This window comes from Bradyrhizobium sp. USDA 4538, from assembly GCF_024171045.1.
In the GTDB taxonomy this organism is placed as follows: domain Bacteria; phylum Pseudomonadota; class Alphaproteobacteria; order Rhizobiales; family Xanthobacteraceae; genus Bradyrhizobium; species Bradyrhizobium australafricanum.
In genome coordinates this window covers 4,461,427-4,575,467 of the sequence record NZ_JALJZE010000001.1, presented here as the reverse complement: position 1 = coordinate 4,575,467, position 114,041 = coordinate 4,461,427, and the positions used below count along the sequence as shown (strand labels likewise).

The following is a 114,041-nucleotide window of genomic DNA, read 5'->3' as shown; positions in this document are numbered from 1 at the left end:
GCGCCAGATCGCTCACGCGGATGCCAGGGACGTCCAGCTGGTGCCGCACCTCGGGACCGTGAACTGACGATCCCCGCCGACGATGACGAGATGCCCGGGACCGCCCGGGCATCTTTTGTTCATAATCTGATCTTTCTGTTGCCCTCAGAACGCAAATCATGAACAATTTTAGCCGTGATGGACGTGATGATCGGTCCAGGGCATCTACAAAAGAGAAGCCGGTCATCGTCGTTTGGCTAACCCGAGAGGGGTCGCACCGGAGGCCGTGCTGGATATTCCGTCCAGCGCGAACCTAAAGGTATGCCAAATGATATCATCGCCCTTCATCCCTATCGCCGTGGCCGAAAAGCGCACTTTGCTTTCTGACCCGACTCGTTGGCGTCTTGAACGAGAAGGCCGCTTTCCTAAGCGCATCAATATTGCTCGGCGAAAGGCGGTCTATCGCCTCGCCGATGTCGAGGCTTGGGAAGCGGATCCGGAGGGCTGGCGCCCGACCGCGAAGGCTAGCTGACGCTGGCCACCTATGTCGATGTCATCCTACAATTTGTGGCCGTCATATCGGATGGCCCGCGACCTCGCCGGCGCAGTGTTTCCGGTAAGCGAAGCCGTCATTTTGCAGACGGCCCGCAAGCACGGCATTGGTCGCAGGATGGGGCGCACCATCATTTTTAGCCCCGAGGATTGCCTCCAACTTTACGAGGTCTTATGCCCCTCCAGCTCAAGCGCAGGCCCAAATCGCCATACTGGTACATCCGCGGCACCCTCCGCGGAATTCGCATTGAAGAAAGCACTGGCACAGGCGACAAGCGAGCAGCCGACGAAATCCTCGCCAAGCGCAGCGCCGAGATCCTCTCCGAGAGCATCCACGGTCGTAGCGCTACCGCGACGTTCGCCCACGCCGCGCTGAGCTATCTCGAGAACGGCGGCAAGAAGCGCTTCACGGCGAAGGTGATCGCCTATTTCGGTACCACGCCGCTCGCGCAGATCGATCAGGACTCGCTCGACCGAGGCGCGCGCAAGCTATATCCAAACGCGAAGCCGGCAACGGTCGACCGACAATTCTACGCCGTGGTGTCAGCCGTCCTGCATCATGCCGCCAAGCGCAAATGGTGCCCTACTCCGATCATCCAGCGCCCCACCAAGCCGGCTGGCCGTATCCGGTGGATCACAATCGACGAAGCAGACCGGCTGATAGCGGCGTGTAGCGATCATTTGCGACCGCTGGTCATCTTCATGCTCTACACCGGCGCTCGCACCGGCGAGGCGCTATGGCTCGACTGGAGAGATGTTGATCTAGGGCGCGCTCACGTCAGCTTCCCCGAGACCAAGAACGGGGATCCCCGCGGCGTGCCGCTGCATCCGCGGGTGGTCGCCGCACTCGCAAACCTCGACGACCAGAAGAACGGCGAGGTATTCCGCCGGCCGGACGGGAAACCGTATAGCCGACCGAAGAGGTCCGATGACACGTCGGCCGGAACCAGGATCAAAACGGCCTTCAAGGCAGCCTGCCGGCGAGCCGGCATCACGAACTTCCATCCTCACGACTGCCGCCACACCTGGGCAACGTGGCACTACGCCAACAATCACGACTTCACCAAGCTGAAAGTGCTGGGCGGCTGGAAAACCGACAGCATGGTTTTCAGGTACGCGCACGCCAACGTCAGCCAGCACCAGGCTTCGATAGACAAGCTCCCTGGGGGAAAATTAGGGGACTACAGCAAGCGAAAGGCCAAAAAGCATGCAAAATAGGCTCAAATTTATTAGCGACCACCCCCTTGGTAATGGAGAGGTCGACAGTTCAATCCTGTCTGGCAGCACCAGGATCTTCGCAAAACGATGGCAGTCGCAGGCACGCGGTGCGCCCGCGTGCGCTGGAATCAATGCGCCAGCAGCGCGCCCATCCCGCCGATCGTCAGCACGACGTAGAAGGCGAACACACTGCCGACCCATTTCCAATCGATCTGATCGTGTTCGGGGCTGAGGCTTTCGATGATGCCGTGCATGATGGTTTCCTTTAGAACTCACCTGCGTGGCGTATAACCCGCGCCTCGAGCACGTCATGTGACTCACTTCACATTTTGCCATCGCGGAGCTGACCAAGCGTGACCGGCCCAGAACTGAAGAAATTGCGCGAACATCTCGGCGAGGCGCTGGGCCGCGAGCTGACGGCGGCCGACATGGCGAAGCTGTGCGGGCTATCGGCCGCCGGCGGCGCCGAGAAGCTGCGCAGATGGGAAGTCAGCGGCCCGACCCCGAAGGTTGCCGCCGTGCTGCGCGTGCTGGCGATGGCGAGCGAGCACTATCCGATCCTAGAGAAGTTCGACGTGTTCGATCGCCACGACGTTCCGGTCAGGGATCGCGCCGCCCGCCGCCAGGCGTTCCGCGAACAGATGCGCGACGACGTGCGCAAGCGACTGGCTGGATCGTGATGCGATTCCACAGAATCGCATCACGATCCAATCTCTTTGTTTGAGCATGATCTCCGCGCAAACGCGTTCCGCGTTTGTCGCGAGGGAAAACCGGTTTCCACTTTTCTGGATCATGCTCTAGCGGACGGCTTGGTTAATAGGAAACGCGGCTCATGCGCACCGCATTAAGCCTTGCTTCATTCCGGCTTAAGCGTTCGTTAGGCACAACAAAACGTTTCGCCGCAAAGGCTGCGACTTAACGCTCCGCGCAGCGTTCCGGTGACTGCATTTTATTCAAATGCGGTCTAACCCATCGCCGTGGATGGCGCCATTCACGCTGCGCCTCATGACTTGTCCGGAGACTGCCCCCATGAAGAAGTTCCTGCTCGCAACCGCCGCCGTCGCGGCGGCCGTCGCTGCCTTTGGCGCGACCGCCAACGCCGCCGATTTCAACCGTGGCTACTATCAGAAGGCGCCCGCGCCTGTTTACGCCGCTCCGCTCTACAACTGGACCGGCTTCTATCTCGGCGGCCATCTCGGCGGCGTTTTCTCCCAGAACAACAATTTCAACGGCCTCGCGCTGTCCGACTCCGACGCCCGCTTCATGGGCGGCGTGCAGGCCGGTTACGACTGGCAGCTGTCGCCGATGTGGGTGATCGGCCTCGAAGGCCAGTATTCCTGGGTCGGCGGCCATCAGCTCAACGCGATCTTCCCGGGCGGCTACGTCTACAACAACAACCAGCGCGGCATCGGCTCGATCACCGGCCGCGTCGGCTACACCTGGGGCCCGGGCCTGATCTATGTGAAGGGCGGTTATGCCTATTCCGACAACAACGAAACGGTGACGCTCGGCGGCGCGCCGGTTGGCTTCAGGCTCAGCGACAACCACAGCAACGGCTGGACCATCGGCGGCGGCGCCGAATACATGTTCGCGCCGAACTGGTCGGCCAAGGTCGAGTACCAGTACTACGACTTCGGCGACAGCCGCTTCACCGCGCCGGGCGCGCTGGTGCCGGTCGGCAGCTTCCACAATGACGAGCACACGGTGAAGGCGGGCCTCAACTATCGCTTCAATCTCGGCAACCTTGGCGGCCCCGCTTACGGCCGCTACTGAGATCGCCCTTACAATCAGAAGTAGAAAAGGCCGGCGCAAGCCGGCCTTTTTGCATCCGATCGCGTGCATCGATTCCGCACGGCGAACCGAGACGTCGCCACTGCGCGGCAGCCCTGAAAAATCCTGCAGATCGTCGCAATTTTCCCGATTTTGTTAACCGGCCGCACCGATACTCCCGCGCCGGGGAAACATCCAAGAGTAGTGGCCAAGGATAGTGGCCAAGCGTAGTGGGCCAGGGGGCACAGGGGCAATGGCGTTTCGGTTCAAGCTCGGCAAACCAAATCTCAAGCGTATCCATCTGCCGCAGATGGGCGTCAGGGGCAGCCTGTTCGCGGCATTCGCGGTGATCGCAGGCATGGCGCTGGTGATCAGCGCAGGCGCCGGCATCGTGCTGCATCAGCTCGGCGGCACCATGACCGACCTCAGCGGCCGCGACATTCCGCGGCTTGCCGCGAGCCTGCAACTTGCCGCGCAAAGCGCTTCGCTGGCGGCGCAAGGCCCCGGCCTGCTCGCCGTGCAGAGCGACGACGCGCTGAACGATCGCACCAAGAAGGTGCAGGACGTCGCGCGGCTCACCAACGCCAAGCTTGGCGAGATCATCGAGCTCGGCGCCGACAAATCCGTGGTCAGCGCGCTGCAGGAGAACGTCAAGAACACCGACGAGGCGACCAAGAGCCTGATCTCGGCGGCGCGCGAGCGGCTCGAGGTCGGCGCGCTGCGCGACAAGCAGTACAACGCACTGCGCAAGGCGCAGGCGGCGTTCGTCTCCGCCGCAAGTCCCGCGATGCTCGACGCGCAGACCCGGCTCAACGCCATCCTCGCCGCGGCCGAAGTCTCCGCGGACGACGCCACTGAAGCGGCCCGCACCGTCGGCCAGATCAGCAACGTGCTCGCCGCCGGCAATCTGATGGCCGCCGACATGACCGCGGCGCTGTCGGCCAATTCCAGCGAAACCCTCGATGCGATCGAGGCCGAGTTCAAGGCCGGGCGCGAACGCGTCAAGTCCAACCTCGAGGACCTGCCGAACAATCCCGCGATCGTGGCAGTGCGCGACACCGCTTCCAGGCTGCTCGTGCTCGGCGAAGGCAAGACCGGCGTGTTCAAGATCCGCCAGAAGGAGCTCGACGCGATCGACTACGGCCAGACCATCCTGGAAGAGACGCGCAAGCTCAATGTCGGGCTCGGCATCAGCGTGCAGCAGCTGGTCGACGCGGTGCAGAAGGAGACCGACAGCTCGACCTTCCAGGCACGGCAGCAGATCTCGCTCGCGACCATGGTGATGATCGGCCTCGGCGCCCTGACGCTGGTCGGCTCGTTCCTGTTCGTCTGGCTCTATGTCGGACGCAACATCCTGCGCCGCATCCGCGGCCTGCAGCGCTCGATGCAGCTGCTGTCCGACGGCGACCTCGACACCGAGATCCCGCAGAGCCGCCAGCGCGACGAGATCGCCGTCATGGCCGATGCGCTGCAGGTGTTCCGCGAGAGCATGGTCGAGAGCCGCGAGCTCACCGAAAACCAGAACAAGGACCGCAGCGCCAAGGCGGAGCGCGCCTCGCGCATGGAAGCGCAGATCGTCACGTTCGAATCCAACGTCCGCAGCGCGCTCGGCAGCCTGCAGACCGCGGCGAACTCGATGCAGTCGACCGCGCAGAGCATGTCGGCGACCGCGGACCAGTCGAGCGCATTGGTCAACGCCGTCGCGTCGGCCGCCGAGGAAACCTCGGTCAACGTGCAGACGGTATCGGCCGGCACCGAGGAGCTCTCGTCCTCGATCCAGGAGATCGGCCGCCAGGTCGTCACCTCGGCGGAGATCGCCCGCAAGGCGGTGGAGGAAGCCAGCGCCACCGACAGCACGATGCAGGGGCTCGCCGACAATGCCGCACGCATCAGCGTCGTGGTCGACCTGATCCAGACCATCGCCTCGCAAACCAATCTGCTCGCGCTCAACGCCACCATCGAGGCGGCGCGCGCCGGCGAGGCCGGCCGCGGCTTTGCCGTGGTCGCCTCCGAGGTGAAGAACCTCGCGAGCCAGACCGCGAAGGCGACCGAGGAAATCCGCCAGCAGATCGTCAGCATGCAGGAGGTGACGACGACGGCCGTCTCCGCGATCCGCAACATCTCGAGCACGATCGGCGAGATCAACGACGTCACCACCGCGATCGCCGCCGCGGTCGAGCAGCAGGGCGCGGCGACCCGCGAGATCGCCCGCAACATCCAGCATGCGGCGGGCGGCACCAGCGAGGTGTCGAGCAACATCGTCGGCGTCTCGACCGCCTCGGCCGAGGCGGGCACCGCCGCCGGCGAGGTGCTGAGCGCCTCCGACGCGCTGCGCCGCGAGGCCGACGTGCTGCGCTCGGAGATCGACGGCTTCCTGTCGAACATCCGCGCGGCCTGAGGTGCCATCGTCATTCCGGGGCGGTCCGCAGGACCGAACCCGGAATCTCGAGATTCCGGGTTCGCCTCTTCGAGGCGCCCCGGAATGACGGAAGTTTGTTCGCGCGCCCGTTCATATCATCCGGGTTACGGAATTCTCGGACTACCCGTCCCATTCTCCGGACGACTATCTGATTTTTCGGCTGGCGCGGCGGCCCGTGTGCCGCTAAGCCGGTAGCATGCATACGAAGACCGACCCCGTGCACTCCTCGGCGGAGGCACTGCGATACCCCTGGGAGAACCATCCCGGCCACGACCAGGTCGTGGAGGTAGCTCCCGGCGTGCTGTGGGCGCGGCTGAAGCTGCCGTTCCGCCTTAACCATGTGAACATCTATCTGCTCGCCGACGGCGACGGCTGGACCATGGTGGACGCCGGCTTCGGCAACGAGGAATCGATCGCGGCCTGGACCACGCTGTTCGAGGGGCCGCTGAAGCACGTCAAGGTCACCCGCCTGATCGTGACGCATTCGCATCCCGACCATGTCGGTCTCGCCGGCTGGATCACCGAGCGCTTCGGCTGTCCGCTGTTCATGTCGCAGGTGGAATATCTGCAGTCGGTCTATCACCAGAACCGCGGCACCGAGGAGCGGCGCAACGCGCAGCGGCTGTTCTTCCGCCGCCACGGCATGGACGAGGACCTCACGGAGAAGCTGCTCGGCCGCGGCCAGGACTATCTGAAGCGCGTGTCGGTGCTGCCGCCGTCCTATCACCGCCTCACCCATGGCGACGAGGTCGTGATCGGCATGCGGCGCTTCAAGGTGATCACCGGCGGCGGCCACGCGCTCGACCAGGTGATGCTGTATTGCGCGGCCGACAAGCTGTTCCTGTCCGCCGACCAGGTGCTCAGCAAGATCTCGCCCAATGTCAGCGTCTGGGCGGTCGAGCCCGAGCAGAACTCGCTCGGCGAATATCTGGCGTCGCTGGCAAGCCTGACCACCACCCTGCCCTACGACGTGATGGTGCTGCCCGGCCATGGCGTGCCGTTCTATGGGCTGAAGACCCGGATCAAGCAGCTCGCCGATCACCATGAGGAGCGCTGCCGGCTGATCGCCGAGGCTTGCCGCGAGGTGCCGCAGACCTCCAAGGAGCTGGTGCCGGTGGTGTTCCACAAGCACGTGCTCGACGAGCACCAGATGGGCTTTGCCGCGGGCGAGCTGGTCGCCCATGTCAACTACATGCTGGTCGAGGGCCGCCTGACGGCCGAGATGCACGCCGACGGCATGCTGCGCTTCAGGACCACCTGAGCCCCGCCGGGCGGCAAGCGTCGCCCGGCGATTTGACCGAAATCGAGCCGAACGGTCCCGAGCTAGGGCAATTTGCCCAACTGCGGCGCATGCCCAGATGTGGGTCAATGCATGGACATTAGAGCTGGAAAAGCTCTAAGAAGAAGCAGTCATTCCGGTCAGGTTCCGCTTTCTGGGTTTGCCGATGGATTACAGCCAGTTCTTCAATGCCGCCCTCAACCGCCTGCACGACGAGCGGCGATACCGGGTGTTCGCCGACCTCGAACGAATCGCGGGACGCTTCCCGCACGCCACCTGGCATTCGCCGAAGGGCAGCCGCAACGTCGTGATCTGGTGCTCCAACGACTATCTCGGCATGGGCCAGCACCCCAAGGTGGTCGGTGCCATGGTCGAGACCGCGACCCGGGTCGGCACCGGCGCCGGCGGCACCCGCAACATCGCGGGCACCCATCATCCGCTGGTGCAGCTCGAGGCGGAACTCGCCGACCTCCACGGCAAGGAAGCCTCGCTGCTGTTTACCTCGGGCTATGTCTCGAACCAGACCGGCATCTCGACGCTCGCCAAGCTGATCCCGAACTGCCTGATCCTGTCGGACGCGCTGAACCACAATTCGATGATCGAAGGCGTGCGCCAGGCCGGCTGCGAACGCCAGATATTCCGCCACAACGACGTCGCGCATCTCGAGGAGCTCTTGATCGCCGCCGGTCCCGACCGGCCGAAGCTGATCGTCTGTGAGAGCCTTTATTCGATGGACGGCGACGTCGCACCGCTCGGCAAGATCTGCGATCTCGCCGAGCAATACGGCGCCATGACCTATCTCGACGAAGTGCATGCGGTCGGCATGTACGGCCCGCGTGGCGGCGGCATCGCCGAGCGCGACGGCGTGATGCACCGGATCGATATCGTCGAGGGCACGCTGGCAAAAGCCTTCGGCTGCCTCGGCGGCTACATCGCAGGCCGCGCCGAGGTCATCGACGCGGTGCGCTCCTATGCGCCGGGCTTCATCTTCACGACCGCGCTGCCGCCGGCAATCTGCTCGGCCGCGACGGCTGCGATCCGGCACCTGAAGACCTCGAACTGGGAGCGCGAGCGCCACCAGGACCGGGCCGCCCGCACCAAGGCGATCCTGACCGCCGCCGGCCTGCCTGTCATGTCGAGCGACACCCATATCGTGCCGCTGTTCGTCGGCGATCCCGAGAAGTGCAAGCGGGCCTCCGACCTGCTGCTCGAGGACCACGGCATCTACATCCAGCCGATCAACTATCCGACGGTCGCCAAGGGCACCGAGCGGCTGCGCATCACGCCCTCGCCCTACCATGACGACGGCCTGATCGACGCGCTGGCCGAGGCGCTGCTCCAGGTCTGGGACCGGCTCGGCCTGCCCCTGCACCAGAAGTCGCTGGCCGCCGAGTAACCCTATCCGTTTCCGACCCCGAATTTGGGCCGGCCGTGCATCGCGCGGCCGGTCCTTTGCGTTATAATCCTGACAACCGGCCCTTCCCCAGCGGCCGGGACAGGAGATGAGCAGCGATGCTGCACGACTGGGGCGTAATCGCCACGGCGTTCGCCTACATCGGATTGTTGTTCTTCATTGCCAGCCGCGGCGACCGCAGCTCGCCGGGCGAGCGCGGCCGCGCCAGCCAGTGGATCTACCCGCTGTCGCTGGCGATCTACTGCACCTCCTGGACCTTCTTCGGCTCGGTCGGCTTTGCCACCCGCACCAGCATCGACTTCCTGGCGATCTATGTCGGCCCGATCGTGATGGTCGGACTGTGCACGCCGCTGCTGCGCCGGGTGATCGCGCTCGCCAAGTCGCAGAACATCACCTCGATCGCCGATTTCATCGCCGCGCGCTACGGCAAGAGCCAGGCGGTGGCGGCGACCGTGGCACTGATCGCGATCATCGGCTCGGTGCCCTACATCGCGCTGCAGCTGAAAGCAGTAGCCTCGTCACTTGAGACCATCCTGAGCGAGGACCAGGCGTTCTCGAAAATCCCTGTGATCGGCGACATCGCGCTGATGGTGACGCTGGCGATGGCGGTGTTCGCGGTGCTGTTCGGCACCCGCCACACCGACGCGACCGAGCACCAGCACGGCCTGATCCTCGCGATCGCGGCTGAGTCCATCGTCAAGCTGGTCGCCTTCATCGCCGCCGGCGCTTTCGTCACCTTCTGGATGTTCTCGCCGGTCGAGCTCTACGAGCGCGCCCTGAAGACGCCGGAGGCGGTGCGCGCGATCGAATATGTCCCGTCGATCGGCAATTTCCTGATCATGACGCTGCTGTCGTTCTGCGCGGTCATGCTGCTGCCGCGCCAGTTCCATGTCAGCGTGGTGGAGAATTCGACGCCCGCCGAAGTCACCCGGGCGCGCTGGCTGTTCCCGCTCTACCTCATCGCCATCAACCTGTTCGTGATTCCGATCGCGATCGCAGGCCTCGTCATCTTCCCGTTCGGCGCGGTCGATGCCGACATGTTCGTGCTGGCGCTGCCGATCGAGGGCAATTCGCAATTGCTCAGCCTCGCCGTGTTCGTCGGCGGGCTGTCGGCGGCGACCGCGATGGTGATCGTCGAATGCGTCGCGCTGTCGATCATGGTCTCCAACGACATCGTGCTGCCGCTGGTCTTGCCGCGCAGCGACGACGCCAGCGCCGGCCAGAAGGACTTTGGCGATTTCCTGCTGAAGGCGCGCCGCTTCTCGATCTTCGCCATCATGGTGCTGGCGTATTTCTACTATCGCGCGCTCGGCAACACCCAGCTGGTCGCGATCGGCCTGTTGTCGTTTGCCGCGATCACCCAGCTGGCGCCGGCGTTCTTCGGCGGCCTGTTCTGGCGCAGAGCCACCGCACGCGGCGCCATGGCGGGCATGCTGGTCGGCTTCGCGACGTGGCTCTACACGCTGTTCATCCCGAGCTTCCTGGAAACCTCGACCGCCGGCCTGATGCTGCTGCAGCACGGGCCGTTCGGGATCGAGGCGCTGCGGCCGCAGGCGCTGTTCGGCGCCGACCTGCCGCCGCTGCTGCACGGCGTGCTGTGGAGCCTCGCGCTCAACATCCTCACCTATGTGCTGTTCTCGCTGGCGCGCGCGCCGTCCTCGATCGAGTTGTTGCAGGCCGACGTGTTCGTGCCCAACGCGCTGGCCCCGATCGCGCCCAGCTTCCGGCGCTGGCGCACCACGGTGACGGTGGAGGATATCCAGAGCACGGTGACGCAATATCTCGGCCCCGACCGCACCCGCGAGGCCTTCGCCTCCTTCGCCGTCGACCGCAACATCGTGCTGCTGGCGTCGGCTCCGGCCGATTTCGAGTTGCTGCAGCATGCCGAGCGGTTGATCGCCTCCTCGATCGGGGCCGCGTCCTCGCGCCTTGTGATGTCGCTGCTGCTGCAACGGCGCACGGTGTCGGCCAAGGCCGCGCTGAAACTGCTCGACGACTCCCACGCCGCCCTGCACTTCAACCGCGAGATCCTGCAGACCGCGCTCAATCACGTGCGCCAGGGCATCGCGGTGTTCGACGCCGATCTGCAGCTGATCTGTTCCAACCGCCAGTTCTCCGAATTGCTGGGGCTGCCGCAGCATCTGGTGCAGCTCGGCATCCCGCTGTCCGAAATCCTCGAATTCATGGGCGCGATCAGTCCGCCTGCGTCCGGCGACGGCGACAGCCTGCTGCAGGCCCGCCTGCGCGCCTACACCACTGAGGGCGAGCCTTATCTGGAACGCTTCACCGACCGCCATCTGGTGATCGAGGTGCGTGCCAACCGCATGCCGGGCGGCGGGCTCGTCATCACCTTCTCCGACGTCACGCCGAGCTTCGAGGCGGCGGAGGCGCTGGAGCGCGCCAACGCGACGCTGGAAAAGCGGGTGCGCGACCGCACCGAGGAGCTGACGCGGCTGAATTCGGAGCTCGCGCTCGCCAAGGGCATCGCGGAAGACGCCAACGCCTCGAAGACACGCTTCCTTGCGGCCGCCAGCCACGACATCCTGCAGCCGCTCAATGCGGCGCGCCTCTACGTCACGAGCCTGGTCGAGCGCCAGAACGGCGGCGAGGATTCGCGCCTCGTCGAGAACATCGACGACTCGCTCGAGGCGATCGAGGACATCCTGGGCGCGCTGCTCGACATTTCCAGGCTCGATGCCGGCGCCATGACGCCGGCGATCACGAGCTTCCGGATGGCCGACCTGATGCGCTCGCTGGAGATCGAGTTCATGCCGATCGCCCGCGACAAGGGCCTCGACCTGCGCTTCGTGCCGTGCTCGCTGCCGGTCGAATCCGACCGCTCGCTGCTGCGCCGGCTGCTGCAGAACTTCATCTCCAACGCGATCAAATATACCCCGCGCGGCCGCGTCTTGATCGGCTGCCGCCGCCGCGGCACCACGCTCCAGATCAGCATCTTCGACACCGGCGTCGGCATTCCCGTGCAGAAGCGCGGCGAGATCTTCAAGGAGTTCCACCGCCTCGAGCAGGGCGCCCGGATCGCCCGCGGCCTCGGCCTCGGCCTGTCGATCGTCGAGCGGCTGGCGCGGGTGCTCAACCACCGCATCGCGATCTCGGCCAATGTCAGCGGCGGCTCGGCGTTCTCGGTCACCGTGCCGGTCGCGACCGCGGTCAACCATACTGCGGCCGTCACCACCGCCACGCCCCTGTCGAAGACGCCGATGAGCGGCTCGCTGATTGTCTGCATCGAGAACGATCCCGCCATCCTCGACGGCATGAAGACGCTGCTGACGGCGTGGGACGCCGAGGTGATCGCGGTGCTCGACGCCGACGGCGCGATCAGCGCGATCGAGGCCGCCGGTGGCCGCGTCACCGGCGTCCTGGTCGACTACCATCTCGACCGCGGCAACGGCGTCGCCGCGATCCGCGAGATCCGCCGCCGCTTCGGCGACGGCATTCCGGCGATCCTGATCACCGCCGACCGCAGCCCTGCGGTGCGCGCCGCCGCGCGCGAGGAAAACATCGCGGTGCTGAACAAGCCGGTGAAACCCGCCTCGCTCCGCGCCCTACTCGGACAATGGCGCACCCAGCAGATGGTGGCGGCGGAGTAGCGCGCGGCGGCGCAATCCGGGCGCGCATCTCGCATTGGATCATGATGCGACTGGATCGAATCGCATCATGAAGGCACGGCAAAGACACGGCGCTCCCTCCCGCAAGCGCGAGAGGTGAAGCGAGCCTGCGCAGTGGCCGGCTCAACCGAAAATCACATGCTCCAGCAAGATCGCCAAGCGTCGGTTCAGTTCGGCCCCATTCCGGCCGACGCCGGGTGCCCTGGCACCTGAAAGCGCTTGCCTGTGTCGGTGACGTTGGTTCCGTCGACCTTGAGGATCGAGAAATCCTGGCTGAGGTAGTTCCCGACCAGGATGTATTTTCCGTCAGGCGTGAAGACCGCGGCCTCAGGCAGTCCGCCGACTTCGATATCTCCGGTCTTGGTCACTTTCTTGCCGTCGATCTTCAGGACCGAGACGCTGCCGTTCTTCTCATGGAAGAACGCATTCTTCATGTTCGAGCCGCGCAGGATCACCGAGACTGCGAGATCCCCCTTCGGACTGACGCCAAGCCCCTCCGGTCCATCGCCGACCACCACGCGATCGATGATGCGCGGCGGCTTCGCTTCGAGATCGATGACGCTGGCCGTGTCGACGCTGCCGTCCGACGCGCCTGAGTTGCCATTGTCCGACGTCAACGCGATCTTGCTGTTCGGGGTCACTGCGACGTTGTAAGGCCATTGGCCGGCCGGCAGGTCTATCTTGGCGTAGGTGACTTTGTCGCCGGCGATATCGAGCACCGATATCTTGTGCCCGGGAAAACGCGCGACCAGCGCGTGCTTGCCGTCTGGCGCGAACGCGACATGTGCGACACTGTCTGGCATCGATATCGTGTCGGTGATCTTGACGTCAGTGCCGTTGACCGAAAGCACGCTGATCGAATTGTCCCCGCGGTTGGCAACCAACGCCGTCTTGCCATCGGGACTGAAGCTCAACCCTGATGGCTGCTTTCCGCCGGCAATGGTCGCTGCCAGCTTGGGCGGGGTCGCCTTGAGATCGATCACATAGATCTTGTTATCCGGCACCTGCTTCAGAGCGTCGCCTTCCTTCACCACGTCGACCGAATCCGCGACCAGCGCCACCGTTCCGGTCGGATCGATAGCGACGTTGACCGGGGGGCCGACTACCGAGTTCTTCAATGGGAGAGAAGCCGCAATCTTCGGGTTCTCGGGATCGGCGAGATCGATGATCAGCACTTGATCCTTGCCGGGCGCTGACAGCACCGGCTTGCCGTCGTCGTCCCACAACAGCTTCTCGTCCAGGCCGACGATCATCAAGGGCTTGGCCTGAGCGCAATTGAAAGAGCTGGTACCGAGAAGGATTGCCGCAGCCAGAGATAGTCCGGCGACGCGAGTGACGGAAATCATGGCGTTCTCCCCAAAAGCACGCGGCCTCTCACGGGCCGATGCCGGACAGGATACTCGGTTTTCGACCGATGCGCAGTTTGAATGGAATCTGGATGGCTTCGCGAAAGCGTGCCATCGGGCGCTTTCGCGCCCCTTTTTTCAATGCCGTGGCCCGAGGCCGGCGATCACAGCTGGAGTTGCTCGGGACTACGTCGGCGGCGTGCCCTGGCGCCACTGGCCGCCGGCGATCTTGGCGGCGGCGATCACGGCTTGGGTGCGGCTTTCGACGCCGAGCTTCTGCAGGATCGCCGAGACATGGGCCTTGATGGTGGCTTCGGAGACGCCGAGCTCATAGGCGATCTGCTTGTTGAGCAGCCCCTCGGACAGCATCATCAGCACCCGCACCTGCTGCGGGGTCAGCGTCACCAGCCGGTCGCGCAGCCGCGTCATGTCGGGATCGCCGGCCGCCGACAGATCGGTGTCCGGCGGCACCCAGACGTCGCCCTCCATCACCTTCATGATGGCATCCCGCAGCGTCTCGACGCCGAAGCGCTTGGGGATGAAACCGGAAGCGCCAAAGTCGAGCGAGCGGCGGATGGTCCCGGCATCGTCACTGGCGGATACGATCACCACCGGGATCGCCGGATACTGCGCCCGCAGATAGATCAGGCCGGAGAAACCGCTGATCCCCGGCATGCTCAGGTCCAGCAGGATCAGGTCGACCTCGGAGTCCCGTTCCAGCAGCGCGGTCAGATCCTCGAACGATCCGGCCTCGCTGATCGTGGCCGAACTCACGACGCTCGACACCGCCTGACGCAACGCATCGCGGAACAGCGGATGGTCGTCGGCGATGACAAGATGAGTATTGGCAGCAGCAGTCATCTCAGTCCCACAAGCGGGCCTTAGGCAAACCCGCGTCGCTCGGTTTTCGCCCGCGCGGCAGTATCACGCAAGCGCTTGATAATACCAGATGCCAACGCGGTTAACCCGCGCAGCTTGTGCGCCGCAATAGACGCCTGCGGAGGCGCTCCATCCTGCTCTTCCTTCAGAAGATAGGTTCGATCCTGAAAAGGCCAAAAGTCTTATTGGGGCGGGTTTCACTGCGATGTTACCTTCATCTCAAGCCGAGGGCCTATTCGGGCCTCACCCGCCAGCCGGGGGCGAGCATGGCAGCAATATTTCGGGGGGAGCAATCCAGATGTCCACTATGACTGCAACTTCGGCGCGGCCCGCCGGCATGACAAAGGATGAGCGTTTCGTCATCCTCGCGTCGTCGCTCGGTACCGTGTTCGAGTGGTACGACTTCTATCTCTACGGTTCGCTGGCCGGCATCATCGGCGCGCAGTTCTTCTCGGACTATCCGCCGGCGACCCGCGACATCTTCGCGTTGCTGGCCTTCGCCGCGGGCTTCCTGGTGCGCCCGTTCGGCGCGATCGTGTTCGGCCGGGTCGGCGACATCGTCGGCCGCAAATACACCTTCCTCGTCACCATCCTGATCATGGGTCTGTCGACCTTCATCGTCGGCCTGTTGCCCAACGCCAAGACCATCGGCATCGCGGCGCCGATCATCCTGATCTCGCTGCGCCTGCTGCAGGGCCTCGCGCTCGGCGGCGAATATGGCGGTGCCGCGACCTATGTCGCTGAGCATGCCCCGCCCGGCAAGCGCGGCTACTACACCTCGTTCATCCAGACCACGGCAACGCTTGGACTGTTCCTGTCGCTGCTGGTGATCCTGTTCACGCGAACCCTCACCGGCGAAAAGGACTTCGCCGACTGGGGCTGGCGCATTCCATTCCTGGTGTCGGTGCTGCTGCTCGGCATCTCGGTCTGGATCCGGCTGCGGCTGAACGAATCGCCGGTGTTCCAGCGGATGAAGGAGGAGGGCAAGACCTCCAAAGCGCCGCTGACCGAGGCCTTCGCGACCTGGAGCAACGCCAAGATCGTGATCCTCGCGCTGCTCGGCCTGACCATGGGCCAGGCGGTGATCTGGTACACGGGCCAGTTCTACGCGCTGTTCTTCCTGCAATCGATCCTGAAGGTCGACGGCTACACCGCCAACCTCTTGATCGCCTGGTCTCTGTTGCTCGGCACCGGCTTCTTCCTGGTGTTCGGCGCGCTGTCGGACAAGATCGGCCGCAAGCCGATCATCCTGGCCGGCTGCCTGATCGGCGCACTCACGCTGTTCCCGATCTTCAAGATGATCACGACCAACGCCAATCCGGCGCTGGAGAAGGCCTATGAGACGGTCAAGGTGCAGGTGGTTGCGGATCCGGCCGGCTGCGGCGATCTGTTCAACCCGGTCGGCACCCGCGTCTTCAGCGCGCCTTGCGACACCGCCCGCGCCTTCCTTGCCCAATCGTCGGTGAAATATTCGACGGTGCCGGGCCCGGCCGGCTCGCCGGTGAAGATCCTGATCAACGACAAGGAAGTGCCGTATACGGACGCCAAGACGTCGAACCCCGCAATCCTCGCGGCGGTGCAGGCGGCGGGCTATCCGAAGCCGGGTGACGCCGGCATCGTGAAGATGTCGCACCCGTTCGATGTCTTCCGTCCGCAGGTGGCCGCGGTCATCGGCCTGCTGTTCATCCTGGTGCTCTACGTCACCATGGTCTACGGCCCGATCGCCGCCATGCTGGTCGAACTGTTCCCGACCCGCATCCGCTACACCTCGATGTCGCTGCCCTATCATATCGGCAACGGCTGGTTCGGCGGCCTGCTCCCGGCGACCGCGTTCGCGATCACCGCCTCGACCGGCGACATCTACTCCGGTCTCTGGTATCCGGTCATCTTCGCCGCAATCACCGTCGTGGTCGGCGCGCTGTTCATTCCGGAAACCAAGGACGTCGACATCACCAAGACCTGACCGTCGACATCGCGATCAAAATGCATCGGCCGCGGAGCGATCCGCGGCCGATGTCATTTGGAGGCGAGGTCTTGAAAGATAGGTCGCGCGTGTCAGCGCGTGGCGCCGACGAATTGCAGCACGATCTCGCGCCGGTGCGGACGGGCGCGATGCTCGATCAGATAGATGCCCTGCCAGGTGCCGAGCGCCATCTGACCGTCGAGCACGGGGACCTGCAGCGAGGTCGCCGTCAGCATGGTCTTGATGTGCGCCGGCATGTCGTCAGGGCCTTCGGTGTCGTGACGCCAGCCGCCGTCTTCGGGCGCTGCGCGGTCGAGCGCATTCTTCAGATCGACCAGCACGGTCGGATCGGCATTCTCCTGGATTGTCAGCGAGGCCGAGGTGTGGCGGATGAACAGCGTGACCGCACCCTCGCCGGCACGCGCCTCGCGCAGGAATTTGGCGACCTCGCGCGTGATGTCGGTAAAGCCGGCGCCCGACGTTTCGACCGCCAGGCGCGACGACACGATGCTGGTTGCCGCGACGGAGGATGGCGCCGAGTGCGTGATGGTCCTCGATGAGTTCATCTGTAACTCTCACTATGTCGTCCCGGCGAAGGCCGGGACCCATACTCCGCGGCCCCTCAGTTACGAAGATTTGGAGTTGCCAGCTTAGCCACCCAACTCCCAGCGGTGGTTATGGGTCCCGGCTCCCGTGCGCAATTGCGCACTAGGCCGGGACGACGCTGGATAGACGGCGCCAGCACAACATCAAATCTTGCCGCCATTGACGTCGCGCTGCACGCGGTTGGCCATCTCGATCAGCCGCCGCCAGGCCCGTTCCAGGAACGACATCATGCGATCCATGTCGCGGTCGCTCGGCAGCGGGATCTCGATCTTGCGCTCGCCCTCGGCGACCTTCGGCTCGGTCTTGGGCTCCGCCTTCTTCAGCTGATCCGATTTCGGCAACGCCTCGTCGGTCTTGGCCGACGGTGCGCGCGCAGCGAGCTCGCCCTTGAGCTTGTCGTTGTCGGCTTGCAGGCGACCGATCTCGGCATCCAGCGCCGCCCGCTCATCCGGCACCATGTAACAGGCCCAGCCGGCGCTGGAATTGGTGCAGGTCGACACGGCGCCGGTGTGCGTGTCGAGCCGCAGGAAACCGTCGCCGGCCGGAGACAATGCGTAGCGGCCATTTTCGGTGTCCGGCGCGGTTTGCGCGATCGCCGCGCCGCCGCTTGCGATCAGGATGGCAGCAATTGCGATGGACAATTTCGACGGCGACATCGCGATGGGCATGGCTTGCTCCGCCTCAACCTGATTCCTGCCCTAGACCACAGAGCTATAGGGCTTGCGGCCCGACTTCAACGCGTCTTCAAGCAATTCGATCCGGTCCTGGCCCCAGAACACCTCGCCATCGAGCACGTATCCGGGCGAGCCGAACACGTCGGCGTCCAGTGCATTCTGGCGATTCTGCTCATAGGCCGCGCTGATCGCTTCAGTGCCGGAGCGCTCGACCAGCTGCCGGCCGGGCAAACCGGCATCGTCGGCGAGCTTCACCAGCGTCTCAGGATCAGCAAGATTAAGCTGCTGCTCCCACACCGCGGGATAGGCCCGTTGCAGGAACGGCTCGGGGTCGAGGCCGGACTCGAGCATCGCGATCACCACGCCATCGGCAAGGCGCCCGTTGAACGGCCAGTTGGCCGGCTGCAGATGAAAATTCAGCCCGCGCTTGTCGCGCCAGCGCTGCAACTCGATCATCCGATAGCGCTGCCGCACCGGATGGCGCTTGGCGAGCGGCAGTCCGCCGGTCTCGGAGAACAGATCGACCAGCAGCACAGGCCGGTAATTTACCTTGAGATCGTAAGTGCTTACGAGTCGAACGAAGGGCTTGTGGCCGATATAGGCCCAGGGGGATTGCAGCGAGAAGTAGTAATCGATCTGGCGCGACATGCGGAACCTGACTGCGTGAGAGGACGGGACTTTCGGCGATCCCAGCAGAGCGGGAATAGCCACGCAATATCGCTCAATGCCACGCAAGCTGTTGCACTGCGATCACTGCGTCACTCTGACCTTGAATATCTCCAAATAAAACCAGCAGAATCAAAGCAATAACTGGTTACGACGCAATCTTGACTTGATTAGACGCGGTAAGTATGGTCCGCGCGGCTTTTGACGGGGACGGGCGCAATTTCCATCATCCGCGGCATCGGTTAGTGTTTGCAGCATGGCTGAGAACACCAACGACGGCGCAAATGGAAGTCGCGATCAATCGCCTCCTGACGAAGCTGCGCTTTCCGCAAGGCTCGGAAGTCTCGATCATCGGTTGTCAGAAATTCGCGACAGCCGCAGGAGCAAGACTGATCAATCCGGTAATGAAAGCGGGGACAGTGCGGCCAGAGCTTCGGCTATGGCGCTCGGTTTTCGTCTTTCCTCGGAGCTGATCGCGGGCGTTGCCGTCGGAGCGGCGATTGGCTGGGGGTTCGACCGTTTGCTGTCGACGTCGCCATTCGGCTTCATCGTGTTAACGCTGCTCGGCTTCGTCGCCGGGGTGGTCAACGTGGTGAGGTCCGCGGGCGTGGCCTCGGGCAAGCGCTGAGCGCTGGCGGGAAGTCACGACATTTGAAATTCGATTACCGGCACGATAGCCGGTGGACCAAGAGCCGCGCGGATGAAAATCGACCCGATCCACCAGTTCAATATCGAGCCCCTCTTCACGCTCGGCCACATCGGCAATCACACGATCGCCTTCACCAATTCCTCGCTCTTCATGCTCATCGCGGTGCTGCTGATTGCGCTGCTGATGCTGGCGAGCGGCCGGGAACTGGTTCCGGGACGGCTGCAGTCGGTCGCCGAGATCTCCTACGAGTTCGTCGCCACCACGATTCGCAGCACGGCCGGCGCGGAAGGCATGAAGTTCTTCCCGCTGATCTTCTCGCTGTTCATGTTCCTCTGCGTCTCGAACCTGGTCGGCGTCATCCCCTACACCTTCACGATCGCGAGCCACCTGATCGTCACCGCGGCGCTCGCGCTTTTGGTGTTCTTCACCGTCCTGATCTACGGCGTCTACAAGAACGGCCTGAAATTCTTCAGCATCTTCGTCCCCCACGGCGTTCCGATCTACATCCTGCCGCTGGTCATGTTCATCGAGATCCTGTCGTTCTTCCTGCGGCCGGTCTCGCACAGCGTTCGTCTGTTCGCCAACATGCTGGCCGGCCACATCGCATTGAAGGTGTTCGCGGGCTTCGTCGCGATGCTCGGCTTCTCGCTGGGCGCGCTCGGCTGGGTCGGCGGCGTGCTGCCGCTGGCGCTCACGATTGCGCTGTATGCCCTCGAACTGCTGGTCGCGTTCCTGCAGGCCTACGTGTTCGCGATCCTGACCTGCATCTACCTCAACGACGCCATTCATCCGGGACACTAAGCGGTCCGGGGAATCTCCACCCACCAATCTGTCTATCTTTCTCAAGGAGCTACATATGGAACCGGCAGCAGCAAAACTTATCGGCGCGGGCATCGCGTGCATCGGCATGGGCGGCGCGGGCGTCGGCGTGGGCATCATCTTCGGCAACTACCTCGCCGCTGCGGTGCGTAACCCGTCGGCCGCTCAGGGCCAGTTCGGCAACCTGATCTTCGGCTTCGCCGTGACCGAAGCGCTCGGCATCTTCTCGCTGCTGATCGCGCTGCTCCTGCTGTTCGTTCCGCTCTGAGCGGCACCCCGGTTCCGCTCTGCGGTAACCCGGTTCCGCTTTGCGGTAACCCCTTCGCGCCGCCCAAGGTTCGTTCCAAGGGCGGCGCGCATGACAGCAACAGGAGAACACCATGGCTGAGAGTCATGGCGAGGCAAAAGGCCAGAAAGCCGGCGCCCACACCGAGACCGACGGCGGACATCACGGCGGAGCCTTTCCGCCGTTCGATTCGTCCAACTTCGCCTCGCAGCTGGTGTCGCTGGCGATTGCATTTGTCGCGCTCTACCTGATCGTGTCGCGTATCGCCCTGCCGCGCGTCGGCGGGACGATCGATGCACGTCAAAACAAGATCGAGGGCGATCTGGCCGAGGCGCAGAAGCTGAAGGACGAGTCCGACGCGGCGCTGAAGGCCTACGAGACCGAGCTGGCGAATGCGCGCGCCAACGCGCAGGCGATCGGCAACGAGACCCGCGAGAAGCTGAACGCGGCGTCGGAAGCCGAGCGCAAGGCGCTGGAAGAGAAGCTGGCGGCAAAGCTCGCCGACGCCGAGAAGCAGATCGCAACGACGAGGACCAACGCCATGAGCAACGTCCGCGGCATCGCGGCCGATGCGGCCGGCGCCATCGTCCAGCAACTTGCCGGCGTCACGCCGGACGCCAATGCGGTCAACAGCGCCGTCGACGCGTCGCTGAAGGGATAGACGATGTTTTACGAACCGGAAACCTGGGTTGCGATCGCCTTCGTCCTTCTGCTGGTCGTGTTCGGCTATCTCGGCGTTCATCGCACCCTGCTGACGGCGCTCGACCACCGCGCCGAGCGCATCAAGGCCGAGCTGGAAGACGCCCGCCGTCTGAAGGACGAGGCCAATAAGCTGCTCGGCGAGTACAAGGCGCGCCGCGCCAGCGCGGAGCGCGAGGCCGAGGAGATCATCTCCAACGCCAAGGCCGAAGCCGAGCGGATCGCGGCCGAAGCCAAGACCAAGATGGAAGATTTTGTCGCGCGGCGGACCAAGACCGCCGAGAGCAAGATCGCCCAGGCCGAGGCCCAGGCCGTGGCCGATGTCCGCGCCGCCGCGGCCAACGCCGCCGTGACCGCCGCCTCGACCATCCTGTCGCAGTCGGTCAAGGGCTCGGTTGCCGACAACCTCGTCGGCAAGGGCATCGCCGAAGTCCGCTCCAAGCTGAACTGACGCGATCTGAACTCCTTAAAAAAGGCCGGCGCGAGCTCATCGCGCCGGCCTTTTGTTTTGGCCAAATTCGTCCGTTTGACGCGTTTTCGTCACGCGAACCGGCGTCCACTTCGCTCGAAAACGCTCTGTTACTTCTTCTTGTGCGGCGCGCGGGCCTTGGGCTCCGGCTTCAGCGCCTGCGGGTCGAAGCCGATATAGAAGATGTAATTGTCGTTGTCGGCCGGCGACGGCGCCGGATAGACGACGTCCTCGGCGACCAGGCTGAACGGCACGCTGCCGCTTTCGTCCATCTGCACCGTGGTGGTGTAGGCCTTGGTCATGATCGTCTTCTCGCCGACGCCGCCCTGCACCACGGCAACGCGCAGCGGCACCTGAATGCTCGGTGGCGCGCCCTGGGGACCGACAATGATCCGCCCCTGAATACCGATCTTGGCCGTGATCTGGCCGCTGTTCAGATTGCATTGCCGCGCCGTGCGCGTGATCGAGGCGAGGAACTTGACGTCGTTGCCGACCGCTTCCTTGCCGTTCGCGGCCACCGAATAGGTCGAGGCTCCGGAGCGGATCTGCACCGGCGGGCAGGTCAGTTCGGCGTCGGCATCGTTGAGCTGCTGCGGCGCAGCGGGCGTCGCCGGCTTGTCCTGGTCGGACGAGCCTCCGCCGAACAGGCTCTTGAAGCGGTCGCTCAGCGACTGCGCAGGAGCTGCCGAAGGCAACAAAGTGGCACCGAGACCGATCGATACCGCCGCTGCGAGCGCGAACCTGATCACCCTTTCACCCATCAATATCCTCAAATTTCCCAACCGGGGTTCCCTGTTTTGCGGCCGTTATAGCAAGGCAATGGCGGCGAACCCAAGGCATCGAGGGTGGCACCGCCATCCACAAAAAGGCTTACGGATCAGCCGCGGAAATCCTCGTGCAGCAGGCCGAACAGCAGATGGTCTTGCCAGATCCCGTTGATGCAGAGATAGCGCCGCGCCAGGCCCTCGCGGGTGAAGCCGCACTTCTCCAGCACGCGGATCGACGAGGCATTGGAGGGAATGCAGGCCGCCTCGATGCGGTGCAGATTGAGCTCGCCGAACAGCGAGGGCAGCAGCACCCGCAGCGCCGTCGTCATGTAGCCGCGATGGGCATGCGGCAGCCCGACCCAGTAGCCGATCGTGCCGGCCTGCACGATGCCGCGGCGGACATTGGCGAGCGTGATGCCGCCGATCATCACCCCGTCCGATTCGCGGAAGATGATGAACGGATAGGAGCGGTCGGCGGCGATATCCTCGGTGTAGCGGCGAAGCCTGCGGCGGAAGCCGGCGCGGGTCAGGTCGTCGGAGGGCCAGATCGGTTCCCACGGCGTGAGATAGGCGCGGCTGAATTCGCGCAATTGCGCCCATTGCGGGAAATCCGACATCTGCGGCGCGCGCAGCAACAGCCCGTGACCGCGCGGCATCAGTGCAGCGGGTCCATTGGACGGCAAACGAAACAGGGCCATGGCCCAACACTCCCCGCCACTTCTCCCTCGCCCCGCCCTTGCGGGAAGAGGGTCGGGGTGAGGGGTCTTACCGCAGATTCGGTCTTGCGGCTCTACCCTCACCCGAAGCCTTCGGCCATAGCCGAGGCTCCGCCTCGGCGTATGTCCTTCAACGGCCGCCGGTAGGCGGCCTATGCTCTCCCCGCAAGCGCGGGGCGAGGTAAGCAAAATTCTTAATGCAGCAGCGTCTTTGCCTTCGACGTCGTCAATCCTTCCGCAAAAGCCACCGCCGTGTCCAGACCCCTGCCGCTGCCGAGCGCGACAACGGCGGGCCGGCTGCGCGCCAGCAGGGCACGGGCGGCGTTGCGGCTCGATTCGACGCTGACCGCGTCGATCCGGGCCACCAGTTCTTCCACCGTCTGCGGCCGGCCATAGGCTAGCACATGGCGTGCCAATTGTTCGGCCCGCGATGAACAGCTTTCCAGCGCCATCAACAGGCCGGCCTTCATCTGCGCCTTGGCGCGGGCGACCTCGGCCTCGGTCAGGGTTTCCACCGCGTCGTTGATGACGTCGACGATGACTTCCATCATTTCCGGCGCATCCGCCGGATCGGTCCCGGTGTAGAGGCCGAAGAAGCCGGTGTCGGTGTAGGGCGCGTGGAAGGTGTAGATCGAGTAGCACAGCCCGCGCTTCTCGCGCACCTCCTGGAACAGCCGCGACGACATCCCGCCGCCGAGCGTGTTGGTGAAGACCTGCAGCGAGAACAGCGACGGGTCGGTCTGCGGCACGCCTTCGAGCGCTAGCGTCAGATGCGCCTGCTCGAGGTCGCGATGCACCACCCGCGAGCCGCCTTTGCCGAACATCGCGACCTGCGGCTTCGGCGCCGGGGTGGCGTCGAAGCTCGCAAACTTCTGCGTGACGTCCTCGACGATCCGCACGTGATCGACCGCGCCGGCGGCCGCGACCACCATGTCGGGGGCGCGGTAATGCGTCGAGAGATAGCCGCGCAGCATGTCGCGATCGAAGACCTTCAGCGTCTTGGCGGTGCCGAGCAGCGAGCGCCCCATCGGCTGCTCCGGATAGCAGAGCTCGTTGAGATGCTCGAACACGACGTCGTCGGGCGTATCCTGCGCCGCGCCGATCTCCTGCACGATGACGCTCTTCTCGCGCTCCAGCTCGTCCGGCACGAAGGACGGGTTGGCGAGGATGTCGGACAGCACGTCGAGCGCCAGCGGCACGTCGGCCTTCATCACCCGCGCATAATAGGCCGTGGTCTCGGTCGAGGTCCCGGCATTGAGGTCGCCGCCGACCGCCTCGATCTCCTCGACGATCTCGCGCGAGGAGCGCCGCGCCGTGCCCTTGAACGCCATGTGTTCGAGCAGATGCGAGATGCCGTGCTCGTTCGGCTTCTCGTCGCGCCCGCCGACGCCGGCCCAGACCCCGAGCGCCGCGGTTTCCAGATGCGGCATGGTGTCGGTGACGATTGTCAGTCCGCTCGGCAGCTTGGTGATTTCAACGCCCATCAGGCAACTCCCTGCTTGGCAGCACGGCTGACCGACAGCACGAAGCGCTCGACCTCGGCGGAATCATTCTTCATGACCGTGATGTGTTCGGATTTGCTCATCAGGCCTCCGAGCCAGACCGGCAGCTGCGGACGCACCCCGCAGGCGGCTTCCACCGCGTCGGGGAATTTGGCCGCGTGCGCGGTCGACAGCACGATGTTCGGGATCCTGGAATCCGAGGTGTCGCGGTCGGCGACCGCGAGCGCCACCGCGGTGTGGGGATCGACCAGATCGCCCGCCTCGCGCCAGGCGGCGCGGATCGCGGCCGCCGTCTCGGTCTCGTCGGCGCGGCCGGCGTCGAACTCACGGCGCACGGCGGCCAGCGTCGCATCCGGCAGCACGAAACGGCCGGACTGCTTCAGCGAGGCCATCAGGCGGCGGACCTGATCGGCGTCGCGGCCGCTCGCCTCGAACAGCAGCCGCTCGAAGTTCGACGACACCTGGATGTCCATCGACGGCGACGTCGTGGCGTGTACCTCGCGCACCTCGTAGATGCCGGTCTTCAGCGTGCGCGCCAGGATGTCGTTGACGTTGGCGGCGATGCGCAAGTTCCGGATCGGCAGCCCCATCCGCTTGGCGACATAGCCCGCGAAGATGTCGCCGAAATTGCCGGTCGGCACCGTGAAGTCGACGGTGCGCTGCGGCGAGCCGAGCGCGACCGCCGAGGTGAAGTAATAGACCACCTGCGCGACGATGCGCGCCCAGTTGATCGAGTTGACGCCCGACAGCGCCACCTGGTCGCGGAAGCGATGGTTGTTGAACATCGCCTTCACCAGCGCCTGGCAATCGTCGAAGGTGCCTTCGATCGCGAGCGCGTGGACGTTGGCGGCGCCGGTCGTCGTCATCATGCGGCGCTGCACCTCGGAGATGCGGCCGTTCGGGAACAGCACGACGAGGTCGACATTGTCGAGATTGGCAAAAGCCTCGACCGCGGCGCCACCGGTATCGCCCGAGGTCGCGACCACGATGGTGGTGCGCTGCGCGCGCTTGGCCAGCACGTGATCCATCAGCCGCGAGATCAGCTGCATCGCGACGTCCTTGAACGCCAGCGTCGGCCCGTGGAACAGCTCGAGCAGGAACTGGTTCGGCCCGGCCTGGTCGAGCGGCACCACCGCGGGATGGCGGAAGGTGGCATAGGCCTCGTTGGCCATGCGGCCGAGCTCGGCGTCGGAAATCTCGCCGGCGACAAACGGACGGATGATCTCGACCGCGACCTCCCAATAGGGACGGCCGAAGAAGGTAGCGATGGTCTCGGGCGACAGTTGCGGCCAGGTCTCGGGCACGTAGAGCCCGCCGTCACGGGCAAGCCCGGTCAGCATCACATCGCAGAAGCCAAGCACCGGGGCCTCACCCCTGGTCGAAATATACCGCGTCAAACCGCCCTCCAAAGGCTTCGATCCGAGCCTTAAGCCTTTGATATCATGGAATTATCGAGTTCGCTCCATGCGACCCGAACGGTTCACCATAGAAGATCGGCCCGGCAATGGGTAGCCCGAAGCGCGCGCCTCGGGGTCGCGGGGCGAGTGACAAGGGGTATCGCTCGCGACCGACCGCCAGCTGCGCCGCATTCACCAATGTCGTCCTGACGAAAGCCAGGACCCATATGTGGACGGCCCCCGTGGCACAAGAGCTGTTTGGTGAGATCGGATCGCTTGCATCCATATGTCCGGCCTGTTGGGTGCGATCGAATGGATCGCTGGCCAAGATGGTTTGCGCGATGCGAGTTCCAAACAACCACGCGGCCTGTTGGCGGCCGATGGGTCCTGCGGACTGTCTCGCATCGTTGCTCGATCGATCGCTCCATCTGCTCTTGCAGCTCCGGTCGGCCGGCGAGCGAGCCCGCCGGCTAATCGATTAGGCGGCGGCTGTCATGGGATTCATCCGTGCCGCCTCGTAACTCTCGCCCGTTGCCATCAGCTTCCAGGCGATACGGGCCACTTTGTTGGCGAGCGCCACGGCCGCAAGCTTCGGCGGCTTGCGCTTGATCAGGGCCAGCAGCCAGCGCGAGTGATGACCGCGTCCCCGCCTGGCCTGCTGGATCACCGCTGTGGCCCCGACCACCAGCAGACGGCGCAAGTTCTCATCGCCAGCCCGCGTGATCTTGCCAAGCCTGGTCTTGCCAGCGGTGGAGTGGTCCTTGGGTGTCAATCCCAGCCAGGCCGCAAAATGACGACCAGAACGGAACGTGCGCGGATCAGGTGTCTTCATCACCAGCGCGGTTGCAACGATCGGACCGACCGAGGGGATCTGAGCCAAGCGCCGGCCCGTGGCATCGGCGCGGTGCCAGGCCATCAGCTTGGCCTCAACCGCCTCCAACTCACCCTCGAGCCTGACGCGCTCCCGGCCCAGCACCACAAACAGCTCGCGCGCCAGAACCGGAAGCGTCTCGTCCTGCGCAATCCGCACCAGCAGGGGTTCGATCGCGTCCAGTCCCTTGGGGGCGATCAGGCCATACTCCGCCGCGTGGCCGCGTATCGTATTGGTCAGCTGGGTGCGCCGGACGATCAATCCGTCGCGGACACCCATCAGCATCAGCGCGGCCTGCTGCTCGGCCGTCTTCACCGGCACGAAGCGCATGCTCGGCCGGCTCATCGCTTCACACAGGCCTTCTGCATCCCGCCCGTCATTCTTGTTCCGCATCACGTAGGGTTTGACCAATTGCGGTGCCATCAGCTTCACCTCGTGACCGAGCTTGGAAAGCTGACGCGCCCAATGTTGCGAAGCCCCGCAGGCCTCCATCCCGATCACAGTCGGCGGCAATTTGGCGAAGAACTCCAGCACTTGTTTGCGCGACAGCTTCTTGCGCAGCACCACCTGCTCCGCCGCATCAACCCCATGCAGCACAAAAATATACTTCGACGTATCAATCCCAATGCGGATAATCTGGTTCACGGACGGCTCCCTTGTATGAGATCTAGACAACCTCATTCTGGCACACTGATGCCGTAGGGGGCCGTCCACACCATCAGCCACCGCACTTGATGATGAACGGGATCGTGGCCCCAGCATCGCACAACAGTTCTCATTTGGGGTAATGGGTCCTGGCTTTCGCCAGGACGACGATGAGGATGGTTCGTGATTCAAGACGTCAAACACCGCGGTGTCATCATGCGCGCATGCGAGGGCTTTGCGAAAGTCGAGCAATCGACAGGGGCGGGCGCTGGTTGTTTGGGCCTGTTAGTGGCTTGGATGGGTCAGCCATGATGGCTGGATGGCTGGTTTGGTTAGGCGATCTGGGGTGGCGTCCTGGCCCATCGCTGGAGATTGATCGCAGTCGCGGCGAGCTGGAAAGCTGCGGCATTGCGCATCAGGCCCCGATAGCGGGCACGCGCCAGACCGTAGACGCGCTTGAGCAATGCGAACAACGGCTCGATCGGCGCGCGTCGATGCGAGATGACCGCATTACGACGCACCGCCCAAGGTCCCAAGCGAAGCCAGCGGTTGTGTCTGCGCATGATGCCGTCGCGAATATCCATCTCCTTCAACCGCACGCGTCGCGCGATGGTATCGTAGGCTTTGTCAGCGTAGACCGTTGCCTCGTCGCCGCAGATCAGCCCGTCGGCGGGCACGGTGTCGTTGACATTGGCTGGCGTAAAGGCGAGGCGCCGGATGATGCGACTGCCTTGGTCCATCGCCACGTGCATCTTGTAGCCGAAGGCATATTTGCCGTCCTTCTTGGTCCAGGCAGCGTCAGGATCGTGCGCGCTTTTGACCAGTTTGCTGGCCGGCCGCCCGTCCGCATCCGGGGGCAAATCGGGATCCGGTGGTTCGGGTGGATTTACCGCCGAGCGGATCAGCGAAGCGTCGATCAATGTGCCGCGCTTCAAGACGAAGCCGGACTTCTCGATCTGCGCCGTAATCAGGGCGAAAGCGCGCTCCGCCAGCCCGCTCTTGGCCAGTTGTTCGCGGAAACGCCACAGCGTGGAATGATCCGGCACCGGCTCACTCAGCGACAGGCCCAGAAAGCGCCGGAACGACAGGCGGTCCACCAGTGCTTCCTCAAGTCCCGGATCCGACAGACCATACCATTGCTGCAGCAACAGCGCCTTAAACAGCGCCAGCGACGGGTAAGCTGGCGCCCCCATCGACCCGCTGCGCAAGCCGCTCAGCAGCGCTTCAATCGCGTTCCAGTCGACCAGTTCCGACACTCGCTGCAATGGCGCATTGGCCCTGGCCGCGTCATTCATCAGCCCATCTGTAAAGCTCAATTGACCAATCTGGCGCTCCGCCATCCGACCCTCCGGCGAATCCTTCACCAAAAGAGAATCATCCCGGGCGACTTCTGCAAAGCCCTCGCGCATGCGGGTGATCCAGTATTCCAGGGGCTGTCGTTGCTTGAGCCGATGGGCCGCGGCGTACTGGATCGCCCGCATCTACCGGTGTCGTCCCCGCGTCTTTCGCAGGGACGACAGCAAATGTGTGGTGCCGCTTGTGAGTCATAATCACACGGTCTCGCGACATCCGCGCGCGAGGGGTACACGCCAATCAGCCTGGGTCGCGCCATCCACTAGCCGCTCGGCGGCGCCAGCGGCTGCACGATCTCCTGGAACGGCGGCAGCGCCTCGCAGCGCGCGGCGTGGGCCTTGAGCGCCGGATAGCGCGCGTCGAACAGATGCGGATGCGCCTCGCCGGTGAAGCGCAGCGCGCAGGCCACCGCGACGTCGGCATGACCAATGCGATCGCCCAGCCAGTACGGCGTCGGCACCGCCGCGCGCTCCTGCTCCAGCACCGCGAGCACGCCCGCGATCTGCGCCTCGCAGCGCTCGACCCAGAGCTTCAACTGCTCCTTGCGCAGCACGCGCTCATAGACAAGGCTCACCGCCTTGTCGGCAAGCCCGGTCGCCAGCGCCGTGATGCGCAGATGCTTGCGCCGCTCCGGCCCCGAGCGCGCGATCATCGCCTTGCCCGGCCCGACCAGCTCGTCGAGATAATCCAGGATCGCACTACTCTCGATCAGCGCCTCGCCGTCATCGAGCACCAGCGTCGGCACCCGCCGCACCGGATTGTAGGCCGCAACCTTCTCCGCATCGCCGAAGGTCGACCACGGCTTGTGCTCGAACGGCAATCCATAGAGCCGCAGCGCGATCGCGGTGCGGCGGACGAAGGGCGAGTCGTACTGGCCGATCAAAAACATCTGTCATCTCGTCGATCATGCCGCAGGAGGCCGTGCCTCGAAAGCAGAGCTTTCGAAGTGTGCGGCCACGCCGGGTCAAAGGTTGCGCTTTGCACCATCGTAGATGGGCCGCGCCACATTGCAACCGGATCCTGATCCGGTCCGTTAGGCGAGCTATGCAATCACCGGCACGTGCCGCGCCGCATCGCGCGGCAATTTGCCATCGAGCCTCGGATCATCGGCCACCTCGATCTGCCGCAGGAACGGACGGAAGCCGGAGCGCTGGTAGAACGCGACGGCCGAGGGATGGTCGAAGGTGCAGGTGTGCACCCAGACGCGGCTGACGTCGCGTGACCAGGCGATCTCGAGCGCGCGGTTCATCAGGAAGCGCGCGGCGCCGGTGCCGATGAATTTTGCGGTGACGCCGAAATAGAGCAGCTGGCATTCGCCGGGCACGCTGAAATCGAGTTCGAGCAGGCCTTCATCCTGGCCGTCGACGGCCAGCCCGTAGAGCTCGTTGCCGGGGTCGTGAATCCTCGAAGCGAGATCGGCGTCTTCGAGCCCGGTGCGGGTGAACCACAGCCACTCCTCGCCGACCCGGCGATAGATATCGCGATACCAGTCGAGCGCTGGCGGATCGACCTTGCGCAGGCGCCACGCGCCGGGCGGGTCGTCGCGCAGCGGCGGACGCGCGGTCATTTCCAGATGGGTGACGACGGCAGCGATCTTGCCGTGGGGGATGTCGGAGTAACCGTCGGGCAGCAGCATCGCGACCTCTGTTTGCAGGCTGTCGGCGGGACATAACCGCACGTCGCCGCGGATGCAATGCAACGCTGCGGGCAATGCCTGGTCAGGAGAAGCAGACGAGGTAATCCTCCGCAGCCGCCGCTGCTCATTCGAGCGGCCAGGTCCAACGAGCGGGATAAACCAGTTTGAGCGCGCTTTGAGGGAGGGCTCCCCAGGCCCTCCCGTACTCGGTTAGTTGCCGACCCACACGTTGCCGTTGGCGTCGAAATCGTTCTTCGGGTTGTAGCCGGACTCGCGAAGACTCCGCATGCGCATCGCGCGGTCGCTGACATCGCCATTGAGACTGGCGTTGGCATTGAGCACGGCAGGACTTAGTGCTGTACCCATCACGAGACGCTGGTGGGTCCGGTGTTGTGCCGTGCGTGCATCCGCGAATGCCGCCGTGGACAGAGAAACAACTGCGAGCGAAACAAGAATGATTTTCGTCATGGTCAGCTCCTGTGAAGTAACCAGCTGAGCTTTCAATCGCTTCCAGAAAATGCGTGCTCGCGCCGGATGTGAGAACCGTCACAGGCCGGCGGCGATCACGATCGGTCAGACTAGCAGGCAGAAGCCGACGCTTCTTGGACCCCCGCGCACAGCGTCGCGGGAAGTCCGTGCGCAAATCGCAAACGTCAACTTGTAGTGATCCAGATGCGCCGCCGCGTTGATGGCACAAAGTGAATAGTGGCTGACCGCCGCAGTCCGCGTCGGCATTCGCACCGATGAGTCCCGGGTCGCGCTTCCGCTTTCAGGAGAAGCAGGAAAAGTGAGCGCGGTGCTCGCCACACGTTTGACGTCGTCCCGGCGAAGGCCGGGACCCATTACCACAGGACTACGTTGTTGAACGACGCTGCGGCCCCAACATCGCAGGACAATTGGCATTCGTGGTTATGGGTCCCGGCCTTCGCCGGGACGACGGCGGAGTTTGTGGCGCAGCCGATGAGACGCACTCGCTCCCTCACCTCGGCGTCAGCGTGATCGCGTCCGCGGTTGCGGCTACAGTGTGCCGAACACTCGGTGTCGTCCCGGCGAAGGCCGGGACCCATTACCACAGAGTTGGGTTGTTAAGGCACGCTGTGGCCCCAGCACCGCAAAGCAATCGGCATTGGTGGTTATGGGTCCCGGCTTTCGCCGGGACGACGTTGGAGTTTGTGGCGCAGCCGGTGAGACGTACTCGCCCCTCACCTCGGCGTCAGCGTGATCGCGTCAGCGGTTGCAGCTTCCACGGCGCCGCGGCTGTAGAGCAGCGGCACATACTGGCCCGTCGCCCATAGCGGCGCGAGGTCGCGGTAGTGGCCGCTGAAGGGATCGCCGGATTGGCCCGGCGTGTTGACGGCGCGGCTCGCATCCCAATTGCCGACATCGAGCACCATGCGGAATGAAGCGCCGGAGATCAGATGATAGTCGGAGCGGCGATAGGTGGCGGCGCGCGGCACGTTGGCGGCGCCGCCGAAGGCGAGCGGGCCGACCTGCATCTGCGCCGCGGTCGCCTTGTCGGCGAGCGGCATTAGCGCGTGATTGAATTGCGCGACATGCAGCCGGCCCCAGCGCCAGGTCGACGCATCGGGGCCGAGCTTGTCGGCAACATCGGCGACCGCCTCGCCGAGGCTGTCGCGCAGCACGCGGTCGCGCTCGGCTGAGGGATCGCTACCGAGCGCCGCGTCCGGCTTTTCGAGATAGCCGACAATGGCGGAGATGCTGGAGGCCTCCGGCGCAATCAGTTCGGCTGCCTTCGGCGCGGTGGTCTTGAGCAGCACCGGGCCGAGATGGTTTGCGATCCACACCTCATAAACCGCGGCGGCCGCGCTATCGGCCGCGTCGCGTGCATCCCACGCCTTGAGCAGATCGAGGCCCTTCCTGACGTTCGCATCATCCGACGTGAGCGGCTTCAGCAGCGCGACGAGGCGCCGCGCGAGCATGCCGGTGTCGTCGTTCTGCAGCGCCATCGCGTCCGCCAGCGTCACCTTGCTGTTGGCCTGCAGCACCTCGGTGATGCGCTGCCAGCGCGCGCTGTCGGCCCATTCGAAGCCGACCCTGCGCTCACCCACCGGATAATCCGCCGGCAGGTTCATCTGGTTGGCGGTGGCGATAAAGCCCTGCTTCGGCTGGTACAGCTTCGGCAGCTCGTCGAGCGACAGAAAGCCCTGCCACTCGTAACGGCCGTCGCCGGGCACCGGCATCAGGCCGTCGAAACTGGCGCGGCGCGGCGTCTTGCCGGCGGCGACCCAGCCGATATTGCCTGACGTGTCGGCATAGACCTGGTTCTCCGACGGCGCGCCCCAGCGCCGCATCGCGCCGAGGAAGCCGTTCCAGTTCTTCGCCGTCATGTAGTCGGACGAGCCGAAATAGGCCGAGGTGCCCGGCTCGAACCAGATCGAGCGCACCGCGAACGCATGCTTGTTGTCGGCGTCGACGAAGATCACCGGGCCGTGGCGGGTGAACTTCAGCTCGAGATCGCGGTCGGCCTCGCCCTTCACCGCTTCCTTCTCATGCACGATCCGCATGTCCTCCCAGCCGCTGCCGTAGCGGTACTGGTTCGGATTGTCCGGGTTGAGCTCGTAGACGTAGAGGTCTTCCTGATCGACGTTGAAGATGGTCAGCCCGAACGCGATGATGTCGTTGTGGCCGATCGAGATGCCCGGCAGCGCAGGCTCGCCGGCACCGATCACGGAGATGCCGGGCGCATTGAGGCCGACGATGTAGCGCAGCGACGGCACCGAGTGCTCGCGATGCGGATCGTTGGCGAGGATCGGACGTCCGGTCGCGGTGCGCGATGCCGCGATCACCCAGTTGTTGGAGCCGATGGTGTCGCGCTGCTGGTCGGCCTCGGCGAGGTAGGTGTCGGGATCATGCGCCAGCGCCGCCTTCTGGTCCTTCGGCGCGGCGAACTTCACCGGCCGCGTGGCAAGATCGTAGGCGGCGAGTACCGCCTTCGGCACGCTGCAGGGATCGAGCCCATCGGGGATCCTGGTGGTCCAGGTGGGCTCCAGCTTGACGCGGAAGCGATCGGCATCGAGGCCTGCAGCGCAGGCGACCCGCGAGCGCTTCACCTCGGAGGCGACATTGCGGGTCAGGCCATGGCTGCGGACGCGCACGACATCCTCTGCCGACCACAAATCCGGCATCGTGCCTGCGATCCTGAACTCGATCGGCAGCGCGCGCTTGCCCGCCTGGACGTCGGCGACATAGGCGTTGACGCCGGCGACGAACGCCTCCGCATAGGATTTCGCCTTCGGGCCATAGGCGGCCCATTCCGCATTCATGTCGCCGCGATAGAGGAACAGGCGCAGCGTCTTGTCCTGCTCGGCATAGGCAGGGCCAAAATCCTTCGCCAAGAGGCCGAGCCCGCGCTTGCGCCAGAGATCGATCTGCCAGAGCCGATCGCGCGCGGCGTTGAAGCCCTGCAGGAAGAACAGGTCGTGCTCGTTGCCGGCATAGATGTGCGGGATGCCCCAGACATCGACCAGGATCTGCCCCGGCGCCTTCAGCCCGGCGACGTCGGTCTTGACCTCGCGCGCCGCGACGAGCGGGCTCGGCTTCTCACGCGCGGTGGCGGGAGCGGCAAGTATTGCGGCGCAAAGTGCGGCAGTCAGTAGCTTGGTGACGCGGTTGAGATCCGTGTTCATGTTGTTCTCCGATGGTTGTTATTGGTTGTTGCGCGCACTTGGCGAGATTGAGCGGCAGCCGCAGCGGCGCCGCTTGCTTGGTGTGGAGAGAGCCCCCACCCGTAGCGCATCTGACGATGCGCTACGACCTAAGAGCGAGCTTCGCTCGTCTCGACCCCGCTAGCGGGAGAGGTGCAGCGAGCTTGCCGCAGCATCAGATCATTACTACTCCCCCTCGTCGCTCGCCAGCACGCCCTTCACGGCGCGGGCCCAGCCGGCGAGCTTGCGCTCGCGTGTCGCCTGGCTCATCGCCGGCCTGAAGCGGTGCTCGAGCCGCCAATTGTCGGCGAATTTCGCGGGCTCCGGATAGACGCCGGCATCGAGACCGGCGAGATAGGCGGCCCCTAACGCCGTGGTCTCCTGGATCATCGGGCGGTCGACCGGCGCGTTGAGCAGATCGGCGAGCCGCTGCATGGTCCAGTCCGAGGCGGTCATGCCGCCGTCGACGCGCAGCACGGTGTTGGCGGCGTTGGCCTCCGGCCAGTCGGTGCGCATCGCGGCCCACAGATCGAAGGTCTGGTAGCACACGCTCTCCAGCGTCGCATGCGCGAGCTCGGCCGGGCCGGTGTTGCGGGTGAGCCCGAACAGCGCGCCGCGCACGCGCGGATTCCAGTACGGCGCGCCCATGCCGACGAAGGCGGGCACCAAATAGACGCTCTGCATGGAGTCCGATTTGTCGGCAAGCGGTCCGGTCTCGGCGGCGTGCTTGATGATGCCGAGCCCGTCGCGCAGCCACTGCACCGCGCTGCCGGCGACGAAGATCGAGCCCTCGAGCGCGTAGGTGCGCTGGCCGCCGAGCTGGTAGGCGATGGTGGTGAGCAGCTTGTTCTTCGAGGCCACCGGCGTGGTGCCGGTGTTGAGCAGCGCGAAGCAGCCGGTGCCGTAGGTCGACTTCATCATGCCGGGCTCGAAGCAGGCCTGGCCGATGGTCGCGGCCTGCTGATCGCCGGCAATGCCGGAGATCGCGATCGGGCCGCCGAACAGATCGGCGGTGCTCTCGCCGAAGCGGGCGGAGGAATCCCTCACTTCGGGAAGCATCGAGCGCGGCACGCGCAAGAGGTTGACGAGGTCGTCGTCCCAGGCGCCGGTGTGGATGTTGAACAGCAGCGTGCGCGAGGCGTTGGTGGCGTCGGTGGCGTGGACTCGCCCGCCGGTGAGCCGCCACAGCAGATAGCAGTCGACGGTGCCGAACAGCAGCTCGCCGCGCTCGGCGCGCTCGCGCGCGCCCGGCACGTGATCAAGGATCCAGGCGACTTTGGTGCCCGAGAAATAAGGATCGATAATGAGGCCGGTCTTGGCCGAAATCGCCGGCTCATGGCCCTCGGCCTTGAGCCTGGCGCAGATGTCGGCGGTGCGGCGGTCCTGCCAGACGATGGCGCGGTGCACGGCCTGTCCGGTGGCGCGGTCCCACACCACGGTGGTCTCGCGCTGGTTGGTGATGCCGATCGCGGCGATGTCCTTCGCCTTGAGGCCGGCCTTCTCCAGCGCCTCGCGGCACACCATCACGGTCGAGGTCCAGATGTCCTCCGGCTCGTGCTCGACCCAGCCGGAGGCGGGGAAATGCTGCGGAAACTCCTGCTGCGCGACGGCGGCGATGGAGATGTCGCCGCGAAACACCATGGCGCGCGACGATGTGGTGCCCTGATCGATGGCCAGCACGAAAGACATGAGCGTTTCCCTTAAAGCTTGGGTGCAGGCGTCAAGGGAGCGGATTACCGCGGCGAGGTCAAGATTGGAGGCGGGCGTGGCCGGATGGTCGAGGAAAGAGTCCGCAACGGTATCAGTCCCGTCATCCTGAGGTGCGAGCGGAGCGAGCCTCGAAGGATGCACGGCCACCAGCCGGGCCGTCGACCCTTCGAGGGCAGCTGAAGAAGCGGCCACCTCAGGGTGACGGTGATGGAAATGAGCGCACCGCCTCAACCGTCATTGCGAGGAGCGAAGCGACGAAGCAATCCATCCATCAGCGCAAGCGGACGAATGGATTGCTTCGCTTCGCTCGCAATGACGGTTGGAGCGGCCGGGCAGCCCGATCACATCGGCCGGTAGGTCCTGACATCGGCGGGGACGTTGACGCCGATCTTGATCGCACCGACCGAGCGGATGATGTCGTCGCCGAGCAGTTGGGCGAAGCAGGCGTAGCCCCAGTCGTTCATGTGCAGGCCGTCGGCGATGACGAAATCGGTGATCGGGATCGCCTGTTTCTCGTGCCAGTCGCGCATCACCTCGAAGCGCGGGAAGATGCCGACATGACGCAGGGCGGCGATGCGGCCGAGCAGCTTCACCATGCCGCGCGCGCTTTCGGGGCGCTCGGTGACGCGCGGCGAATATTGCGGATCGACCAGCACGACGTCGGCGCCGGACGCCTGAAGGCGCGCCACGCCGTCCTCGACCTGCTTGGCGGTCTCGGCGGGATCGAGGTTGCGCAGCACCGCGTTGGTGCCGACCTGCCAGATCACCATGTCGGGATGGACGTCGATCACCTCGGTTTGCAGCCGCGCCATCATCTCGGGCGCGTCCTCGCCGCCCTTGCCGCGATTGAGCACCGTGATGTCGGCGGACGGATACTGCCGGCGCAACTGTCCGGCGAGCCGGTTCGGATAGGTGAATTCCGGCGCCGACGAACCATAGCCCTGGGTCGAGGACGAGCCGAACGCGATGATGACGACCGGCTTGCCGGCGACGAGCTTGGCCGCGACATGCGGCAGCGAGCCGGTGCTGTTCGGCACACCCTTGGGCTGATGACAGGGCACGCGGTGGAAGATGTCGCTGGCGGATTTCGCGGCCTGCTTCACCCTGTCGAACGCCTTCGCGGCGACGCCGGGTTGCGGCGGATTGGTCGCGTCAGCCGTCGCAGCGGGCTGCGTCGCATCAGGCTTTGCAGCCTCGGTCTTGCCGTCGGACGAAAGCGCTGCATGCTGGTCGGTCTGCGCGCGCAATGGCGCGACCGCGAGCGGCGCGAGCAGTGCCAGCGCCGCAACGGCGCACAGACTCCGCCCTGCGGAAGCACAAAAAGGGAAGGCAAAACGCATTTACTCTGCTTCCTTAATTCTGCTGCACCGGGCCCAGATGGGCCGCATCGATCACGAATTTCGCCAGTGCGCGGCCGAGACAGGCATGAACCTTCTTGGCCAGATCGACACCATGCGAGGTGCTGAACAGGTCAAAATATCCGGCGTCGCTCCACTGCTTCATAATCGCGAACCGGTCGAACAGCGGAACGTCGTGCTGCTGCGCCACCACCTTCATGTTGTCGAGATAGGGCGGCGCAGAGATCATCGTCTCCGTACGCGGGCTGTATTGCAGATTGACCAGCACCACGTCGGTCCCGGCGTCCCGCAACGCAACAACGCCTTCGTTGATGGCGGTACGGAAATCGTCGGGATCGACCGCTCGCATAGCATCGACGGTTCCGGTCTGCCAGATAACCAAAGTAGGCTTTTTTGCTTCAACAAGCTTAACAAGAGTTCCCGCGGTCTCCTCGGCGGTGCTCTTTCCCTGTAATTCTACGGATAGATCGATCGTCGACGACGGCAACGCTTCCTTCAGCGCCGCCTGCAGCGTGGCCGGATAGGCGCTCGCCTCGTTGCCCTGGATGGTCGAGGAGCGGCTGCCGACCACCAGCACGTTGAGCGGCCGGTTGGACTTGATGGCGTCGGTGACCTTGGGCAGCGAGCTCTCGCTCGTAAGCAGATAGGCGGGCACGTCGCAGGGCGGCGGCGGGGGCGGCTCCGCGGTGTCGCCGGCGCGCGCTGGCGCCGCCGCCAAACCGGCCGTCAGGCAGGCTGCGAGCAGCGTCAGGCCCAGCATCGTCCGCGCGGACTTCATGCTCCCCCTCCCGCCAGATCGGCGTTGCCGGCGGCGCCTTTTTTCGAGGCGCCTTTGTCGGCGGAGTGTTTGTACCACGAAATGATCCACGCCATGCCGCACATGATGAGGATGCCGCAGACGCTGATCAAGGCGTGCAGTGCGGCACCGCCAGATACTTCGGCAAGCACGAAGTGACCGGCGAAGGCGAGGAAGACCCCGAGGCAGAATATCTCAAGCGAGTGCTGGCCACACAGGATCAAAGGTCGCAGCCAGGGCGATTTCAGGCCCGGCCAGTCCTTGGGCAGGAAGCGCACGGTGAGCGCGGCGAGCGCCAGGAAGTGCGCGAATCGCAACACGTCCAGGTCGGTCTTGTTGATCGGATACATCCATTGCTCGATCACCTTCGGCATGATGTGGCCGAGCTGCGGCACGTACCAGGTCAGGGTCACGAAGAACGCCGCGACCAGATAGACGATGCAGATCCACATCGTGATGTTCGACGACAGGATGCGCGACATCCGCCGCGCCCCGCCGAGCGCGCACCAGGCGCCGAACACGAACAGCAATTGCCAGGCGAACGGATTGAACGCCCAGAAGCCGTTCGGATAGGCCGAGAGATAAAGGTCGAACTGCCAGGTCACCGCGTAGAGCACGACCGAGAGGCCGAGGGTGACGTCGGGCTTCCATTTCATCAGCCACAGGATCAGCGGCAGGAACAGCATCAGCACGATATAGAGCGGCAGCACATCCATGTTGACGGGACGGAAGCGCAGCAGCAGCGCCTGGACGATGGTGACGTCGGGCTGCTTGAGGAAGTCCATGATCCCCATTTCCTCGCTGTAGAGCGGGTTCTCGAACGAGGTCGCGACATAGGAGATCTCGGCGAGGAAGATCGTGAACAGGAAGACGTGCGCGACATAGATCTGCCAGACCCGGCGCAGGATGCGCGCGGTCGCGATCACGAAGCCGCCCTCCAGCATGGCGCGGCCGTAGACGAAGGCCGCGGTGTAGCCGGAGATGAAGATGAAGATCTCGGTGGCGTCGGAGAAGCCGTAATTGCGGATCGTCAGCCAGGTCAGAAGATTGGTCGGCAGATGATCGATGAAGATCAGCCACAGCGCGAGCCCGCGGAACAGATCGAGGCGGAGCTCGCGCTCGCCGGTCGCCGGCAGCGTGATCGCGGGCGCAGCAACCTTCGCCTCGGCCTCTGCCTTTACTTCGGTCTTGGCGTCAGCCACCGGCGAACCGGCTATGGGATCGGCAATCGAGCTCATCAAACACCGTGTCGGCCGCGGACGCCCCGCACGCCGTGCTGAAAAGATAATATCGGTCCGCGAGTTGCCGACAAAGCACGGAGTGCGGCGGCATGCGGCCGCGCTTTAGAGCGGAACTATGTTGAAACCGCGATGAACGAGCCGCCCTTGGACCGCCTTTTCGCGGCCTGGCAGGCGATTGGTTCCGGCGGTTCAATTGGCTATGATAGCGCCCTGTTTGAGCATGATCCGGTCGAAAACGGACCATGCGCCAGGACCATCGGATTGAGCCGCATGTACCGCGCCGTTACCCGCCAGATCGAAGTCACCGTCGAGCCGAACTTCATGCCGGAGCGCTCGTCGGTCGACCGGCGCGAATATTTCTGGTCGTACAAGATCGTGATCGTCAATTCGGGCCCGGAAACGGTGCAGCTGCGGACGCGGCACTGGATCATCACCGACGCCACCGGCCGCCGCCAGGAGGTGCGCGGCGAGGGCGTGGTCGGCGAGCAGCCGGTGCTCGCGCCCGGCGAACGCTTCGAATACACGAGCGGCGTGCCGCTGCCGACCGCCTCCGGATTCATGACCGGCAGCTATCAGATGGTCACCGAAGCCGGCGAGCGCTTCGACATCGACGTGCCGACATTCTCGCTGGACAGCCCGAGCCCGGGCGGGAAAAGGGTGCTGAACTGACGCGCAGCAATGCACGTCATCGCCGGGCTTGACCCGGCGATCCATCGCTTCAAAAACGCTTTTGCCATGATGGATGGCCGGGTCGAGCCCGGCCATGACGAAGGTCACCTGTTACTCCACGCCGGCTTCCTGCGGCGTGAATTCATACACCGACGAGCAGAACTCGCAGGTCACGACGACCTTGCCGTCCTTGACCATCTCGGCGCGGTCGTTCGGCGCAAAGCTCTTCAGCATCGACGACACCGCGTCGCGCGAGCAGGAGCATTGCGCGCGCAGCGTTTGCGGGTTGAAGACGCGCACGCCGCGTTCGTGGAACAGGCGATAGAGCAGCCGCTCGCCGGACAGATCGGGATCGATCAGCTCGACGTCCTCGACGGTCGAGATCAGCGACTGGCCCTCGACCCAGGCGTCATCGTCCGGCACGCTATGCGTGGCCGTGCCTTCCGGCGCATCGCCGGGATGCAGATCGGCCTGCTTGGCGCGCTCGGGCGCCTTGGGCAGGAATTGCAGCAGGATGCCGCCGGCGCGCCAGCGCAGCTTGCCGCCTTCGCCGCCGCGCATCTCCTCGCCGACCGCAAGCCGCACCCGCGTCGGGATCTGCTCCGAGCGCAGGAAATATTCGTGGGCCGCCTCTTCCAGGCCGCCGCCGTCGAGCGCGACCAGTCCCTGGTAGCGGCTGGTGTTAGAGCCCTGATCGATGGTCATCGCAAGGTGGCCCTTGCCGAGCAGCTCGCCCGAACTCTGGCCATTCTTGAGGCGCGATGCGTCGTAGCGCGCATAGGCGCGCAGCCGGTCGGGCGCCTGGAAATCGACGATCAGGAGCGAGACCGGACCTTCGGTCCGGGTCTGCAGGATGAAGCGGCCCTCGAACTTGACCGACGAGCCGAGCAGCGTGGTGAGCACGATCGCCTCGCCGAGCAGCTTGCCGACCGCGGGCGGATAATCGTGCTTGTGCAGGATCTCGTCGAGCGCGGGGCCGAGCCGGGTCAGCCGGCCGCGCAGGTCCAGCGCGCCGACCTCGAAGGCCAGCACGGCATCGTCGACCGGAACCGCTGATGGCGCGCGAACCGGCGCCTCGGGCGTGATTTTGATGTCGGGGGATTGTGAAACCATGGCGCTCTATCTGGGGTCTCGGACCATGAAATAAAGGGGTTCACTAACGCGGATATCTCCGTCGTCCCTGCGAAAGCAGGGACCCATAACCACCGATGTGAGCTGCTGCATCAAGCTGGTGCCCCAGCCTTCGCAACAATTGACAGCGGTGGTTATGGGTCCCGGGTCGCGCTTCGCTTGCCCGGGACGACAACGCTTACTGATCTACGACTACGCGACCGCGTCGAAACACCAGGCCAGAATGCCCTTCTGCGCATGCAGGCGGTTTTCCGCCTCGTCGAACACCACGGATTGCGGCCCGTCGATCACCTCGTCGGTGACCTCCTCGCCGCGATGCGCGGGCAGGCAGTGCATGAACAGTGCGTCCGGCTTGGCGAGCGACATCAGCTTGGCATTGACCTGATAGGGCCGCAGCACGTTGTGGCGGTGCTCGCCCTCCTTGTCGCCCATCGACACCCAGGTGTCGGTGACGACGCAGTCGGCGCCGCGCACGGCGGCTTCCGGATCGGTGCCGAGCATGATCGGCGCGCCGGTCGCCTTGATCCAGTCGCGCATCGGCTTTTTCGGCGAGAGCTCCGGCGGGGTCGCGACATTGAGCTGGAACTTGAATCGCTCTGCGGCATGCGCCCAGGAGGCCAGCACGTTGTTGTCGTCGCCGGTCCAGGCCACGGTCTTGCCCTCGATCGAGCCGCGGTTTTCCTCATAGGTCATGAGGTCGGCCATCACCTGGCAGGGATGCGAACGCCGGGTCAGGCCGTTGATGACGGGAACGGTAGCGTGCGCCGCGAGCTCGAGCAGCGCGTCATGGTTGAGGATGCGGATCATGATCGCATCGACATAGCGCGACAGCACGCGCGCGGTGTCGGCGATGGTCTCGCCGCGGCCGAGCTGCATCTCGGCGCCGGTCAGCATGATGGATTCACCGCCGAGCTGGCGCATGCCGACGTCGAACGACACCCTTGTGCGGGTCGACGGGCGCTCGAAGATCATCGCCAGCGTCTTGCCTTCGAGCGGCTTCCTGCCCTTCTCATGCGCCTTCAGCTTCGCCTTCATGGCGGCTCCGGCGGACAGCATGTTGCGCAGCTCGCCGAGCGGCAGCTCGTTGATATCGAGGAAGTGACGGACCGGCTTGCTCATTATCCAGCCGCCTTCTTCGGCTGCGCCGCCGACAGCACAGAGCAGGCGCGCTCGAGCGCGATGATCGACTGGTCGATCTCGGGCTCGGTCACGATCAGCGGCGCCAGGAACCGCACCACATTGTCGCCGGCGCCGACAGTGAGCAGCTTCTCGTTGCGCAGCGCTGCGATCAGGTCGCCCGACGGCACCACCGCCTTGACGCCGATCAACAGGCCCTCGCCGCGCACCTCCGACAGCACGCCGGGATAGCGGTCGACGACGGAAGCGAGCTTCTGCTTGAGCAGCAGCGACATCTTCTGCACATGCTCGAAGAAGCCAGGTTTCAGCATGACGTCGAGCACGGCATTGGCGGCGGCGACCGCGAGCGGATTGCCGCCGAAGGTCGAGCCGTGCGAGCCGGGCGCCATGCCGGCCGCAGCCTGCGCGGTCGCCAGCACCGCGCCGATCGGAAAACCGCCGCCGAGCGCCTTGGCCAGCGACATCACGTCCGGCGTGACGCCGGTGCGCTTGTAGGCGAACAGCTCGCCGGTGCGGCCCATGCCGGTCTGCACCTCGTCGAAGGCGAGCAGCAGGCCGTGCTCGTCACACAGCGCGCGCAGTGCCTTGAAGAACGCCTGCGGCGCCGAGCGCACGCCGCCCTCGCCCTGCACCGGCTCGATCAGGATGCCGGCGGTGTGCGGGCCGATCGCCTTCTTCACCGCCTCGATGTCGCCATGCGGCACCTGGTCGAAGCCGTCCATCGGCGGGCCGAAGCCTTCGAGATATTTCGCCGAGCCTGTCGCCGCCAGCGTGCCCAGCGTGCGGCCGTGGAAGGCGCCCTCGAAGGTGATGATGCGGTAGCGCTCGCCATGGCCCTTGGAGAAGTGATAGTGGCGGACCAGCTTGATCACGCCCTCCATCGCTTCGGCGCCGGAATTGCAGAAGAACACGAAGTCGGCAAAGCTCTGCTCGCACAGCCGTGCGGCAAGCACCTCGCCGTCCGGGCTCTTGAACAGGTTCGACATGTGCCAGAGCTTGGTCGCCTGTTCCTGCAGCGCCTTGACCAGATGCGGATGCGCGTGCCCGAGCGCGTTGACCGCGACGCCCGAGGTGAAATCGAGATAGCGGTCGCCGTTGGTTGCGATCAGCCAGGCGCCCTCGCCGCGCTCGAAGCCGAGATCGACCCTGGCGAAGACGGGGAGCAGATGCGACGTGGCAGCGTTGGTCATGGCGATCACTGACGGTTTTTAAGCCGACAATTGCCGCTGCGCCTTGACGCCAGCGCAGCAACGGCCAGCTTCGGAAAACAAAACGGCCGCCTTTGCGGGCGGCACGTGGCGGGCATTCTATGCTGCGGTCGGTAAGTGTCAATCGCCACGAAGTGGCCTTCCTGCAATGCGAAACGAGCGCAATCTGGAGCATTCCGGTGCGGTGGAAAAGCCTCATGGCAATGCTTAACTGTGTGGGAACATGTGGACGCACGGCCGCGGACTCTTGCGCCAGAGTCACGCCATATTGTAGCGTTTGGCCTGTCGGGTACGACATCTCGTGCGGCGGTACTGGACCCTCTAAGTAGCCTTTGTGTCTCGCGTAAACGTTCGGGCGCAACACCGTGCCCGGCGAGGGCTAAGGGATTCTGGCCGCAGGGATATTTGTCCAGATTGGCTCGCAGCGCCGCTCCAATGATTGGCCGGCGCTACGCGAAGGGAAGAATGCGATGACTGTATTGACCTGGTCCGACGATCGCGTCGAGCAGCTGAAGAAACTCTGGGAGTCCGGCCTGTCGGCCAGCCAGATCGCGGCGGAACTTGGCAATGTGACGCGAAACGCCGTGATCGGCAAAGTGCATCGGCTCGGCCTCTCCGGCCGCGCCAAGGCACCCTCCACGGCCGCGCCGCGGCAGCGCAAGGCTCGCCCGGCCCAGCACATGATGCGGGTGGCGCGTCCGGTCTCTCGCGGCAACACCGCGCTGGCGCACGCCTTCGAGGTCGAGATGGAGCCCGATCCGATCTCCTACGACAATGTGGTGCCGATGAGCCAGCGGCTCTCGCTGCTGGAGCTCAACGAGGCCACCTGTCATTGGCCGGTCGGCGATCCCTCGAGCCCGGAATTCTTCTTCTGCGGCGGCAAGGCGCTCGCCGGCCTGCCCTATTGCGCGCATCACTCGCGCGTCGCCTACCAGCCCGCCGCCGATCGCCGCCGGCCGTCGGCGAAACCGCAGATCAAGTGAGCACTCGGGAAAACGACGGAAGACCTCAAAAACAAATCCCCGCGAAAGCGGGGATTTTTTTGTGTGATGCGTAGCCCATTACATCACCGGCGTCGTCCCGGCGAAAGCCGGGACCCATAACCACTAATGCGTGTTGTTAGAAAGCCGTCTGGCCGCGTGCCGATTGCACTGGCCGCGGCGTATGGGTCCTGGCTTTCGCCCATAGGCGCTAAAATAGGATTTGCGCCTTGGATTCGCTTGTGATTCCAAGATGGAATGGCACACGAATCGCTTGTGAACAAAGATTGGGCGCGCGTTGTCGCCCGACTTGGCGGAGCCGAGGCTCTGAACATTAGCGCGCGCAAGACGAAGGCGTTTGTCCGTCCGCGGGAGATCAGCAATGCGGTCGACTTGCTGCGCCTGATCTTGGCTTATTGCCTTGGTGAGAAAGGGCTGCGGTTGACGGCGGCATGGGCCACGTCGGTTGGGCTTGTCGATATCTCCAACGTGGCTCTGTTGTATCGCTTACGTCAGTGCGGAGATTGGCTGGCAATCTTGGTCGAGCAGGCGCTTGCCGCCGCGGCGCCGAAGGCGAGCCGCGGTCGTCTGATCCGTATTGTTGACGCCACGACGGTCCCCAAGGCTGGGACGAGCGGCAGGAACAAGAACGCAGTGTGGCGTATCCATAGCGCGTTCGATCTTCCGCAGGAGCGCTTTGGTCACTTCGAACTGACCGATCAGCGAGCGGGCGAGACGCTGGATCGGATACCGGCGGTTGCCGGTGAGATCCGTCTTGCCGATCGCGCCTATCTGCAACCGGAGCGCATGGCGCATCTCGTCGATGCCGATGCGGACTTCGTGATCCGGGCCGGCTGGAAGAGCGCGCGCTGGCTCGATGCCGAAGGTAATCTTGTTGACCTCACTGCCGAACTGCGCAACGCCTCGGCGCGTGGCCTGATCGATCGGCCGATTTGGATAAAGCGCAAGTCAGGTGCGCCGCCGCTCGCAGTGCGTCTGGTTGCCGCGAAGAAGCCGGCGCAAGCTGCTGCGGCTGCGCGACGCAAGGCGCGCCGGACTGCACAAAAGGGAGGTCATCAGCTCTCCAGGCAAACACTTGACGCCGCAGATTGGGTGATCCTGGTGACCTCACTCAGGCCAGAGGACTTCACGACTGCAGATATCCTCGCCCTCTATCGGCTGCGATGGCGCATTGAGCTCGGCTTCAAGCGGCTGAAAAGCCTGATTGGCCTGAAGGGACCTCCCGGAACCGACGAGCGGTCCGCCAGACCCCATATCCTCGCTCATCTGCTGATCATTCTATTGCTCGAGCCGCTCGTCGACGAACTCGAAGACTCTCCCCGCTTGGCCGACGCCGCCTGACCCACCCAGTGACGTGGCGTCTGCTGCGCCAGCTCGTAGCTTCGCTACGGCAAGCGATCATTCCACAGCCCGCAATCGCTCTACTCTGCAGAGCCAGTCACGCTCTCCGGCGACATCTACGCGAGCCACCCAGACATAAGCGCCACTATCAGACTATGATCAAACTATCTTAGCGCCTATGGGCTTGCGCCGGGACGACGCCGTGTTGCGGTTTATGAATGCCGCATGGCCGTTACGGCTGTGGCTCGGCCTTGGCAAAGCGGTCGTCGAGCGCGTAGCCGGCGCCGCGCACGGTGCGGATCGGATCCTGCTCGCGGCCCGGATTGAGCAGCTTGCGCAGGCGGCCGATATGCACGTCGACGGTGCGCTCATCGATGTAGATGTCGCGGCCCCAGACGCTGTCGAGCAGTTGCTCGCGGCTGAACACGCGGCCGGGATGCTCGAGGAAGAATTCGAGCAGGCGATACTCGGTCGGCCCGAGATCGATCGGACGGCCCGAGCGCGCCACGCGGCGCTTCTCGCGGTCGAGCTCGATGTCGCCATAGGTCAGCACGGTCGCAAGCCGCTCCGGGCTGGCGCGGCGCAAGAGGCCCTTCACCCGCGCCAGCAGCTCCGGCACCGAGAACGGCTTGACGATGTAATCGTCCGCGCCGGTGGCAAGCCCGCGCACGCGCTCGCTTTCCTCGCCGCGCGCGGTCAGCATGATGATCGGAAGCTGCTTGGTCTCGGGCCGCGCCCGCAGGCGGCGGCACAGTTCGATGCCGGACAGGCCCGGCAGCATCCAGTCCAGCACCACGAGGTCGGGAACGCGCTCCTTCAGCCGTGTATCCGCATCGTCGCCGCGCCCCACCGTCTCGACATCGTAGCCTTCCGCATCGAGATTGTAGCGCAACAGCGTCGTCAGCGCTTCCTCGTCTTCGACTACCAGAATGCGTGCGCTCATCGGTCTAAGTTCTTTCTCTGTGGTGATCCGTTGCCCAGACGCAAACCGAAACGCTTACTTCCTTGAGCATAGTCCCCGCGGAAACGATTTGTCGCGAGGATCATCCAGTTTCGCTCTTGCCGGTTCCGTGCTTGCCGATCATGCCTCAGTTGCCCGGCACCGTGGTGGCAAAAGTGGTCATGTCCCCCTTCGGGCGCTTGTCGGTGATCTGCTGGCCCTCGATCATGTAGAACACGGTCTCGGCGATATTGGTGGCGTGATCGCCGATCCGCTCGATGTTCTTGGCGCAGAACATCAGATGGATGCAGAACGAGATGTTGCGCGGATCTTCCATCATGTAGGTGAGCAGTTCGCGGAACAGCGAGGTGCAGATCGCATCGACCTCCTCGTCGCCCTTCCAGACGTTCATCGCCGCCGGCAGGTCGTGCGCGGCATAGGCGTCGAGCACCGACTTGACCTGCGACAGCACGAGGTCGGTCATGTGCTCGAGGCCGCGGATCAGCTTCAGCGGCTGGAAATCGCTCTCCAGCGCCGCGACGCGCTTGCCCATGTTCTTGGCGAGGTCGCCGATCCGCTCGAGATCGGTGGCGACGCGCATCGCGCTGACGATCTCACGCAGGTCGATCGCCATCGGCTGGCGGCGCGCGATCGTCAGCACCGCGCGCTCTTCGATGTTGCGCTGCAGATTGTCGATCTCGATGTCGGCGGCGACCACGCGCTTGCCGAGCGCGACGTCGCGACGGATCAGCGCGTCGACCGACTCGGTAATCATTCGTTCGACCAGGCCGCCCATCTCGGCGACCAGGCGGGTCAACTCCTGCAGGTCGCTGTCGAATGCCTTGGCGGTATGTTCAGAAGCCATCGCTTGTCTCCCTCAACCATGATCCCGGGGATCATGGCTTCGTGTCCTGAATTTTAGCATGACCTGATCGGAAAACCGGTTTCCACTTTTCCGGATCATGCGCCGGTCAACCGAACCGGCCGGTGATGTAGTCCTGGGTGCGCCGATCGCTCGGTGAGGTGAAGATCTTGTTGGTGTCGTCGAACTCGATCAGCTCGCCGAGATACATGAAGGCGGTCTTGTCGGAGACGCGCGCCGCCTGCTGCATGTTGTGGGTGACGATCGCGATCGTGTAGTCCTCGGAGAGCTCCTGGATCAGTTCCTCGACCTTGGCGGTCGAGATCGGGTCGAGCGCCGAGCACGGCTCGTCGAACAGGATCACCTCGGGGCGCACCGCCACGGTGCGCGCGATGCACAGGCGCTGCTGCTGGCCGCCGGAGAGCGACAGGCCGGAGGCGTTCAGCTTGTCCTTGACCTCGTTCCACAGCGCGCCGCCGCGCAGCGCCTTCTCGACCCGGTCGTCCATCTCGGACTTCGAGATCTTCTCGTAGAGGCGGATGCCGAAGGCGATGTTCTCGTAGATCGTCATCGGGAACGGCGTCGGCTTCTGGAACACCATGCCGACCCGCGCGCGCAGCAAGTTGAGGTCGAGCTTGGGGTCGAGAATGTTGGTCTGGTCCAGCATCAGCTGGCCGACCGCGCGCTGGCCCGGATACAGGTCGTACATCCGGTTGAAGATGCGCAGCAGGGTCGACTTGCCGCAGCCGGACGGGCCGATGAACGCCGTGACGCGGTTGGTGCCGAGCGTCAGGTTGATGTTCTTCAGCGCGTGGTGCTCGCCGTAATAGAAGTTGAGGTTGCGCACCGTGACTTTCGGCGGCGCTTCCGGCAGCGGAACCTGGGGAATGTGGCCTGCGGCAGTCGTGGAGACGGAAAGCTCGGTCATTTTGCGGCCCTTTCGGCACCAAGGATACGCGCGCCGATATTCAACGCGAGCACGGTGAATGTGATGAGCAGCGCGCCGCTCCACGCCAGCTCTTTCCAGTAGGCGTAGGGGCTCTGCACGAAGTTGTTGATGGTCACTGGCAGGTTGGCCATCGTCTTGGTCAGATCCAGGCTGAAGAACTGGTTCGACAGCGCGGTGAACAGCAGCGGCGCGGTCTCGCCGGCGACGCGGGCGGTCGCCAGCAGCACACCGGTGATCAGACCCGATCGCGCGGCACGATAAGCGATCCGCTTGATCACCAGCGAACGCGGCAGGCCGAGCGCGGAGGCGGCCTCGCGCAGCGGATTGGGCACCAAGAGCAGCATGTCCTCGGTGGTACGCAGCACGACCGGGATCACGATCACCGCGAGCGCAAGACTGCCTGCGATCGCTGAGAAGCCGCGCATCGGCACCACCACCGCACCATAGATGAACAGGCCGATGATGATCGAGGGCGCGCTGAGCAGGATGTCGTTGATGAAGCGGATCACCGAGGTCAGCTTGTCGTGCTTGCCGTATTCGGCGAGGTAGGTGCCGGCGAACAGGCCAAGCGGCGCGCCGATGCCGACGCCGATCACGGTCATGATGACCGAGCCGACGATGGCGTTGAGCAGGCCGCCTTCGGTCGAGCCGGGCGGCGGCGTGTTCTGGGTGAACAGCTGCACGCTGAGGCCGGCAAGGCCGTTATAGAGCAGCGTGATCAGGATCAGCGCCAGCCAGGTGACGCCGAACAGCGCCGCACCGACACAGAGTGCGCGGATGACGATGTCGCTGCGGCGGCGGGATTTGTAGATCGGGTTCATGGCGTTACTTCCCCGCCTTCTTTTCAAGCCGCATCAGCATCAGCCGCGCGCCGGCGAGCACGAAGAAGGTCAGCACGAACAGCAGCAGGCCGAGCAGGATCAGGCCGGACTGGTGCAGGCCGTCGCTCTCGGCGAATTCGCTGGCGATCGCCGCCGAGATCGTGGTGCCCGGCGCGAAGATCGACGACGAGATCCGGAACGAGTTGCCGATGATGAAGGTCACCGCCATGGTCTCGCCGAGGGCGCGGCCGAGCGCCAGCATGATGCCGCCGATCACGCCGACGCGGGTGTAGGGGATCACGACGCTGCGAACGACTTCCCAGGTGGTGCAGCCCATGCCGTAGGCGGCCTCTTTCAGCACCGGCGGCACGGTCTTGAACACGTCGACCGAGATCGCGGTGATGAAGGGCAGCACCATGATCGCAAGGATCAGCGCGGCGTTGAACAGGCTGAGATAGGACGGCGGGCCTGCGAACACCGCGCCCAGCACCGGGACGCCCTCGAAGATCCGGATCATGAAGGGCTGGAACGTGTTGGCCAGGAACGGGCCGAGCACGAAGAAGCCCCACATGCCGTAGATGATCGAGGGGATGCCGGCGAGCAGCTCGATCGCGATGCCGATCGGGCGGCGCAGCACTTGCGGGCAGAGCTCGGTGAGGAACACGGCGATGCCGATGCCGACCGGAATGGCGATCAGCATCGCGATGACCGAGGTAATCAGCGTGCCGTAGATCGGGCCGAGCGCGCCGAGCACCGGCGGATCGGCCGAGGGCGCCCAGCGCTGCGTCCACAGGAAGGCGAAGCCGTATTCCTTCATCGCCGGCCAGGCGCCGACGATCAGCGACAGGATGATGCCGCCGAGGATCAACAGAACCGAGATCGCCGAGATACGGGTGATCCAATAGAAGGTGAGGTCACCAAGCTTGAAGGCGCTGAGGGCCTTGGCGCGATCGTAAGGTCCCGCGGCTTCCATCACATCGCTCTGAACAGCCATGTCTGCCACGCCAATCCCCTCTTTAGTATGCAAAAGCCACGCAAACCGCTACGCCCCGAAGCGATCTTCACTGACGCATTTGGCCGGGCGTCGTCGTTCCAGCCACGCCCCTTGAGGCGCGAACCCCGGCCTCGATCCCGCGCTTGTCGCCGCGGTGATGGAGGCCGGGTCTTGGTCGCTCAACCTGTGCCGCGATCCTGTCGGCACAGGCCCTGTCGCAGCGTCGGACTTAGCTCTTGATGTCCGACGACCAGGTCTTCTCGATCAGCTTGACGACCGAGTCCGGCATCGGAATGTAGTCGAGCTCTTCGGCCGCCTTGTCGCCCTTCTCGAAGGCGTACTTGAAGAACTTGAGCGCTTCCTGCGAGGCCGCCTTGTCGGTCGAGTCCTTGTGCATCAGGATGAAGGTCGCCGCGGTGATCGGCCAGGAGGCTTCGCCCGGCTGGTCGGTCAGGATCACGTAGTAGCCGGGAGCCTTGGCCCAGTCGGCATTCGAGGCGGCAGCCTGGAAGGCAGCCATGGTCGGCTGCACGGTCTTGCCGGCCTTGTTGACCAGCCCGGTGTAGGTCAGCTTGTTCTGCTTGGCGTAGGCATACTCGACATAGCCGATCGCGTTCTTGGTCTGGCTGATGTTGCCGGCAACGCCTTCGTTGCCCTTGGCGCCGACGCCGACCGGCCACTCGACCGCGGTGCCGGAACCGACCTTGGACTTCCAGTCGGCGTTCGACTTGGAGAGATAGTCGGTGAAGTTGAAGGTGGTGCCCGAACCGTCCGAACGGCGCACGACGGTGATGGCATCGCCCGGCAGGGGCAGCTTCGGATTGAGCTTGGCGATCGCCGCGTCATTCCACTTGGTGATCTTGCCGAGATAGATGTCGCCGAGCACTTCGCCCGACAGGATCAGGTCGCCCGGCTTGATGCCTTCGAGGTTCACGACCGGGACGATCGCGCCCATCACCATCGGCCACTGGACGAGGCCGTCCTTCTCGAGCTGCTCGTGCTTGAGCGGCGCGTCGGTGGCGCCGAAGGTCACGGTCTTGGCCTGGATCTGCTTGATGCCGGCGCCGGAGCCGATCGACTGGTAGTTCAGACCGTTGCCGGTCTCCTTCTTGTAGGCGTCAGCCCACTTCGAATAGATCGGAAACGGAAACGTCGCGCCCGCGCCGGTAATATCGGCAGCGAAGGCCGACGTCGAAGCGGCGATCATGCCGGCTGCGACGATTGCTTTGATGAAATTCATGGGTGGTCTCCATCCTGTGAGCGAAGCGCCGAATGCGCCCGATCGCGCTCACGCCGGTCCATCTAGGAGCGGTCGGTGCTGCTTTTACGAAGGTTGGATGACAGTTGGATGACAACGCTAAGCGGCTGAAAACGCTCAGCTTTGAGTTGGTAACGGGGTCTTCGGCCGGGGAAAACAGGCGGTAAAAGTGGCGCCGTTCTTCGGCACGCTCTCGATCAAAAGACGCCCGCGATGACGGTTAAGAATATGTTTCACCAGCGATAATCCGAGGCCCGTTCCGCCCTGGTTGCGGCTGTCGCCGACGTCGACCCGGTAGAAGCGCTCGGTCAGCCGTGGCAGGTGCTCCGGGGCGATGCCGGGGCCGAAATCCCGTACCATGACACGGATTTCGGGGGTCCCTTCGCCCGATGCGCCCGAAACGGCCTGATTCAGCGACACTATGACGCGGCCCCCGGAGGCGCCGTATTTGAGGGCATTCTCGATCAGGTTCTCGAACAGGCGGAGCAGTTCCTCGCGGTCGCCGGCGATCATGACCGGGGCCTGAGGCAGGTCGACCTCGATCTCGACCTGGCGCTCGCTCGCCAGCGCCTCGAGCCCGTCGGCGACCTGGCGGATGATCGGCACGATATCGATCGAGGCCTCGGGCCGCACATGGGCCGACAGCTCGACCCGCGACAGCGACAGCAAATCGTCAATCAGCCGCGCCATACGGGTCGCCTGGGTGTGCATGATGCCGAGGAAGCGCTCGCGCGCCCGCGCGTCCTCACGCGCCGGCCCCTGCAGCGTGTCGATGAAGCCGGACAAGGCGGCGAGCGGCGTGCGCAGCTCGTGGCTGGCATTGGCGACGAAATCGGCGCGCATCTCCTCGACCCGGCGCAGTGGCGTCAGGTCGTGGAAGGTCATCAGCATGCACTTCTCGGTGCCGCCGAACTGGGTCGGCACCGGCACCGGCGTGATCACCAATTCCATCCAGCGATCGACCGGAACGTGGTCGGTGTAGGTGGCGCGGCGCGGCTCGGTGGTCGCGATCGCCTCGCGCAGCGCGGTGATGATCTCCGGCGAGCGCAGGGCAAATTGCGCCAGTTCGTTCTTGCGCAGCGCGGGCGCGAGCTGCGCCGCGGCGGCGTTGAGATGGATGACGCGGCCGGCGCGATCGAGCAGCACGGCCGGATCCGGCATGCCGGCGACGACCGCGCTGACGGCGGCGGCCTCGACCGGATTGACGCCGCGGACATCCTCGCGCGAGGTTCCGGCATCATGCAGCCGCCACGGCACCAGCGCCGCGGCCGCGATGCAGACGAACACGGCGCAGGCGCGCACCAGCGACAATTCGCCAAGCGCGACCACCACGCTCAAGGCCAGCGCTGCGGCAAGCAGGATCAGCGCGGAGTGGCGCAACCGGTCGGGCCAGGGCGAGAAGATGGAGGAATGCGAATCGTCAATTGCCATCGCGGCGGCTTTCATCCCGTCGGTTCATGTCTCGCCCAGGCGCGGTCATAGCGACCTTCCCTCGGGAGGCATCGGGCCGCTTCATCAGACCCCGGAATCACCGCGCTTTCGAACCAGAACCGCCTCATGGTGCGGCTCGGCGCGGGGACCCGAATCAGCCTGCGGCAGCCGTTTGAGTCGGGCGCCGACGATAACCTCCCGAAACGTCAGCAAGATTACAGATATGACGAAGGGCGCAATATAGTAGAGGAGCCGGAACAGCAGCATACCGCCGAGCAGGTCCTCGCGGTCCATCTGCCAGAGGCCGACCAGCATGGCGGCGTCGAACACCCCGAGGCCGCCGGGGGAGTGGCTGGCGAAGCCGAGCAGGGTCGCCGACACGAAGATGACGGCGACCACGACGAAGCCGAGATTTGGCTCGTCCGGCACCAGCACGTACATCGCCAGCGCGCAGAAGCCGAGGTCGAGGATGCCGATTGCGATCTGCAGCAGCGTCAGCGGGCCACCCGGCAGGGTCACCGTCCAGGGGCCGCGGCCGACCACCCGCGGCTGGGTCCAGACCCAGACCACATAGGCGACCAGCGCGGTGATGATCGCGAATGCCAGCGCCCGGTTGAGCCAGGGCGGCAGTTGGTCGATGTTGGCGGCGGCCTCGGGGTGGTAGGCGATGCCGAGCCCGAGCACCGCGGCATTGCCGAGCCAGAAGGTGAGCCCGGCGAGAAAGCAGATCTTGGCGACGTCGATCGCGTTCAACCCCCACGCCGAATAGATCCGGTAGCGCACCGCGCCGCCGGTGAAGACGCTGGCGCCGACATTGTGGCCGATCGAATAGGAGGTGAAGGCCGCGAGCGCGTTGATGCGATAGGGCACATGGGCGTGGCCGATCGCGCGCACCGCGAACAGATCGTAGAAGGTCAACGTGAAGTAGCCCGCCGCGACGAACAGTCCCGCCAGGGCAATCTGCCGCGGCTCGGTGCTCTTGATGGCCTCGAGCACCTCGTTGGTGTCGATGCCGCGCAGCATGTGATACAGGACGTAGCAGGCGATGCCGATGACGGCGATGCTGATGACAACACCCAGCCGATGCAGGATTTGCTTCTGGCGCAGAAACGCCATCGCCCTGCGTATTGCTTCCAGCATCTAGACCTCGAATTGCGATCCCGCGACGACGGCTCCCGGGCGAACTCCGCCGGCGCTTCGCTGTGCCCTGGCCCGTGTAGCGCGTTTTAAACCGGAGTGGAATTCGTCAAAAGACAATAAAACGCGCATCTTCAAGATATTACGGATGATTCATGACAGCGGGTGCACAAATATGCGCGTTTCCCGCCGCCTTCGACAAGACTTGACATGCGCGTGCGGCAGTTAGCCCGCCGAACGGTCCGCAAGGCCATCCGGAAAACTACGGTGAAGCACCGGCACGGCCGAATAGAGAATGATCTTCCGGTACCCGCCGGGAGGCGCTCCGCCGATCATCAATCCCGCGCGGCCGTGACCGCGGCGACGATCTCGGCGGCATCGGGAAAATGTCCCTTGGCGCGCCTGGCGACAACCTCGTCGCCAAGCTTGACCTCGAAGATGCCGCCCTTGCCGGGGATCAGCGTCGCATCGACGCCAAGGCGCTCGCGCAACAGCGCCGCGGCCTCTTTGGCACGCTTCTCATAGCCGCACGGCCGGCAATAGGTGATCGAGACATTCTTCATGTCACGCGCTCCGTGCCCTCATGCGGCGTCGCGCTGCGCGGAGGCAGCCTCGACGCCGGCGATCCAGCCGGCCACAGAGCGGCCGATCGCCTCCGGATGATCCTCCTGCAGATAGTGCGCGCCCGCGCCGAGTTGAACGACCGCGCAATGCTTGAGCGTCTTGGCGAATTCGGCGGCAAAGGCCGGTGACACCAGTGCCCCGGGCGTCGCCGCGAACAGCAGCTTCGGATAGGTCGATGCCGCGAGCGCCGCATGCGCCACCGTGAGCGCCTCGGCGACATCGGCCGGCTCGCCCGCGATCGGCAGCTCGCGCGGCAGCATCAAGGTCGGCTTGCGGCTCTCGCGCGGCGCAAACGGCGCGCGGTAGGCGGCCATCTCCTCCTCGCCGAGCGTGCGCAGGATCGAGCCAGGCAGCACGCGTTCGACGAACGCATTGTTGTCGAGGATCATCGCTTCGCCCTCGCCCGGCGTGCGGAATTTCCGGAACGTCTCCCGCGCGGCGTCGTGCTGGTGGAAGTCCGACCAATCACGCATCGGGCGGATGAACTCCATGAAGGCGAGCCCGCGCACCAGTTGCGGACGGCGTGCCGCGAGGTGGAAGGCGAGCGCCGTGCCCCAATCCTGGGCGACGAGATAGGCCGAGGCGATGCCGAGCTCGTCGATCAGCGCGTCGAGATAGTCCGCCTGGTCGAAGAAGCGATAGCCGATGTCGGGCTTGCCGGACTGGCCGTAGCCGATCAGGTCGGGCGCGATGCAGTACCCGACGGGGGCGACCAGCGGCATGATGTTACGCCAGATGTAGGATGACGTCGGATTGCCGTGCAGGAACAGCACGTGCGGCGCGTCGCCGCGGCCGGTCTCGCGATAGGCCATCGTGCTCCCGAGCACGGCGCGATGATGCAGGCTGATATCGGCGGATATGGTCATGGCAACTCCTTGAACACGGTTTGGAATGCGATCGTCTTGAAACGCGTCAGCGCAGTTTCGCTGCGCTCGACCTTCATGCGCAGCATCGCGCCCTGCCACGATGCGAGCAGGAAATCGGCCAGCTGATCGGGATCGAAGTCGGACGCGATCTCGCCCTTGGCCTGCGCTTCGGCAATGCAGGCCGCAAACGGCGCGCGCCATTCCCGGAAGATGTTGTCGAGCTGCTCGCGCAGCATCTCGCTCGAGCCCGACGCCTCGAGGCTGAAATCGCCGATCAGGCAGCCGCGGGTGAAACCGTCATGCGCCAGCTTGCCGGTGATCAGATCGAGATAGCTTCTCAGCCTTTCGCGCGGCGTCAGCGTCAGGTCGCCCAGCGCCTCGGCGACGAGGCCGCGCACATAGAGGAAGTAACGGTCCAGCACCTCGGACGCGAACAGCTCCTTCGAGCGGAAATGGTTGGTGAACGAGCCCTGCGGCGCGCCGGCGGCGGCGGTGACGTCGCGCACGCTGGTGCCGTGATAGCCGGTCCGGAACATTTCCGTCAGGCCGGCGTCGAGGATGGCATCGCGGAGAGAGGGTTTTGGCATGGACAGGATTTAATACGTACGTACGTATTGATGTCAAGCGCTAAAATGAATGCGGCGCGCCCTTGCGCTTGGCGACGCCGCTCAGGCCTGTCGGATCAAGAGGTTGAGGTCAGCTCGCGGGCTTGCTGCGCGAAACCACCCAGTCGCGCAGCCAGGAGCCGATCGCGCAGCCGACGAGATAGAGCGCGAACATGACCAGGAAGAGATCGAGCCAGTAGCCGAACCGGCCGGGCACGATCCGCGCGAACGACGTCGCCACCAGCGCGGCGGCGAGCAGCGCCAGCCAGCGCATCCAGACCTTCGAGACGCCCTGCGCCCGATGCACCACCGCGATCCAGCCCATGCAGAAGCCGAGCAGCGCCGCGCCGAGCAGCCAACCCCAGAAGAATGTCGCGAGCACGGTCATCGCTACTTCACCACGAATTCGATGCGGCGGTTCTGCGCCTTGCCGTCTTCACTCTCGTTGCCGGCCAGCGGCTGCGTGCTGCCATAGCCGATCGGCGTGAAGCGGCTGGCGGGCAGACCGGCGCGCACGAGGTAATCCACCACGGCCTGCGCGCGCCGCTCCGACAGCGCCTGGTTGGCGGCCTCCTCGCCGTCGCTGTCGGTATGGCCGGCGATCTCGATCGTCGCATTGGGGCAGCGCAACGCCGTCTCGATCAGGCGGTCGAGCAGGCCGGCGGAATCCGGCACGATGTCGGCCTTGCCGGACTCGAAGCGGATCTTGCCCTTCGAGAGGATTTCGGAAAACAGCTGCTGGCACACCGTGGGATCGACCGGGGCAGCCGCAGGCTTGACCGTGACCTCGGCCTTGTACTGCCAGCCCTGCGGAAAATCCTTGCCGAGCCCGTCGCGGATCTGGCCGGCGGCGGCATCGTAGAGCGCATCGCCCGACAGCTTCACCTCGCGGTCCGATACCACCAGCGTTCCGGTCGACAGCCGCGACAGTGCGCCGAGCGCGGGCCCCACCGCGGCCGCGAAACCCGACGGCGCGCCGATGCTGGCCTTGAGATTGTCGACCACCTTCTCGCTGAAGAACTTGCGGCCGGCGGCGGCGACCAGCGCGGCGTGCACGTTGTTGTCGGGCACGTAGCCGGTCAGCGTCAGCGTCACCGCGACCGGGTCCTTGTAGGCCTGGAACACGTAGGGCGGCGCCTTGATGTCGTTGGCGGCGATCGAATAGCCTTCCGGCAGGTTCTTCAGCGCCGCGGCGACCGCTTCGCGTCCGCCGAGCTCGCGCGCCATGCCGGCGAGGGCAACCTTGCTGTCGGTGAGCGTGATCTTGCCTTCCTTCAGCTTGCCGATCTGGTCGAGCAACAGCAGCGCCGCCGCGTCGAACCGCAGCGGCGCGCCGCGGGCGAGCACCATCTGATCCACCACCTCGACGCCGCCGAGACCGGCCTTCGCGGCCTCGGTCAACTTGCCCTTGCTCGACGGCAGCGGCGCATTGCCGCCGAGCGTGACCCGCACCACGTCGCGTTCGGCGGACCAGACAAAGGGCTTGGCTTCGGGAACAAGGCGGGTCTCGTCGTTGACCAGCCGCACGCCGGGCACGGCTTCGACCGACGCCACCGCGCTGAGGCGGCCGTCTTCGGAGAAGGCGTTGGCCGCGAACGTCACGTCGCGGCCGTCGACGCTGATGCGGCGCTTGTCGAGGACGGTGTCCTTCAGTGCGGCATTAGAGCGCGCGGCAAGGTCCGCTTCGACCGTTGTGGTGCTCGTCCAGGCCGCGATACCCCAAAGCACGACCAGTGGAATCACCCCCGGCCACCACTTGCTACTCCACTTGAAAAGTCCGTGCATTCAGCGTCCTGCGGGGTCGGGAACCAGAGAGAAAACAAACCCTTGGCTGACTGTCAAACCCCAAATGACGCGCCATGGCGGGGGCGCCATGTCGGACCGGGATAACAGTTTCTTCAGTGGTCTTTCGCTAAGTTTGCCGCGGAATGCAAATCGGCCGGCCCGCGCCCACATGAAACAACTCCGCAACACCGTGATCCGTGCCGGCATGGAGGCGTTGTATTTCTCGGGTGCGCATATCCTGCTGCGGCCGATCTTCGCCGGCGTCGGCGCCATCTTCATGCTGCACCACGTCCGCCCGCGGCGCGGCGACGCGTTCCAGCCGAACCATCATCTCGAGGTCACGCCGGACTTCCTGCGCGCGATGCTGGCGCATCTGCGCGCGCTCGACGTCGACGTGATCAGCATCGACGAGGCGCATCGCCGTCTCGCCGAACGGAATTTCGCGCGGCGCTTCGCCTGCTTTACCTTCGACGACGGCTATCGCGACAACCGCGATTTCGCGCTGCCTGTGATGCGCGAGTTCGGCGCCCCGTTCACGGTCTATGTCGCGAGCGATTTCGCCGAGGGCTGCGGCAGATTGTGGTGGATCGCGCTGGAGCGGGTGATCGCGGCGGCGTCCGCGATCGAGGTGCCGATCGACGGCACCATGACGCGGATCGACACCGCGACACCGCAGGCCAAGCGCACTGCTTTCGGCCGCATCCACGACTGGCTGCGTTCACTGCCCGGCGAGCAGGAGATGCAGGCCGAGATATCAGCGCTGTGCGCCCGCCACGGCGTCGACGAGACCGGCATCGCGCGCGAGCTCTGCATGTCCTGGGACGAGTTGCGCGGCTTTGCCGACGACCCGCTGGTGACGATCGGTGCGCACACCATCACCCATTGCAATCTCGCCAAGCAGAGCGAGACCATCGCATCGTTCGAGCTCGCGACCAGCCGGGCGCGGATCGAGGATGCGCTGCAGCGGCCGGCATTGCATCTGGCTTATCCCTATGGCGACCGGATCGCCGCCGGGCAGCGTGAATTCGCCCTCGCCCGGTCGATCGGCTTTCGGACCGCGGTGACGACGCGGCCGGGCATGCTGTTTCCCGAAAGCGCCGACCATTTGACCGCCTTGCAGCGTGTCTCGCTGAACGGCAATTACCAGGACGCGCGCCTGCTGCCGGTGCTGACATCAGGCGCCGCCACCGCGGTGTGGAACGGCTTTCGCCGCATCGACGCGGCGTAACCTACTCTTCGTAGCCCGGATGCAGCGAAGCGCAATCCGGGACAGTCGCATCCGCGGATAGCATTTTGCCGGATTTCGCTCCGCTGCATCCGGGCTACCGATCCCTTCCCTCTCCTTGACTCGCTCCCCGGGCGCGCCCAGAACCACTGGCAACGCAATGGAGGAGCGCATGTTCAAGGATCTGTTCTCGCTGAAGGGCCGCGTCGCATTGGTGACCGGGGGATCGCGCGGCATCGGCAAGATGATCGCGGCCGGCTTCCTCGCGCAGGGTGCCGCCAGGGTCTACATCACCGCGCGCAAGGCAGGTCCCTGCGAGGCGACCGCGCAGGAGCTTTCCGCCGCCTATGACGGCGAATGCATCGCGCTGCCGATCGACATCTCGACCGTCGAGGGCTGCGACAAGCTCGCGGGCGAGATCATCAAGCGCGAGCCGAAGCTCGACATCCTCGTCAACAATGCCGGCGCGGCCTGGGGCGCGGACTTCGACGAATTTCCGGAGAGCGGCTGGGACAAGGTGATGAACCTCAACGTCAAGTCGATCTTCTTCCTGACCAAGGCGCTGGCCAAGCCGCTGCGTGCGGCGGCGACGCACGACAGGCCGGGCAAGGTGATCAACATTGCCTCGATCGACGGCATCTTCGTCAACCCGATGGAGACCTATTCCTATGCCGCCAGCAAGGCTGCGGTGATCCATCTGACGCGCCGCATGGCGACACGCCTGATCAAGGACAACATCAACGTCACCGCGATCGCACCGGGCGCCTTCAAGTCGGACATGAACCGCGCCGCGCGCGACCACGCCGACGAAGTCGCCAAGCGCGTGCCGGCGAAGCGCGTCGGTACCGACGAGGACATGGCGGGCACCGCGATCTACCTCGCCTCGCGCGCCGGCGACTATGTCGTGGGCAACACCATCGCGGTCGATGGCGGCGTGGTCTACGCGACCGCGGGGCTGGAGATCGCGGGCTAAGCAGCCGCGCGACCGACCTACGGCAACGGCTCCGCCGAAGGGCGGGGCCGTTTTCGTCGCTGGCTCACCTGCTTCCATAGGGCTGTGACACCTCTGGCGCTTGTCATTCAAATGCATTACATTGGCGAAGGAGATCGCTATGGCTTCGAATGCCCTGGTCCAAACCCGCATCGATGCGGACGTAAAGGAAAAGGCCACCGAGGTTCTGGAGAACATGGGTCTCACGGTATCCGACGCCGTGCGGATTCTGCTGACACGCACGGCCAATGAAGGAATGCTTCCACTGGAACTCGTGAGCAACAGCCAGGCTTACGACAGCTGGTTTCGCGAGAAGGTGCACCAGGCGTTGGCGGATACCCGCCCCGGTCTCGATGATTCCGAGGTCGAAGCGCATTTCGCGCAACGCCGCGCCGCCGCGCTTCGAAAAGCGACAAGGCGTAAGCGGTGAAACTCGTCTGGTCGCGCTTCGCGTTATCCGATCGCGACGACATTTTCAGCTACATCGAGACCGAGAATCCTCGCGCGGCGGTCCATGTTGACGAACAGATTGCCGATGCTGCGCGGCGCCTGCTCGACTTTCCTGTGGTCGGCCCGGGCGTGTTGCCGGCACGCGCGAGTTGGTCATCCCGCGCACACCTTATGTCACGGCGTACCTTGTTCACGGTGAGACTGTTCGCATCTTGCGCGTGCTTCACGGTGCGCAGATGTGGCCCGACGAACTTACAAATGACGATTGAGGCCGCGCCTCCGTACCGGCATCTGACCAAAAAGAAAGGGACGAGCCCGGGACCTTTTCGGCTCGCCCCTTCCTGTTCTCTCCCTGCGGAAAGAAACTGTTAGGTCACGATGCGATTTTCGCATCATGACCTATCCGTTGTTTGAGCATGATCTCTTCGGAAAACCGCTTCACACTTTTCCGGATCATGCTCGCGCCGATCAGCTCTCGATCCTCACATACTCGAAGTCGCCCGGCTTGTTGTCGATGCCGACCTTGGGCGGCGAGATCCAGGAGGCGAACTGGCCGGGTTCGGTCACCGGTTTCATCAGCGAGGCGATGAAGTCGCCGTCCGCGGTCGACGGCAGCCAGTCGTTCTTGCGCTTGGCCCAGGTGGCGTCGTCGATCAAGAGGCCATCGGGCGTCGCATGGACGTCCTTGAACTCGCCGATCTGGCGGTGGAAGGCGGTGTTCGGCACCGCGAGCTTGTAGTCGATGCCGGCGGTCGAGATCACCTTGTTCCAGCGCAGCATGCCCTTGACGCAATCCTGCGTGTAGTCGTCGCGCAGCCGCATGTTGAGCGCGGTCAGCGCCGGCTCGTCGACCATCTTGATCTGGCCGTCCACCATCTTCATGACCGGATAGGTCGAGCTCTTGAGCTGGTGGTCGTCGTCGATCGTGGTCTCCTTGTAGCGGCCTTTGATGCCGGCGTTGAAGGCATTGGCCGCGTTGGTCGACACTTCCGAGCCGAACAAATCGAGCGACAGCGAATAGTGCAGGTTCAGCTTCTTCTGGATGGTCGGCAGGTCGATCACGCCAAGCGCGCGGATCTTGGCGATGTCGTTCGGATCGATGATGCCGGCTTCCTTCATCGCATCGCAGGTGCGCTGCACGACGCGGGTGATGCCGGTCTCGCCGACGAACATGTGGTGGGCTTCCTCGGTCAGCATGAAGCGGCAGGTGCGCGACAGCGGATCGAAGCCCGACTGCGCCAGCGAGTGCAGCTGCATCTTGCCGTCGCGGTCGGTGAAGTAGGTGAACATGAAGAACGACAGCCAGTCCGGCGTCGCCTCGTTGAAGGCCCCTAGCATGCGCGGGCTATCCGCGTCGCCCGAGCGGCGGCGCAACAAATCATCGGCCTCCTCGCGGCCGTCGCGGCCGAAATACTTCTGCAGCAGATAAACCATCGCCCAGAGATGGCGGCCTTCCTCGACATTGACCTGGAACAGGTTGCGCATGTCGTAGAGCGACGGCGCGGTCTTGCCGAGATGGCGCTGCTGCTCGACCGAGGCCGGCTCGGTGTCGCCCTGGATCACGATCAGGCGGCGCAGCATCGCGCGGTGCTCGCCGGGGACTTCCTGCCAGGCCGGCTTGCCATAGTCCTCGCCGAACGGGATGACGCGGTTCTCTTCCTGCGGCGCGAGCAAGATGCCCCAGCGATATTCGGGCATCCGCACATAGTCGAACTTGGCCCAGCCGCGCGGATCGACCGAATAGGCGGTGCGCAGATAGACCAGCGATTCCTGGAAGCCGTCCGGACCCATGTCGCTCCACCAGTCCATGTAGCCGGGGTGCCAGCCTTCCAGCGCCTTGAGCACCTGGCGGTCCTCGGCGAGATTCACATTGTTCGGAATCTTGGTCGAGTAATCGACGTTCATGATGTTCATGGCCGTGCTCCCTTAAACTCGCGTCATGTCGAATTGCGCCTTCTGGCCGGTGCCGTAGCGGCGCAGTGCGCCGTCCTCACCGACCGCGTTCGGCCGCTGGAATATCCAGTTCTGCCACGCCGTGAGGCGGGAGAAGATCTTCGATTCCATGGTCTCCGGGCCGACGAAGCGCAGATTGGCTTCCATGCCGGTGAGACCGTCGGGCGAGAACGAGGTGCGCTCCTCGAAGAACACGCGGACCTCGTCGTCCCAGTCGATGTCGTCGAGCGCGAAGGTGACGAGACCGAGCTCCTCGGCCTCCTCCGCGTCGAGCGCCTTGCCGATCGAGCCTTGCGCGCGCTCGAGATCCGACGGATCGGCCTGGAAGCGCGATTGCAGCCGGGTCAGGCCGTGGCTCATCGGATAGGGCCCGAAATTCATCGCCGTCAGCTCGATCGCCGGCGGCGGGCGGTTGTCGCCCTGCTTCTGGCCGATCAGCATGTAGGAGCGGTCGGCGGCGAACACGAGCTCGGCCAGCGTGCCGACGAAGCAGGAGCCGGGCTCGACCAGCGTCACCAGCGTGCGCGAGGTGACGTCGATGCGCTTGAGCACGCGCTTCCAGTAGTGCCTGACCTCGTTGACCAGCCAGTGCGCCTTGTTGGCCTCCAGGAACGCGTCATAGGACACGACATTGCCGCGGTCGCCGTGGCTCTTGAACACCAGCATCGCGATCTCGAGCTCGTTGATGCGCAGATGCAGGATCGCGTCATCGAGTTCGCGGGCGACCTGCAGCGGCCAGAACGCAGCGCCTTGCGCGATCATGCCGTCGATATCCGCGGGCGCCGTGGTTTCCGGCGCCTTGATCGAGATGGTGGCGATGCGCGCTGCGCGATCGATGTCGACGCTGACGAAACCGTAGCGGATCGCGCTGTCGTCGATGGTGCGCGTCAGCGGCGCAAGCGCGATGCCTTTGCCGGCGCCGTTGCGCTTCGACTTCGCGGCGAATTCCTTGACGCGCTCGGCCAGCTTGCCCTCGAGCTTGGAGTTCGGCGCGATCTCGTCGACCAGGCGCCAGGAGACGGCGCGCTTGCCCTTGATGCCTTCCTCGATGGTGCAGAAGAAGTCGGCGTGGTCGCGGCGCACCTTGCGCTTGTCGACGACGCGCGTGAGCCCGCCGGTGCCCGGCAGCACCGCGAGCAGCGGTACTTCCGGTAGCGCGACGGCGGCAGCGCCGTCGTCGGCCATCATGATGTGGTCGGTCGCGAGCGCCAGCTCATAGCCGCCGCCGGCCGCGGTGCCGTTGACGACGGTGATGAAGCTCTGCCCGGAATTCTCGCTGGAGTCTTCCAAGCCGTTGCGGGTCTCGTTGGTGAATTTGCAGAAGTTGACCTTGTGGGCGTGGGTCGAGCCCGCCAGCATGCGGATGTTGGCGCCGGCGCAGAACACCCGGTTCTTGCCCGAGCGCATCACCACGACCTTGACCTCGGGATGCTCGAAGCGCAGGCGCTGCACGGCGTCCGCAAGCTCGATGTCGACGCCGAGGTCATAGGAATTCAGCTTGAGCTGATAGCCCTCGAACAGGCCGGCGTTCTCGTCGACGTCCATGGTCAGCGTCGCGACATCGCCCGCGACGTCGAGCTTCCAGTGCCGGTAGCGCGACGGGTCGGTCTGGAAGTCGATGTACTTCGCCCCGCCTGCAAGGACGCGATCGTCACCAGCCATGGGCCACCCTTATCTGTTGTCTTGCTGTTGTTCGTTTGAAGGTTCGTCGTCGAGGTCTCCATGCACAATAATGCATGTTTTCGATCTGGTCTAGTTCAAAACGCAAAAACATGCATTTTGTTTCATGTTCAGGAAAATCGCCAGCTCGGCCAATGACCTGGCACCGGCACCAAAGGTCAGGCCGCCAGTGCCGTCAGGCCGCCAGTGCCGGGTCGTCGCGCAGCGCCGCTTTGGCGAATTCGGCGACCGCCTCGAGCGTGACCGCGGGCGCCTCGCGATGCGGCGAATGGCCGGCGCCGGCGATGGCCGTAACATCGACCGGGCAGTAGCACTCCTCCTGGGCGATCTCGACCTGCCGCATCGTGCCGTACTGGTCGGCCGCGCCCTGCACGATCAGCACGGGCACGCGGATATAGGCGAGATAGTCGGAGATATCCCAGTCGCGGAATGCCGGATCGAGCCAGGCGCCGTTCCAGCCATAGAAGGCGTTGTCGACGTCCTTGTGCCAGCGCGCCAGCTTCTCCTTGAGGTTGGTGGTCTCGTACGCCGTCTTGATCTCGGCGATCGACTTCACCGAGATGTCCTCAACGATGAAGTGCGGCGCCAGCAGCGCCAGGCCGTGCAGGCGATGATCCTGATGCGCGCCGGCATAGATCGCGGCAATCGACGCGCCGTCGGAATGACCGAGCAGCAAGCCGCGGCGAAAGCCGATCCGATCGAGCAGCTTCGGCAGCACGTCGAGCGCCTCGCGGTGCATGTAGTCGACCGGACGCGGCAGCTTCGCCGGCGACGAGGCGCCATAACCCGCGCGCGAATAGGCGAACACGCCGGCGCCGGTCGCCGCCTGCAGCTTCTCGGGGAAGTCGCCCCACAGCCCGACGCAGCCGAGGCCTTCATGGAGCATCACGATGGTCGGCGCCGCGTCCGGCGAGGGACCGATCATGCGGTATTCGAGACCGGCGCCGTCGATGCTGAGGAAGCCGGAGGGTTTCAAGTTTGTCATGGTAGGCCTTCCTCATCGTCGTCCCGGCGAAAGCCGGGACCCATAACCACAGGCGTTAGTTGTTGCGCAAAGCTGTTGAACAGCGTCTCTCGAAACGAAGGCCGCGGCGTATGGGTCCCGGCTCCCGTGCGCAATTGCGCACTAGGCCGGGACGACGCGGGGAGCTAGTGCTCGTGTTCCCGCAGCTTGAAGCGCTGGATCTTTCCGGTCGCCGTCTTCGGCAGATTGTCGACCACATCGATCCAGCGCGGATATTTCCACGGGCCGATCTTCTGCTTGACGTGCTCCTTCAGCGCCTCGTGCAGGCCGGCGGCTGAACTGTCGGGCCGCAGCACCACATAGGCCTTCGGCTTGAGCAGGCCTTCCGGGTCGGCCTCCGGCACGACCGCCGCCTCCAGCACCGCGGGATGGGTGATCAGCGCGCTCTCGACCTCGAACGGCGACACCCAGATGCCGGAGACCTTGAACATGTCGTCGGCGCGGCCGCAGAAAGTGTAACGGCCGTCGGCATCGCGCGTGTATTTGTCGCCGGTGCGAGTCCAGGCGCCCTCGAACGTGGCGCGGCTCTTGGCCCGTTGATTCCAGTAGCTCTCGCCGGCCGAGGGCGCATCGACCAAGAGCTCGCCGACCTCGCCGTCCGCGACGTCGGCGCCGATCTCGTTGACCAGCCGCACCTTGTAGCCGGGCACCGGACGGCCGGACGAGCCGTATTTGATGTCGCCGGGCGCATTCGACAGGAAGATGTGCAGCAGCTCGGTCGAGCCGACGCCATCGAGGATGTCGACGCCGAACCGCGTCTTCCAGGCATTGCCGACAGATTCCGGCAGCGCCTCGCCGGCCGAGGTGCAAACGCGCAAACGGTTGCCGCCGGACTGCGCCTTAGTCGCCTCGTCGTTCAGCATCGCCGCGAACAGGGTCGGCACGCCGAAGAAGATGCTGGGATGATATTTGTTCATCAGCGCGAACATCACCGCCGGCGTCGGCCGCTCGGAGTTCAACACCGTGGTGGCGCCGACCGACATCGGGAAGGTCAGCGCATTGCCGAGCCCGTAGGCGAAGAACAGCTTTGCCGCCGAGAGGCCGACATCATCCTCGCGGATCCCGAGCACCTGCTTGGCATAGGTCTCCGCGGTCGCCGCGAGATTGGAATGCAGATGGCGCACGCCCTTCGGCATGCCGGTGGAGCCCGACGAATAGAGCCAGAATGCCGGCTCGTCGGCATGGGTCGGCGCGGTGGCGAACACGTCGCTCTCGCGCGCGATCTCGTCCGACAGCCTCTTGTGGCCGTGCGCGTCCTTGCCGGAGACCACGACATGCTCGAGGTCGGGCATCCGCGCAATGATGTCCTTCACGACCGGCAGCAGCGCTTCCGACACGAACAACACGCGGGCGCGGCAATCACCGAGGATGTAGGCATACTGCTCCGCGGTCAGCAGCGTGTTGAGCGGCACCGGCACCACGCCGGCGCGGATCGCGCCGAGGAACACGATCGGAAAGTCGACCGTGTCCAGCATGATCATGGCGACCCGCTCCTCGCGGCGGACGCCGAGCCGGCGCAGCATGTTGCCGATGCGGCGGGTCTGCTGCTGCAACTGGCCATAGGTGATTTGCGACACCGTATCGTCGAACACGACCTTGTCGCCACGGCCTTCATCGACGTTGCGGTCGAGCAGCCAGGAGACCGCGTTGTAAGTCATGCTCCGCTCCTCGGACCCGGACGTGCCACGCTTCCCTCTCCTGTGAATATAAGAATTATAATTCATACAAAGCCACCACGTTGGCTTGCTGTCAATCCTTATCGGCACTATGTTTCCTAGAACCTCGGTCTGATTCAGTCAGGACCGCGCGTCGCACAGGGATCATGACCGCAGCCAACGACCCGGAAACCGACTTCCTTGAACAACTCGGCCAGCGCGTGCGCACGATGCGCGCCCTGCGCGGCATGTCGCGCAAGGTGCTCGCCAAGGTTTCCGGCATTTCCGAACGCTACATCGCCCAGCTCGAAAGCGGCAAAGGCAATGTCTCGATCGTGCTGCTGCGCCGTGTCGCAGGCGCGATGGGTGCGCATCTCGAGGACCTGATCCCCTCCAGCGAGCCCGTGCCGGACTGGGCCGTGATCCGCGACCTGCTGCGCAAGGCGTCGCCGAACCAGATCGCGCAGGCCAAGGACATGCTCGCCGGCAGCAGCCCGTTGGCGCCGCGGCGCGCCTCGTTCTCCGGCATTGCGCTGATCGGCCTGCGCGGCGCCGGCAAGACCACGCTCGGCCGGATGCTGGCGAAGAAGATCGGCTGGAGCTTTGTCGAGCTCAACAAGGAGATCGAGGCGCAGAACGGCCTCTCGGTCGCCGAGATCATCGCGCTGTACGGCCAGGAAGGCTTCCGCCGCATGGAGCAGGCCGCGCTGACGCAGCTGCTGGCGCGGAAGGAATTGATGGTGCTGGCGACCGGCGGCGGCATCGTCTCCGAGGCGCTGACCTTCGACCTGATCCTGTCGTCGTTCTACACGATCTGGCTGAAGGCCGAGCCGGAAGAGCACATGGCCCGCGTCCGCCGCCAGGGCGATCTGCGCCCGATGGCCGACGACCGCTCGGCGATGGCGGAATTACGCAACATCCTGGTCAGCCGCGAGCCGCTCTATGCCCGCGCATCGGCGGTGGTCGACACCGCCGGCCTCTCGGTCGACGCCGCCGCCGCGCGGCTGATCGATTCGGTGCGGCCGGTGCTGCAGAACGAAGCGCGCAGCTTCGGGCTGCGCAGCGTGGCGCTGTAATCTCACAGCACAAAAAGAAACACTATCCCCGTCATTGCGAGCGAAGCGAAGCAATCCATCTCTCCGCGTATGGATGCATGGATTGCTTCGTCGCTATCGCTCCTCGCAATGACGAAACATGCGATGATGTGAGAGCCCCTCCCCTACAAGAGTCTGCTCTTCACATCATCAGCACCGTCGCGCAGCAGCGGCAGGAAGCGGTCGATCAATTCCTGCATCGGCACGCGATCGACATGCGCGCCCATGTTGATGGCGGCGACGATGGTGCCGTCGTAGCGGCGCACCGGCACCGAGATCGAGCGGAAATGCGGCTCGGCCTCGCGGTCGACGAGGGAATAGCCCTGCGCGCGATCGGCGATGATGGTGGCGAGCAGCTTCTTCGGATCGGTGACGGTCTGCGGCGTCACCGGATCGCAGCGCATTGCCTTCAGCCGCGTCGCGAGTTCGGCATCAGTGAGCCGGCCGAGCATCGCGCGGCCGACCGAGGTGCAGAACGCCGGCAGCCGGTAGCCGATGTCGAGACCGGCGGAGAACACGCGGGTCGGGCTCGAGCGCGCGACGAACACGACGTCGTCGCCGTCGAGCAGTGCGAGCGAGGCGATCTCCTGCGCTGCGGTCGCGATGCGATCGAGCACCGGTTGCAGCACCGTCACCACCTGGTTGGATTGCAGGAACGAGCCCGCGAGCGTCAGCACATGCGGGGTCAGCGTGAACAGCTTGCCGTCGGTCGCGACGAAACCGCCATGCGCGAGCGTGAACAGGATGCGGCGCGCGGTGGCGCGCGGCAGATCGGCGGCACGCGCCAGATCACTCAGCGTTGCCGGGCCGGACACGGTGCCGAACACCTGCAACAGGCGCAGGCCGCGATCGAGCGCCTCGACGAAGTCGGTGGCGCGCTCGTCCTGGTCGGTCCGCTTCAGCTTGGGCATGGCGTTTTAGGTTGGGGCTTTGAACGGTTCAAAAATTGCGCTTGCTGTCCAAAACAGACATGGCATAATTCGCACATTCGTTCAATAGGCGAACAAATCCAAATCCGGGAGACGCCGCCATGATGAGCCAGGAAGCGAACGATCTGATCACCCGCACCGGGCGCAAGGACCCGTGCGGCAAGCTGATGCGGAGCTACTGGCAGCCGGCGGCGCTGGTGGACGAATTGGACGGGCCGCGCCCGGTACGACCGGTGCGGCTGCTCGGCGAGAACCTGGTGCTGTTCCGCGGCGAGGACGGAAGCTACGGGCTGATCGATCGCCACTGCGCGCATCGCGGCGCCGATCTCGCCTTCGGCCGGCTCGAGCATGGCGGGCTGCGCTGCGCCTTCCACGGCTGGCTGTTCGACACGTCAGGCCAGTGCATCGAGACGCCGGCGGAGCCGGCCGGCTCGCAACTCTGCAAGGGCATCAGGCAGCGCTCCTATCCCGTGGTCGAGAAGAGCGGCATCCTGTGGGCCTGGCTCGGCGAAGGCGCCCCGCCCGCCTTTCCGGAGCTCGACTGCTTCGTCGCGCCCGGCAGCCATACGTTCGCGTTCAAGGGCCACATGAACTGCAACTGGCTGCAGGCGCTCGAAGTCGGCATCGATCCGGCGCACGCCTCCTTTCTGCACCGCTTCTTCGAGGACGAGGACACCTCGGCCGCCTACGGCAAGCAATTCCGCGGCGCGTCGGCCGGCAGCGACATGCCGATGACCAAGATCCTGCGCGAATATGACCGGCCGATCATCAATGTCGAGCACACCGAATACGGCCTGCGCCTGATCGCGCTGCGCGAGCTCGACGCGGAGCGCACCCATGTGCGCGTCACCAACCAGCTGTTCCCGCACGGCTTCGTGATCCCGATGTCGACCGAGATGACGATCTCGCAGTGGCACGTGCCGGTCGATGACGAGAATTGCTACTGGTATGCGATCTTCACCAGCTACGCGGCGCCGGTCGACAAGCAGAAGATGCGCGACCAGCGGCTCGAGCTCTATACGCTGCCGGACTACAAGTCGCGCAAGAACCGCAGCAACGACTACGGCTTCGATCCGCACGAGCAGGCGACCGCGACCTATACCGGCATGGGCGCCGACATCAATGTCCACGACCAGTGGGCGGTGGAGTCGATGGGGGCGATTCAGGACCGCACCAACGAGCATCTCGGCCAGAGCGACAAGGCGATCGTGCAGTACCGCCGCCTGCTGCGGCAGGAGATCGAGAAGGTTGCAGGCGGCGAGAAGCCGATGCTGTTCCTCGACGACGCCTCCGCGCGCAGTATCCAGGGCCCGGCCACGATGGACGGCATCGGCCCGACCCAGGGCTGGGAGCTCTACTGGATGGAAGTCGACGTCAAGCGCCGCCGCGGCGCACCATGGGCAGCTCCCGTGCCGCGCGAGATCGCCGGCAAGGTGCATCATCTGACGGCGGCGGAGTGAAGATGGTATCAATGGCTCCGCATTGTATCCTTCACCTCGCCCCGCTTGCGGGGAGAGGTCGGATCGCGTTAGCGATCCGGGTGAGGGGGTACAGGTCTATCGGCATATCGAGTCGGCGGAGAGAGCCCCTCACCCCGACCCTCTCCCCGCGAAGAGCGGGGCGAGGGAGAAGTGAAGGAGTGACGCGGTGAGCTTCGTCGAGCGTCACGGCCTATGGTCGGATGAGCAGAAGGAGGCCGCACAACGCCTCCGCCGCATCGTCGAGGAGAAGAACCTCGAAGTCATCCGCCTGTCGTTCCCCGACCAGCACGGCATCCTGCGCGGCAAGACGCTGATCGCCGGCGAAGCGGTGCGCTCGCTGGAAAGCGGCTGCTCCATCACCACGACGATGCTCGCCAAGGACACCTCGCACAAGACGGTGTTTCCGGTGTTCACATCAGGCGGCGGCTTCGGCATGAAGGAGATGGAAGGCGCGGCCGACGTGCTGATGGTCGCCGATCCCACCACGTTCCGCGTGCTTCCCTGGGCTGACAACACCGGCTGGCTGCTCTGCGACCTCCATTTCAGCGACGGCCGGCCGGTGCCGTTCGCGACCCGCAACCTCTATCGCAAGGTGCTCGATCAGCTCGCTGGCCGCGGCTACGATTTCGTCGCCGGCCTCGAGGTCGAATTCCATCTGTTCAAGCTCGACGACGCTCATATGGCGCCGGAGGATGCCGGCCAGCCCGGACGGCCGCCGTCGGTCAGCCTGCTGTCGCACGGCTATCAGTACCTCACCGAGCAGCGCTACGACCTGATGGAGCCGGCGCTCGAGATCATCCGCCGCGACATCATCGCGCTCGACCTGCCGTTGCGCTCGGTCGAAGTCGAGTTCGGCCCGAGCCAGTGCGAATTCACCTTCGCGCCGACCGTCGGGCTCGCGCCGGCCGACACCATGGTGCTGTTTCGTTCGGCGGTGAAACAGATCGCGCGCCGCCACGGCTATCACGCGACTTTCATGTGCCGGCCGAAGCTGCCGAACGTGTTCGCGAGCGGCTGGCACCTGCACCAGTCGCTGGTGTCGCGCGCCAATGGCGAGAACGTCTTCATGGCCAAGGAGACCGGCGAGCCGCTCAGCGCGCTCGGCCGCGCCTGGCTCGCCGGCCTGATCGAGCACGCGCGGGCCTCGACCGTATTCACGACGCCGACCATCAACGGCTACAAGCGCTACCGCTCCTATTCGCTGGCGCCGGACCGCGCGATCTGGGGCCGCGACAACCGCGGCGTGATGATCCGCGTGCTCGGCGGCGCCGGCGATCCGGCGACCCGGCTGGAGAACCGGATCGGCGAACCCGCCGCCAATCCCTATCTCTACATGGCAAGCCAGATCCTCTCCGGCCTCGACGGCGTCGACCGCAAGCTCGACCCCGGCCCGTCGGCCGACACGCCCTACGAGACCAAGGCCGCGCTGTTGCCGAAGTCGCTGCGCGAGGCCGTGTTCGCGCTCAACGACGATCCGTTCTTCCGCCAGGCGCTCGGGCCGGAGTTCGTGGACTATTACGCCTTCATCAAGAACGCGGAGATCGAACGCTTCCAGGCCGAGGTGTCGGACTGGGAGCACCGCGAATATTTCGAGATGTTTTGACGGAAGCGTCGGCGCAGGCGCTCCGCCGCTCTAGAGCATGATACGGAAAAGTGTGAAGCGGTTTTCCGAAAAGATCATGGTCAAACAAAGAGCTAAAGCGCGATGACGATTCAACCCAATCTCATCGCGCTTTAGACGCTTGCAAGGTGAGCCGCAACGGCCGCTTCGTTCCATTCCAGACCGACACCAGGCGTGTCGGGAATATGCAAGAGACCATCCTTGATTTCATACGGCCGTTCGAGAATCGGATCGGCCCAGTCCTGCCATTCCAACCAGTGAGCGGCCTCCGTCGCGCGCATGACGTGGGCAGCGACTTCCGGATAAAGATGCGTTGAGATGGGGATGCCCGCGGCGCCGGCGATCGCAGCCGCCCGCATCCAGCCCGTCACTCCTCCGATGCGCATGAAATCCGGCATCACCAGATCGCAGGCCTTTCTCGCGATCGCCTTATGCATCTCCCTCGGACCATAGAAGTTCTCGCCGATCTGGATCGGCGTCTTCAGCTCCGCCGCCAGTTGGGCGTGTCCGTCGAGATTGTCATAGACGACAGGCTCTTCGATCCAGTCGAGGCCATAATCATCGATCGCATGGCACCGCTCGATGGCTTCGGCGAGATTTAGCCCCTGGTTGTAGTCCACCATCAAATGCATCCGATCCCCGACTGCTTTTCGAACGGCGTCGAGGGTCGTCAGATCCTCGCGCGGATCGCTTCTGCCGAGGCGCAATTTCAGGGCTGAGAACCCTCCTTCGTCGCGCAATTCCAAAGCCTCGGCCGCGACGGCGGCCGGCTCCTTCAGCCAAAGGCCGTTGCTATTGTAGGATCTCACGGCGCCGACCGTCGCCCCCAACAGCACGCACAGCGGCTTGTTTGCAGCTTTCGCCAACGCGTCCCACGCGGCCATGTCGAGGCCCGACGCCGCGATCATCGACAATCCCTCATAGCCGACAAAGTGAAGCGATTTGCGCGCCGCCTCGAACAACTCGACAGGCGCCACGCTCCGACCTCTGAGCAATTCGCCGAGATCATGCAACGCCGGAACCAGATATCGCAGCGATTTCACGATGTAAGGCTCGAGATAGCTTCGCCCGACAATGCCCTCCTCCGTCACCAGATCGATGAGGACGAGCGGCCACTCCGATATCGTGACAATGCGCGCGACCACGGGCCGCTTCAGCTTGAGCACCACCGGACGAGCTTTGATTTCTCTGAGCGTCAACGAATCGGGCATGGCAATGGCTTTCGCAGCGCGAGGAAGCTGACTGGCGCGGGCCGAAAAATCCCGGAAGCCATTCCAATTGGTTTTTCAACCGATGTAAATTCACTACTCGGTATATTTAAGAGGTGACTGCATGGCGCGATCTGCAGAACCGACACGGCGGCGCATCCTTGCTGCCGCATACGTCCTGTTTCGCCAGCGCGGATATAGCCGCGTGAGCATGGACGAAATCGCATCGGCGACGAGGGTGACGAAGCGCACGCTCTACAATCATTTTCAAAGCAAGGATCAGCTGCTCGCCTTCGTGCTCGAAGCCCAGAACGAACTGGCCTTGGCCGCGTTCGCGACGTTCGGCGACAAGCTGTCCGGCTCGCCGGCGGCGATCATCGACGGTCTGTTCCGCGACCTGGCGGTCTGGGCGGACAGGCCGCGATGGGCCGGCTCGGGATTCACCAGGCTGGTCATCGAGCTGGCCGATCTCCCTGGCCATCCCGCACGCGCAATTGCGCGCCGGCACAAGGCCTTGCTCGAAACCCATCTCGGCGCGCTGCTGAAGCGGGCCGGTGTCCGCGACGCTCACCGCCGTGCGCGCGAGATCTGGCTGCTGTCCGAGGGCGCGATCTCCCTGATGCTGGTGCATGGCGATCGCGCCTATGCCGCAGCAGCGGCCGACGCAGCGAAACGACTGCTGCGAGGCTCTTCACGGTAAGCCGCGGCAGCCCGCCTCTCTGATCCGTCATCCTGAGGAGCGCGTAGCGCGTCTCGAAGGATGCACGGCCACCAGCCGGGCCATCGATCCTTCGAGACGCCTGCTACGCAGGCTCCTCAGAGCCTGACTGAAAAATGAGTGAGTGATCTCAGTGGGGTGTGATTCCATCGGATTTGCAGAGATTCGAGGGAGAGCACGATGCCCTGGACCAAGATCACTCGGGAGCAATATCGGCGGGACGATCTGCGTTATGCAAGCGATATGACCGATGCGGAGTGGGCGCTGATCAGACGCCTGTTGCCGCGAGCGAACCGGCGCGGCCGGCCGCGTAAGACGGAGCTGCGTCGTGTGATCGAAGCGATCCTCTATATCGTTTCGACCGGCTGCCAGTGGCGGGCGTTGCCGCAGGAGTTCCCGCCCTATTCGACGGTGCAGGGCTATTTTTATAGATGGCGGGATACAGGCCGGTGGCAGAGGATTGTCAGCGTGCTTGTCCGACGGGCGCGAAAAAAGCTTGGACGGACACCGAAGCCGACGGCAGCCGTGATCGACAGTCAAAGTGCGCCGACCACCCAAGCTGGCGGACCGCGCGGCTACGATGCAGGCAAGCGCATCTACGGCCGCAAGCGGCATATCGTGACGGATACCAATGGCCTCCTCCTCGGGGTTCATGTTCATCCGGCCAACGTTCAGGACTGCCATGGCGCCGTACCGCTGCTGAAGAACGTGCGGATGAACTTCCCCCGGCTGCGCCACGTCTTTGCCGACCGGATCTACCGCGGAAATCAACTCCTCGACGCGCTCTCAGACTGCGGTCCATGGACTGTCGAGATCGTCGAGCGGCCTCAAGGCGTCAAAGGCTTCCAGCTTCTGCCGAGGCGGTGGGTGGTTGAACGCACATTCGCTTGGTTCGGCAGATGCCGCCGCCTCGCCAAGGACTTCGAGGCGACGGTGGCAACCGAAGCTGCCTGGCTGCTGATTGCACACATCAGGCTCCTGACCCGCAGACTTGCCGCTGCTGGTAAGGTTGGGTGACTTATGAGTCAGACTCTCAGGATGACGGCGATACGGCAATGCTTGCTGCTCAAATCCCCAGATACTTGTGCTGCAGATCCGGCTCGGCGATCAGCTCCCCGCTGGTGCCGCTCCACACGGTGCGGCCGCGCTCGATGATGTAATGGCGGTCGGCGATGCGGGCGAGGTTTCCGACGTTCTTGTCGATCACCAGCACCGACTGCCCGCGCTCCTTCAGCATCGACAGGCAGCTCCAGATCTCGTCGCGGATCAGGGGCGCAAGACCCTCGGTCGCCTCGTCGAGGATCAGCAATTTCGGATTGGTCATCAGCGCGCGGCCGATCGCCAGCATCTGCTGCTCGCCGCCGGACAGCGTGACGCCCATATTATTCGTGCGTTCGGCGAGCCGCGGAAACAGCGCGTGGATCCTGTCGATGGTCCACGGATCGGAGGCACTGAAGCGATTGCCTGACGCGGCGACGAGATTTTCGCGCACCGTGAGGTTGGGGAATATCTGGCGGCCTTCCGGCACCAGGCCGATCCCGAGCTTTGCGATCTTGTAGGACGGCAGGCCGCGCACCGCCTCGCCGGCGAAGCGGATGGCGCCTGATCGCGCCGGCGTCAGGCCCATGATCGAGCGGATCGTCGTGGTCTTGCCCATGCCGTTGCGGCCCATCAGCGCGACCATCTCGCCCGACTTGATCTGGAGCGACAGGCCGAACAGCACCTGGCTCAGCCCGTAGCAGGTCTCGATCGCGTCGACTTCAAGCAGGGTTTCAGCGGTTTTGGTTTCAGCCATCCTGGTATCAGCCATGGCGCGTCACCGCATGCTGTTCGCCGAGATAGGCGCGCTTGACCTCGTCGTGCTTGCGGATCGCGTCCGGCACGTCGCAGGCGATGACGCGGCCATAGACCAAGACCGTGATGCGGTCGGCCAGCGCGAACACCGCCTCCATGTCGTGCTCCACCAGCACGATGGTGACTTCCTTGCGCAGCTCCTTCAACAGCGCGACCATCCGCGCCGATTCGGTGACGCCGAGCCCGGCCATCGGCTCGTCCAGCAGCAACAGCTGCGGCCTGGTGGCGAGCGCGACCGCGAGCTCGAGCTCGCGCTGCTCGCCATGGCTCAATTGCGACACCACGATATCGGCGCGCGTGCCGAGGCCGACGCGCTCCAGCGCCGCGCGCGCGGACTCGCGCAGATGCCGCTCCTTGCGCGCATTGCCCCAGAAGCGGAACGAGTGGCCGTCATGCGCCTGCGCCGCCAGCGCGACATTGTCGATCGCGGAAAAATCCTTCAGCAGCGAGGTGATCTGGAACGAGCGCGCCAGCCCGAGGCGGCTGCGCTTGTAGGACGGCAGGTTCGTGACGTCGCAGCCGGCAAAGCGGATGGTGCCGGAGTTCGGCATCACCTGCCCGGTGAGCTGGCTGATCAGCGTGGTCTTGCCGGCGCCGTTGGGGCCGATGATGGCGTGCAATTCGCCTGGCACCACCTCCATCGAGAGGTTGTCGGTCGCGGTGATGCCGCCGAAGCGGCGGACCAGATTGTCGACGCGGAGCAAGGGATCAGGCAAGGAGTCAACCACGGCGCATCCTCCCGAGCAGGCCCATGATGCCGCCGCGCGCGAACAGCACGATCAGGAGCAGCACCGGACCGAGGATCAGCCCCGAATATTCGGTGAACTGCGACAGCAGCTCCTCGAGCAGGAGATAGACGATCGCGCCGATGACGGGACCGAACAGCGAGCCCATGCCGCCGAGGATCACCATCACCATGAGGTCGCCGGAGCGGGTCCAGTACATCACCGCGGGGCTGACGAAATCGGTGTTGTTGGCCAGCAGCGCGCCGGCCAGGCCGCAGATCGTGCCTGATATCACGAAACAGACCAGGCGGTAGCGATTGGCATGGAAACCGATCGCCTGCATGCGCTGCTCGTTGGAGCGGACGCCCTGCACCACGAGGCCGAAGCGCGAATTGACGATGCGCCAGATCAGATAAAGGCCGCCGAACAGGCAGGCCAGGCAGAGGTAATAGAACTGGTTGCGATCCGACAGGTTGATCAGACCGGCGAAATCGCTGCGCTTGTAGACGGTGAGCCCGTCGTCGCCGCCGTAGCGCGACAGCGCGGAGGCGATGTAGTAGGCCATCTGCGCAAAGGCCAGCGTGATCATGATGAAGTAGACGCCGCGGGTGCGCAGCGAGAGCGCGCCGATCAGCAGCGCAAACAGCGCCGAGACGGCGAGCGCCACCGGCCACTGGATGAAGCCGGAGCCGACCCCCTCGGCGGCGAGGATGCCGACGGCATAGCCGCCGATGCCGAGATAGGCGGCGTGGCCAAAGCTCATCATGCCGCCATAGCCCATGATCAGATTGAGGCTCGCGGCGGCGAGCGCGAAGATCACGATCCGGGTGAACAGCGTGAGGATGAAGATATTGCCCGTGACCGCCGAATAGAGCGGCAGCAGTATCAGGGCGGCACACATCAGCGCCGCGACCGCATTGGAGACGTTGAGCTTTCGCATCATCGTTTGGCCGCCGGGAACAGCCCCTCGGGCCGCAGCACAAGGATGATGGCCATCAGGAGGTAGATCAGCATCGAGGACAGCGCCGGCGCCGCGGTGGACGCCGCCGCCCCGCTCAGCACCTTGCGCAGCAGGTCGGGCAGGAAGGCGCGGCCCATCGTGTCGATGATGCCGACGAAGATCGCGGCCATGAACGCGCCGCGGATCGAGCCGATGCCGCCGATCACGATGATGACAAAGGCCAGGATCAGGATGTTCTCGCCCATGCCGATCTGCACGGTGAGGATCGGCGCCTGCATCAGCCCGGCGAGCCCTGCGAGCGCCGCGCCGAGGCCGAACACCAGCGTGAACAGCAGCTTGATGTTGATGCCGAGCGCCCCGATCATCTCGCGGTTCGAGGCGCCGGCGCGGATCAGCATGCCGATGCGGGTGCGCATCACGACGAGATAGAGCATTGCTGCGACAGCCAGCGCCACCACGATGATCATGAGGCGGTAGGCCGGATAGTAGACGCCGGGGATGATCTGCACCGGCACGGTGAGCCAGGCCGGCAGCGGCAGCGCGAGGCCCGCCGGGCCCCAGATCAGCCGGACGGCGTCGTTGAAGAACAGGATCAGGCCGAAGGTCGCCAGCACCTGGTCGAGATGGTCGCGGCCATAGAGATGCCTGAGCGCGACATATTCCAGCACGATGCCGAGCAGTAAGGTGGCCCCTAACGCCATCAGCGCGCCAAGGACAAAACTGCCGGTCCAGGCCACGAAGGTCGCCGCGAAATAGGCTCCCATCATGTAGAGCGAGCCGTGCGCCAGATTGACGAAGTCCATGATGCCGAACACCAGCGTCAGCCCGGCCGCCAGCAGGAACAGCAGGAGGCCGAATTGCAGGCCGTTCAGCAGTTGTTCGACGACGAGATACATGGATCCTTCATACCGGGCTGAAACAAAACAGCGGCAGCGCAAGCACGCCGCCGCATTGCACATTGCGGGTTCTCCCTCGCCCCGCTCTTGCGGGGAGAGGGTTGGGATGAGGGGCTCTTTCCGCAAACCGAATGCCGGGAAAGAGCCCCTCACCCAATCGCTTCGCGATTGACCTCTCCCCGCAAGAGCGGGGCGAGGTAAAGAGAAGCAAGCCGCGCGCCAAAAAGACGCCCGACAATCACTTCATCGGACACTTGTCGTGGAAGCGATCCTGGTCGTCCTTGACGATGGTCGCGACCGTCTTCAGCGAGAGCTGGCCCTCGGCGTCCTTGACCACGTCCTGCAGATAGAAGTTCTGGATCGGAATGTGGTTGTTGCCGTACTTGAACGGACCGCGCACCGATTTGAAGTTCACCTTCTCCATCTCGGCCTTCATCGCGTCCTTCTTCGTCAGGTCGCCCTTCACCGCGACCACGGCGCTGTTGATCAGGTTGGCAGCGTCGTAGGACTGGGCGCCGTAGAAGGTCGGCCGCAGGCCCGGATACTTCTTGCGGTAGTCGGCGACGAACTTCTTGTTCTCCTCGTTGGGCAGGTCGTTGACCCATTGCTGCGCGCCGGGAACGCCGAGCGCATTGTCCTTCTGCAACGGCAGCGACAATTCGTCGATAGTGAAGGCGGTGTAGAGCGGAATCTGCTGCTTGATGCCGGCCTGCGCATACTGGTTCAGGAACTGCACGCCGGCCGCGCCCGGATAGAACACGAAGATCGACTCGGCCTTGGAGTTCTTCGCCTTGGTGAGTTCGGCGGAGAAGTCGAGCTGGCTCGGCCACACCGTATATTCCTCGCCGACGATCTGGCCCTTGAACGTGCTCTTGACGCCGGCCAGCATGTCCTTGCCCGCGGCGTAGTTCGGGCCGATCAGGAACACCGACTTGACGCCCTTCTGGTTCATGTAGGTGCCGACCGCCTGCGGGGTCTGGTCATTCTGCCAGGAGGTCGAGAACACGTAAGGCGAGCACAGTTCGCCGGCGAGTTGCGACGGACCGGCATTGGCCGAGATCAGGAAGGTCTTGGAATCGACGGCGGTCTTCAGCGACGCCAGCAGCACGTTCGACCAGATGTAGCCGACGATGAAGTCGACCTTGTCGGACTGCACCAGCTTCTCGGTCTTCTGCTTGCCGACATCCGGCTTCTGCTGGTCGTCCTCGTAGATCACCTCGACTGGCTTGCCGTCAATCTTGCGGCCGAGATGGTCGAGCGCGAGCTCGAAGGAATTGCGCATGTCGTTGCCGATCACAGCGGTCGGACCACTGAAGGTCGAAACGAAGCCGATCTTGACGCTGTCAGCCGCCGTCGCGGGCTGCGCCAGCGCCACAGCCATGGCGCCTGCCAGCCAAAATGCCTTTTTCATATTCACTCCCCTCCTCAACCAAAGATCCCACGAGGCTCGATCACGAGGGCCCGGGGGTCACGCTTTGCGCGCGTCGTTCTGTGACGTATTTTGTGCGCGATATCGCAAGTCTGCAGCAAGCACGAACCGACGGCGCTCACTTAGAACCTTCGGCGCATACCCCAGCACCTTGCATCATAATTCGTCTAAATCGACCATGGCAAGAAATATAATGCCGGTTGCGTGGGCAACGATTGTCGCAGGCACCGGCCTCCCGCAACGACCCACGCCCGCACTGCAGCAGGCTTTAACGATCCGGTAAAGCACCCGGAAACCACAGGCCGGCAAGCGCCTGCGGGCTTCATGGTCCGGAAAGCATCCCTGGCCGACGCTGCCGCCAAAGGGGTGCGTCACATGCTGAATTACATCTTCGGCTTCAATGCCCGGATGGGCCGACTGGCTTTCTTCTTCTGCACCTTCGTGGTGGGCCTCGGCTTTATGATGTTGGTCTACGGCGTCACCGGCAACGCACCGGCGAGCGGCAGTATGGACGTGCTGCTGGCACAGGCATCGAGCAACCCCGTGCTGGTCATTGCCTTCTACGGCATGCTCGTCATCTGCTTCATGCTGCAATCGATGCGGGTGCGCGACATGGGCTGGGATCCGGTCTGCGTGATGGCGGCATGGATCGCCCTCCTCGTGCTCGACAGGGCGATTGCCGGACGATTTCCCGAATATGCGCTGACCTATCAGCACACCGAAACGGTGGTCGGCGCCGCCGTCAATGGCGCAATGAACATCGTCCTGCTGGTCTGGCGGAGCGGCGGCTATTACGAAGAAGCCCCGCCATCGCCGCGCGAGACCGGCGATGGTCTGTTTGAAAGACGCAGTACGCCGGCCGCAGGCGGCAGCCGCGTCGCGCGGATCGCCAACGGCGAGTTCGGCGGCAAGACGCGGTAGCAGCCGTCGTCCCTGCGAAAGCAGGGACCCATAACCACAGGATCAGATTGTTGAAGAGCGCTGGGGCCCCAGCGACCAAGACGATTCCCATTGGTGGTTATGGGTCCCGGATCGCGCGGAGCCTGTCATCGGGCGGCGCTTCGCGCCGACCCGTTGGCTTGTCCGGGACGACGCGGAGTTTGTGGCGCGATCACTGAGCCAAAGGCTGGGGCGAAAGCCGATCACCCCTTGTCCACCGCCCATTCGGCGCCGTCGATCGCATAGGACGCGTGGCGGAAATCCCTGATCGTCGCGACCTTGTCGGCCGACCAGTCGAGCAGCATGAACGATCGCGGCGGCGCGCCCTGTGCGTTCGGGTCGAACACCAGGATCGCGGGGCGTCCCTCGACCTGTCCGGTCACCAGGTGCCAGTCGTCGATCTTCGAATAATTGCCGAAGTAGCGCGACACCTCGGCCTTGCCGTTCAGCCGCGTGCGGTTGACGAGCTCGAGCCTGATGTCATCGGCGATCATGGCGCGGATGGCGTCGAAGTCGCGGGCGTTGAAATGGCTGACATAGGCGTTGAGCCTGATGCGATCGGCCGGCGACAGGCCGGGCCGCGGCGCGTCGTCCGGCTCGGCGGCAAACTCGCGCAGCTGCGTGCGTCCACGGTGCAGCGCGGCTTTCACCGCGGGCAGGCTGAAATCCATGATGCCGCAGATCTCCTGCAGGGAGCAGCCGAGCACATCCATCAGGATCACGCTGGAACGCTGCGCCACCGGCAGGCGCATGAAGGTGCGCAGGCTGGTCGCGGCGATCTCGCGGCGGCCCAAATCATCGAGCTCTCCGGCCATCATGTCCACCTCCTCCGGCGCGTGAAGCGCTTCCTGACGGTTGCGCCGCCTGAGGAAATCGAGCGCGGTGTTGTGCGCGATCCGGAACAGCCAGGCTTGCGGACTCTGGATCGGCGCGGCGGACCCGAAGGCCTCCACCGCCTTGATCAGCGCGTCCTGCAGCACATCCTCGCCGTCGATGACGGATCCGACCATACGGGCGCAGTAGCGATGCAGCCTTGGCCGCATCGCCGCCAAGAGCGCGTCGACGTCGGTCGCGGCCGGCGCTTGGTGTGGTGACGTCATGATGGCTCCGCCAGATCGGTGCACTGCCCGCCGGTTCAACGCTTGTCGGTTCACGGCTCATCCAGCATACGATAATTCCCGACAATCACCGCACTTCGAACCAGCGGCGGCTCGGCGCAACGATCGCGGATGCCGTCCTGGAAGGCCTGGAACGCGGCCAGTTTCGGGATCGGGCTCGAGCCGTCTTCGGCCGCGGTCTCGACCATGTGGATGAAGGTGTCGTCCTCCAGCCGCAGGGTCAGATAGCGCACGCCGTCCGGCCTCGCCGCCTTCAGCTCGGCGAACACGGCCGACACCAGCGCGGCATTCTTCTCCGCCATCTCCGGCTTCGCCTTGTACCTGATCAGGGTCCGTCTCATCGCAGCCTCCTTGGCCTGGTTCTGCGGCCTGAACCGGCCGCCTCAGACCCAAGGACGTTCGCGAACCGCCAAAGGATGCGGTCCGGCAAAAGTAAATTCAAAAATAGTTCTTCGCCGCATCCTTTGCCCGTTCCGGTTCGTCCTTGCCGGCGAAGCGCGCCGCAACCTCGCGGCGCGGCAACGGAGAACGACCATGCAGACCCCTCGAGAGCGCGCCGAACAGCGCTGGGTGCTCGGCCTCACCGCGCTGGCATCCTTCATGATGGCGCTGGACGCCATGATCATGACCACGGCCTTCGCCACCATCCGCGCCGATTTCGGAAGCGCCGTGGAGACGCTGCAATGGACCGTCAACGCCTTCAACCTGACCTTCGCGGTGCTGCTCCTGACCGGCGCGGCGCTCGGCGACCGGTTCGGGCGGCGCAGGATGTTCGCGGCCGGGATCGGCCTGTTCGTCGTGGCGTCGGCGGCCTGCGCGCTGGCCGGCAACGCCGCGGCCCTGATCGCCGCCCGCGCCCTGCAGGGCGCGGGCGCGGCGCTGGTGATGCCGCTGGCGATGGCGATCCTGAGCGGCGCGTTCGGCCGGGAGGAGCGCGCCCGCGCGCTCGGCATTTTCAGCGGCATCACCGGATGCGCGCTGATCATAGGTCCCGCGATCGGCGGCTTCATCACCGAACATCTCGGCTGGCGCTGGATCTTCTGGATCAATTTGCCGATCGGCCTGGTCGCGATCGCCCTCGTGATCGCCCGCCTGCGCGAAAGCTTCGGGGCGCCAGCGCCGCTCGACATCGCCGGACTCACGCTGGTCGCGCTCGCGGCGCTGGCGCTGGTCTGGGGCCTGCTGCGCGGCAACGGCGTCGGCTGGGCCAGCGCGGAAGTGACGGGCGCGCTGATCGCCGGCGTCGCGCTGGCGGCGCTGTTCGTGCTGTGGGAGCTGCGCGCCACAAGCCCGATGGTGCCGATGCGGCTGTTCGCGGCACGGCCGTTTGCGTCGGGCATGGCCGCAAGCGTGCTGTTCTACGCCGCGATGTATGGCGTGCTGTTCCTGCTGCCGCAGTTCCTGCAGATCGCGCTCGGCTTCGACGCCTTCGGCGCCGGGCTTCGTCTGCTGCCGTGGACGGCGACGCTGTTCGTCACCGCGCCGATCGCCGGCGCCGCGGTCAACCGGTTCGGCGAGCGCACGCTGGTCGTCACCGGCCTCTTGATGCAGGCGATCGGGCTCGGCTGGATCAGCGAGATCGTGAGCCCCGCAGTGCCCTATTCGGCGCTGGTCGCGCCGCTGGTGCTCGCCGGCGTCGGCGTGTCGATGGCGATGCCGGCCGCGCAGAACGCGGTGCTGGGTGCGGTCGCCGTCAGCGAGATGGGCAAGGCGTCGGGCGTCTTCAACATGGGCCGCTTCCTCGGCGGCATGTTCGGCATCGCGGCGCTGGTGGCGAGCTTCTCCGCCAACGGTGCGGCCGATTCATCCGGTCATTTCGCAAACGGATTCGCGTCGGCGATGAGCCTTGCCGCAACGCTGTCATTCGCCGGCGCGGTCGCGGGACTGTTCCTGCCGATGCGGCGGCGGGCCGTCGCCGCGGCCGCGCCGCAGGATGCGTGAGGCTTGCGGCGATTGGGTTTTGCTATCGGGCGATCGGGCATTTCGTGTTGGAATGGGGCTGCGAATGAATACATAATCAAACGGCGAAGCCGTTCGAAACCGGGAGCGACATCAGATGACGCAAGCGCCGGCCAAACCTCATCGCGTGGTGATCGTCGGCGCCGGCTTCGGCGGCCTGGAAGCCGCTTTCGGTCTCAGAGGGGCGCCGGTCGAGATCACGCTGATCGACCGTCGCAACCACCATCTGTTCCAGCCGCTGCTCTATCAGGTCGCGACTGCTTCGCTTGCCACCAGCGAGATCGCCTGGCCGATCCGATATCTCTTGCGCGACCGGCCCGAGGTGACGACGCTGTTCGCCAATGTCTGCGGCGTCGATGCCGCGGCGAAGCGGGTAGCGCTCGACGACGGCGGCGGCATTCCCTACGACACGCTGGTCCTCGCCACCGGCGCCCGCCACGCCTATTTCGGCCACGACGAATGGGAGCCGTTCGCGCCCGGCCTGAAGACGCTGGAGGACGCCACGACGCTGCGGCGGCGCATCCTGGTCGCCTTCGAGCGCGCCGAGCGCGAGACCGATCCGGACAAGCGCGCTGCGCTGCTGACCTTCGTCATCATCGGCGCCGGGCCGACCGGCGTCGAGATGGCCGGCACCATCGCCGACCTCGCCAAGGACACGCTGCCGCAAGACTTCCGTCACATCGACACGCGCAAGGCGCGCGTGGTGCTGATCGAGGCCGGCCCGCGCGTGCTGGCAGGATTTCCCGACGATCTCTCGGCCTACGCGCAGGCGTCGCTGGAAAAACTCGGCGTCGAGGTGATGCTGGGCGAGCCGGTCACCGAATGCTCGGCCGACGGCGTGGTGTTCGGCGGCAAGAGGCTGGAGGCGCGTACCATCGTCTGGGCCGCCGGCGTGCGCGCCTCGCGCGCCGCCGAGTGGCTGAACGCGCCGGCCGATCGCGCCCATCGGCTGCAGGTCGAGCCGGATCTCACCGTGCCGGGCCATCCCGATGTCTTCGCCGTCGGCGACACCGTCACGATCAAGGATCCCGACGGCAATCCGGTGCCGGGCATCGCGCCGGCCGCCAAGCAGGAGGGGCGCTACGTCGCCGCACTGATCAAGGCCCGGCTCGACGGCAAGACACTGCCGCCGTTCCGCTACAAGCATGCCGGCAGCCTCGCCCAGATCGGCAAGAAGAAGGCGGTGATCGATTTCGGCTGGCTCAAGCTGCGCGGCTCTCTGGCATGGTGGATTTGGGGCCTCGCCCACATCTACTTCCTGATCGGCGTGCGGCATCGGATTGCGGTGGCGATGAACTGGCTCTGGATCCACACCCGCGACCAGCGCGCCGCACGGCTGATCACACAAGGCAGCAGCAAGGTCGCGCAGTAGGTACTCGGCACTACGCTAACCTGTTATCCGTCATCCCCGCGCAAAGGCTCCGCCTTTGTCGCTGGAGGAGCGCGGCACGCGCGTCTCGAAGGATCGACGGCCCCGCTAGTGGCCGTGCATCCTTCGAGGCTCGCCCAGCGCCGCAATTGCGCCGCAAGGCTCGCACCTCAGGATGACGGATAACAAGCTGTCTTAGCCTCTCAGCGCTGTACGCATTCTCACCCCATCACCTGGTGCGGCGAGCGGCCGAAGGCGGCCTTGAAGGCGCGGCTGAAATGCGAGACGTCGCTGAAGCCGAAGCTCAGCGCGACATCGGTGACATGACTGAAGCGCCGTTCGGCCAGCGCCTGATACGCGCCGGCAAGGCGCTGCTGCCACAGCCAGCGGATCGGCGTCGTGCCTTCGCGCGCGAACAGGCGATTGAGCGTGCGCGGCGCCATGTTCTGCGCCGTGGCGATCGCATCGAGATCGAGCCCGGGATCGTCGAGATTGGCCAGCATGTAGGCCTTGACCCGCGCCAGCCTTTCGTCGCCGCGCTGGGGCCCTTCGTCCGTCAGCTCGGTCTGCAGCGTCGTTGCGAAAATATCGAGCGCTGCCGCGCCAAGCCGTATCGCCGCAGGTCCGGCCGCGTCATCGAGCCGCGTCAGCCGGCGGATCAGCGATCCCGCCAGCGCTCCCACTTTCGACGCGTTGCCGACCCGCCGCGCCGTCAGGCGCTGCGCGTCCGGCAGGCGTGCGAGCAGCAGCGGCCGCGGGATCGACACCATGATCGCGCGCGCGCTCGGGGCGAATTCGAGCGTGAACGGCTGCGCCTGGTCATGCAGCATCAGATCGCCCCGGCGCATGCGGACGTCGCGGCCGCCTTGCGCGAAGCTGACCTCGCCGCGCAGCGTGAGCCACAGCATGAAATAGTCGCGCGGATCCCTGCGGACGTCGCTCGCGCTGCGCATCACCCGGATGGGGTCGGCGGCCGGCGTCGAAGACCAGATGTCGTTGATGGCAAGCGGGCCGAGATGGCGGATCGAGATCGACGCCTGGAACGCCTCGTCGGCGACGCGGCGGCATTCGGTCAGCGAGAATTCGCGGCAGGTGACGTGATGCCAGCGGTCGAAACTGTCACCCGGTGCGACAAGCGTTTGCGCGACGACTGTGTGATCTGGGGTCTGCATCGGACCTTGCTCCCGCCCAACCCGGCAGCGGGACATTCTGCGTCCAGCCCTCCCTTCTGGCAAGCAGAGACCAGCGACTGGCCGGCGCAGCCAAGAACGGCCGCCGCAGCCGGTGTAGAAAATATCTCCCACCAGGAGAGGAGGCACCATATGGGCTACCAATGCGAAACCATCGATCCGGCGCGAACCGTCATGATCGTGGTCGACATGCAGAACGATTTCGTGGCCGAGGGCGCCAAGCTGCGTTCGGCCCAGGCCGCTGCCATGGTGCCGCGGCTGGCGCAGACCCTGAAGGCCTGCCGCGACAAGGGCATCCGCGTCATTTACACCGCGCATGTGCATCGCCGCGACGGCAGCGACATGGGGCTCTATGACGATCTCTATTCGCCGATCGCCGACCGGTCGTCGCTGGTCGACGGCAGCGAGGGCGTCGAGATCTTCAACGACCTCGCGCCCGCCCCCGGCGAGCACGTCATCAAGAAGCACCGCTACAGCGCGTTCTTCGCCACCGATCTCGATCTCATCCTGCGCGAATGGGGCATCACCACGGTGATCATCTCGGGGACCACGACCGAGAACTGCTGCCACGCCACCGCGCGAGACGCCATGTTCCACAATTACAAGGTGGTCTTCCTGTCGGATGCGACCGGCACGTTCGACTATCCCGATGTCGGCCAGGGCGCCTTGTCCGCCGAGGAGGTGCACCGCGCCACGCTGACGATCCTCGCATTCTCAACCGCACATGTGATGACGGCGGCCGAGATGCTGGCGCGGGTGAAGGCCGGTGACGGAGCGGCGAAGGCTGCGTAGTTAGTCGCCAACAGCGCGCCACAAACTTAGTCGGCCTCTCCCCTTGTGGGAGAGGCCGGAACGCATGAAGCGAAGCGCAATGCGATCCGGGTGAGGGGTTGCGGTCTCTCCGGTCCGTACGCCGCGTGGAGAGATACCCCTCACCCCAGCCCTCTCCCACAAGGGGAGAGGGGGCGCAGCAGCATTCGCGGCAGCAACCTCACTTCACCAGTGAGCAGCCGCCATCGGCCAGCGGGCGGAACGCCTGGTCGGCCGGGATGGTCGCGATCAGCTTGTAATAGTCGTAGGGGTACTTCGACTCCTCCGGCTTCTTCACCTCGAACAGATACATCGGATGGATGACGCGGCCGTCCTGGCGGATCGTGGTGTCGCCGAACAGTCTGTCCTTGCCCTTGAAGGTCTTCATCTGCGGCACCACCGCCTTGGCGTCGTCGCTGCCGGTGGCGGCAACCGCGTTGAGGTAGGCGAGCGTCGAGGCATAGACGCCGGCCTGGTTGCCGCTCGGCATCTTGCCGTTCATACCGGGACGGGCGGCGAAGCGCTTTGCGAACGCGCGGGTGTCGTCGTTCATGTCCCAGTAGAAGGCTTCCAGCAGCTGCAGGCCCTGCGCGACCTTCAGGCCCATGCCGTGGATGTCGTTCACGAACAGCAGGAACGCCACCATGGTCTGGCCGCCCTGCTGGATGCCGAACTCGGCCGCCTGCTTCACCGCATTGATGGTGTCGCCGCCGGCATTGGCGAGCCCGATCACTTTTGCTTTCGAGCTCTGCGCCTGCAGCAGGAACGACGCGAAGTCCGAGGTGCCGAGCGGATGCTTGCTCGAGCCCAAAACCTTGCCGCCGTGCTTCTCGATGTAGTTCGTCGCTTCAGCCTCAATGCCTTTGCCGAGCGCATAATCGACGGTCACGAAATACCAGTCCTTGCCGCCGCGCTGCATCATCGCGGCCGCGGTGGTGTTGCCGGTGGCCCAGGCGTCGTTGACCCATTGAATGGTGTTCGGCGAGCAGGCCTTGCCGGTGAGATCGGAGCTTGCGGTCGACGACGCCAGGAACGTCATCCGGCTATCGCGCAGGATGGTGTTGATGGCGAGCCCGACCGCCGAGTTCGGCACGTCGACGATGGCATCGACGCCTTCGACATCGAGCCATTTGCGCGCGATCGCAGAGCCCACATCGGCCTTGTTCTGGTGATCGGCATAGACGATCTCGACCTTGATGCCCTTGCCGCCGCCGTTGAAATCTTCCGCGGCCATGCGCGCGGCTTCCACCGAACCCATACCGTTGGTGTCCTGGAAGATGCCCGAAATGTCGTTGAGCACGCCGACGCGGACCACGTCGCCGGAAATCTCCGCCCGTGCGCTGCCCGCGGCACAGGCCAATGCCAGCGCAAGTCCAATCCTAAATCGCCCAACCCCGAAGCCCCTCATAGTCTCCTCCCTTGCCTCGCTCCTCAGCCAGCTCCGATGTCTCGTCAGGCCGGCGTGATCTCGACCGGCAGGCTGCTGAGCCCGCGCAGCGTGTTGTTGAAAAGGCGCTTCGGCTCGCCGGTGATGTCGATCCTGGCGACACGACGCGCCAGCGCCGCCAGCATCACCTCGCCTTCGAGACGGGCGACGAGCTGGCCGACACACATATGGATGCCCGAACCGTAGCCGACGTGGCCCGACGTACGACGGGTGATGTCGTAGCTATCGGGCTGCTCCCAGCGGCGCGGATCACGATTGGCCGCAGCCAGGAACATCAGCACCTTCTCGCCTTCAGGAATGCTGGCCCCACTGAGCTCGACGTCGCGCGTCGTGGTGCGGAAGAAAGTCTGGACCGGACTTTCGAACCGCACGGCTTCCTCGAAGGCGTTGCGCGCCAGCGTCGGATCGCCGCGCAACCTCTGGAACTGGTCGGGGAAGCGGGCGAGGCAGTAGACGGCGGCGCCGATGCCGTTGACGGTCGTGTCGAGACCGGCCGACAGCAGCGAGCGCACCAGCAGCGGCGCTTCGGTCGCGGTAATGGCTCCGGTATCGACATGGGCGTGAATGCAGGCGCCGATGCCGCCCGGGGTGAGATTGTCGCGCTGGCATTGCTCGGCAACATAGGCCTGATGCGGCGCCGAGCGCTCGATCGCCTCCTTGCGGAGCTCGTTCGGCGGGCCGAAGGCATTGAACACCAGACTGGCGTAGGGCAGCAGATGCTCGCGGCCCTCCGGCCTCAGGCCGAGTGCATCCGGGAAGATCGACAACGGATAGGCTTCCGCAAGGTCCGCGATCGCGTCGAACCTGCGCTTCTCCAGCAGCGCATCGAGGCGGGCCTCCGCGGCGGCGGCAAATTGCCTGCGAAGCTGCTTCATCACGGTCGCCGACAACACCGTGCTCAGCACGGCGCGGGTCCGGGTATGGGCGGGCGGGTCGGCCTCCAGGATCAGGCTCGCCGGCCGCCACGGCTTCTCCTTGGAAAAGTCGCTGAGGCCGACGCCGCGGCTGGAGCAGAAGGTCGCGGGGTCGTTCAGCACCGCATGGACCTCAGCGTAGCGCGCCACGCCATAGACATTCCACTTGTCGAGATAGACCACCGGCCCGGCCTCGCGCAGCCGCTCATGGGTCGGGAATGGATCGGCGAAGAACTCGAGCGCGAACGGATCGACGTCGAGATGCGGGACGGACGCAGCTTCTGTTGCAGTCATCGGGACCTCCCGAGGTTTGATCTTGTCAACACGGGCCGCATATCTATTGCTCCCGGACAGTTTCGCAGCGATGATTTGAGAGATGAGCAGCCAGCCCCTCCCCCGAAAGCCCCGCCGGCCGAGACCGGCCGATCCCGCAGACGCCAGTGACGGCCCGCTGCTGGACCTTGATCGCTATGTGCCGGCGTTCATCACCTTCATCGGCAACAAGCTGTCGAACAGCGCCACCGCGTTTTACCAGAAGAATTTCGGCGTCAACGTCACCGAGTGGCGGATTATCTCGCAACTGGCGATCGAGCCGGGGATTCCCGCCTCCCGGATCTGCCAGGTGATCGGCTTCGACAAGGGGCCGGTCAGCCGCAACCTCGCGGCATTGCAGAAGCGCGGCCTGCTGACCATCCGTACCGCACCCGATGACGGCCGTACCCATTCGATCACGCTGACCGCGCGCGGCCGCGCCGTCCACGACAAGGTCATCGTCGCGGCGCTGGAGCGCGAGCGGCGGCTGCTGGCGTGCCTGAAAAAGGACGAGCGCGAGGTGCTGATCGAGCTGCTGCGCCGGCTGCACGAGAATCTCGGCGCCGTCACCGGGCAAAGCACGACCTGACGGCGCGGCGGGACCACGGGCGGCGCGCTGCGCCCCCACGGTCTTCGCCCGATTGTCCATGCGTGCCGTTGGCGCCGTGCTGCGCAACATTCTCCTCCCAAACGCGTGGCCGTTGACCGGCCCTGTCCCTATGGGTCCGGAAACTCGCACAGCTTAGTTGCTCTGGCAACTAAAAAGGCAACCGCGTGCAGCGCGGCAAGTGGAAGCAGCGGGGACCTGGCGGGTTGGACGGCTGAAACTTGGATGATCCGTGCCACAAACGCGGTGTCGTCCCGGCCTCCGAGCCGGGACCCATAACCACAAATGCTGATTATCGCATGTCGGCGGAACGACGAACTTTGTTCACAATATCGGCAGCGGAATATGGGTCCATGCTTCCGCAGGGACGACGGCAGTGTACGCGGCGCGCTGCTCGCGCGTCAGAAGCACAAATCGCTCACAAGCCCGCGCAGACGATCGCCTCACCCGACGCATCGTCCTCCAATACCGCCACTGCTGCGGCGCGGCGCGTCAGCACGGCGCGCTGGTTGATGTAGCCCTTGTCGGTGATCTCCCCGCCGTCGACCGAGGCAGGCTCGGCCAGCAGCAGCGCGCGGGTGGCATGGCCGGAGGAATGGCCGCCTTGCGCCTTCAGCGTCGCCAGCCCCCGCCCGATCGCGGAACGGACCGCCGGATGGCCGATCACCTCCCGCGCATCGGTGCTCTCGGGCAGCCCTGCCAACGAACGGCAGGCGGCGAGGTTCGGAAACACCAGGAAGCGCACCTCGTCGCGGCCGTGGCCGGTGACGACGATGTCCTGCGCGAGCGGCGCCAGCGCCGCGATGCCGGCGACGCGCAAGGTGCCGACGCTGACCCAGGTGCCGGAATTGAGCTTGAAATCCTCCGCCACGCGGCCGTCGAAGAACAGGCCGAGATCGGGCCGTGCGGCATCGGCGAAGGTGACGGCGTCGCCGATCTTGTAAAAACCCTCGGCATCGAAGGCCTCAGCGGTCAGCTCGGGCGCCTTCCAGTAGCCCGGCGTGACGTTGGGCCCGCGCACGCGCACCTCCAGCTTGTCGCCCGACGGCACCAGCTTGAGCTCGGTGCCGGGGATCGGCACGCCGATATTGCCGGAGCGTTTGGCCAGGAAGTGGCAATCGGTCGCCAGCGGCGAGGTCTCGGTCGAGCCCCAGGCCGACACCATCGGCAGCCGGCGACCGACCGTCCGCAGCGACAATTCCTCCAACGCGTCCCACAGATTCTGCGGCAGCGCCGCGCCGGCATAGAAGGCGAATTTGGTGCCCTCGAAGAATTTTCTGCGCAGTTCGTCGTCGGTGCGCAGCGCCGCGATCAGCATGTCGAAGCCGCGCGGCACGTTGAAATAGACCGTCGGCACCACGCTGCGCAGGTTGGCCAGCGAGGTCGCGAACAGCCCGGGCGCCGGCTTGCCGCCGTCGATATAGAGCGTGCCGCCGTTGCGCAGCACCAGGTTGAAGTTGTGGTTGGCGCCGAACGTGTGGCTCCACGGCAGCCAGTCCAGGATCACCAGTTCCTCGCCCGCTTGCTCCAGGAACGTCCAGGTCTGCGCCTTGGCCTGCTGGCTCGAGGTCAGCATGCGCTGGGTGTTGATCACGGCCTTCGGCGTGCCCGTCGAGCCCGAGGTGAACAGGAATTTTGCGATCGTGTCCGCCGTCACCGCCGCGAACGCCTTGGCGACCCCGGGCGCTTCCGGCGTGGCAGCGACGGTACGGAACGACAATGCGTCGGCGTCGTCCGGATTGCCGCTGACGATGGTTGCGCGATGCAGCGGCTTGATTGCGGCAAGCGCCGCCGCGAACGGCCTTGTGCTTGCTACGTAGATCGCGCCGGGGTCGAGCAGCTCGATCATGCTCTTCAGCTTGTCGAAGTCTTTCGACATCAAGGAATAGGCCGGCGAGATCGCGGCCGAGGGCACGCCGACATGCTGCGCGGCGAGCGCGAACAACGCGTGATCGATGCCGTTGTCGGAGAGGATGACGAGCGGACGTTCCGTGCTCAGCCCTTGCGCTAGCACCCACGATGCGGCCCGCCGCACGATGCCGAGCGCGTCGCGATAGCTGACGGTGCTCCAGGGCGCATCGGCATTGGCGCGCTCGCCGAGAAAGATGCGATCCGGCGCCTGCCGCGCCCAATGCTCCAGCCAGTCGCCGACACAGCGGGCGCCCTGCTTCAGCGGCGTGGTGGAGCGGACCAGGATGCTGCCGTCGTTGCGGCTGACCGCAACGATCGCGGGCGTCGCGAACAGGCTGCCCGGATTGTCTCCGCCGGCGGCGGCCATCGTCATGGTTTCCTCCTCGCCCAAGTCTTGTCACCCAAGTCTTGTCACCCGTGTCTTATCGGGATCGCGCCGCAACATGGTGCGGCGCCGCGGTCCCGGCCGGGCTCTTTGGTCATAATGTTGCGGACATCAATTGTTGTCGTCAACAACAATCTTTCCCTCTCGCCTTGGGCACGCTAGCCTGGGCTCATGGCAGGCCAGCAAAAGACATCGCGCAAGGCGGCAGGAACGGCAGCGGCAATCCGCCGCGCCCGGTCGCATGGAGCAAATGGCGGGGCGGCCGGCGACGACATCGGCCTCGACGCGCTGGTCGGTCACGCCGGCTATGCGGTGCGGCGCTTCCAGCTCTGGATCTTTCAGGACTTCATCAAGACGCTGGCGACGGTCGATATCCGTCCAACCCAGTATTCGGTGATGACCGTGATCGGGGCCAATCCTGGCCTCAGCCAGATGGCGGTGGCAAAGCGGCTCGGGATCGAGCGCGCGCGGCTGGTGCATCTGCTCGACAGCCTGGAAGACCGCGAATTCGTCAGCCGCGTCCCCTCCGCGACCGACCGCCGCTCCCATGCGCTGCATCTGACCGCGCGCGGCAAGACCGCGCTGGCGCAGTTCAAGCGGCTCGCCGCCGAGCATGAGCGGCATGTCGCGGAGAAGATCGGCAAGGAAAATCGCAAACAGCTGCTGCAGATCCTCGCCTGCTTCACCTGACCTCGCGACGAGATTTCGGCTTGACCAGAGCTGCCTCTAAATTGGGCAGATGCTCTCTCGAGCGAGCCTACGTCCGCTCCCGACGAGCATTTCAAGCAACTGATATTGTGCAATAATCCGCCGCGCGACGGACGCGGGTGAATTGTACACAATGGCACATTGCTTGCTTCGACCAGGCTGCAATTCCCTTGCGGATGGCATCCGACGCCTCCCGCTCACGAGATGAGGCCAAGCACGTGACTGAAACTGTCGCCGCGATCGTCGCCGCGCACCGCGCCGGGACCATGACGCCGGCCCAAACCGTGGCGCGCAGCTACCAGCGCATCCGCGAGCACAACGACCCCGCCATCTTCATCAGCCTGCGCGACGAGAAGGATGCGCTTGCCGAGGCCGGGCGGCTCGCCGATCCGACGTTGCCGCTCTACGGCCTGCCGGTCGCGGTCAAGGACAATATCGACGTCAAGGGCCTGCCGACCACCGCCGCCTGCCCGGCGTTCTCGTATCTGCCGGCGCAGGATTCCACGGCGGTCGCCAAGCTTCGCGCGGCCGGCGCCATCATCATCGGCAAGACCAATCTCGACCAGTTCGCCACCGGTCTGGTCGGCGTGCGCTCGCCCTACGGCATTCCCAAGAACCCGGTGCGCGGCGATCTGGTGCCGGGCGGATCGAGCTCGGGCTCCGCGGTCGCGGTCTCAGCGGGCCTGGTGCCGCTTGCGCTCGGCACCGATACCGCGGGCAGCGGCCGCGTGCCGGCGATGCTCAACAACATCGTCGGGCTCAAGCCGAGCCTCGGGCTGATCTCGACCACCGGCGTCGTGCCGGCGTGCCGGACGCTCGACTGCGTCTCGATCTTCTCGCTCACCGTCGACGACGCGCTGGCGGCGCTCGCCGTCATGTCCGGGCCGGATGACGCCGATCCGTACTCGCGCGGCGACCGGCCGCTGGCCCCACTGGCAAGCTTTCCGGCCAAGCTGAGGCTCGGCATTCCCCAAACCGGCCAGCTGAAATTCTTCGGCGATCACGAGGCCGAGAAGGCCTATGGCGAGGCGTGCAAGCGCTGGCAGGCGCTTGGCGCCGATCTCGTCGCGTTCGACCTCGCGCCGTTCTTCGAGACCGCGCGGTTGCTTTATGAGGGTCCGTGGGTGGCGGAACGCTATCTCGTCATCCGCGACCTGCTCGCGTCGTCGCCCGAGGCGGTCCATCCGGTAACGCGCGAGATCACCGTCGGCGGATCGCGTCCGACTGCCGCCGATACTTTTTCTGCGCTGTACCGCCTCGAGGCGCTGCGCCGCATTGCAGAGCGCAGCCTTGCGCAACTCGATGCCATCGTGTTGCCGACCGCCCCGACCGTCTATTCCACCGCTGACGTGCTCGCCAATCCGATCGAGCTGAACTCGCGGCTCGGCACCTACACCAATTTCGTCAACCTGCTCGACATGTGCGGCCTGGCGCTGCCGGCAGCGATGCGGCCCGACGGCGCGCCGTTCGGCATCACGCTGCTCGCCCCCGCCGGCCGCGACGCCGAGCTTGCCGGCATCGGCCGTGTCTTCCATGCCGACTCCGAACTTACCCTCGGCGCCAATTCACTTCCGCAGCCGCCGCTCACCGCCATACCGACGCAGGCCGGCTCCGACGACATCACCATCGCGGTGGTCGGCGCACATCTCTCCGGCATGGCACTGAACCACGAGCTGACGACGCTCGATGCGCGCCTGCTGGAAGAGGCGGTCACCGGGCCGGATTACAAGCTCTACGCACTCGACACCACGCCGCCCAAGCCCGGCATGCTGCGCATCGAGGCCGGTGCGGGCCATGCGATCAAGCTCGAACTGTGGGCGATGTCACCGGCAGCATTCGGAAAGTTCGTCGCCGCGATTCCGCCGCCGCTGTCGATCGGCACGATCAGGCTCGCCGACGGACGGCAGGCGAAGGGCTTCATCGTCGAACCCGCCGCGATCAACGGCGCGAAGGACATTTCCGCCTATGGCGGCTGGCGCGCATTCATGGCGGAGAGGGCGAAAGCCTAGCCGCAGCGGAAGTGCGCTCCCTCGCCCCGCTCTCGCGGGGAGAGGGTGGGGGTGAGGGGCATCTCTCCGCGCGGAGGACTATCGAGAGACCTGTACCCCCTCACCCGGATTGCGTCTGCGATGCAATCCGACCTCGCCCCGCAAGCGGGGAGAGCTAAGGAGAAGCTACACCGACACCGCGTAGGTCTCGTATTCCCCGCGCACCTGCTCGATATGGGCACGCATCGCCGCGGCGGCGCCTGTCTTGTCGCCGCGCATGATGGCGACGACGACGCGGTCGTGCTCGGCGTGGGACTTTGCCAGACGGCCGAGGTTGCGGAACTGGGCGCGGCGGAACGGCTGCACGCGCACCCGCGTCGCCAGCGTGATCTCGGCGATGTAGGCGTTCTGCGAGCCGGCATAGATCGCGTTGTGGAAGCGCTCATTGACCTCGTGGAACCGCTCGGGATTGCCGGTATAGCTCAGCACCCGCAATTCCTCGTGGATCGCTTCCAGCGCATGGCGCTCCGCCGCCGTCATCCGCTCGGCGGCAAGGCCGGCGCAGATCGCTTCCAGCTCGGCCATCGCCTCGAACATGCCGGTGAGCCGTTCAAGCGAGGGCCGCGCCACCACGGCGCCGCGATGCGCGCGGGCATCGATCAGGCCGCTGGCGGCAAGCTGCCGCAGCGCTTCGCGCACCGGGGTGCGCGAGACGTTGAAGCGCCGCGCAAGGTCGGTTTCATCGAGCCCGGCCCCCGGCGGCAGCGTGCCGCGCACGATCTCGTCGGCAAGCTGCAGCCGCAATTCCTCGGCGCGGGTGACCTTGTCGACCAGCGACGACGGCCGATCGATGCGGCGCACCGTCATCTCGGATTCTGCGTCCTGCGGCAGATCGTCCAGGCTCATCCTCGATCGCCCTTCAAGCACCTTTGGGTTCATCGATGACGCTGACATGGGCCGCGACGATTCTCCAGCCCTCGGGAAAGCGAATCCACGTCTGCATCTGCCGCCCCACTCTACCCGGTGCGCTGTCCCGGTAGAACAGCGTCGAGGCGATCGCGGTGTCGCGGCCATAGGTCGTGATCACGGTCCGCTCGATCTTGCGCATCAGCCCGACCGGCGAGCGTCCTGCGCGAAACGCCATGATCTCGGCATAGCCATAAAGGTTCTCGCCAATGCCGTAACGCAGCGTGCGGCGGTCGTCGCGGAACAGCTCGTCGAGCACCGCGACGTCGTTCGAGACCAGCGCCTTCTCATATCGCTGGAACTGCGCGGTGACCTCGGCGACGACGTCGGGAAGATCGATATCCATATCAGAGCCCTCTCGGCGCCGGCGCGGCCGCAACGCCCCTCTGTTCCAGCGCGTAGGCGACCCGCAGCGCGACGTCCTCGCGCCAGGGCGCCGCGATGATCTGCACGCCGATCGGCATCGGTTCAAGCGGCACCGGCACGGCGACCACCGGCAGGCCGATGAAGGAGATCGGCTGGGTGTGGATGCCGATATTGGCGCGCACCGGAAGCTCGACGCCGTCGAGCGTGAAACTGGCCTGACCGATCTTCGGCGCGGTGCACGGCGTCGCCGGCGCCAGGATCACGTCGACCGACTGGAACAGCTCCAGCACCCTGGCGCGATACCAGCGGCGGAATTTCTGCGCCTTGTCGACATAGACCGCCGGGATCATCGCGCCCGCAATGAGACGGTCGCGCACCGCCGGATCGAAATCGTTGGGACGCTTGCGCAGGCGATCGAGATGCAGCGCGGCACCCTCGGTGGTGGTGATGATGTAGGCCGCGGCGCGAGCGCGCGCCGCTTCGGGAAGCTCCACGGTCCGCGCGGCACCGAGTGCCTTCGCGACACGCGCGACCGCCTCTGCCGCCTCCGGAAACAGATTCTGCTGGAAATAGCCGCCGGCGATCGCAACCCGCAGCCCGCCAATATCGTTGGCAAGCAACGGCACGGTCGGCTCGACCGACTGCACAATGCAGGCCGGATCATCGGCATCAGGCCCCTGCATGGCGTCGTAGGCGAGCGCGAGGTCCTTCGCGCTGCGCGCCAGCGGGCCGAGATGATCGAGGCTGGCGACGAACGGATAGGACCGCGCGCGCGACAGCCGGCCGTAGGTCGGTTTCAGGCCGAACGTGCCGCAGAACGACGACGGCACGCGGATCGAGCCGTTGGTATCGGAGCCGAGCGCGATCGGCACCAGCGCGCCGCCGACGGCGCTGCCCGAGCCGCCGGAGGAGCCGCCGGTCATCCGCGCCGGATCATGCGGGTTGCGCGACGGGCCGTCATGCACATTCTCGCCGGTGAAGTCGTAGGCGTATTCGCCCATGTTGAGCGCGCCGACCAGCACCGCACCAGCCGCCTCCATCCGCTCGATCAGCGTCGCGTCGCGCGACGACGGCGGCAGGTCGCGGTTGATCTTCGAGCCGGCGCGGGTCGGAAGACCCTGCACGTCGAAGAGGTTCTTGACCGCGAAGGGGACGCCGGCGAGCGGGCCGACCGGTTGACCGGCGGCGATCGCGGCATCGACCGCGCTGGCCCCGGCACGCGCGCGATCGGCGGTGACGTCGGTGAAGGCATTGAGGACCTTGTCATGCGCTGCGATCCGCGCCAGCGCAGCCTCGGTCGCGGCAAGAGCCGTGATCTTGCGGCTCGATACCGCCTGCGCGATCTCGGCGGCCGACATGGAAGCGGGAGTTTCGGACATCGCTGATCTCAAGTCGAATAGACGGCGGCCGACACGACGTCGTCCGGCAGCGGGAAGTCATCGACCAGCCGCGCCAGCCGCAGCGAGACGTCGAGATTGGCGCGCACCGCCGGACGCCAGGCGTCCTCCAGCGGCAACGCCATCGCGCGGGCGACGGCGTTCATATAGTCGTCGAGATGATCGGTCATTTCGCTCCAATAACGATTTTGCGCATGATCTCCGCGCAAACGCATTCCGCGTTTGTCGCGAGGAAAACCGGCCCCCACTTTTCCGGATCATGCGTCAAGACACCGGCAGCGGCGGATGCGGGATCGCCGTCAGCAGCTCCCTTGTATAGGCATCCTGCGGATTGCCCAAGACGTGTTCGGATGTGCCCTGCTCCACGATGCGACCGGCGCGCATCACGATGACGCGATCGCACAGCAGGCGCACGACATTGAGGTCGTGCGACACGAACAAATAGCTCATGCCCATCGACTGCTTGAGGTCCTGCAGCAAATTGAGCACCACCGCCTGCACCGAGACATCAAGTGCCGCGGTCGGCTCGTCGAGGATGACGAGCTTCGGGTGCAGCGCGATGGCGCGTGCGATGCCGACGCGGGCCTTCTGGCCGCCGGAGAGCTGGTGCGGGAAGCGGTCCAACAGATTGACCGGCAGGCCGACCAGCCGCGCGAGCTCCTCGCAGCGGGTGCGGAGCGCGTCGCGCCCGCGGATGTCGCCGAGCTGCATGATCGGATCCGCGATGGCGCGCGCCGCGGTGAAGCGCGGATTGAGGCTGTCGGTCGGATCCTGGAACACCATCTGGATCTGGCTACGCCGAGGCAGCCGCGCGAAGGACTGCGGCGCGATGCCGCCGATGTCCTGGCCATCGAACATGATGCGGCCGGAGGTCTGGTCCAGCAGCCGCATCACCATCATCGACGTCGTCGACTTGCCGCAGCCGGATTCGCCGACCAGCCCGACGCTCTCGCCATGGTCGATCGAGAAACTGATGCCGTCGACCGCGCGGAAGATGTCCTCCTCGACCGGCGGCTTGCGCCCGAACAACTTTGCCAGCATCCCGCCCGCGCCCTGGCGCGGGTATTCCTTGACGAGCTTTTCGACTGATAGGAGGGGCTCCATCCGCCCCCTCTCCCCGTTCTTTACGGGGAGAGGGTCGGGGTGAGGGGCCGCATCCGCAGGCACGGCCCGTGGAGAGTCCCCCTCACCCGCCACGCTCTGGCGCGCGAGTGCGCTCCCGAGCGTGTCGGCCTCTCCCCGCACGCGGGGAGAGGCAAGCGAATCCTCCTCCGGCAACAGATCCCGGAGCGACACCCCGAGCCGCGGCGTCGCGCGCATCAGCTTCCGGGTGTAGGCATGCCGGGGCGCGGCGAAAATGTCGGCCGAGACGGCGGTCTCGACCACGCGGCCCTTCTCCATCACCACGACGCGGTCGCAATAGGCGGCGGCGAGGCCGAGATCATGCGTGATCAGGATCGTCGACATCGCCCGGCGCCGGGTCAGCTCGACGATCAGGTCCATCACTGCCTTCTGGGTGGTGACGTCGAGCCCGGTGGTCGGCTCGTCGGCGATCAGAAGCTGCGGATTGCAGGCCAGCGCCAGCGCGATGACGACGCGCTGGCACATGCCGCCGGACAGCTCGAACGGATAGGCATGATAGCGCTCGCGTGCGCGCGCGATCTTGACCTGCTCCAGCGCCTCGATCGCCTTCTCGCCGCGATCAGTGACCTGCGCCTGCTGCACATGCTGGCGCAGCACGTCCTCGATCTGGTGCCCGACCTTGCGGATCGGATTGAGCGCCGCGCGCGGATTCTGGAAGATCATCGAGACTTCGCGGCCGCGCAGATCGCGCATCTGGCTCTCCGAGGCAGACTTGACGTCGATGCCGGAGAACATCACCGAGCCCTCGGCGATCCGGCCGGCGCGATCGAGGATGCGCATCACGGCATAGGAGGTTACCGACTTGCCGGAGCCGGACTCGCCGACGATGCCGACAGTCTCACCCTTGCCGACCGATATGTTGACGTGCTGCACCGCCTTGACGATGCCGCGGCGGGTGGTGAACTCGACCGTGAGGTCGCTGACGTCGAGCAGCGGCTGGGCGGTCATGCGCACCTCTCCTCACAGGGTGCGTCATCCAAAAATCCGCAAAACAACCCCATGCAAAGGAGCGGAGCGGTAGCACGGCACCGGACCGGGACAGGCATCATGTTCTCCGCCTGTCCAGTGCGCCCCCTCGCCCCGCTCTTGCGGGGAGAGGGTTGGGGTGAGGGGCATCTATCGGCACGTACAACTGGCTGAGGAGTGCGCGGAGAGCCCCCCTCACCCGGTCCGCTAACGCGGCCCGGCCTCTCCCCGCACGCGGGGAGAGGCGAAGAAAGCGCGCATGCGTTAGCCAGGTCCACATCATCACGTCCTCCGCTGCGGGTCGACGATGTCGCGCAGGCCGTCGCCGAGCAGGTTGAAGCAGAACACCGCGATCATCAGCGCCAGGCCCGGGAACAGCGCGATCCACCACTCGCCCGACACCATGAAGCCTGCGCCCTCGGCGACCATGATGCCCCACTCCGCGGTCGGCGGCCGGACGCCGAGCCCGATGAAGGACAGGCCCGCGGCGTTGAGGATCGCATAGCCCATGGTCAGCGACATCTGCACGATCATGATCGGCATGATGTTGGGCAGGATGTGCCCGAGCAGAATGCGGTACTCGCCGTTGCCGGACAGCCGCGCCGCCTGCACGAAGCCGGCATTGCGGCGGACGTTTGCTTCTGCGCGTGCGACGCGGGCATAGAGCGGGAAGTTCACGATCGCGGTCGCGATGATGATGTTCTGCACGGTGTTGCCGAGCGCCGCGACGATGCCCATCGCCAGCACGAACAGCGGAAACGCCATGATGGTGTCGGCGATGCGGCCGACGATGCGGTCGGTCCAGCCGCCGAAATAGCCGGCGGCGATGCCGGCCAGCCCGCCCATCAGGAACACCAGCACGACGGAGGCGACCGCGATGAAGGTGTCGAGCCGCGTCGCGACGATGACGCGGCTGAAGATGTCGCGGCCGAGCTGATCGGTGCCGAACCAGTGCGCGGCCGACGGCGGCTTCAATGCAGCCGCGGTGTCGGAGGCGAGCGGGTCGTACGGCACCACGTAGGGCCCGAACAGCGCGGCAAACAGGATCAGGACCAGCAGCGCGAAGGCAAAGCCGGTGACCTTGTTTTCGCTCAAGACGTAGCGGGTCTGCTCAAAAGCAGCGGCAAGCCCCGACGTGCGGGCGGGTCCTGCGGGTTCGACGGTTGGAGCTACGGTGCTCATGCTCTAGCCCTCCAGCCTGACGCGGGGATCGATCACGCCGTAGAGGATGTCGATCACCAGATTGAGCAGCACGTACATGACCGCCATGGTCAGCACGAAGCCCTGCACCGGCGCGAAGTCGGATGCGATCAGCGCCTCGACCGCGTAGGAGCCGATGCCGGGCCAGGCGAACACCTTTTCCACCAGCACATTGGCGCCCAACAGGAACGAGAACACCATGCTGAGCGTGGTGATGACCGGCAGCATCGCGTTGCGGAAGGCGTAAGTGACGATCACCTTGCCGGGCGACAAGCCGCTGGCGCGCGCGGTACGGACGAAGTCGGACGCCAGCACCGCCAGCATCGAGGCGCGCGTCATCCGCGCGATCGGCGCCAGCGAGAAGATCGCGAGCGTCACCGCCGGCAGGATCAATTGGCTGAGCGCAGAACGAAACGCCTCGAAGTCCCGCGCGATCAGCGTGTCGATGAGATAGAAGCCCGTGACCGTCGGCGGCGCGCTAGCGAACACGTCGAGCCGGCCGAGCGGCGCCGGCGACCAGCCGAGCCGGAAATAGAACAGATAGACCAGCACGAGCCCGGTGAAGAACACCGGCAGAGACACGCCGGCCGTGGTGGTGACGCGGCAGAGATGGTCGATCCAGGAGCCCGGCCGCGTCGCCGCCAGCACGCCGAGCGGGATCGCGATCACGATGGAGACGACAAGGCCGAGCAGAGTGAGCTCGGCCGACGCCGGCAGGCGGTTGCGCAGCTCGGCCGCCACCGGCTGGCCCGTGGTCAGCGATGTGCCGAGATCGCCGTGGGCGAGATCGTTGGTGTAGCGGACGAACTGCTCGATCAGCGGCTTGTCGAAACCAAGCTTCTTGCGGATCTGGTCGACCGCCTCCTTGGTGGCCGCGGGGCCAGCAAAATACGTCGCGGGATCGCCCGGCAGCGCGCGCGTCAGCAGGAACGTCACGATCACGACCCCGATCAGCGACGGGATCGCGAACAGCAGCCGCTTGCCGATCATCGCAAGCATCAGCGCCTCACCCCTTCGCCATCGCGCGATAGTCGAGGCGGCGGTGGAACCAGTATTGGTAGCCCGTCACGTTCTTCTGCATCGCGACGTTGACGAAGGGCTGATAGAGCGGGATGCGCGGGATGTCGGCGAAGGCGAGATCGACGAAACCCTTGACGTCGGCGTCGTAGGCCGCGGTGTCACCATTCGCGGCGGCAATGCGTGCGCCGTCGATGAGCTTGTCCATCTCGGGCGATTTGTAGCTCATCGTGTTGAAGATCGAATTGTTGCCGTGATAGCACCAGTAGAAGAAGTACTCGGGGTAATCGAGCCAGCCCGAGAACACGTTGGTGAACAGCGGCATTTCCTTCTTGGTGAGCTCGGTGCGCCAATTGGCGCCGGGCACCTTGTTGATCGTGGTCTTGATGCCGAGCTGCGCCAGACTCTCCTGCACCAGCACGCAAAGCGGCTCGTTGACACCTGCGAAATTCAGGTCGAACGAGATCGTGGTCTCGAAACCGTTGGCGTAGCCGGCTTCAGTGAGCAGCGCCTTGGCCTTCTCCATGTCGGTGAAATACTTGGTCGGCTGCGGCCAGGCGACCTCGGTCGGCTTGTCCTTTGCCGCGCCGAACATCGGGTTGGCGAGACCGAACAGCACCGCATCCATGATCTTCTGATACGGCATCGCGTAGGCCATCGCCTGCCGTACCTTGGGATTATCGAACGGCGGCTTGGTCACGTTCATGCCGATATACTGGATGCCGTTGGAGAACGGCAGCGAGACCACGCTGAGCTTGCCGTTCGCCTTCATCTCCTGGAAGTCCTTGAACGGCAGCTCATAGGAGATGTCGGCGTCGCCGCGCTCGAGCAGCGCGCGACGGTTGCCGGCCTGCGGCACCATGCGCCAGATCACGCGCTTGATCTTCGGCATCGGACCGCAGACCCACTCGTCGTTGCGCTCCATGACGACTTCGGTGCCGGCGGTCCACTTGGTCACCTTGTAGGCGCCGGAGCCCGCGGTCTGCTGCTTGGTGAATTCGAGGCCCCACGGATCCTTCTCGCTGGCGTTCTTCTTCACGAGCTCGGAATTGACGACGCAGGGCACGATCACAGCGAGGTCGGGGATCGTCAGCTTGTCCTTCTTCAGGAAGTCGACGCGCACCGTGGTGTCGTCGACGACCACGAACTGCTCGGGCTTGGTCAGCGAGCCCGCGCTCATCTGGAAGGTCGGAAAGCCGCCGACGCTGACCGCACGGTCGAGCGACCATTTGACGTCCTTCGCCGTCACCGGCGTGCCGTCATGGAATTTGGCGTTCTTGCGCAGCTTGAAGGTGACCGACATGTCGCCGATGTTGAAGTCCTCGGCGAGCTCGGGCTTGAACTTGTCGCGGTTGTAATAGGGCACGCCGCCCGGACCGCTCTTCATCTCGTGGCTGATCAGGCGGTCGTAGCAATTCCACGACACCTCGTAGCCCGGCACGTTGGTGCCGACGCCGTGGATATCGAGATTGTTGGGGCCGCCTTCGGAGACGATCAGCAGCGTCTCGGAGCGCGCGTCGGCCTTGGCCGGCGACCAGATCGCGGGCGCGGTCGGCGCCAGCGCCCCCGCCGCCAGTCCAGACACCGATTTGAGGAAATCGCGACGCTTCATGTGATGCTCCAACGCCTTGGGAAACGGCCTTGGAACTCAGATCGCAAGGATTGTGCCAACCCTTAATGAAACTTATGTCCTGCTAATGCCTTGCCGGAGCAAGGTAAAACGTCGACCGGTATCCCGGTCGGGCAAGCTCTCAGATCGCCAATTGCATACAAAGACGGGCTATATGCTCAATAGATGAGCAGAAAATGACTCCTGCTCGCTTTGTGGCCGCAATGGATGTCGCGCGCTGAAGAGCGCTAATCCGGCCAGATCAGTTCCTGTAATTGCACGAAGTCGTCGACCCGGTCCGGCCAGCCTTCGATGCAGATGTGCCGGAGCGGATCGCTGGCAGAGTGCAGCATCAAGAGTGCCATCAGCCGCCGCTTCAGGGTGAACGTCACATCAGTGCGCGAGATGCCGAAACCATCGAACAGGCTGCGCACCCGGCGCGGATGCCCGGCGGCCATGAAGGCGCTGGGGCCGAGCAGGTCGTACTCGCCCCATCCGGTCCGGACGTCGCCGAAGTCGAACAGGCCGGCGACGTGCCAGCCGTCGGCCCGGCGCCCGAGCAGAAAGTTCTCCGGGATGTATTCGCCGGTCAGGATCACCGGCGGCGCGTTCATCGGGATCAACTCAGTGGCGTCACGCAGCAGATCATCGAGCGAGGCGAGCAATTTCGCCGGCAGGCCGAGCCGCTCATGCCGCGCCCGGCACTGCGCGATCTGCCCGCGCATGAAGGCCTCCCAGTGCGGCTCGATCGCGCGCAGGCTGCCGGGCGGCACGCGCTGCACCTCGGCGATCACGGCCCCGATCTCGGCGAGCACGCGCTCGCGCTCGGCTTCCGACAGCGATGGCCACACTTCCGAGCCGACGGTGCCGGACAGGCGGGTGATGACGAGATAGGGCCAGCCGTCACGCTCGCCCTGCACGACAAGATCGGGAATCGGAATGCCGAGCCGTCCGCGCAACTCGGCAAGCGCGCCGCGCTCGGACACGAATTGCGGGCGCAGAAACGGCGGGAAGAGTTTGAGGATCAGGCCATCGTCCAGCCCGACAACCAGATTGGTGCCGGTCGAGAACACATGCGGCGCGACGCACGACAGCCCGTGGCCATCAGCAATATCGCGCGCGACCGGCAGCCAGCGCGACGTGTCGCTGCGCCAGGCACGGTAGCTGTCGTAGTCGGTGAGGAGAGGAAGGGATATCATTTCAAGGAATCTCTTAGCGGAATCTATCCCCGTCATCCTGAGGTGCGAGCGGAGCGAGCCTCGAAGGATGAATCGGCCCGACTGGTGGCCGTCGATCCTTCGAGACGCCGCTTCGCGGCTCCTCAGGATGACGGAGAAACAGTTTGAGCAGCTTGGATGCCCCTCACCTATCCGGATTGGCGCGCTCGAACTGGCGCAAGAGGCGGTTGCCGCGCTCGACGGCGTTGTCCATCGCGGCTTGCGCCGATCGCTTGCCGGCGAACACCTGCTCGAGCTCCTCCTCGATCACGTCGCGGATCAGGACGAACGAGCCGAGGCGGATGCCCTTCGAATTGTCGGTCGGCGGCTTCAGCGTCACCTCCTCGATCGAGATCGAGGCGCCGGGATTGCGATCGTAGAAACCCTGCGCGCGAGTCAGATCGAATGCGGCGCGGGTGATCGGCAGGTAGCCCGTGTTCTGGTGCCAGGTGGCCTGCACCTCCGGCCGCGACAGATAGGCGAAGAACTTCGCCACGCCGGCATATTCGGCGCGCGGCCGGTCGCGCAGCACCCACAGCGTCGCGCCGCCGATGATCGAGTTCTGCGGCGCGCCCTGCACGTCGGGTTCGTACGGCATCATGCCGTAGCCGACCTCGAATTTGGAATTGGCCTTGATGTCGGCGCGCGTGCCCGACGAGCCGATGAAGATGCCGCACTCCCCTTTCTGGAAGCGCGGCTCGGCCGCCTGCCCGCGGCCGCTGTAGTCGAAGGTCTTGTCGGCCTGCCACTGCGCGAGCTGCGCGATGTGGCGAACCACCAGCGGATTGTTGAAGATCAGCTGGGCGTCGAGCCCGGAAAACCCGTTGGCCTTGGTCGCGATCGGCAGATTGTGGAAGGCGGAGAAATTCTCGACATTGATCCAGGACGGCCACGACGTGGTCAGGCCGCACATCGCGCCCGCCGCGCGCAGCCGCTTGGCCGCGACGCCGAGCTCCGGCCAAGTCCTCGGCGGCACACTCGGATCGAGCCCGGCGGACCGGAACATATCCTTATTGTAGTAGAGGATCGGCGTCGAGGCATTGAACGGGAACGACAGCATGTTGCCGTCGACATCGGCATAGTAGCCGGCCACCGCGGGCAGATAGGCCGACGGCGCGAACGCCTCGGACTGATCGCGCATCAGCTCGAACACCGGATAAATCGCGCCGCGGGCCGCCATCATGGTTGCGGTCGCGATCTCGTTGACCTGAACGATCGCCGGCTGGCTGCGCGATCGGAAGGCGAAGATCGCCGCGGTGACGGTCTCGGTATAGTTGCCCTTGTAGGCGGGCACGATCCGGTAGTCGGATTGCGAGGCGTTGAAATCGGCGGCAAGCTTCTCGAGCTGCTTGCCGAGCTCGCCCGACATCGCGTGCCACCACATGATCTCGGTGGCCGCCCGCGCCGGCGACACAAGCAGAAGAGCCGCGACGACGAGGTACAGGAGCTTCAAAGCGAACTTCACGACGAGCCGTTCCCGGATGCCAACACGCCCTCATAAGGCGCTACAACCGCAGATTCAACCGACACCGCAGGTTGCACCGCGGATTTAACGTTTGGCCGATGGCGAACCAGCGCCATTCTGCTAAAAATGCGTTGAACCTTTTCTTCCCGCTCAGGACACAATTCACAAGGGGAATAGTAGCCTGTGTACCGCCGCGCCGGCCTTTCGCGGATAACGATGCTTGCCGTCGCGCTGTCATGGGCAGCGGTCCCGGCGAGCGCTTTCGCGCGCGAATTTCGGACCGCCGATACCCAGAATGAGGACTATCCGACCGTCCAGGCGCTGAATTACATGGACCGCCTGATCGCTGAACGCACCGCCGGCCGGCACCGCATCGTGGTCTTCCATTCCCGCCAGCTCGGTGAGGAGAAGGAGACGCTGGAGCAGACCCGGGCCGGCGCCATCGATTTGAACCGGACCAATGTCGCGCTGATCGGGACAATGGTGCCGTCGGTCAACGTGCTGGCAATGCCGTTCCTGTTTCGATCGCCCGAACACCTGCAAACCGTGCTGGATGGACCGATCGGCAGCGAGATCCTGAACAGTCTCGGGGATCACGGCTTCGTCGGGCTGGCCTTCTACGATTCCGGCGCCCGCTCGATCTATAACAGCGTGCGCCCGGTGCGTTCGCTCGACGACCTCAAGGGACTGCGGGTGCGCGTGCAGCAATCCGAACGGATGTCGGACATGGTGCGCGCGCTCGGCGCCCAGCCGGTCCAGATGCCCTACGGCCAGGTGCTGACCGGATTCGCCACCGGGCTGATCGACGGCGCCGAGAACAACTGGGCGTCCTTCGTCACCACCGGTCACTACAAATATGCCGGCTACTACACGCTGACCCGGCACACTTTCAGTCCGGACGTGCTGCTGATGTCGCAAAGGGCCTGGGCCAGCCTCTCGCCGGAGGAGCAGGCGATCTTCCGCGAGGCCGCGCAACGCTCCAGCGCCTACATGCGCGAGAGATGGCGCGAGCTCGAGGAGCGTTCGCGCAAGCAGGCGGAGCTGGCCGGCGTCAAGATCGTGACCGACATCGACCGCAAGCCGCTCGAAGCCGCAATGGCCGGCATCTACGCCAGGGCCGAGCGCGATCCTGCGATATCAGCGCTGATCGAACGCATCCGCAACATGGAGTAACCGGATCTTGGACGCACCAGAGCAGGACGGGACTGTGAGACGGCGGGCGGCCTTCGGGCCGCAGGGCCGTTTCCGCATCGTCCAGTTGCTGCGTGCGGTCCCGATCCGCTGGCGCATCCTTTCGATCGCCCTGCTCAACTCGGCGGTCGTGATCGTGCTGGCGGTGCTGATCTGGAACGGCTCGAAGGTGCTCGGCTCGGCCTGGGAGGATGTCCGCCAGGTGCGGGAATCCGACAAGATCCTGGCCAAGCTCGAAAGCGAGACCAGCCGTCTGCAGAACCTGATCCATCGCTACATCAATCAGCCGAGCCCGGACCTGTTCGCGGAAATCCTGCTGCTCCGCGAGGCCGTGCTCGGCACGCTGACCAACCGGGCCTCGACCGACCCGATGCTGTCAGGCTCGGTCGAGCAGCTGGAGCGGGTCACCAGCCGTTTCCTCGACGGCTTCGGCGAACTGCGCACCGTGCAGACCAGGATCGCCAAGACCTATGACGAGCAGGTGCTGTCGCCGACCAAGGACATGGCCGGGCTCTATTCGATCATCGAGGGCGCGACCGGCCATCGCGATGCGCTGATCTGGCCCGCGCTCGGCAAGTCGCGCGAGGCGTTCACCTCGCTGCTGGTCGCCGCCAACGCCTACTACCTCTCGCTTGCCTCCTCGTCGGCCGAGGAAGCCCGCCGCAACATCGATACGATCGAGCGGACGATTCCGGTCATGACCGATCTGGCCGAGAACGATCTGCAGCGCATGGCGCTGGCGCGGCTCAAGGTCAAGACCGCCGAGCTGCGCGACGGGCTCGGCAAGCTCAGCGAGCAGCTCACCAACCGCACCGATCTGCTGCGCAACTCGATCGACGCCAGCCAGGCCGATGCGATCGGCGCGATCGACGATCTCTCGGTGAAGATGCGCCAGCGCGAGCAGAAGGCGCAGGAGACGTTCGACAAGACGCTGACCTCGATCTCGCGCCGGGTGCTGTCGATTGCCGTGATCTTCCTCGGCGTCATCATGTCGGCCGGCGTCATGATCGCGCTGTCGATCCGGCTGCCGCTGGCGCAGATCATGGCCGCGATGCGCACCATCACCTCGGGTGACCTCGACCGGCCGGTGCAGGGCACGTCGGCCAAGGACGAGGTCGGCGCCATGGCGCGCGCGGTCGAAGTGTTCCGCGAAAACGCGATCGCCAAGCGCAAGACCGAGGACGAGCTGCGCACCGCCAAGGAGGAGGCCGAAAGCGCGCTGCTCGAGCTCAACACCGCGCAGCAGAACCTGATCGATGCCGAACGCCTCGCCGCGCTCGGCGGCCTCGTTGCCGGCGTCGCCCACGAAGTCAACAATCCGATCGGCATCAGCCTGACGGTGGCGTCGAGCTTTGCCCGCCGCAGCGAGATGTTCGAGAACGATTTGAAGACCGAGCCGCTGCGCCGCTCCAAGCTCGACGAGTTCGTCCGCGCCTCGCGTGACGCATCGCAGCAACTGGTCTCGAACCTGACGCGCGCCGGCGAGCTGATCCAGTCGTTCAAGCAGGTTGCCGTCGACCGCTCGCATGCCGAACGCCGCCAGTTCGCCTTGAGCGAATCCACCGACCAGATCGTGGCGAGCCTGCGGCCGGTGCTGAAGAAGGCCGCGATCGCGCTCTCGGTCGATGTGCCCGAGGGGCTCTTGATCGACGGCTATCCCGGCGCCTATGGGCAGATCTTAACCAATCTTTTCCTCAACGCCGTCAATCATGCCTTTGCCGATGGCCGCTCCGGCACCATCACCATCTCGGCGCGCGGGCGCGGCGCTGACGATGTGGAGATCATCTTCGCAGACGACGGGGCTGGCATGACGCCGGACGTGCAGCGGCAGGCGTTCGACCCGTTCTTTACGACGCGCCGCAACGAAGGTGGTACGGGCCTTGGCCTCCACATCGTCTATAACCTCGTCACCCAGCAGCTCGGTGGACGCATGATGCTGGAGTCAAGGGTAGGACAAGGCACCACTTTTCGCATTATCATGCCCAGGATCGCCAAGGGGGCTGCCAAGGGCGAGCCCACGATCGCTGACGCAGCAGCCGACGGAACCAGTCAATGGCCGAACAGGACGATGTCCTCCAACTGATCGACGATACCGAGAGCCCCCAGGAGGACTCGTCGGCCCGCAAATGGAAGATCGCCGTTATCGACGACGATCACGCCGTCCATGAAGGCACCCGCTTCGCGCTGAGCGACTACAACCTGAACGGTTCGACGCTGGAGATCCTCTCGGCCTACTCTGCGGCCGAAGGCCGCACGCTGATGCGGGACAACCCCGACATCGCAGCCGTGCTGCTCGACGTCATCATGGAGACCGACGTCGCCGGCCTCGAGCTCGTCGAGTTCATCCGCAACGAGATCAAGAACGAGACCGTGCGCATCATCCTGCGCACCGGCCAGCCCGGCCAGGCGCCGGAACGGCGCGTCATCGTGCAATACGACATCAACGACTACAAGGCGAAGACCGAGCTCACCGCCGACAAGCTGTTCACGTCGCTGACGGCCGCGCTGCGCAGCTACCAGCAGCTCGAGCGCATGGTGCAGACACGGCGCGGGCTCGAGATCATCATCGACGCGGCCTCGACGCTGTACGATTTCAAGTCGATGCAGCGGCTGGCCGAGGGCGTGCTGACCCAGCTCGCCTCGCTGCTCAACGTCGACTGCGCCGGCATTCTGGTGCTGCGCGACGACGGCAATTCGGCGGCTGCCGATTTCTCGGTGCTGGCCTGCTCGGGCTGCTACAGCCGCTTCATCGGCACCACCTCGTCGAAGGCGCTCGATCCGGACCTGCGGCACATGGTGGAGGAAGCATTCCAGCGCCGCAAGAACGAGTTCGCCGACCACCGCAGCGTGCTCTATTCGCGCACCGGCAGCGGCCGCGAGGTCGTGGTGCTGCTGCAGGCCGAGCGCCAGCTCTCCGACACCGACCGTGCGCTGGTCGAGATCTTCTCGAGCCGGCTGTCGATCGCGTTCGACAATGTGATCCTCTACCAGCAGCTGCACGAGGCCAACACCCAGCTCGAGGACCGCGTCGCGCAGCGCACCCGCGCGCTGATGCAGGCCAACCGGCGGCTCTCGGCGCAATGGCTGCGGCTGCAGCGCGCCAACGGCTTCAAGAACGAAATCCTCGGCACCGTCGCTCACGATCTGAAGAACCCGCTCGGCGTGATCCTCGGACGCACCGAGATGCTGACCGAACTGATCGGCGCCGGCTCGCCGAAGGAAAACGTCACGTCGCAGGTCGAGCACATCAGGGACGCGACCAAGCGGCTGACCTCGATGGTCGACCATCTGATCTCGGACGCGATGGCCGACGCCTTCGACATCACCATCCGCCGCGAGCCGGTCGACGTCGCGGCCCTGGTCAACGAGGTCACCGAGGCGAATTTGCCTTCGGCCGTCAACAAGCAGCAGAGCATCTCGGTCTCGGGGCCGCAGCAATTCGTCACGATGTGCGACGCTGACCGGATTCGCGAGGCGATCGACAACCTCGTCAGCAACGCCATCAAGTACTCGCCGATCGGCGGCAAGATCACGGTCACGGTCAGCCATGAGGGCGACGACACCGTGATCCGGATTGCCGACCAGGGCCCCGGCCTCAGCCCCGAGGATCTCGGCCGGCTGTTCGGCCGGTTCCAGCGGCTGTCGGCCAAGCCGACCGCGGGCGAAAGCTCGACCGGGCTCGGCCTTTCCATTGTCAAGCGCATCATCGACATGCATGGCGGCCATGTGACCGCGCAGAGCCCGGGCCCCGGACAGGGGTCGACCTTTACGGTTACACTGCCGGCAACAGAGACATCATGAGCCAGAACCCGCATATCTTCATCGTGGACGATGAGGCGCCGGCCCGCGAAATGGTCGGCGATTACCTCAAGATGCACGGCTTCGGCGTGACGCTGTGCGATGGCGGCAAGAGCCTGCGCAAGGAGATCGAGGGCTGCACGCCCGATCTCGTGGTGCTGGACCTCAACATGCCCGAGGAAGACGGGCTGTCGATCATTCGCGACCTCAAGAGCAAGATCAACGTCCCCGTCATCATGCTGACAGCTACTGCCAGCCCGATCGACCGGGTGGTCGGGCTGGAGCTCGGCGCCGACGACTACGTGGCCAAGCCCTGCGAATTGCGCGAGCTGATGGCACGCATCCGCTCGGTGCTGCGGCGGAGCGGGCCGGCGAAAGCGGCGGCGCCGGAACCGGCGAACGCGAAGGCCGAAAAGGAGCAGCTGGTTCGGTTCGGCACCAAATGGCTCGATCTCGAGGCCCAGGCGCTACGCGACGACGAGGGCAACGAGCATCCGCTGACGGCCTCCGAATTCGGCCTCCTGAAGGTGTTCGCGGCCAACCCGAAGCGGGTGCTGTCGCGCGAGCGGCTGCTGGAACTCGCCAATGCGCGCGACGCGGAGGCCTTCGACCGCGCCGTCGACCTGCGCATCATGCGCATCCGCCGCAAGATCGAATTCGACCCGACCAAGCCGTCGGTGATCCGCACCATCCGCGGCGGCGGCTATCTGTTCTCGCCGACCGGCGACAAGGCGTAACGTCGTCGTCCCGGCGCTATTCCCGTCATCCTGAGGAGCCGCGCAGCGGCGTCTCGAAGGATGCACGGCCCGGCTGGTGGCCGTCGATCCTTCGAGGCTCGCTGCGCTCGCACCTCAGGATGACGGGACTACGCCCTGCATCATCCTCGAATTTATCGATTTGGCTGTGCGACACACCCAGAATCCACACAGCAAAGGCTGTCAATCCGCGCAAAAATCCCTAAGTTTCGGCCATGCCGAAAACAGCCTCCAAAGCCCCCGCCAAGCCCGCATCGAAGACCGACCCCAAGCCCGTCGCCGCCAAGGCCACGGCGAAGGGCGACCATGTCTTCCTGGTCGACGGCTCGTCCTACATCTTCCGCGCCTACCACGCGCTGCCGCCGCTGAACCGCAAATCCGACGGGCTGCAGGTCAACGCCGTGCTCGGCTTCTGCAACATGCTGTGGAAGCTGCTCCGCGACATGCCCGAGGACAACCGGCCGACGCATCTGGCGATCGTGTTCGACAAGTCGGAGATCACGTTCCGCAACAAGCTCTACCCCGACTACAAGGCTCACCGGCCGCCGGCGCCCGACGATTTGATCCCGCAATTCGCGCTGATCCGCGAGGCGGTGCGCGCCTTCGAACTGCCCTGCCTCGAGCAGGTCGGCTTCGAGGCCGATGATCTGATCGCGACCTATGCGCGGCTCGCCAGCGAGCGCGGCGCGACCACGACGATCGTGTCATCGGACAAGGATCTGATGCAACTCGTCAACGACAAGGTCGTGATGTACGACACGATGAAGGATCGCCGCATCGGCCGCGACGAGGTGATCGAGAAATTCGGCGTGCCGCCGGAGAAGGTGGTCGAGGTGCAGGCGCTGGCCGGCGACTCCACCGACAACGTGCCCGGCGTGCCCGGCATCGGCGTCAAGACCGCCGCGCAGCTGATCATCGAATATGGCGATCTCGATCAGCTGCTGTTCCGTGCCGGCGAGATCAAGCAGCCGAAGCGGCGCGAGGCGCTGCTCGAGAACGCCGAGAAGGCGCGGATCTCGCGCCAGCTCGTGCTGCTCGACGACAAGGTCGAGCTCGAAGTGCCGCTCGACGACCTCGCCGTGAACGAGCCCGACTCGCGCCGGCTGATCGCCTTCCTCAAGGCGATGGAGTTCACCACCCTCACCCGGCGCGTCGCCGACTACGCGCAGATCGACCCGGCCAATGTCGATGCCGATCCCGGCAACAAGAGCGGCGCGAGCGTGTTCTCGCCATTGCCGCCGTCGGATGTGACGCCTGTGCCCGGAGACGATCCGACATCGGCCGCGGCGCCGCTGCCGAAAGCCAAGCCGACCGGCGCGCGCGACGACAAGAATTCGAACCGCAAGGGCACGCCGGCAGCGCTGGCCGAGGCCCGCGGCGAGGCGATCCGGAAAATTGGCTTCGACCGCAAGGCGTATCAGGCAATCGGCAGCCTCGATCAGCTCCACGCCTTCATCGCCCGCGTGCCCGACACCGGCTATGTCGCGATCGAGGCGATGTCGGAATCGATCGACCCGATGCAGGGCGAGCTCGCGGGCCTTGCGCTGGCGCTGGCGCCAAATGATGCGTGTTACGTCCCGCTCGGCCACCGGCAGGCCGGCGGCGGCGCGGGCCTGTTCGATGCCGGCCTCGCACCGGGCCAGATCAAGACCGCCGAGGCGCTGGCGGCGC

101 protein-coding genes and 1 pseudogene (2 of these 102 only partly in view) are annotated in these 114,041 nt (G+C 65.1%); 39 read left to right on the top strand and 63 right to left on the bottom strand.

Annotated elements, in window-relative coordinates:
* The 3 genes from J2R78_RS20585 to J2R78_RS20575 all read left to right on the top strand — a co-directional run.
* A protein-coding gene (locus tag J2R78_RS20585) for a hypothetical protein (protein WP_253606461.1) crosses the window boundary here: on the top strand, positions 1 to 67 show its 3' end. 194 nt of this gene lie to the left of the window's left edge; 67 of the gene's 261 nt are visible here — the last part of the coding sequence; the start codon falls outside the window, past its left edge; the stop codon is at positions 65 to 67.
* A gap of 198 nt (positions 68 to 265) precedes the next feature.
* Positions 266 to 511, top strand: coding sequence for an AlpA family transcriptional regulator (locus J2R78_RS20580; protein WP_253606459.1), 246 nt, complete (start codon positions 266 to 268; stop codon positions 509 to 511).
* 194 nt (positions 512 to 705) lie between these two features.
* Positions 706 to 1,749 (top strand): site-specific integrase, encoded by a 1,044-nt coding sequence (locus J2R78_RS20575; RefSeq protein WP_253606457.1) that lies wholly within the window; start codon positions 706 to 708, stop codon positions 1,747 to 1,749.
* A gap of 128 nt (positions 1,750 to 1,877) precedes the next feature.
* On the opposite strand, the gene J2R78_RS44770 is transcribed toward J2R78_RS20575, so the two are convergent.
* Positions 1,878 to 2,003 carry a hypothetical protein gene (locus J2R78_RS44770; protein WP_256521266.1) on the bottom strand — a complete coding sequence of 42 codons (126 nt, stop codon included), beginning with the start codon at positions 2,001 to 2,003 and terminating at the stop codon, positions 1,878 to 1,880.
* Positions 2,004 to 2,102: 99 nt separating this feature from the next.
* Here J2R78_RS44770 and J2R78_RS20570 point away from each other — a divergent pair, with 99 nt between their 5' ends.
* The 6 genes from J2R78_RS20570 to J2R78_RS20545 all read left to right on the top strand — a co-directional run bounded on the left by J2R78_RS20570 (position 2,103) and on the right by J2R78_RS20545 (position 12,239).
* The gene (locus J2R78_RS20570) at positions 2,103 to 2,429 is read left to right on the top strand and encodes a hypothetical protein (RefSeq protein ID WP_253606455.1); all 327 of its coding nucleotides are present in this window, start codon (positions 2,103 to 2,105) and stop codon (positions 2,427 to 2,429) included.
* A 349-nt stretch (positions 2,430 to 2,778) separates the two neighbouring features.
* Complete coding sequence (locus J2R78_RS20565; RefSeq protein ID WP_028333722.1) at positions 2,779 to 3,522, top strand: outer membrane protein; 744 nt, start codon at positions 2,779 to 2,781, stop codon at positions 3,520 to 3,522.
* Positions 3,523 to 3,772: 250 nt separating this feature from the next.
* Positions 3,773 to 5,917: a methyl-accepting chemotaxis protein gene (locus J2R78_RS20560; protein WP_253606452.1), complete on the top strand. Its 2,145-nt coding sequence runs from the start codon at positions 3,773 to 3,775 to the stop codon at positions 5,915 to 5,917.
* Positions 5,918 to 6,134: 217 nt separating this feature from the next.
* The gene (locus J2R78_RS20555) at positions 6,135 to 7,199 is read left to right on the top strand and encodes an MBL fold metallo-hydrolase (protein WP_253606450.1); all 1,065 of its coding nucleotides are present in this window, start codon (positions 6,135 to 6,137) and stop codon (positions 7,197 to 7,199) included.
* A 184-nt stretch (positions 7,200 to 7,383) separates the two neighbouring features.
* Positions 7,384 to 8,613: a 5-aminolevulinate synthase gene (gene hemA / locus J2R78_RS20550; protein WP_253606449.1), complete on the top strand. Its 1,230-nt coding sequence runs from the start codon at positions 7,384 to 7,386 to the stop codon at positions 8,611 to 8,613.
* A 116-nt stretch (positions 8,614 to 8,729) separates the two neighbouring features.
* Entirely contained in the window at positions 8,730 to 12,239 is a 3,510-nt protein-coding gene (locus J2R78_RS20545; protein ID WP_253606447.1) for a PAS domain-containing hybrid sensor histidine kinase/response regulator, read from the top strand.
* 185 nt (positions 12,240 to 12,424) lie between these two features.
* Here the strand turns inward: J2R78_RS20545 and J2R78_RS20540 are convergent, their stop codons facing one another.
* Entirely contained in the window at positions 12,425 to 13,603 is a 1,179-nt protein-coding gene (locus J2R78_RS20540) for a YncE family protein (RefSeq protein WP_253606445.1), read from the bottom strand.
* Positions 13,604 to 13,789: 186 nt separating this feature from the next.
* Positions 13,790 to 14,464 carry a response regulator transcription factor gene (locus J2R78_RS20535; RefSeq protein ID WP_057019436.1) on the bottom strand — a complete coding sequence of 225 codons (675 nt, stop codon included), beginning with the start codon at positions 14,462 to 14,464 and terminating at the stop codon, positions 13,790 to 13,792.
* Positions 14,465 to 14,780: 316 nt separating this feature from the next.
* Here J2R78_RS20535 and J2R78_RS20530 point away from each other — a divergent pair, with 316 nt between their 5' ends.
* A complete protein-coding gene (locus tag J2R78_RS20530) occupies positions 14,781 to 16,445 on the top strand; it encodes an MFS transporter (RefSeq protein ID WP_035631004.1) in 1,665 nt (554 codons plus the stop codon).
* 92 nt (positions 16,446 to 16,537) lie between these two features.
* On the opposite strand, the gene J2R78_RS20525 is transcribed toward J2R78_RS20530, so the two are convergent.
* The 3 genes from J2R78_RS20525 to J2R78_RS20515 form a co-directional block, all read right to left on the bottom strand.
* The gene (locus J2R78_RS20525; RefSeq protein ID WP_253606443.1) at positions 16,538 to 17,011 is read right to left on the bottom strand and encodes a secondary thiamine-phosphate synthase enzyme YjbQ; all 474 of its coding nucleotides are present in this window, start codon (positions 17,009 to 17,011) and stop codon (positions 16,538 to 16,540) included.
* A 183-nt stretch (positions 17,012 to 17,194) separates the two neighbouring features.
* Positions 17,195 to 17,719, bottom strand: a complete 525-nt coding sequence (locus tag J2R78_RS20520; protein WP_253606441.1) for a hypothetical protein — start codon at positions 17,717 to 17,719, stop codon at positions 17,195 to 17,197.
* Between the two features lie 30 nt (positions 17,720 to 17,749).
* Complete coding sequence (locus J2R78_RS20515; protein WP_225160800.1) at positions 17,750 to 18,373, bottom strand: 2-hydroxychromene-2-carboxylate isomerase; 624 nt, start codon at positions 18,371 to 18,373, stop codon at positions 17,750 to 17,752.
* Between the two features lie 274 nt (positions 18,374 to 18,647).
* On the opposite strand from J2R78_RS20515, the gene J2R78_RS20510 reads away from it, so the two are divergent.
* From J2R78_RS20510 to J2R78_RS20490, 5 genes are all read left to right on the top strand, one after another.
* Positions 18,648 to 19,019: an AtpZ/AtpI family protein gene (locus J2R78_RS20510; RefSeq protein WP_028338953.1), complete on the top strand. Its 372-nt coding sequence runs from the start codon at positions 18,648 to 18,650 to the stop codon at positions 19,017 to 19,019.
* Between the two features lie 72 nt (positions 19,020 to 19,091).
* Entirely contained in the window at positions 19,092 to 19,841 is a 750-nt protein-coding gene (locus J2R78_RS20505; protein WP_016847053.1) for a F0F1 ATP synthase subunit A, read from the top strand.
* A 55-nt stretch (positions 19,842 to 19,896) separates the two neighbouring features.
* A complete protein-coding gene (locus tag J2R78_RS20500; RefSeq protein ID WP_016847054.1) occupies positions 19,897 to 20,127 on the top strand; it encodes a F0F1 ATP synthase subunit C in 231 nt (76 codons plus the stop codon).
* Positions 20,128 to 20,239: 112 nt separating this feature from the next.
* A complete protein-coding gene (locus tag J2R78_RS20495) occupies positions 20,240 to 20,806 on the top strand; it encodes a F0F1 ATP synthase subunit B (RefSeq protein ID WP_076830944.1) in 567 nt (188 codons plus the stop codon).
* Between the two features lie 3 nt (positions 20,807 to 20,809).
* Positions 20,810 to 21,295 (top strand): ATP F0F1 synthase subunit B, encoded by a 486-nt coding sequence (locus J2R78_RS20490; RefSeq protein WP_253606439.1) that lies wholly within the window; start codon positions 20,810 to 20,812, stop codon positions 21,293 to 21,295.
* 128 nt (positions 21,296 to 21,423) lie between these two features.
* Here J2R78_RS20490 and J2R78_RS20485 read toward each other — a convergent pair whose 3' ends face one another.
* The 14 genes from J2R78_RS20485 to J2R78_RS20420 all read right to left on the bottom strand — a co-directional run bounded on the left by J2R78_RS20485 (position 21,424) and on the right by J2R78_RS20420 (position 38,967).
* Entirely contained in the window at positions 21,424 to 22,074 is a 651-nt protein-coding gene (locus tag J2R78_RS20485) for a hypothetical protein (RefSeq protein WP_057019442.1), read from the bottom strand.
* Positions 22,075 to 22,190: 116 nt separating this feature from the next.
* Positions 22,191 to 22,778: a GNAT family N-acetyltransferase gene (locus J2R78_RS20480; protein ID WP_026191927.1), complete on the bottom strand. Its 588-nt coding sequence runs from the start codon at positions 22,776 to 22,778 to the stop codon at positions 22,191 to 22,193.
* 212 nt (positions 22,779 to 22,990) lie between these two features.
* Positions 22,991 to 24,280 carry a pitrilysin family protein gene (locus J2R78_RS20475; RefSeq protein ID WP_253606438.1) on the bottom strand — a complete coding sequence of 430 codons (1,290 nt, stop codon included), beginning with the start codon at positions 24,278 to 24,280 and terminating at the stop codon, positions 22,991 to 22,993.
* Positions 24,280 to 25,695: a threonine synthase gene (thrC, locus tag J2R78_RS20470; protein WP_253606437.1), complete on the bottom strand. Its 1,416-nt coding sequence runs from the start codon at positions 25,693 to 25,695 to the stop codon at positions 24,280 to 24,282. The genes J2R78_RS20475 and thrC overlap by 1 nt, the downstream gene beginning before the upstream one ends.
* Positions 25,696 to 26,173: 478 nt before the next feature.
* Entirely contained in the window at positions 26,174 to 27,211 is a 1,038-nt protein-coding gene (locus J2R78_RS20465) for an IS110 family transposase (protein ID WP_253605065.1), read from the bottom strand.
* A 332-nt stretch (positions 27,212 to 27,543) separates the two neighbouring features.
* On the bottom strand, positions 27,544 to 28,692 hold the full coding sequence (locus J2R78_RS20460; RefSeq protein ID WP_253606436.1) for an IS5 family transposase: 1,149 nt from the start codon (positions 28,690 to 28,692) through the stop codon (positions 27,544 to 27,546).
* Between the two features lie 134 nt (positions 28,693 to 28,826).
* Complete coding sequence (locus tag J2R78_RS20455) at positions 28,827 to 29,453, bottom strand: glutathione S-transferase family protein (RefSeq protein WP_253606435.1); 627 nt, start codon at positions 29,451 to 29,453, stop codon at positions 28,827 to 28,829.
* 153 nt (positions 29,454 to 29,606) lie between these two features.
* Entirely contained in the window at positions 29,607 to 30,200 is a 594-nt protein-coding gene (locus tag J2R78_RS20450) for an N-acetyltransferase (protein WP_253606434.1), read from the bottom strand.
* Between the two features lie 210 nt (positions 30,201 to 30,410).
* Entirely contained in the window at positions 30,411 to 30,668 is a 258-nt protein-coding gene (locus J2R78_RS20445) for a hypothetical protein (protein ID WP_253606433.1), read from the bottom strand.
* Between the two features lie 734 nt (positions 30,669 to 31,402).
* Positions 31,403 to 33,847 (bottom strand): penicillin acylase family protein, encoded by a 2,445-nt coding sequence (locus tag J2R78_RS20440; RefSeq protein ID WP_253606432.1) that lies wholly within the window; start codon positions 33,845 to 33,847, stop codon positions 31,403 to 31,405.
* A gap of 204 nt (positions 33,848 to 34,051) precedes the next feature.
* Entirely contained in the window at positions 34,052 to 35,554 is a 1,503-nt protein-coding gene (glpK, locus tag J2R78_RS20435; RefSeq protein ID WP_253606430.1) for a glycerol kinase GlpK, read from the bottom strand.
* A 362-nt stretch (positions 35,555 to 35,916) separates the two neighbouring features.
* Positions 35,917 to 36,915, bottom strand: a complete 999-nt coding sequence (locus tag J2R78_RS20430) for an SGNH/GDSL hydrolase family protein (RefSeq protein WP_253606428.1) — start codon at positions 36,913 to 36,915, stop codon at positions 35,917 to 35,919.
* A gap of 13 nt (positions 36,916 to 36,928) precedes the next feature.
* Complete coding sequence (locus J2R78_RS20425) at positions 36,929 to 37,711, bottom strand: SGNH/GDSL hydrolase family protein (RefSeq protein WP_152977610.1); 783 nt, start codon at positions 37,709 to 37,711, stop codon at positions 36,929 to 36,931.
* Positions 37,708 to 38,967: an OpgC domain-containing protein gene (locus J2R78_RS20420; RefSeq protein WP_253606426.1), complete on the bottom strand. Its 1,260-nt coding sequence runs from the start codon at positions 38,965 to 38,967 to the stop codon at positions 37,708 to 37,710. Before J2R78_RS20420 ends, J2R78_RS20425 begins: the two co-directional genes overlap by 4 nt.
* A gap of 273 nt (positions 38,968 to 39,240) precedes the next feature.
* On the opposite strand from J2R78_RS20420, the gene apaG reads away from it, so the two are divergent.
* Positions 39,241 to 39,639: a Co2+/Mg2+ efflux protein ApaG gene (apaG, locus tag J2R78_RS20415; protein WP_028333747.1), complete on the top strand. Its 399-nt coding sequence runs from the start codon at positions 39,241 to 39,243 to the stop codon at positions 39,637 to 39,639.
* Between the two features lie 111 nt (positions 39,640 to 39,750).
* On the opposite strand, the gene J2R78_RS20410 is transcribed toward apaG, so the two are convergent.
* From J2R78_RS20410 to J2R78_RS20400, 3 genes are all read right to left on the bottom strand, one after another.
* On the bottom strand, positions 39,751 to 40,752 hold the full coding sequence (locus J2R78_RS20410; RefSeq protein WP_253606424.1) for an Hsp33 family molecular chaperone: 1,002 nt from the start codon (positions 40,750 to 40,752) through the stop codon (positions 39,751 to 39,753).
* 210 nt (positions 40,753 to 40,962) lie between these two features.
* Entirely contained in the window at positions 40,963 to 41,889 is a 927-nt protein-coding gene (gene argF, locus J2R78_RS20405) for an ornithine carbamoyltransferase (RefSeq protein WP_028342316.1), read from the bottom strand.
* The gene (locus J2R78_RS20400; protein ID WP_253606422.1) at positions 41,889 to 43,097 is read right to left on the bottom strand and encodes an aspartate aminotransferase family protein; all 1,209 of its coding nucleotides are present in this window, start codon (positions 43,095 to 43,097) and stop codon (positions 41,889 to 41,891) included. Before J2R78_RS20400 ends, argF begins: the two co-directional genes overlap by 1 nt.
* Positions 43,098 to 43,585: 488 nt before the next feature.
* Here J2R78_RS20400 and J2R78_RS20395 point away from each other — a divergent pair, with 488 nt between their 5' ends.
* On the top strand, positions 43,586 to 44,098 hold the full coding sequence (locus tag J2R78_RS20395) for a GcrA family cell cycle regulator (RefSeq protein ID WP_018269585.1): 513 nt from the start codon (positions 43,586 to 43,588) through the stop codon (positions 44,096 to 44,098).
* A gap of 273 nt (positions 44,099 to 44,371) precedes the next feature.
* Entirely contained in the window at positions 44,372 to 45,457 is a 1,086-nt protein-coding gene (locus J2R78_RS20390; RefSeq protein WP_253604643.1) for an IS4 family transposase, read from the top strand.
* Positions 45,458 to 45,689: 232 nt separating this feature from the next.
* Here the strand turns inward: J2R78_RS20390 and phoB are convergent, their stop codons facing one another.
* From phoB to J2R78_RS20325, 13 genes are all read right to left on the bottom strand, one after another.
* Positions 45,690 to 46,400, bottom strand: coding sequence for a phosphate regulon transcriptional regulator PhoB (gene phoB, locus J2R78_RS20385; RefSeq protein WP_016844067.1), 711 nt, complete (start codon positions 46,398 to 46,400; stop codon positions 45,690 to 45,692).
* A gap of 145 nt (positions 46,401 to 46,545) precedes the next feature.
* Entirely contained in the window at positions 46,546 to 47,262 is a 717-nt protein-coding gene (gene phoU / locus J2R78_RS20380; RefSeq protein ID WP_016844066.1) for a phosphate signaling complex protein PhoU, read from the bottom strand.
* Positions 47,263 to 47,368: 106 nt separating this feature from the next.
* Positions 47,369 to 48,187 carry a phosphate ABC transporter ATP-binding protein PstB gene (gene pstB, locus J2R78_RS20375; protein ID WP_074131128.1) on the bottom strand — a complete coding sequence of 273 codons (819 nt, stop codon included), beginning with the start codon at positions 48,185 to 48,187 and terminating at the stop codon, positions 47,369 to 47,371.
* On the bottom strand, positions 48,184 to 49,029 hold the full coding sequence (gene pstA / locus J2R78_RS20370) for a phosphate ABC transporter permease PstA (RefSeq protein ID WP_050386784.1): 846 nt from the start codon (positions 49,027 to 49,029) through the stop codon (positions 48,184 to 48,186). Before pstA ends, pstB begins: the two co-directional genes overlap by 4 nt.
* A gap of 4 nt (positions 49,030 to 49,033) precedes the next feature.
* Positions 49,034 to 50,023, bottom strand: coding sequence for a phosphate ABC transporter permease subunit PstC (gene pstC, locus J2R78_RS20365; RefSeq protein ID WP_016844063.1), 990 nt, complete (start codon positions 50,021 to 50,023; stop codon positions 49,034 to 49,036).
* Between the two features lie 229 nt (positions 50,024 to 50,252).
* Positions 50,253 to 51,263 (bottom strand): phosphate ABC transporter substrate-binding protein PstS, encoded by a 1,011-nt coding sequence (pstS, locus tag J2R78_RS20360; RefSeq protein WP_253606421.1) that lies wholly within the window; start codon positions 51,261 to 51,263, stop codon positions 50,253 to 50,255.
* A gap of 135 nt (positions 51,264 to 51,398) precedes the next feature.
* A complete protein-coding gene (locus tag J2R78_RS20355) occupies positions 51,399 to 52,712 on the bottom strand; it encodes an ATP-binding protein (RefSeq protein ID WP_092079263.1) in 1,314 nt (437 codons plus the stop codon).
* 84 nt (positions 52,713 to 52,796) lie between these two features.
* Complete coding sequence (locus J2R78_RS20350; RefSeq protein WP_026192163.1) at positions 52,797 to 53,852, bottom strand: lysylphosphatidylglycerol synthase domain-containing protein; 1,056 nt, start codon at positions 53,850 to 53,852, stop codon at positions 52,797 to 52,799.
* A gap of 332 nt (positions 53,853 to 54,184) precedes the next feature.
* Positions 54,185 to 54,412: a SelT/SelW/SelH family protein gene (locus tag J2R78_RS20345; RefSeq protein ID WP_253606419.1), complete on the bottom strand. Its 228-nt coding sequence runs from the start codon at positions 54,410 to 54,412 to the stop codon at positions 54,185 to 54,187.
* Between the two features lie 18 nt (positions 54,413 to 54,430).
* Positions 54,431 to 55,339 (bottom strand): haloalkane dehalogenase, encoded by a 909-nt coding sequence (locus J2R78_RS20340; RefSeq protein ID WP_253606417.1) that lies wholly within the window; start codon positions 55,337 to 55,339, stop codon positions 54,431 to 54,433.
* A complete protein-coding gene (locus J2R78_RS20335) occupies positions 55,336 to 55,926 on the bottom strand; it encodes a TetR/AcrR family transcriptional regulator (RefSeq protein ID WP_253606415.1) in 591 nt (196 codons plus the stop codon). Before J2R78_RS20335 ends, J2R78_RS20340 begins: the two co-directional genes overlap by 4 nt.
* A gap of 109 nt (positions 55,927 to 56,035) precedes the next feature.
* On the bottom strand, positions 56,036 to 56,332 hold the full coding sequence (locus tag J2R78_RS20330) for a hypothetical protein (protein ID WP_016844056.1): 297 nt from the start codon (positions 56,330 to 56,332) through the stop codon (positions 56,036 to 56,038).
* Between the two features lie 2 nt (positions 56,333 to 56,334).
* A complete protein-coding gene (locus J2R78_RS20325) occupies positions 56,335 to 57,729 on the bottom strand; it encodes an OmpA family protein (RefSeq protein ID WP_253606413.1) in 1,395 nt (464 codons plus the stop codon).
* 169 nt (positions 57,730 to 57,898) lie between these two features.
* On the opposite strand from J2R78_RS20325, the gene J2R78_RS20320 reads away from it, so the two are divergent.
* From J2R78_RS20320 to J2R78_RS20305, 4 genes and pseudogenes are all read left to right on the top strand, one after another.
* Positions 57,899 to 58,957: a polysaccharide deacetylase family protein gene (locus J2R78_RS20320; RefSeq protein WP_253606411.1), complete on the top strand. Its 1,059-nt coding sequence runs from the start codon at positions 57,899 to 57,901 to the stop codon at positions 58,955 to 58,957.
* Between the two features lie 169 nt (positions 58,958 to 59,126).
* Positions 59,127 to 59,927, top strand: a complete 801-nt coding sequence (locus tag J2R78_RS20315) for an SDR family NAD(P)-dependent oxidoreductase (protein ID WP_253606409.1) — start codon at positions 59,127 to 59,129, stop codon at positions 59,925 to 59,927.
* Positions 59,928 to 60,066: 139 nt separating this feature from the next.
* Positions 60,067 to 60,375 carry a type II toxin-antitoxin system RelB/DinJ family antitoxin gene (locus tag J2R78_RS20310; RefSeq protein ID WP_253606407.1) on the top strand — a complete coding sequence of 103 codons (309 nt, stop codon included), beginning with the start codon at positions 60,067 to 60,069 and terminating at the stop codon, positions 60,373 to 60,375.
* Positions 60,372 to 60,664, top strand: a pseudogene (locus J2R78_RS20305) (type II toxin-antitoxin system RelE/ParE family toxin). The gene J2R78_RS20310 and the pseudogene J2R78_RS20305 overlap by 4 nt, the downstream one beginning before the upstream one ends.
* Before the next feature lie 199 nt (positions 60,665 to 60,863).
* On the opposite strand, the gene boxB reads toward J2R78_RS20305, so the two are convergent.
* From boxB to J2R78_RS20285, 4 genes are all read right to left on the bottom strand, one after another.
* On the bottom strand, positions 60,864 to 62,300 hold the full coding sequence (gene boxB / locus J2R78_RS20300; protein WP_200844636.1) for a benzoyl-CoA 2,3-epoxidase subunit BoxB: 1,437 nt from the start codon (positions 62,298 to 62,300) through the stop codon (positions 60,864 to 60,866).
* A 21-nt stretch (positions 62,301 to 62,321) separates the two neighbouring features.
* Positions 62,322 to 64,010 carry a 2,3-epoxybenzoyl-CoA dihydrolase gene (gene boxC, locus J2R78_RS20295; protein WP_253606406.1) on the bottom strand — a complete coding sequence of 563 codons (1,689 nt, stop codon included), beginning with the start codon at positions 64,008 to 64,010 and terminating at the stop codon, positions 62,322 to 62,324.
* A 193-nt stretch (positions 64,011 to 64,203) separates the two neighbouring features.
* The gene (locus J2R78_RS20290) at positions 64,204 to 65,013 is read right to left on the bottom strand and encodes an alpha/beta fold hydrolase (protein ID WP_253606405.1); all 810 of its coding nucleotides are present in this window, start codon (positions 65,011 to 65,013) and stop codon (positions 64,204 to 64,206) included.
* Between the two features lie 164 nt (positions 65,014 to 65,177).
* Complete coding sequence (locus J2R78_RS20285; protein WP_253606404.1) at positions 65,178 to 66,710, bottom strand: benzoate-CoA ligase family protein; 1,533 nt, start codon at positions 66,708 to 66,710, stop codon at positions 65,178 to 65,180.
* 80 nt (positions 66,711 to 66,790) lie between these two features.
* Between J2R78_RS20285 and J2R78_RS20280 the strand changes: the two genes are divergently transcribed.
* Complete coding sequence (locus tag J2R78_RS20280) at positions 66,791 to 67,783, top strand: helix-turn-helix transcriptional regulator (RefSeq protein WP_256521265.1); 993 nt, start codon at positions 66,791 to 66,793, stop codon at positions 67,781 to 67,783.
* 143 nt (positions 67,784 to 67,926) lie between these two features.
* Here J2R78_RS20280 and J2R78_RS20275 read toward each other — a convergent pair whose 3' ends face one another.
* Positions 67,927 to 68,712 (bottom strand): IclR family transcriptional regulator C-terminal domain-containing protein, encoded by a 786-nt coding sequence (locus J2R78_RS20275; protein ID WP_253606403.1) that lies wholly within the window; start codon positions 68,710 to 68,712, stop codon positions 67,927 to 67,929.
* A gap of 119 nt (positions 68,713 to 68,831) precedes the next feature.
* Between J2R78_RS20275 and J2R78_RS20270 the strand changes: the two genes are divergently transcribed.
* Both J2R78_RS20270 and J2R78_RS20265 read left to right on the top strand, forming a co-directional pair.
* On the top strand, positions 68,832 to 70,190 hold the full coding sequence (locus J2R78_RS20270; RefSeq protein ID WP_253606401.1) for an aromatic ring-hydroxylating dioxygenase subunit alpha: 1,359 nt from the start codon (positions 68,832 to 68,834) through the stop codon (positions 70,188 to 70,190).
* 187 nt (positions 70,191 to 70,377) lie between these two features.
* The gene (locus J2R78_RS20265) at positions 70,378 to 71,814 is read left to right on the top strand and encodes a glutamine synthetase family protein (protein ID WP_253606400.1); all 1,437 of its coding nucleotides are present in this window, start codon (positions 70,378 to 70,380) and stop codon (positions 71,812 to 71,814) included.
* Between the two features lie 131 nt (positions 71,815 to 71,945).
* Here J2R78_RS20265 and J2R78_RS20260 read toward each other — a convergent pair whose 3' ends face one another.
* Positions 71,946 to 73,043, bottom strand: a complete 1,098-nt coding sequence (locus J2R78_RS20260) for an enolase C-terminal domain-like protein (protein WP_253636015.1) — start codon at positions 73,041 to 73,043, stop codon at positions 71,946 to 71,948.
* A 121-nt stretch (positions 73,044 to 73,164) separates the two neighbouring features.
* On the opposite strand from J2R78_RS20260, the gene J2R78_RS20255 reads away from it, so the two are divergent.
* Both J2R78_RS20255 and J2R78_RS20250 read left to right on the top strand, forming a co-directional pair.
* Complete coding sequence (locus J2R78_RS20255) at positions 73,165 to 73,740, top strand: TetR/AcrR family transcriptional regulator (RefSeq protein ID WP_057019467.1); 576 nt, start codon at positions 73,165 to 73,167, stop codon at positions 73,738 to 73,740.
* A gap of 198 nt (positions 73,741 to 73,938) precedes the next feature.
* Complete coding sequence (locus tag J2R78_RS20250) at positions 73,939 to 74,775, top strand: IS5 family transposase (RefSeq protein ID WP_253605076.1); 837 nt, start codon at positions 73,939 to 73,941, stop codon at positions 74,773 to 74,775.
* A gap of 49 nt (positions 74,776 to 74,824) precedes the next feature.
* Here the strand turns inward: J2R78_RS20250 and J2R78_RS20245 are convergent, their stop codons facing one another.
* From J2R78_RS20245 to J2R78_RS20225, 5 genes are all read right to left on the bottom strand, one after another.
* Positions 74,825 to 75,553, bottom strand: a complete 729-nt coding sequence (locus tag J2R78_RS20245; RefSeq protein WP_225649425.1) for an ABC transporter ATP-binding protein — start codon at positions 75,551 to 75,553, stop codon at positions 74,825 to 74,827.
* 7 nt (positions 75,554 to 75,560) lie between these two features.
* Positions 75,561 to 76,328 carry an ABC transporter ATP-binding protein gene (locus tag J2R78_RS20240; protein ID WP_253609872.1) on the bottom strand — a complete coding sequence of 256 codons (768 nt, stop codon included), beginning with the start codon at positions 76,326 to 76,328 and terminating at the stop codon, positions 75,561 to 75,563.
* 4 nt (positions 76,329 to 76,332) lie between these two features.
* Complete coding sequence (locus tag J2R78_RS20235) at positions 76,333 to 77,280, bottom strand: branched-chain amino acid ABC transporter permease (RefSeq protein ID WP_375166765.1); 948 nt, start codon at positions 77,278 to 77,280, stop codon at positions 76,333 to 76,335.
* A complete protein-coding gene (locus J2R78_RS20230; protein ID WP_018269575.1) occupies positions 77,277 to 78,194 on the bottom strand; it encodes a branched-chain amino acid ABC transporter permease in 918 nt (305 codons plus the stop codon). Before J2R78_RS20230 ends, J2R78_RS20235 begins: the two co-directional genes overlap by 4 nt.
* A 238-nt stretch (positions 78,195 to 78,432) precedes the next feature.
* Positions 78,433 to 79,605: an ABC transporter substrate-binding protein gene (locus J2R78_RS20225; protein WP_253606396.1), complete on the bottom strand. Its 1,173-nt coding sequence runs from the start codon at positions 79,603 to 79,605 to the stop codon at positions 78,433 to 78,435.
* A gap of 342 nt (positions 79,606 to 79,947) precedes the next feature.
* On the opposite strand from J2R78_RS20225, the gene J2R78_RS20220 reads away from it, so the two are divergent.
* Positions 79,948 to 80,544 carry a DUF805 domain-containing protein gene (locus J2R78_RS20220; protein ID WP_253606394.1) on the top strand — a complete coding sequence of 199 codons (597 nt, stop codon included), beginning with the start codon at positions 79,948 to 79,950 and terminating at the stop codon, positions 80,542 to 80,544.
* A 221-nt stretch (positions 80,545 to 80,765) separates the two neighbouring features.
* Here J2R78_RS20220 and J2R78_RS20215 read toward each other — a convergent pair whose 3' ends face one another.
* Together J2R78_RS20215 and J2R78_RS20210 are read right to left on the bottom strand one after the other, a co-directional pair.
* Positions 80,766 to 81,662 (bottom strand): sigma-70 family RNA polymerase sigma factor, encoded by an 897-nt coding sequence (locus J2R78_RS20215; RefSeq protein ID WP_253606392.1) that lies wholly within the window; start codon positions 81,660 to 81,662, stop codon positions 80,766 to 80,768.
* A 50-nt stretch (positions 81,663 to 81,712) separates the two neighbouring features.
* On the bottom strand, positions 81,713 to 82,021 hold the full coding sequence (locus tag J2R78_RS20210; RefSeq protein ID WP_028333780.1) for a hypothetical protein: 309 nt from the start codon (positions 82,019 to 82,021) through the stop codon (positions 81,713 to 81,715).
* Positions 82,022 to 82,214: 193 nt separating this feature from the next.
* On the opposite strand from J2R78_RS20210, the gene J2R78_RS20205 reads away from it, so the two are divergent.
* Both J2R78_RS20205 and J2R78_RS20200 read left to right on the top strand, forming a co-directional pair.
* Positions 82,215 to 83,621, top strand: coding sequence for a DHA2 family efflux MFS transporter permease subunit (locus J2R78_RS20205; RefSeq protein WP_253606390.1), 1,407 nt, complete (start codon positions 82,215 to 82,217; stop codon positions 83,619 to 83,621).
* Positions 83,622 to 83,736: 115 nt separating this feature from the next.
* Positions 83,737 to 85,011 (top strand): NAD(P)/FAD-dependent oxidoreductase, encoded by a 1,275-nt coding sequence (locus J2R78_RS20200; protein ID WP_253606389.1) that lies wholly within the window; start codon positions 83,737 to 83,739, stop codon positions 85,009 to 85,011.
* 218 nt (positions 85,012 to 85,229) lie between these two features.
* Here J2R78_RS20200 and J2R78_RS20195 read toward each other — a convergent pair whose 3' ends face one another.
* Complete coding sequence (locus J2R78_RS20195) at positions 85,230 to 86,180, bottom strand: helix-turn-helix domain-containing protein (RefSeq protein WP_253606388.1); 951 nt, start codon at positions 86,178 to 86,180, stop codon at positions 85,230 to 85,232.
* A 150-nt stretch (positions 86,181 to 86,330) separates the two neighbouring features.
* Here J2R78_RS20195 and J2R78_RS20190 point away from each other — a divergent pair, with 150 nt between their 5' ends.
* Positions 86,331 to 86,990 carry an isochorismatase family protein gene (locus tag J2R78_RS20190; RefSeq protein ID WP_253606387.1) on the top strand — a complete coding sequence of 220 codons (660 nt, stop codon included), beginning with the start codon at positions 86,331 to 86,333 and terminating at the stop codon, positions 86,988 to 86,990.
* A 199-nt stretch (positions 86,991 to 87,189) separates the two neighbouring features.
* On the opposite strand, the gene J2R78_RS20185 is transcribed toward J2R78_RS20190, so the two are convergent.
* The gene (locus J2R78_RS20185; protein ID WP_253606386.1) at positions 87,190 to 88,416 is read right to left on the bottom strand and encodes an ABC transporter substrate-binding protein; all 1,227 of its coding nucleotides are present in this window, start codon (positions 88,414 to 88,416) and stop codon (positions 87,190 to 87,192) included.
* 44 nt (positions 88,417 to 88,460) lie between these two features.
* Positions 88,461 to 89,663 carry a cytochrome P450 gene (locus J2R78_RS20180; RefSeq protein ID WP_253606385.1) on the bottom strand — a complete coding sequence of 401 codons (1,203 nt, stop codon included), beginning with the start codon at positions 89,661 to 89,663 and terminating at the stop codon, positions 88,461 to 88,463.
* A gap of 82 nt (positions 89,664 to 89,745) precedes the next feature.
* Here J2R78_RS20180 and J2R78_RS20175 point away from each other — a divergent pair, with 82 nt between their 5' ends.
* Positions 89,746 to 90,270: a MarR family winged helix-turn-helix transcriptional regulator gene (locus tag J2R78_RS20175; protein ID WP_076831045.1), complete on the top strand. Its 525-nt coding sequence runs from the start codon at positions 89,746 to 89,748 to the stop codon at positions 90,268 to 90,270.
* A 436-nt stretch (positions 90,271 to 90,706) separates the two neighbouring features.
* On the opposite strand, the gene J2R78_RS20170 is transcribed toward J2R78_RS20175, so the two are convergent.
* Entirely contained in the window at positions 90,707 to 92,572 is a 1,866-nt protein-coding gene (locus J2R78_RS20170; RefSeq protein ID WP_375167047.1) for a feruloyl-CoA synthase, read from the bottom strand.
* A 183-nt stretch (positions 92,573 to 92,755) separates the two neighbouring features.
* On the opposite strand from J2R78_RS20170, the gene J2R78_RS20165 reads away from it, so the two are divergent.
* Both J2R78_RS20165 and atzF read left to right on the top strand, forming a co-directional pair.
* Entirely contained in the window at positions 92,756 to 93,274 is a 519-nt protein-coding gene (locus J2R78_RS20165) for a MarR family winged helix-turn-helix transcriptional regulator (protein ID WP_253606384.1), read from the top strand.
* Positions 93,275 to 93,468: 194 nt separating this feature from the next.
* Positions 93,469 to 95,301, top strand: coding sequence for an allophanate hydrolase (atzF, locus tag J2R78_RS20160; RefSeq protein WP_253609870.1), 1,833 nt, complete (start codon positions 93,469 to 93,471; stop codon positions 95,299 to 95,301).
* A 165-nt stretch (positions 95,302 to 95,466) separates the two neighbouring features.
* Here the strand turns inward: atzF and J2R78_RS20155 are convergent, their stop codons facing one another.
* The 10 genes from J2R78_RS20155 to ugpB all read right to left on the bottom strand — a co-directional run bounded on the left by J2R78_RS20155 (position 95,467) and on the right by ugpB (position 106,626).
* Positions 95,467 to 96,186, bottom strand: a complete 720-nt coding sequence (locus J2R78_RS20155) for a GntR family transcriptional regulator (protein ID WP_225649401.1) — start codon at positions 96,184 to 96,186, stop codon at positions 95,467 to 95,469.
* A 13-nt stretch (positions 96,187 to 96,199) separates the two neighbouring features.
* Positions 96,200 to 96,592, bottom strand: a complete 393-nt coding sequence (gene hpxZ, locus J2R78_RS20150) for an oxalurate catabolism protein HpxZ (protein ID WP_016845830.1) — start codon at positions 96,590 to 96,592, stop codon at positions 96,200 to 96,202.
* Position 96,593: 1 nt separating this feature from the next.
* Positions 96,594 to 97,991 (bottom strand): AtzE family amidohydrolase, encoded by a 1,398-nt coding sequence (locus J2R78_RS20145; protein ID WP_253606383.1) that lies wholly within the window; start codon positions 97,989 to 97,991, stop codon positions 96,594 to 96,596.
* An 8-nt stretch (positions 97,992 to 97,999) separates the two neighbouring features.
* Positions 98,000 to 98,179 (bottom strand): DUF4089 domain-containing protein, encoded by a 180-nt coding sequence (locus tag J2R78_RS20140; protein WP_018269566.1) that lies wholly within the window; start codon positions 98,177 to 98,179, stop codon positions 98,000 to 98,002.
* A 94-nt stretch (positions 98,180 to 98,273) separates the two neighbouring features.
* Positions 98,274 to 100,100, bottom strand: coding sequence for an ABC transporter ATP-binding protein (locus J2R78_RS20135; RefSeq protein WP_253606382.1), 1,827 nt, complete (start codon positions 100,098 to 100,100; stop codon positions 98,274 to 98,276).
* A 300-nt stretch (positions 100,101 to 100,400) separates the two neighbouring features.
* Positions 100,401 to 101,300 (bottom strand): ABC transporter permease, encoded by a 900-nt coding sequence (locus tag J2R78_RS20130; RefSeq protein WP_253588692.1) that lies wholly within the window; start codon positions 101,298 to 101,300, stop codon positions 100,401 to 100,403.
* Between the two features lie 3 nt (positions 101,301 to 101,303).
* The gene (locus J2R78_RS20125; RefSeq protein WP_253606381.1) at positions 101,304 to 102,317 is read right to left on the bottom strand and encodes an ABC transporter permease; all 1,014 of its coding nucleotides are present in this window, start codon (positions 102,315 to 102,317) and stop codon (positions 101,304 to 101,306) included.
* A gap of 7 nt (positions 102,318 to 102,324) precedes the next feature.
* Entirely contained in the window at positions 102,325 to 103,947 is a 1,623-nt protein-coding gene (locus J2R78_RS20120; protein WP_253606380.1) for an ABC transporter substrate-binding protein, read from the bottom strand.
* A 245-nt stretch (positions 103,948 to 104,192) separates the two neighbouring features.
* Positions 104,193 to 105,143 (bottom strand): phosphotransferase, encoded by a 951-nt coding sequence (locus J2R78_RS20115; RefSeq protein WP_253606379.1) that lies wholly within the window; start codon positions 105,141 to 105,143, stop codon positions 104,193 to 104,195.
* A gap of 163 nt (positions 105,144 to 105,306) precedes the next feature.
* Complete coding sequence (ugpB, locus tag J2R78_RS20110; protein ID WP_309145007.1) at positions 105,307 to 106,626, bottom strand: sn-glycerol-3-phosphate ABC transporter substrate-binding protein UgpB; 1,320 nt, start codon at positions 106,624 to 106,626, stop codon at positions 105,307 to 105,309.
* Between the two features lie 216 nt (positions 106,627 to 106,842).
* Between ugpB and J2R78_RS20105 the strand changes: the two genes are divergently transcribed.
* The 5 genes from J2R78_RS20105 to polA all read left to right on the top strand — a co-directional run.
* A complete protein-coding gene (locus J2R78_RS20105) occupies positions 106,843 to 107,799 on the top strand; it encodes a TRAP transporter substrate-binding protein (RefSeq protein WP_253606378.1) in 957 nt (318 codons plus the stop codon).
* Between the two features lie 34 nt (positions 107,800 to 107,833).
* Entirely contained in the window at positions 107,834 to 109,900 is a 2,067-nt protein-coding gene (locus J2R78_RS20100) for a HAMP domain-containing sensor histidine kinase (RefSeq protein WP_253606376.1), read from the top strand.
* Positions 109,870 to 111,618, top strand: a complete 1,749-nt coding sequence (locus tag J2R78_RS20095; protein ID WP_092078609.1) for a DUF3369 domain-containing protein — start codon at positions 109,870 to 109,872, stop codon at positions 111,616 to 111,618. The genes J2R78_RS20100 and J2R78_RS20095 overlap by 31 nt, the downstream gene beginning before the upstream one ends.
* Positions 111,615 to 112,352, top strand: coding sequence for a response regulator (locus tag J2R78_RS20090; protein WP_076831064.1), 738 nt, complete (start codon positions 111,615 to 111,617; stop codon positions 112,350 to 112,352). The genes J2R78_RS20095 and J2R78_RS20090 overlap by 4 nt, the downstream gene beginning before the upstream one ends.
* A gap of 233 nt (positions 112,353 to 112,585) precedes the next feature.
* Positions 112,586 to 114,041, top strand: the start of a protein-coding gene (polA, locus tag J2R78_RS20085; protein ID WP_253606375.1) for a DNA polymerase I. It continues 1,583 nt past the right edge of the window; 1,456 of the gene's 3,039 nt are visible here — the first part of the coding sequence; it begins with the start codon at positions 112,586 to 112,588; the stop codon falls past the right edge of the window.

Bases quoted from the DNA above. Each gene is read 5' to 3' on its own strand.
- J2R78_RS20575 (WP_253606457.1), top strand. From the start codon at position 706: ATGCCCCTCCAGCTCAAGCGCAGGCCCAAATCGCCATACTGGTACATC.
- J2R78_RS44770 (WP_256521266.1), bottom strand. From the start codon at position 2,003: ATGCACGGCATCATCGAAAGCCTCAGCCCCGAACACGATCAGATCGAT.
- J2R78_RS20565 (WP_028333722.1), top strand. From the start codon at position 2,779: ATGAAGAAGTTCCTGCTCGCAACCGCCGCCGTCGCGGCGGCCGTCGCT.
- J2R78_RS20560 (WP_253606452.1), top strand. From the start codon at position 3,773: ATGGCGTTTCGGTTCAAGCTCGGCAAACCAAATCTCAAGCGTATCCAT.
- J2R78_RS20555 (WP_253606450.1), top strand. From the start codon at position 6,135: ATGCATACGAAGACCGACCCCGTGCACTCCTCGGCGGAGGCACTGCGA.
- hemA (WP_253606449.1), top strand. From the start codon at position 7,384: ATGGATTACAGCCAGTTCTTCAATGCCGCCCTCAACCGCCTGCACGAC.
- J2R78_RS20545 (WP_253606447.1), top strand. From the start codon at position 8,730: ATGCTGCACGACTGGGGCGTAATCGCCACGGCGTTCGCCTACATCGGA.
- J2R78_RS20540 (WP_253606445.1), bottom strand. From the start codon at position 13,603: ATGATTTCCGTCACTCGCGTCGCCGGACTATCTCTGGCTGCGGCAATC.
- J2R78_RS20535 (WP_057019436.1), bottom strand. From the start codon at position 14,464: ATGACTGCTGCTGCCAATACTCATCTTGTCATCGCCGACGACCATCCG.
- J2R78_RS20530 (WP_035631004.1), top strand. From the start codon at position 14,781: ATGTCCACTATGACTGCAACTTCGGCGCGGCCCGCCGGCATGACAAAG.
- J2R78_RS20525 (WP_253606443.1), bottom strand. From the start codon at position 17,011: ATGAACTCATCGAGGACCATCACGCACTCGGCGCCATCCTCCGTCGCG.
- J2R78_RS20520 (WP_253606441.1), bottom strand. From the start codon at position 17,719: ATGCCCATCGCGATGTCGCCGTCGAAATTGTCCATCGCAATTGCTGCC.
- J2R78_RS20515 (WP_225160800.1), bottom strand. From the start codon at position 18,373: ATGTCGCGCCAGATCGATTACTACTTCTCGCTGCAATCCCCCTGGGCC.
- J2R78_RS20510 (WP_028338953.1), top strand. From the start codon at position 18,648: ATGGCTGAGAACACCAACGACGGCGCAAATGGAAGTCGCGATCAATCG.
- J2R78_RS20505 (WP_016847053.1), top strand. From the start codon at position 19,092: ATGAAAATCGACCCGATCCACCAGTTCAATATCGAGCCCCTCTTCACG.
- J2R78_RS20500 (WP_016847054.1), top strand. From the start codon at position 19,897: ATGGAACCGGCAGCAGCAAAACTTATCGGCGCGGGCATCGCGTGCATC.
- J2R78_RS20495 (WP_076830944.1), top strand. From the start codon at position 20,240: ATGGCTGAGAGTCATGGCGAGGCAAAAGGCCAGAAAGCCGGCGCCCAC.
- J2R78_RS20490 (WP_253606439.1), top strand. From the start codon at position 20,810: ATGTTTTACGAACCGGAAACCTGGGTTGCGATCGCCTTCGTCCTTCTG.
- J2R78_RS20485 (WP_057019442.1), bottom strand. From the start codon at position 22,074: ATGGGTGAAAGGGTGATCAGGTTCGCGCTCGCAGCGGCGGTATCGATC.
- J2R78_RS20480 (WP_026191927.1), bottom strand. From the start codon at position 22,778: ATGGCCCTGTTTCGTTTGCCGTCCAATGGACCCGCTGCACTGATGCCG.
- J2R78_RS20475 (WP_253606438.1), bottom strand. From the start codon at position 24,280: ATGGGCGTTGAAATCACCAAGCTGCCGAGCGGACTGACAATCGTCACC.
- J2R78_RS20460 (WP_253606436.1), bottom strand. From the start codon at position 28,692: ATGCGGGCGATCCAGTACGCCGCGGCCCATCGGCTCAAGCAACGACAG.
- J2R78_RS20455 (WP_253606435.1), bottom strand. From the start codon at position 29,453: ATGTTTTTGATCGGCCAGTACGACTCGCCCTTCGTCCGCCGCACCGCG.
- J2R78_RS20450 (WP_253606434.1), bottom strand. From the start codon at position 30,200: ATGCTGCTGCCCGACGGTTACTCCGACATCCCCCACGGCAAGATCGCT.
- J2R78_RS20445 (WP_253606433.1), bottom strand. From the start codon at position 30,668: ATGACGAAAATCATTCTTGTTTCGCTCGCAGTTGTTTCTCTGTCCACG.
- J2R78_RS20440 (WP_253606432.1), bottom strand. From the start codon at position 33,847: ATGAACACGGATCTCAACCGCGTCACCAAGCTACTGACTGCCGCACTT.
- glpK (WP_253606430.1), bottom strand. From the start codon at position 35,554: ATGTCTTTCGTGCTGGCCATCGATCAGGGCACCACATCGTCGCGCGCC.
- J2R78_RS20430 (WP_253606428.1), bottom strand. From the start codon at position 36,915: ATGCGTTTTGCCTTCCCTTTTTGTGCTTCCGCAGGGCGGAGTCTGTGC.
- J2R78_RS20425 (WP_152977610.1), bottom strand. From the start codon at position 37,711: ATGAAGTCCGCGCGGACGATGCTGGGCCTGACGCTGCTCGCAGCCTGC.
- J2R78_RS20420 (WP_253606426.1), bottom strand. From the start codon at position 38,967: ATGAGCTCGATTGCCGATCCCATAGCCGGTTCGCCGGTGGCTGACGCC.
- apaG (WP_028333747.1), top strand. From the start codon at position 39,241: ATGTACCGCGCCGTTACCCGCCAGATCGAAGTCACCGTCGAGCCGAAC.
- J2R78_RS20410 (WP_253606424.1), bottom strand. From the start codon at position 40,752: ATGGTTTCACAATCCCCCGACATCAAAATCACGCCCGAGGCGCCGGTT.
- argF (WP_028342316.1), bottom strand. From the start codon at position 41,889: ATGAGCAAGCCGGTCCGTCACTTCCTCGATATCAACGAGCTGCCGCTC.
- J2R78_RS20400 (WP_253606422.1), bottom strand. From the start codon at position 43,097: ATGACCAACGCTGCCACGTCGCATCTGCTCCCCGTCTTCGCCAGGGTC.
- J2R78_RS20395 (WP_018269585.1), top strand. From the start codon at position 43,586: ATGACTGTATTGACCTGGTCCGACGATCGCGTCGAGCAGCTGAAGAAA.
- phoB (WP_016844067.1), bottom strand. From the start codon at position 46,400: ATGAGCGCACGCATTCTGGTAGTCGAAGACGAGGAAGCGCTGACGACG.
- phoU (WP_016844066.1), bottom strand. From the start codon at position 47,262: ATGGCTTCTGAACATACCGCCAAGGCATTCGACAGCGACCTGCAGGAG.
- pstB (WP_074131128.1), bottom strand. From the start codon at position 48,187: ATGACCGAGCTTTCCGTCTCCACGACTGCCGCAGGCCACATTCCCCAG.
- pstA (WP_050386784.1), bottom strand. From the start codon at position 49,029: ATGAACCCGATCTACAAATCCCGCCGCCGCAGCGACATCGTCATCCGC.
- pstC (WP_016844063.1), bottom strand. From the start codon at position 50,023: ATGGCTGTTCAGAGCGATGTGATGGAAGCCGCGGGACCTTACGATCGC.
- pstS (WP_253606421.1), bottom strand. From the start codon at position 51,263: ATGAATTTCATCAAAGCAATCGTCGCAGCCGGCATGATCGCCGCTTCG.
- J2R78_RS20355 (WP_092079263.1), bottom strand. From the start codon at position 52,712: ATGGCAATTGACGATTCGCATTCCTCCATCTTCTCGCCCTGGCCCGAC.
- J2R78_RS20350 (WP_026192163.1), bottom strand. From the start codon at position 53,852: ATGCTGGAAGCAATACGCAGGGCGATGGCGTTTCTGCGCCAGAAGCAA.
- J2R78_RS20345 (WP_253606419.1), bottom strand. From the start codon at position 54,412: ATGAAGAATGTCTCGATCACCTATTGCCGGCCGTGCGGCTATGAGAAG.
- J2R78_RS20340 (WP_253606417.1), bottom strand. From the start codon at position 55,339: ATGACCATATCCGCCGATATCAGCCTGCATCATCGCGCCGTGCTCGGG.
- J2R78_RS20335 (WP_253606415.1), bottom strand. From the start codon at position 55,926: ATGCCAAAACCCTCTCTCCGCGATGCCATCCTCGACGCCGGCCTGACG.
- J2R78_RS20330 (WP_016844056.1), bottom strand. From the start codon at position 56,332: ATGACCGTGCTCGCGACATTCTTCTGGGGTTGGCTGCTCGGCGCGGCG.
- J2R78_RS20325 (WP_253606413.1), bottom strand. From the start codon at position 57,729: ATGCACGGACTTTTCAAGTGGAGTAGCAAGTGGTGGCCGGGGGTGATT.
- J2R78_RS20320 (WP_253606411.1), top strand. From the start codon at position 57,899: ATGAAACAACTCCGCAACACCGTGATCCGTGCCGGCATGGAGGCGTTG.
- J2R78_RS20315 (WP_253606409.1), top strand. From the start codon at position 59,127: ATGTTCAAGGATCTGTTCTCGCTGAAGGGCCGCGTCGCATTGGTGACC.
- J2R78_RS20310 (WP_253606407.1), top strand. From the start codon at position 60,067: ATGGCTTCGAATGCCCTGGTCCAAACCCGCATCGATGCGGACGTAAAG.
- boxB (WP_200844636.1), bottom strand. From the start codon at position 62,300: ATGAACGTCGATTACTCGACCAAGATTCCGAACAATGTGAATCTCGCC.
- boxC (WP_253606406.1), bottom strand. From the start codon at position 64,010: ATGGCTGGTGACGATCGCGTCCTTGCAGGCGGGGCGAAGTACATCGAC.
- J2R78_RS20290 (WP_253606405.1), bottom strand. From the start codon at position 65,013: ATGACAAACTTGAAACCCTCCGGCTTCCTCAGCATCGACGGCGCCGGT.
- J2R78_RS20285 (WP_253606404.1), bottom strand. From the start codon at position 66,710: ATGACTTACAACGCGGTCTCCTGGCTGCTCGACCGCAACGTCGATGAA.
- J2R78_RS20275 (WP_253606403.1), bottom strand. From the start codon at position 68,712: ATGCCCAAGCTGAAGCGGACCGACCAGGACGAGCGCGCCACCGACTTC.
- J2R78_RS20270 (WP_253606401.1), top strand. From the start codon at position 68,832: ATGATGAGCCAGGAAGCGAACGATCTGATCACCCGCACCGGGCGCAAG.
- J2R78_RS20260 (WP_253636015.1), bottom strand. From the start codon at position 73,043: ATGCCCGATTCGTTGACGCTCAGAGAAATCAAAGCTCGTCCGGTGGTG.
- J2R78_RS20255 (WP_057019467.1), top strand. From the start codon at position 73,165: ATGGCGCGATCTGCAGAACCGACACGGCGGCGCATCCTTGCTGCCGCA.
- J2R78_RS20250 (WP_253605076.1), top strand. From the start codon at position 73,939: ATGCCCTGGACCAAGATCACTCGGGAGCAATATCGGCGGGACGATCTG.
- J2R78_RS20245 (WP_225649425.1), bottom strand. From the start codon at position 75,553: ATGGCTGAAACCAAAACCGCTGAAACCCTGCTTGAAGTCGACGCGATC.
- J2R78_RS20235 (WP_375166765.1), bottom strand. From the start codon at position 77,280: ATGATGCGAAAGCTCAACGTCTCCAATGCGGTCGCGGCGCTGATGTGT.
- J2R78_RS20230 (WP_018269575.1), bottom strand. From the start codon at position 78,194: ATGTATCTCGTCGTCGAACAACTGCTGAACGGCCTGCAATTCGGCCTC.
- J2R78_RS20225 (WP_253606396.1), bottom strand. From the start codon at position 79,605: ATGAAAAAGGCATTTTGGCTGGCAGGCGCCATGGCTGTGGCGCTGGCG.
- J2R78_RS20220 (WP_253606394.1), top strand. From the start codon at position 79,948: ATGGTCCGGAAAGCATCCCTGGCCGACGCTGCCGCCAAAGGGGTGCGT.
- J2R78_RS20215 (WP_253606392.1), bottom strand. From the start codon at position 81,662: ATGACGTCACCACACCAAGCGCCGGCCGCGACCGACGTCGACGCGCTC.
- J2R78_RS20210 (WP_028333780.1), bottom strand. From the start codon at position 82,021: ATGAGACGGACCCTGATCAGGTACAAGGCGAAGCCGGAGATGGCGGAG.
- J2R78_RS20205 (WP_253606390.1), top strand. From the start codon at position 82,215: ATGCAGACCCCTCGAGAGCGCGCCGAACAGCGCTGGGTGCTCGGCCTC.
- J2R78_RS20200 (WP_253606389.1), top strand. From the start codon at position 83,737: ATGACGCAAGCGCCGGCCAAACCTCATCGCGTGGTGATCGTCGGCGCC.
- J2R78_RS20195 (WP_253606388.1), bottom strand. From the start codon at position 86,180: ATGCAGACCCCAGATCACACAGTCGTCGCGCAAACGCTTGTCGCACCG.
- J2R78_RS20190 (WP_253606387.1), top strand. From the start codon at position 86,331: ATGGGCTACCAATGCGAAACCATCGATCCGGCGCGAACCGTCATGATC.
- J2R78_RS20185 (WP_253606386.1), bottom strand. From the start codon at position 88,416: ATGAGGGGCTTCGGGGTTGGGCGATTTAGGATTGGACTTGCGCTGGCA.
- J2R78_RS20180 (WP_253606385.1), bottom strand. From the start codon at position 89,663: ATGACTGCAACAGAAGCTGCGTCCGTCCCGCATCTCGACGTCGATCCG.
- J2R78_RS20175 (WP_076831045.1), top strand. From the start codon at position 89,746: ATGAGCAGCCAGCCCCTCCCCCGAAAGCCCCGCCGGCCGAGACCGGCC.
- J2R78_RS20170 (WP_375167047.1), bottom strand. From the start codon at position 92,572: ATGACGATGGCCGCCGCCGGCGGAGACAATCCGGGCAGCCTGTTCGCG.
- J2R78_RS20165 (WP_253606384.1), top strand. From the start codon at position 92,756: ATGGCAGGCCAGCAAAAGACATCGCGCAAGGCGGCAGGAACGGCAGCG.
- atzF (WP_253609870.1), top strand. From the start codon at position 93,469: ATGGCATCCGACGCCTCCCGCTCACGAGATGAGGCCAAGCACGTGACT.
- J2R78_RS20155 (WP_225649401.1), bottom strand. From the start codon at position 96,186: ATGAGCCTGGACGATCTGCCGCAGGACGCAGAATCCGAGATGACGGTG.
- hpxZ (WP_016845830.1), bottom strand. From the start codon at position 96,592: ATGGATATCGATCTTCCCGACGTCGTCGCCGAGGTCACCGCGCAGTTC.
- J2R78_RS20145 (WP_253606383.1), bottom strand. From the start codon at position 97,991: ATGTCCGAAACTCCCGCTTCCATGTCGGCCGCCGAGATCGCGCAGGCG.
- J2R78_RS20140 (WP_018269566.1), bottom strand. From the start codon at position 98,179: ATGACCGATCATCTCGACGACTATATGAACGCCGTCGCCCGCGCGATG.
- J2R78_RS20135 (WP_253606382.1), bottom strand. From the start codon at position 100,100: ATGACCGCCCAGCCGCTGCTCGACGTCAGCGACCTCACGGTCGAGTTC.
- J2R78_RS20130 (WP_253588692.1), bottom strand. From the start codon at position 101,300: ATGAGCACCGTAGCTCCAACCGTCGAACCCGCAGGACCCGCCCGCACG.
- J2R78_RS20125 (WP_253606381.1), bottom strand. From the start codon at position 102,317: ATGCTTGCGATGATCGGCAAGCGGCTGCTGTTCGCGATCCCGTCGCTG.
- J2R78_RS20120 (WP_253606380.1), bottom strand. From the start codon at position 103,947: ATGAAGCGTCGCGATTTCCTCAAATCGGTGTCTGGACTGGCGGCGGGG.
- J2R78_RS20115 (WP_253606379.1), bottom strand. From the start codon at position 105,143: ATGATATCCCTTCCTCTCCTCACCGACTACGACAGCTACCGTGCCTGG.
- J2R78_RS20105 (WP_253606378.1), top strand. From the start codon at position 106,843: ATGCTTGCCGTCGCGCTGTCATGGGCAGCGGTCCCGGCGAGCGCTTTC.
- J2R78_RS20095 (WP_092078609.1), top strand. From the start codon at position 109,870: ATGGCCGAACAGGACGATGTCCTCCAACTGATCGACGATACCGAGAGC.
- J2R78_RS20090 (WP_076831064.1), top strand. From the start codon at position 111,615: ATGAGCCAGAACCCGCATATCTTCATCGTGGACGATGAGGCGCCGGCC.